The 95,033-nt window shown below is 70.0% G+C and carries 70 protein-coding genes; 44 read left to right on the forward strand and 26 right to left on the reverse strand.

The window, feature by feature from the left end; all coding sequences use genetic code 11:
• The first annotated feature begins 61 nt into the window (after nt 1–61).
• Both ABS52_02570 and ABS52_02575 read left to right on the forward strand, forming a co-directional pair.
• Nucleotides 62–658 carry a hypothetical protein gene (locus ABS52_02570; protein ID ODT05050.1) on the forward strand — a complete coding sequence of 199 codons (597 nt, stop codon included), beginning with the start codon at nt 62–64 and terminating at the stop codon, nt 656–658.
• 32 nt (nt 659–690) lie between these two features.
• A complete protein-coding gene (locus ABS52_02575; protein ODT05051.1) occupies nt 691–1,863 on the forward strand; it encodes a hypothetical protein in 1,173 nt (390 codons plus the stop codon).
• 65 nt (nt 1,864–1,928) lie between these two features.
• Here ABS52_02575 and ABS52_02580 read toward each other — a convergent pair whose 3' ends face one another.
• The 4 genes from ABS52_02580 to ABS52_02595 all read right to left on the reverse strand — a co-directional run bounded on the left by ABS52_02580 (nt 1,929) and on the right by ABS52_02595 (nt 7,322).
• Nucleotides 1,929–3,416, reverse strand: a complete 1,488-nt coding sequence (locus ABS52_02580) for a twin-arginine translocation pathway signal protein (GenBank protein ODT05124.1) — start codon at nt 3,414–3,416, stop codon at nt 1,929–1,931.
• Nucleotides 3,417–3,533: 117 nt separating this feature from the next.
• On the reverse strand, nt 3,534–5,132 hold the full coding sequence (locus tag ABS52_02585) for a hypothetical protein (protein ODT05052.1): 1,599 nt from the start codon (nt 5,130–5,132) through the stop codon (nt 3,534–3,536).
• Nucleotides 5,129–5,800 (reverse strand): hypothetical protein, encoded by a 672-nt coding sequence (locus tag ABS52_02590; GenBank protein ODT05053.1) that lies wholly within the window; start codon nt 5,798–5,800, stop codon nt 5,129–5,131. Before ABS52_02590 ends, ABS52_02585 begins: the two co-directional genes overlap by 4 nt.
• A 106-nt stretch (nt 5,801–5,906) precedes the next feature.
• A complete protein-coding gene (locus ABS52_02595; GenBank protein ID ODT05054.1) occupies nt 5,907–7,322 on the reverse strand; it encodes a hypothetical protein in 1,416 nt (471 codons plus the stop codon).
• A 181-nt stretch (nt 7,323–7,503) separates the two neighbouring features.
• Here ABS52_02595 and ABS52_02600 point away from each other — a divergent pair, with 181 nt between their 5' ends.
• From ABS52_02600 to ABS52_02650, 11 genes are all read left to right on the forward strand, one after another.
• A complete protein-coding gene (locus ABS52_02600) occupies nt 7,504–9,285 on the forward strand; it encodes a glutamate synthase (GenBank protein ID ODT05055.1) in 1,782 nt (593 codons plus the stop codon).
• Complete coding sequence (locus tag ABS52_02605) at nt 9,282–11,081, forward strand: ferredoxin oxidoreductase (protein ODT05056.1); 1,800 nt, start codon at nt 9,282–9,284, stop codon at nt 11,079–11,081. The genes ABS52_02600 and ABS52_02605 overlap by 4 nt, the downstream gene beginning before the upstream one ends.
• Nucleotides 11,078–12,133: a 2-oxoglutarate ferredoxin oxidoreductase subunit beta gene (locus tag ABS52_02610; protein ODT05057.1), complete on the forward strand. Its 1,056-nt coding sequence runs from the start codon at nt 11,078–11,080 to the stop codon at nt 12,131–12,133. Before ABS52_02605 ends, ABS52_02610 begins: the two co-directional genes overlap by 4 nt.
• Nucleotides 12,134–12,241: 108 nt before the next feature.
• Nucleotides 12,242–14,851, forward strand: coding sequence for a hypothetical protein (locus tag ABS52_02615; protein ID ODT05058.1), 2,610 nt, complete (start codon nt 12,242–12,244; stop codon nt 14,849–14,851).
• 80 nt (nt 14,852–14,931) lie between these two features.
• A complete protein-coding gene (locus tag ABS52_02620) occupies nt 14,932–15,825 on the forward strand; it encodes an ATPase (GenBank protein ID ODT05059.1) in 894 nt (297 codons plus the stop codon).
• 8 nt (nt 15,826–15,833) lie between these two features.
• Nucleotides 15,834–17,039 carry a hypothetical protein gene (locus ABS52_02625; GenBank protein ODT05125.1) on the forward strand — a complete coding sequence of 402 codons (1,206 nt, stop codon included), beginning with the start codon at nt 15,834–15,836 and terminating at the stop codon, nt 17,037–17,039.
• Nucleotides 17,040–17,144: 105 nt separating this feature from the next.
• Nucleotides 17,145–17,816, forward strand: coding sequence for a hypothetical protein (locus ABS52_02630; GenBank protein ID ODT05060.1), 672 nt, complete (start codon nt 17,145–17,147; stop codon nt 17,814–17,816).
• Between the two features lie 38 nt (nt 17,817–17,854).
• The gene (locus ABS52_02635; GenBank protein ID ODT05061.1) at nt 17,855–18,727 is read left to right on the forward strand and encodes a carbon monoxide dehydrogenase; all 873 of its coding nucleotides are present in this window, start codon (nt 17,855–17,857) and stop codon (nt 18,725–18,727) included.
• A gap of 2 nt (nt 18,728–18,729) precedes the next feature.
• The gene (locus tag ABS52_02640) at nt 18,730–19,221 is read left to right on the forward strand and encodes a carbon monoxide dehydrogenase (protein ODT05062.1); all 492 of its coding nucleotides are present in this window, start codon (nt 18,730–18,732) and stop codon (nt 19,219–19,221) included.
• A gap of 113 nt (nt 19,222–19,334) precedes the next feature.
• Nucleotides 19,335–21,656 (forward strand): carbon-monoxide dehydrogenase large subunit, encoded by a 2,322-nt coding sequence (locus ABS52_02645; GenBank protein ID ODT05126.1) that lies wholly within the window; start codon nt 19,335–19,337, stop codon nt 21,654–21,656.
• A 94-nt stretch (nt 21,657–21,750) separates the two neighbouring features.
• The gene (locus ABS52_02650) at nt 21,751–22,797 is read left to right on the forward strand and encodes a hypothetical protein (GenBank protein ODT05063.1); all 1,047 of its coding nucleotides are present in this window, start codon (nt 21,751–21,753) and stop codon (nt 22,795–22,797) included.
• A 9-nt stretch (nt 22,798–22,806) separates the two neighbouring features.
• Here ABS52_02650 and ABS52_02655 read toward each other — a convergent pair whose 3' ends face one another.
• Nucleotides 22,807–24,435 carry a peptidase M28 gene (locus ABS52_02655; GenBank protein ODT05127.1) on the reverse strand — a complete coding sequence of 543 codons (1,629 nt, stop codon included), beginning with the start codon at nt 24,433–24,435 and terminating at the stop codon, nt 22,807–22,809.
• A 342-nt stretch (nt 24,436–24,777) separates the two neighbouring features.
• On the opposite strand from ABS52_02655, the gene ABS52_02660 reads away from it, so the two are divergent.
• The 5 genes from ABS52_02660 (at nt 24,778) to ABS52_02680 (ending at nt 34,131) form a co-directional block, all read left to right on the forward strand.
• Entirely contained in the window at nt 24,778–25,956 is a 1,179-nt protein-coding gene (locus ABS52_02660) for a hypothetical protein (GenBank protein ID ODT05064.1), read from the forward strand.
• 30 nt (nt 25,957–25,986) lie between these two features.
• Nucleotides 25,987–27,246, forward strand: a complete 1,260-nt coding sequence (locus tag ABS52_02665; GenBank protein ODT05065.1) for a hypothetical protein — start codon at nt 25,987–25,989, stop codon at nt 27,244–27,246.
• Between the two features lie 154 nt (nt 27,247–27,400).
• Nucleotides 27,401–30,505, forward strand: coding sequence for a hypothetical protein (locus ABS52_02670; protein ID ODT05066.1), 3,105 nt, complete (start codon nt 27,401–27,403; stop codon nt 30,503–30,505).
• A gap of 1 nt (nt 30,506) precedes the next feature.
• A complete protein-coding gene (locus tag ABS52_02675) occupies nt 30,507–31,916 on the forward strand; it encodes a hypothetical protein (protein ID ODT05067.1) in 1,410 nt (469 codons plus the stop codon).
• A 79-nt stretch (nt 31,917–31,995) separates the two neighbouring features.
• Nucleotides 31,996–34,131, forward strand: coding sequence for a hypothetical protein (locus ABS52_02680; protein ODT05068.1), 2,136 nt, complete (start codon nt 31,996–31,998; stop codon nt 34,129–34,131).
• A 75-nt stretch (nt 34,132–34,206) separates the two neighbouring features.
• On the opposite strand, the gene ABS52_02685 is transcribed toward ABS52_02680, so the two are convergent.
• Together ABS52_02685 and ABS52_02690 are read right to left on the reverse strand one after the other, a co-directional pair.
• Nucleotides 34,207–35,259 (reverse strand): hypothetical protein, encoded by a 1,053-nt coding sequence (locus ABS52_02685; GenBank protein ODT05069.1) that lies wholly within the window; start codon nt 35,257–35,259, stop codon nt 34,207–34,209.
• Nucleotides 35,260–35,394: 135 nt separating this feature from the next.
• Nucleotides 35,395–35,790 (reverse strand): hypothetical protein, encoded by a 396-nt coding sequence (locus ABS52_02690; protein ID ODT05128.1) that lies wholly within the window; start codon nt 35,788–35,790, stop codon nt 35,395–35,397.
• 221 nt (nt 35,791–36,011) lie between these two features.
• On the opposite strand from ABS52_02690, the gene ABS52_02695 reads away from it, so the two are divergent.
• Nucleotides 36,012–36,689 (forward strand): hypothetical protein, encoded by a 678-nt coding sequence (locus tag ABS52_02695; GenBank protein ODT05070.1) that lies wholly within the window; start codon nt 36,012–36,014, stop codon nt 36,687–36,689.
• Here the strand turns inward: ABS52_02695 and ABS52_02700 are convergent.
• The 4 genes from ABS52_02700 to ABS52_02715 form a co-directional block, all read right to left on the reverse strand.
• Nucleotides 36,649–37,236, reverse strand: coding sequence for a hypothetical protein (locus ABS52_02700; GenBank protein ID ODT05071.1), 588 nt, complete (start codon nt 37,234–37,236; stop codon nt 36,649–36,651). The two genes, ABS52_02695 and ABS52_02700, sit on opposite strands and share 41 nt — an antisense overlap.
• A gap of 27 nt (nt 37,237–37,263) precedes the next feature.
• Nucleotides 37,264–39,447 carry a penicillin amidase gene (locus tag ABS52_02705; GenBank protein ID ODT05072.1) on the reverse strand — a complete coding sequence of 728 codons (2,184 nt, stop codon included), beginning with the start codon at nt 39,445–39,447 and terminating at the stop codon, nt 37,264–37,266.
• The gene (locus ABS52_02710; GenBank protein ODT05073.1) at nt 39,447–40,472 is read right to left on the reverse strand and encodes a hypothetical protein; all 1,026 of its coding nucleotides are present in this window, start codon (nt 40,470–40,472) and stop codon (nt 39,447–39,449) included. The genes ABS52_02705 and ABS52_02710 overlap by 1 nt, the downstream gene beginning before the upstream one ends.
• A gap of 78 nt (nt 40,473–40,550) precedes the next feature.
• Nucleotides 40,551–40,733, reverse strand: coding sequence for a hypothetical protein (locus tag ABS52_02715; GenBank protein ID ODT05074.1), 183 nt, complete (start codon nt 40,731–40,733; stop codon nt 40,551–40,553).
• Nucleotides 40,734–41,001: 268 nt separating this feature from the next.
• Between ABS52_02715 and ABS52_02720 the strand changes: the two genes are divergently transcribed.
• The 8 genes from ABS52_02720 to ABS52_02755 all read left to right on the forward strand — a co-directional run bounded on the left by ABS52_02720 (nt 41,002) and on the right by ABS52_02755 (nt 50,118).
• Complete coding sequence (locus tag ABS52_02720; GenBank protein ODT05075.1) at nt 41,002–42,096, forward strand: hypothetical protein; 1,095 nt, start codon at nt 41,002–41,004, stop codon at nt 42,094–42,096.
• Nucleotides 42,057–42,320 (forward strand): hypothetical protein, encoded by a 264-nt coding sequence (locus ABS52_02725; protein ID ODT05076.1) that lies wholly within the window; start codon nt 42,057–42,059, stop codon nt 42,318–42,320. Before ABS52_02720 ends, ABS52_02725 begins: the two co-directional genes overlap by 40 nt.
• A gap of 118 nt (nt 42,321–42,438) precedes the next feature.
• Nucleotides 42,439–42,822 (forward strand): hypothetical protein, encoded by a 384-nt coding sequence (locus tag ABS52_02730; protein ODT05077.1) that lies wholly within the window; start codon nt 42,439–42,441, stop codon nt 42,820–42,822.
• A 28-nt stretch (nt 42,823–42,850) separates the two neighbouring features.
• On the forward strand, nt 42,851–44,272 hold the full coding sequence (locus ABS52_02735) for a hypothetical protein (GenBank protein ODT05078.1): 1,422 nt from the start codon (nt 42,851–42,853) through the stop codon (nt 44,270–44,272).
• Between the two features lie 30 nt (nt 44,273–44,302).
• The gene (locus ABS52_02740) at nt 44,303–45,538 is read left to right on the forward strand and encodes a hypothetical protein (GenBank protein ID ODT05079.1); all 1,236 of its coding nucleotides are present in this window, start codon (nt 44,303–44,305) and stop codon (nt 45,536–45,538) included.
• A 30-nt stretch (nt 45,539–45,568) separates the two neighbouring features.
• The gene (locus ABS52_02745) at nt 45,569–47,827 is read left to right on the forward strand and encodes a hypothetical protein (GenBank protein ODT05080.1); all 2,259 of its coding nucleotides are present in this window, start codon (nt 45,569–45,571) and stop codon (nt 47,825–47,827) included.
• A gap of 147 nt (nt 47,828–47,974) precedes the next feature.
• Nucleotides 47,975–48,859 carry a hypothetical protein gene (locus ABS52_02750; protein ODT05081.1) on the forward strand — a complete coding sequence of 295 codons (885 nt, stop codon included), beginning with the start codon at nt 47,975–47,977 and terminating at the stop codon, nt 48,857–48,859.
• 86 nt (nt 48,860–48,945) lie between these two features.
• The gene (locus ABS52_02755) at nt 48,946–50,118 is read left to right on the forward strand and encodes a hypothetical protein (protein ID ODT05082.1); all 1,173 of its coding nucleotides are present in this window, start codon (nt 48,946–48,948) and stop codon (nt 50,116–50,118) included.
• Here the strand turns inward: ABS52_02755 and ABS52_02760 are convergent.
• The gene (locus tag ABS52_02760) at nt 50,115–50,837 is read right to left on the reverse strand and encodes a hypothetical protein (protein ODT05083.1); all 723 of its coding nucleotides are present in this window, start codon (nt 50,835–50,837) and stop codon (nt 50,115–50,117) included. The genes ABS52_02755 and ABS52_02760 overlap by 4 nt on opposite strands.
• Nucleotides 50,838–51,079: 242 nt before the next feature.
• Here ABS52_02760 and ABS52_02765 point away from each other — a divergent pair, with 242 nt between their 5' ends.
• Nucleotides 51,080–51,952 (forward strand): acyl-CoA thioesterase II, encoded by an 873-nt coding sequence (locus ABS52_02765; GenBank protein ODT05084.1) that lies wholly within the window; start codon nt 51,080–51,082, stop codon nt 51,950–51,952.
• Between the two features lie 209 nt (nt 51,953–52,161).
• Nucleotides 52,162–53,067, forward strand: coding sequence for a hypothetical protein (locus ABS52_02770; GenBank protein ID ODT05085.1), 906 nt, complete (start codon nt 52,162–52,164; stop codon nt 53,065–53,067).
• 48 nt (nt 53,068–53,115) lie between these two features.
• Here the strand turns inward: ABS52_02770 and ABS52_02775 are convergent, their stop codons facing one another.
• A complete protein-coding gene (locus ABS52_02775; GenBank protein ID ODT05086.1) occupies nt 53,116–54,453 on the reverse strand; it encodes a hypothetical protein in 1,338 nt (445 codons plus the stop codon).
• Nucleotides 54,454–54,628: 175 nt separating this feature from the next.
• Here ABS52_02775 and ABS52_02780 point away from each other — a divergent pair, with 175 nt between their 5' ends.
• The 4 genes from ABS52_02780 (at nt 54,629) to ABS52_02795 (ending at nt 59,019) form a co-directional block, all read left to right on the forward strand.
• Entirely contained in the window at nt 54,629–55,861 is a 1,233-nt protein-coding gene (locus ABS52_02780) for a dehydrogenase (GenBank protein ID ODT05087.1), read from the forward strand.
• Nucleotides 55,862–55,921: 60 nt separating this feature from the next.
• Nucleotides 55,922–57,364 (forward strand): hypothetical protein, encoded by a 1,443-nt coding sequence (locus tag ABS52_02785; protein ID ODT05129.1) that lies wholly within the window; start codon nt 55,922–55,924, stop codon nt 57,362–57,364.
• Nucleotides 57,365–57,513: 149 nt separating this feature from the next.
• Nucleotides 57,514–58,506 carry a hypothetical protein gene (locus ABS52_02790; GenBank protein ID ODT05088.1) on the forward strand — a complete coding sequence of 331 codons (993 nt, stop codon included), beginning with the start codon at nt 57,514–57,516 and terminating at the stop codon, nt 58,504–58,506.
• A gap of 60 nt (nt 58,507–58,566) precedes the next feature.
• Nucleotides 58,567–59,019 carry a hypothetical protein gene (locus ABS52_02795; GenBank protein ID ODT05089.1) on the forward strand — a complete coding sequence of 151 codons (453 nt, stop codon included), beginning with the start codon at nt 58,567–58,569 and terminating at the stop codon, nt 59,017–59,019.
• 123 nt (nt 59,020–59,142) lie between these two features.
• On the opposite strand, the gene ABS52_02800 is transcribed toward ABS52_02795, so the two are convergent.
• The 3 genes from ABS52_02800 to ABS52_02810 all read right to left on the reverse strand — a co-directional run bounded on the left by ABS52_02800 (nt 59,143) and on the right by ABS52_02810 (nt 62,489).
• Entirely contained in the window at nt 59,143–60,480 is a 1,338-nt protein-coding gene (locus ABS52_02800; protein ID ODT05090.1) for an oxidoreductase, read from the reverse strand.
• Nucleotides 60,481–60,558: 78 nt separating this feature from the next.
• Nucleotides 60,559–61,788 (reverse strand): MFS transporter, encoded by a 1,230-nt coding sequence (locus ABS52_02805; protein ID ODT05130.1) that lies wholly within the window; start codon nt 61,786–61,788, stop codon nt 60,559–60,561.
• Between the two features lie 26 nt (nt 61,789–61,814).
• Nucleotides 61,815–62,489, reverse strand: a complete 675-nt coding sequence (locus ABS52_02810) for a hypothetical protein (GenBank protein ID ODT05091.1) — start codon at nt 62,487–62,489, stop codon at nt 61,815–61,817.
• Nucleotides 62,490–62,702: 213 nt separating this feature from the next.
• Here ABS52_02810 and ABS52_02815 point away from each other — a divergent pair, with 213 nt between their 5' ends.
• Nucleotides 62,703–64,151, forward strand: coding sequence for a hypothetical protein (locus tag ABS52_02815; protein ID ODT05092.1), 1,449 nt, complete (start codon nt 62,703–62,705; stop codon nt 64,149–64,151).
• Nucleotides 64,152–64,166: 15 nt separating this feature from the next.
• Here the strand turns inward: ABS52_02815 and ABS52_02820 are convergent, their stop codons facing one another.
• Both ABS52_02820 and ABS52_02825 read right to left on the reverse strand, forming a co-directional pair.
• Nucleotides 64,167–64,724, reverse strand: a complete 558-nt coding sequence (locus ABS52_02820; protein ID ODT05093.1) for a hypothetical protein — start codon at nt 64,722–64,724, stop codon at nt 64,167–64,169.
• 123 nt (nt 64,725–64,847) lie between these two features.
• Nucleotides 64,848–65,297: a hypothetical protein gene (locus ABS52_02825; GenBank protein ID ODT05131.1), complete on the reverse strand. Its 450-nt coding sequence runs from the start codon at nt 65,295–65,297 to the stop codon at nt 64,848–64,850.
• Between the two features lie 408 nt (nt 65,298–65,705).
• On the opposite strand from ABS52_02825, the gene ABS52_02830 reads away from it, so the two are divergent.
• From ABS52_02830 to ABS52_02845, 4 genes are all read left to right on the forward strand, one after another.
• A complete protein-coding gene (locus ABS52_02830) occupies nt 65,706–66,239 on the forward strand; it encodes a hypothetical protein (protein ID ODT05132.1) in 534 nt (177 codons plus the stop codon).
• Between the two features lie 41 nt (nt 66,240–66,280).
• Nucleotides 66,281–68,854: a hypothetical protein gene (locus ABS52_02835; GenBank protein ID ODT05094.1), complete on the forward strand. Its 2,574-nt coding sequence runs from the start codon at nt 66,281–66,283 to the stop codon at nt 68,852–68,854.
• 34 nt (nt 68,855–68,888) lie between these two features.
• On the forward strand, nt 68,889–69,878 hold the full coding sequence (locus ABS52_02840) for a hypothetical protein (protein ODT05095.1): 990 nt from the start codon (nt 68,889–68,891) through the stop codon (nt 69,876–69,878).
• Between the two features lie 85 nt (nt 69,879–69,963).
• Entirely contained in the window at nt 69,964–70,866 is a 903-nt protein-coding gene (locus ABS52_02845) for a cobalt-zinc-cadmium resistance protein (GenBank protein ID ODT05096.1), read from the forward strand.
• A gap of 78 nt (nt 70,867–70,944) precedes the next feature.
• Here ABS52_02845 and ABS52_02850 read toward each other — a convergent pair whose 3' ends face one another.
• The 4 genes from ABS52_02850 to ABS52_02865 form a co-directional block, all read right to left on the reverse strand.
• Nucleotides 70,945–72,522: a hypothetical protein gene (locus ABS52_02850; protein ODT05097.1), complete on the reverse strand. Its 1,578-nt coding sequence runs from the start codon at nt 72,520–72,522 to the stop codon at nt 70,945–70,947.
• A gap of 167 nt (nt 72,523–72,689) precedes the next feature.
• Complete coding sequence (locus ABS52_02855; GenBank protein ODT05098.1) at nt 72,690–75,902, reverse strand: hypothetical protein; 3,213 nt, start codon at nt 75,900–75,902, stop codon at nt 72,690–72,692.
• A 146-nt stretch (nt 75,903–76,048) separates the two neighbouring features.
• The gene (locus ABS52_02860; GenBank protein ID ODT05099.1) at nt 76,049–76,939 is read right to left on the reverse strand and encodes a hypothetical protein; all 891 of its coding nucleotides are present in this window, start codon (nt 76,937–76,939) and stop codon (nt 76,049–76,051) included.
• Nucleotides 76,940–77,058: 119 nt separating this feature from the next.
• Entirely contained in the window at nt 77,059–81,756 is a 4,698-nt protein-coding gene (locus ABS52_02865) for a hypothetical protein (GenBank protein ID ODT05100.1), read from the reverse strand.
• Nucleotides 81,757–82,151: 395 nt separating this feature from the next.
• Here ABS52_02865 and ABS52_02870 point away from each other — a divergent pair, with 395 nt between their 5' ends.
• From ABS52_02870 to ABS52_02880, 3 genes are all read left to right on the forward strand, one after another.
• Complete coding sequence (locus ABS52_02870; GenBank protein ID ODT05101.1) at nt 82,152–84,968, forward strand: hypothetical protein; 2,817 nt, start codon at nt 82,152–82,154, stop codon at nt 84,966–84,968.
• 11 nt (nt 84,969–84,979) lie between these two features.
• On the forward strand, nt 84,980–86,242 hold the full coding sequence (locus ABS52_02875) for a hypothetical protein (protein ODT05102.1): 1,263 nt from the start codon (nt 84,980–84,982) through the stop codon (nt 86,240–86,242).
• A 114-nt stretch (nt 86,243–86,356) separates the two neighbouring features.
• Nucleotides 86,357–87,130 carry a hypothetical protein gene (locus tag ABS52_02880; protein ID ODT05103.1) on the forward strand — a complete coding sequence of 258 codons (774 nt, stop codon included), beginning with the start codon at nt 86,357–86,359 and terminating at the stop codon, nt 87,128–87,130.
• A 27-nt stretch (nt 87,131–87,157) separates the two neighbouring features.
• Here ABS52_02880 and ABS52_02885 read toward each other — a convergent pair whose 3' ends face one another.
• Both ABS52_02885 and ABS52_02890 read right to left on the reverse strand, forming a co-directional pair.
• Nucleotides 87,158–87,943 (reverse strand): hypothetical protein, encoded by a 786-nt coding sequence (locus tag ABS52_02885; protein ODT05104.1) that lies wholly within the window; start codon nt 87,941–87,943, stop codon nt 87,158–87,160.
• 6 nt (nt 87,944–87,949) lie between these two features.
• Complete coding sequence (locus tag ABS52_02890; protein ID ODT05105.1) at nt 87,950–89,074, reverse strand: hypothetical protein; 1,125 nt, start codon at nt 89,072–89,074, stop codon at nt 87,950–87,952.
• Between the two features lie 298 nt (nt 89,075–89,372).
• Between ABS52_02890 and ABS52_02895 the strand changes: the two genes are divergently transcribed.
• Nucleotides 89,373–89,828 (forward strand): SET domain-containing protein-lysine N-methyltransferase, encoded by a 456-nt coding sequence (locus ABS52_02895; protein ODT05106.1) that lies wholly within the window; start codon nt 89,373–89,375, stop codon nt 89,826–89,828.
• Between the two features lie 45 nt (nt 89,829–89,873).
• Here ABS52_02895 and ABS52_02900 read toward each other — a convergent pair whose 3' ends face one another.
• Both ABS52_02900 and prpE read right to left on the reverse strand, forming a co-directional pair.
• The gene (locus ABS52_02900; GenBank protein ID ODT05107.1) at nt 89,874–90,530 is read right to left on the reverse strand and encodes a hypothetical protein; all 657 of its coding nucleotides are present in this window, start codon (nt 90,528–90,530) and stop codon (nt 89,874–89,876) included.
• 6 nt (nt 90,531–90,536) lie between these two features.
• On the reverse strand, nt 90,537–92,480 hold the full coding sequence (gene prpE, locus ABS52_02905) for a propionyl-CoA synthetase (GenBank protein ID ODT05108.1): 1,944 nt from the start codon (nt 92,478–92,480) through the stop codon (nt 90,537–90,539).
• Nucleotides 92,481–94,504: 2,024 nt separating this feature from the next.
• On the opposite strand from prpE, the gene ABS52_02910 reads away from it, so the two are divergent.
• Nucleotides 94,505–94,711: a hypothetical protein gene (locus ABS52_02910; GenBank protein ID ODT05109.1), complete on the forward strand. Its 207-nt coding sequence runs from the start codon at nt 94,505–94,507 to the stop codon at nt 94,709–94,711.
• Nucleotides 94,708–94,989 carry a hypothetical protein gene (locus ABS52_02915; protein ID ODT05110.1) on the forward strand — a complete coding sequence of 94 codons (282 nt, stop codon included), beginning with the start codon at nt 94,708–94,710 and terminating at the stop codon, nt 94,987–94,989. The genes ABS52_02910 and ABS52_02915 overlap by 4 nt, the downstream gene beginning before the upstream one ends.
• Nucleotides 94,990–95,033 lie beyond the last annotated feature (44 nt).

A 95,033-nucleotide genomic window follows, 5' to 3' on the forward strand; every position in this document is an offset into this window, starting at 1 on the left:
TGTTGGCAGCCAGCCGGGGGACGGCCCCGGGGGCTCATGCCAACCGACAAGGAGGAACTCCATGCGTACGACCACTTACTTCATCGCCGCCCTGGTGGTAGGCCCCGCGCTCGGCTTCGCCGCATCCACCGTCGTCGCCCAGCGCCAGACCGTCTCTTCGGCCGTGGAAGGGCAGGCGGCAACCGCGACGAAGCGCGCCCTCGACGATCCCACCATCGTCGCCATCTTCGACGCCGCCAATACGGCGGACATCGAGACCGGGAAGCTCGCCGCCGAGCGAGGAAATTCGGCCGAGGTCAAGGCGTTCGGTGCGATGCTCGTCCATGACCATGAGCAGGTGCGCCAGATGGGGCGGGACCTGGCGGCAAAGCTGCACGTGACCCCGACCCCGCCGGCCGACGATGCCGGTGCTCGTGCGCACGCGCTGGCGATGAAGCAGCTCAAGGCCTTGTCGGGTGCCGATTTCGACCGTGCGTTCCTCAAGCATGAGGTCGCGTTTCACGCCAGTGTCATCGATGCCGTGAAGACGACGCTCCTTCCGGCCATCCAGAATGCCGAGCTCAAGGCCCTCGTGGTGAAGGTTGCCCCGGCATTCGAGGGACACCGGGCCGCGGCGGCGCAGATGGCGGAGAAGCTCGCGACGAAGGGTGGGCGATGAGGCGGCTCAGACGGTCAGCCCTTCTATGGACGATGGTCGCAGTCGGGTCCACTGCGACTCTCGTCTCGTGCGGCGACGATGGGACGACGGGTCCCACGGTCCAGCCGCCAGATCCCACCCAGGTCGCGGAGGGGCGCGACATCTTCCGGCACGACACCTTCGGGGATGAGAAGTACTGGACCGACACCCTGCGCATGCACGAGGTGATCCAGAAGGCGGTGACGCCTCGCGCCGCGCTCGGAGTCGGGCTGCAGGTCGACGTGGATGCATTGCCGCAGGGGGTGCGCGACGCGCTGGCAGTCGGGCAGGTCAACCTCGACGACCCTGCGATCACCGTGGCGCTGCTCAAGCTCAACGCCGTGCTCGGACTCAAGGGGACGGTGCAGGAGGTGGCGGGGCGTGACTCGCTGGTTCGTGTCGGGATCACCTGCGCGCTGTGTCACTCCAAGGTCGATGATTCGTTCGCCCCGGGCATCGGCAAGCGGATGGATGGGTGGGCCAACACGAAGCTGAATCCGGGTGCGATCGTCGCGCTCTCGCCCGCTGTGCCGGCGGCCACCAAGGCAGTGCTGAACAGTTGGGGGGCGGGGCGTTACGACCCGCGCATCAACTTCGACGGGCTCAGCACGCCGATCGTCCTCCCTCCCATCTACGGCTTACTGGGCGTGGACAAGGAGACGTACACCGCTGAGGGACCGGTGTCCTACTGGAACGCCTACGTGGCGGTGACGCAGATGCACGGGCAGGGGAATTTCGAGGATTCGCGTCTGGGGGTCAGGGTCGTGCAGTCGCCCGACCTGGTGACGCCGAAACTGGCCGCGCTTCGTGCGTATCAGTTGAGCCTCCAGGTACCGGCCGCGCCGGCTGGCAGCTTCGACGTGGCGGCGGCGGCGCGTGGGCGGGGCGTATTCGCAGGGGCGGGGAAGTGCGCCGTCTGCCACTCGGGGGCCAGGCTGACCGACATCAACTCGGGGAAGCTGCACGCGGCGAGCGAGACGGGGATGAGCGACGCCTACGCCGCTCGCACGACGCAGAAGCGGTACCGCACGACGCCGCTTCGCGGGCTGTGGCAGCATGCGCCGTACTTCCACGACGGAAGCGCTCCGACGCTGGCGGCGGTGGTCGAGCACTACAACCGCGTGCGGTCGTTGAACCTGAGCGAGCAACAGAAGCGCGATCTCGTGGAGTACCTGAAGACGCTGTAGGCGCGTTGCGCTGCGCGGGAGGGCCGGCGAGGATCCCGGCCGTCCCGCGCCATGCGGCGCCCGCCTCAGGCCGAGGCCAGCGCGTACAACAGGTCCACGTACGACCGCGTCGCACCGTCGATGCCCGACACCTTGGGATTCGCCGACTCGATGACGAAGTACTCGTCAGGCGCGTGCGCCCCTCCGCCGTGCCCGAGGCCGAAGATCCCGGCCGGGAGGTTGAGCGGCGCGCTGGTGAAGGTCGATCCCGGCCACGATCCGGCCAGTCGTGGCCAGAGGATCGGGTCGATTCCCGCCTTGCGGTAGGCGGCGAGCATCCCCTTCACCAGACGCGAGTCGGCGGGGGTCTCGGTGGGGTCGTATCCCCCGGTCATGTTCACCTCGATGTCGCCGAAGCCGCGCTGCTGCAGGTGCCGCTCGAGCAGCGCGAGGGTTCCCTTGGCGGTCATGTCGGGGACCAGCCGCATGTCGATCTTGGCCACGGCGCGGTGGGGGAGGATCGTCTTCCCGCCAGGACCGGTGTAGCCCCCCACCAGTCCCTCGATGTTGATGGTGGGCTGCGAGACGAGGCGCTCCAGCGACCTGGCCCACGGCTCGTCCGCGATCCAGCGTTGCACACCCAACGCCTTCTTCGTCGCCTCCTCGTTCTTGCGCGGGATGGCTGCCTCGAGGATGCGGCGCTGCTCGGCGCTGAGCGGGCGGACCTTGTCGAAGAAGCCCTCGACCGCCGGGGTATGGCCGTCGGGCTCGATGAGGGTGTTGAGCGCCTGCACGAGGTGCCAGGCCGGGCTGTCGATGTGGGCGGCCAGCGACGAGTGGACATCCAGCCTGGGGCCGCGTCCCCACTTCTCCCCGGTGGCGACCAGCTCGAGCTCGCAGATCCCCTTGGCGCCGAGGTTCACCTCCACCGTCCCGTCGAGTCCCTGGCTGCCTAACGGGATGATGATGCCGACGCTGCGGCGCAACGCGGCCTCGACCTCCGGCTTGAAGACGACCTGCGAGAAGTTGGGCGAGCCGATCTCCTCCTCGCCCTCGCAGACGAGGACGATGTTGACCGGCGGCTTGCGTCCGGCGGCCCGGAAGGCGCGGAGCGCGGCGAGGAAGGCGACCTGTGGTCCCTTGGTGTTCGTCGCCCCGCGCCCGATCATCACCTTGCCCACGCCGGGCCGGTCGACGATGCGTCCCTCGAGCGGGGGCGAACTCCACTCCCTGGGATCGAACTGCTTCACGTCGTACATGAAATACACGGCGAGCGTCGTGGGCGCCCCGGCGTCGAGGGTGGCGAAGACGCCGGCCTTGCCCGTGGTGGGGACGAGCTGGACGTGCTCGAAGCCGGCGTCGCGCGCCAGCCTGGCCATGTACTCCGGTCCCTGGGGGTAATTCAGGTTCTCGGCGGCGATGGACGGGAGCGCGATCCACTCGCGCAGCATCCTGACCGTCGCGTCGTGCTGCGCGGCGATCTGCGCAACGACGATGTCCTGCTCGATCGCCCGCGAGAATGGAATGAGCGGGATGCCGTCCTTGCCCATCGCGAGGACCGCCGCCCCCGTCATGGCGCCGTGCAGGAACTCCCGTCGGTTGACCCCTGCCGGGGATGGCGTCCCGCTCTCGAACTTCGAATCCACGTCTTCCTCCGTCGATGGGTGTCGCGGGGTGATGGCGGCGTCGTCTTACGCTTCCCTGGCAATGGCCGCCGAGGTCCTCAGGCCGACCGCCACGAAGGTGAGCGTCCCGTTGCAGCACGAGGCGCTCGGTTGGGCCGGGGCGCCTGCCACCCACAGGTTCTCGTGGTCGTGGGCGCGTCCCCAGCCGTCCACCACGCTGGTGGCGGGGTCGTGGCCCATGCGGCAGCCGCCGGTGGGGTGTTCCTGCCCGAGGTCACCGGGGTTGTTGCGCATCGCGAGGATGTCGCCGCCGCCGGCCCGGGCCATGCGGCGGAAGAGTTCACGGATCTGTTCTTCCTGCCAGTCGCGGAGCGCGGCGCTCTCGGGGGCATCGCGGAAGGTCACGTTAGGCATCGGGTCGCCGAAGCGGTTCCGGTGCGCGTCGTCGAGGACGAGCTTGCTCTCGCGATCGGGGAGGACGTCGTAGTAGGCGCGCACGCGGGCCGTCGCCCCCTTCGCCCGCTGGCGCCAATCGGCGAGCATGGCATCGCCAAGGAGCGGCGCCCCGCGGTCGTCGCGCAGGCGCGGCTCGCGCCCGACGCTCGACTCCCAGATGCGCAGGTCATGGCGGAGGTAGCGCCCGCGGTAGCTCGCGCGCATGAATTGCCTGGAGACGAGCGAGTGTTGCACGTTGACGCCGGGGTAGAGTTCCATGGGGAGCGTGAGCTGTGCCCCGATGTTGCGGTGCCCCGCCAGGTATTTCCCGACCAGGCCGCTGCGATTGGCGAGCCCGTTGGGGTAGGTGCCATCGCGCGAGAGGAGTAGGAGGTGCGGTGACCAGACGAAGCCAGCCGCCAGGACGAAGGTCTTCGCCTCGATCGACACCTCCTCGCCGGGGGCGTCGGTGCGATTTCCCGTGGCCCGGACGATGCGTCCGGTGGCGGGATCGGCGACCAGGCGCCTGACGAGTGTTTCCGTGACGAGGGTGACCTTCTTGGCGGCCACGAGGGTGTCCCAGGTGAAGTCGGGGGAGTACTTGGCGCCGCTGGGACAGATGGGGTAGCAGGTGTCGCAGCGCTGGCACTGCGCGCGCCCGTCGAAGGGGATCGAGTTCTTGGCCGACGGCGTGCTCCAGGTCGCGACGCCGGCCCGGGTCGCCCAGCCTTGCAGCTGGGCGAGGTTGTAGTTGATGGGGAGGGGTGGAAGCGGATACGGCTTGCCGCGCGGGTCGAGCGCCGGGGGGCCCTGCTCGCCGGCGACCCCCATTCGCTCCTCGGCTTCCTGGTAGAAGGGGTCGAGGTCGTCGTAGGTGAAGGGCCAGTCGTCGCCGACGCCGTACAGCGAGCGGGTAGTGAAGTCCTCGGGAGCGTAGCGTGGGGTCACGGCGCCCCAGTGCATCGCCAGGCCGCCGACGTGCATGCTGGGGGAGAAGCCCCACGTGGTGCCGTAGGCGTTCTGGTCGTCGAGGTGGTCGTCCTTCCACGGCCCCTCGCCGTAGGCCATGTAGCGTTCGCGGGCTCGGACGCGCTCGTCGCGCGGTGTCGTCGCGCGCCCGGCCTCGACCACGGTGATGGTCCGCTTCGTGGTCTCGGCCAGGCGGGCCGCCATCAGGGCGGCGGTGATCCCGCTACCGACGATGAGGATGTCGGTCTCGATGCGCCTCATGCGGTGACTCCCGCGATCGGGAGCGGCTTGGCGCCGACGCCGTCGAGCGTGCGGCAGGTCCCGGTGCCGACTTGCGCCCCCAGGGCGAGGTCCCATGCGGCGGGCGAGGCGGCCCAGTGCGCCATCAGGGCGACGGCGACGTGCGAGGCGCCTAACGGGTCCGGGAGGCGTTCGCCGGGGACCGCGTCCAGCGCGGCGGTGACCAGCTCGCGGCGTGCCGCGAGGTCGAGTTGCGCGAACGGCTTCCGCCGCTTCTTCTGGGCGAGGAGGTCGAGCCCCTCCAGCTGCGCCTGCCATGCCGGTGCCGGGTCTGGGGGGAGGTAGCGGATGTCGGAGTAGCCGTAGCCGTGCATCTCTTCGGCGACCGGATCGTAACCATTCACCCAGGCGACGAAGGCCGTGACGGCGGCGGCGCGCCCGGCGGCCCCCAACGATTCCGGGAGGACCGCCTCGCCGAGGGCGGCGAGCGTCTCGCGATCGAAGCCGGCGTTGCGTGACGGGCGCCGCTCCCCGGCCTCACCGCGTCCTCCCGCGGAGGATGGGTTGCAGCCGACGGTGGTGGCGGCGGCGCCGGCGGCGATGGCGCCCGCGACCTTGAGGAAGCCGCGGCGTGACGGCGAGGGACCCGGGAGGTGCGTGGGGTCGGGCGGGGCGGGTTGGTCGGGCACGGCGGGGGCACGAAGGGGTGGAGGTGGAGCGCCGGGTTCGTGTGCAGGCCCAACATTGCGCCGTGGAGCGCCGCCGTCGAGTGGCGGTCGCCGCTCCCGCTGGCCATCACCCGCCGTCGAGGATGGCGGCTGCTTCGGTGGCGATGTCGTCGACGCAGGCGCGCATGCGGTCCTCGTGCGTGCGGAACGAGAGGACGCAGACGCGCGCGAGGTGCCGCTCGCCGATCGTGCAGCCGGTGAGCATCACGCGTCCGCGGGCCGTCACCCGTTCCATGAGCCGGCGGGTGGCCTCGTTACGGGCCGCCTGGTTCGTTAGGCGCGGTCCCTCGAGGTGGAAGGCGAACAGGGAGAGCTGGGGCCACGCATCCATCACGATGCCGGGGATGCGCGCGACCTGCTCCGCCCCCCACACGGCCAGCGCGCGCTTCTCGGCGATGGCGGCGCGGTAGCGCGCGGCGCCGAGCATCTTGACCGCCATCCAGACGCGCAGGCCGGGGAAGCCGCGCGACAGCTCGGGGCCGTACTGGGCGGGGTCGTAGAACTCGCCCTGATTCTCCGGGAGGTAGCCGGCGGTCGCGGAGTGGACCTCGCGAAGGGCGTTGCCGTCCCGCACGAGGAGGGCCCCGGTGCCGTAGGGGAGGAACATCCCCTTGTGGGGGTCGAGCGTGAGCGAATCGCCGCGCGGAAGCCCTTCCAGCAGCGGGCGCAGTTCGGGGCAGGCATGGAAGAAGGCGCCGTAGGCGCCATCTATATGATGCCAGAGCCCCTCGCGCTGGCAGAGGTCGGCGATGTCGTGCAGGGGGTCGACGGCGCCCGTGTTGGTGGTCCCGGCGGACGAGGCGACCATGAACGGTCGCATCCCTCGCGCCCGGTCCTCGGCGATGGCGTCGGCGAGGGCGTCGACTCGCATCCGGAAGTCGTGGTCGGTGGGGATGAGTCGGACGCGATCGTGGAAGATGCCGGCGAGTTTGGCGGCCTTGACGATGCTGTGGTGCGCTTGATCCGACGTGTACAGGGTGCCTGCGCGGATATTGGCGCCCAGGTGGCGCTCTCGTGCGCAGAGGATGGCGTTGAAAGTCGCCATCGATCCGCCTGCCGTGAAGAGCCCGGCCGTCCCAAGCGGGAACTGCATCCACTCCCGGAGCCAGTCCAGGGCGTTGGCTTCCAGCTGAACGAGCGCGGGGGCGGCGGCCCAGACGCCCGTGTAGCGATTGGTGGCGTCGGCGATGAAGTCGGCGAGGGCGGCGGGGTACACGCCCCCGCCGGGGATGTAGGCCAGGTACCCGGGTCCCGGGGTCGTGAACGATCGCGGGATCAGCTCCTCGAACAGGAGGTCGAGGAGTGGTGGGAGGGGAGACGGCTCGTCGGGGGCGGGCTCGCGAAGCGAGCGACACAGCTCGGCGGCGTCGGTGTCTCCGCAGCTCGGGGCGTGGGCGATCGCGGCGAGGTGCGTCACGCTGCGATCCACCACCGCGCGCCCCATCTCGCGCATCGCTTCGGGGGAGAACTCGAGGTCGGCCATGGGGAGCGCCGAGGGGAGGGGGGCGATGGATGGGGGGGGAGTTCGGCTCATGCCGCAAACTACACACGGTACCGAGTCCCCCGCGCCGCGCCGCCCTTACCCCGTGTCCTCCCAATCCCTCCTTGCCGCCCCTCGCGCCTTGCGTCACACTTGCGCGAACCACACCAATGGTCATCCCGTCATGGGTCCTACCGACGTTTCGAATCCCCGCTACTACCATAAAGTCGTGGACTGCCAGTGGGCCTGTCCGGCTCACACGAATGTCCCCGGTTACCTGCGCCTCATCGCGCAGGGGCGCTACGACGACTCGTACCTCGTCAACCGCCAATCGAACGTCTTCCCGGGCATCCTGGGCCGGACGTGCGACCGCCCGTGCGAGCCGGCGTGCCGTCGTGGGCGGGTGGAGGAGAAGCCGGTCGCGATCTGCCGCTTGAAGCGGGTGGCGGCCGACAACCGCGGCGACATTCGCGACCGCCTTCCCAAGGCGCCGGAGCGGAAGAACGGCAAGCGTGTCGCGCTGGTGGGGGCGGGGCCGGCGTCGCTGACCGTGGCCAACGATCTCCTGCCGCTCGGCTATGACGTCACCATCTACGAGAAGAATGCGCAGCCCGGCGGCTTGATGCGGGTGAACATCCCCGCCTTCCGCCTTCCGGCGAGCGTCCTCGACGAGGAGTGCGGCTACATCATCGACATGGGGGCGAACATGCGGTACGGCACCCCGGTCGAGAGCATGCAGTCGCTCCTGGCCGAGGGGTATGACGCGATCTTCGTCGGGAGCGGGGCGCCCAAGGGGAAGGAGCTCGACGTCCCCGGGCGTTGGGATGCCCCGAGCCAGGTGCACATCGGGATCGAGTGGCTCGCGAACGTGCACTTCGGGCACATCGACCGGATCGGCGAGCGGGTGCTGATCATCGGTGTGGGGAACACGGCGATGGACTGCTGCCGCACGGCCAAGCGCGTCGGGGCCACGGACGTGAAGGTCATCGCGCGCCGCGGCCGCAAGTACTTCAAGGCGTCGCCGTGGGAGCTGGAGGACGCCGAGGAGGAGCACGTCCAGATCGTCGAGAACCATGCGCCGAAGCGCTTCGTGGTCGAGAACGGCACGCTGGTCGGGCTGGAATTCGAGCAGCTGCAATGGACCGAGGACGCGGCGGGGAGGCAGGTGAGCACGGTGATCGGCACGGTGGTGATGCCGTGCGACGCGGTCATCCTGGCCATCGGGCAGGACAACGCCTTCCCCTGGATCGAGCGTGACATCGGGATCGAGTTCGATGCCAAGGGGATGCCGGTGGTGGACCGGACGACGCACGCGAGCACGAAGCCGGGGGTCTTCTTCGGCGGGGATGCGGCCTGGGGGCCGGAGAACATCATCTGGGCCGTGGCGCACGGGCATGCGGCGGCGATCTCGATGGACCTGCACTGCCAGGGGATGCCGGTCGGCGAGCGTCCGGCCGAGGGGATGACGCTGGTGAGCGCCAAGATGGGGATGCACAGCTGGGCCTACGAGAACGACTATGACCCGGCCCGGCGGGCCAAGATGCAGCACGAGGCGTTGGAGAAGCGCTTCGCCGACATCGGGGTGGAGGTGGAGCTGGGCTACACGCCCGAGCAGGCGGCCCGCGAGGTGCAGCGCTGCCTCAATTGCGACATCCAGACGCACTTCACGGCGCCGCTCTGCATCGAGTGCGATGCGTGCGTCGACATCTGTCCCACGAACTGCCTGACGATCACGACGAACAGCAGCCCGGTCGACGAGCTGCGCGCGCGCCTCTCGGCGCCGGCGCTCAACCTGGCCCAGGAGCTCCTCGTCTCGCCCGCGCTGCCGCAGACGAAGCGCGTGATGGTGAAGGACGAGGACGTCTGCCTGCACTGCGGTCTCTGCGCGGAGCGGTGCCCGACGGCGGCGTGGGACATGCGCATCTTCGACCTCCAACTTCCGTATGCCGGTCAGGTGGCCCGATGAGCGGGATCAACGACTTTGCGTTCAAGATAGGGACGGTCAACGGCACGGGGTCGGCGAGTGCCAACAGCCTCCTCATGCAGGCCATCTTCCGCATGGGCATCCCCGTCACGGGGAAGAACATCTTTCCGTCGAACATCCAGGGGTTGCCCACCTGGTACGAGATCCGGGTGAGCAAGGACGGCTACACCGCGCGTCCCTCGGAGGTGGACCTCGTGGTGGCCCTGAATCCGGCGACCCATGCGCGCGACGTGGCGTCCGTGCGTCCGGGGGGCTACCTGCTGTACGACTCGTCGTGGCCGATGGAGCCCGACCTGGTGCGCGAGGGGATCACCGTCCTCGGGGTGCCGTTCGGGAAGATGTGCGTGGAGGCCTTCGAGCGGGACCGCGACCGGACGCTGCTGCGCAACATCGCGTATGCGGGCGCGCTGGCCGCCCTCCTCGACATCGACATGGGCGTCGTGGGGCAGATGCTCACCGAGAAGTTCGCGAAGAAGCCGCGCCTGCTCGATGCGAACCACACGGCGATCCACCTCGGCTACGACTACGCCAAGGCCAACTTCGAATGCCCGCTGCCGTTCCACCTCCAGAAAATGGATGCGACCGGTGACGCGATCCTGATCGACGGGAACACGGCGTGCGCACTGGGCGCGGTGTATGCCGGGGCGACGGTCGGGGCGTGGTACCCGATCACCCCGGCCACCGCGCTGATGGAGGCGTTCAAGGGCTTCTGCGAGAAGTTCCGCGTGGACAAGGAGACGGGGCTCCACACCTACGCCATCCTGCAGGCCGAGGACGAGCTGGCGGCCGCGGGGATCGTGATCGGGGCGGGGTGGGCCGGCGCGCGCGCCTTCACGAACACGTCGGGGCCGGGGATCTCGCTGATGCAGGAGTTCATCGGGCTGGCGTACTACACGGACATTCCCGCCGTCTTCTTCGACGTGCAGCGGTGTGGCCCGGCGACGGGGATGCCGACGCGGACGCAGCAGGCGGACCTGATCTCGCTGGCCTATGCCTCGCACGGCGACACGAAGCACCTGGTCCTCTTCCCGGCCAACCCGCGCGAGTGCTTCGAGATGGCGGTGGAGTCGTTCGACCTGGCCGAGCGGTTCCAGACGCCGGTGTTCGTGGCGTCGGACCTCGACATCGGGATGAACGACTGGATGGTGAAGCGGCTGGACTGGGATGATTCGTATCGTCCCGACCGCGGGAAGGTGCTGGACGCGGAGGCCTTGGCGAAGGTGCAGAAGTTCTCGCGGTACCTCGACGTGGATGGCGACGGCATCGCGGCGCGCACGCTCCCCGGCGTGGGAGGGAAGGGGGCGTACTTCGTGCGCGGCTCCGGGCACGACAAGCATGCGGCGTACACCGAGGATTCGGATGCGTACCAGGAAGTGGTCGACCGCCTCAAGCGCAAGTTCGCGCATGCGGCGACGGTGATGCCGGGGCCGGCGCTTCACCGTCGGCCGGGGGCCGAGGTGGGGCTGGTGACCATCGGCGGGTGCGACGCCGCCGTGCGCGAGGCGGGAGACATCCTGGCGGCGCAGGGGATTGCCGCCGACGTGATGCGCATCAAGGCCTTCCCGTTCGGCGAGGAGGTTCGCCAGTTCCTTGGCACGCACGAGCACACCTTCGTGATCGAGCAGAACCGGGACGCGCAGCTGCGGTCGCTGCTGGCGATCGAGCTCGGCATCCCGCGCGACGACATGGTTCCGATCCTCGACTACGGCGGCATGCCGCTCACCGCGAAGGTCGTGGTGGACGCCGTCGCCGCCCATCTTGCCGGAGTACCCGCATGACCTCGATCGCGAAGCCTCCCGTCAGGCACCCCAGCTCGCGCACCAACGGGCTTGGCCTCACCCTGCGCGATTACGAGGGGGCGATGTCGACGCTGTGCGCCGGGTGCGGGCACGACTCGGTCACGGCGGCGCTCGTGCAGGCGGCGTGGGAACTCGAGCTGGCGCCGCATCGCGCGGCGAAGATGAGCGGGATCGGGTGTTCGTCGAAGACGACCGCCTACTTCATGCGCCAGTCGCACGGCTTCAATGCCGTGCACGGGCGCATGCCGTCGGTGACGAGCGGGGCGGCGGCCGCCAACCGCGACCTGACGTACATCGGCATCTCGGGCGATGGCGACTCGCTGTCGATCGGGCTCGGGCAGCTGTCGCACGCGATCCGCCGCAACGTGAACATGCTGTACGTGCTCGAGAACAACGGCGTCTATGGGCTCACGAAGGGGCAGTTCTCGGCCTCCGCGGACATCGGCTCGACGTCGAAGAAGGGCGAGGCCAACGAGCAGGCGCCCATCGACCCGGTGCTGCTGGCGCTCACGTTAGGCGCCACCTTCGTGGCGCGCTCGTTCTCGGGCGACAAGAAGCAGCTGGTGCCGATCCTCAAGGCGGGGATCGCCCACAAGGGGTTCGCCCTCGTCGACGTGATCTCGCCGTGCGTCTCGTTCAACGACCACGAGGGGTCGACCAAGAGCTACGCCTACACGCGCGAGCACGAGGTGGAGGTGGTGCACGCCGATTTCGTCCCCCTGCGGCGCGAGATCACGCTGCCCGACACCAGCGAGGAGGTGGCGGTGGTGCAGCTGCACGACGGGGGGAGCGTGCGGCTGCGGGCGACGGCGCCGGACCACGACCCGACCGACCGCGACTCGGCCTACGCGCACGTCCGCGCCTGCCAGGCGCGGAACGAGATCGCCACCGGGCTCCTGTTCGTCGATGAATCGGGGCGTGACATGCACGACATGTTGCGCACGGTACCGACCCCCCTGATCGACGTCCCGTTCGAGCGCCTGTGTCCCGGCAAGGCGGCGCTCGACGCGCTGATGGAGCGGTATCGGTAGGCGCGCGGTGGGGGTCGCGCCCGGCGGGTGCGGCGCCCGCCCCCACGTCGGGCGGGTCCGGGGGCGGATCGCTGGCGCCTGGGGGTGACCGGAGGTAATCTCGGTACCGTGTCCGCCCCCCCGCCCGGCGCGCGGCCGCCCCTGCGCCGCGCCCGCTCGATCCGCATCCATCTCGCGCTCCTTGCCGTCGTCTCGGCCGTGCCGCTGGCGGTGCTGGCCGTGCGCGCCGGGCTCGAGGCGTACCGGCTCGAGCAGCGGCAAGGCGAGCTTGCGGCGTTGCGCCTGGCGGAAGTCACCTCGGCGGCATCGGTGCAGCTCCTGACCAGCACGCGCCACGTGCTGGAGGGAATCGCGCGGCAGGACACCGCGCTGCTGTTCGACCCCGCGCGCTGCGCGGCCTTGCTGCGCTCGGCGCAGGCGCTCGCCCCGCAGATCGCCAACCTGGTCAACGTCGACACGACGGGGCGCCTCCGCTGCTCGGCGCGGCCCTACCAGGACAGCGCGTTCCTGGACCTGTCCAAGCGACACTGGTTCCGCGAGGTGCAGGCGCGACGCACCTTCGTGGTCGGCGCCCCCCAGATCGGGCTCATCACCGCCGGCTGGGTCATCGCGATGGCCGCCCCCGTCATCGGGGAGGACGGCCACTTCGTCGGTGCGATCGGCGCCAGCATTCCCGCGGTGCAGTTCCAGGAACTCCTGGCGGGGGCCCCGGCGGCGCCCGACGAGCTCATCACGATCGATGACGGCAACGGGATCGTGCTCGCGCGCTCGGCCGAGCCGGGCGTGTGGGTGGGGAAGCGGCTCCCGCCCGCGACGCGTCCCGGAATCCCGATCGGCCCGGGTCGTCAGTTGATCCGCGGGAACGACGCCGACGGCACGCAGCGCCTCTTTGCGAGCGTTCGCGTGCCAAGCGTGGGCTGGACGGTGTATGCCGGCGTGCCGATCGAGCGGGTGGTCGGGCCGGCGCGGGCCAAGCTGGCGAGCGGGATCGCGATCGGCGGCATCGTCCTCCTGCTGGTGGGGACGCTGGCGCGCGGGATCGAACGCCAGATCTCGGGATCGCTGCGACGCCTGGTCGAGACGGCGCGCGAGGCGAGCGAAGGGGCGGCACGTTGGCCCCCGCTGCAAGGGCCGGCGGAGGTGCAGGCGCTCGGACGCCAGTTGCGGGAGAGCTTCGAGTCGCGTGACGCCGCACAGGCGGCGGAGCGCCAGACGCGCGAACGCTACCAGGCGATCGTGGAGCAGTCGGTGTTCGGGATCGCCGAGATCGACGGCGAGGGGCGCTTCTGGAGCGCGAACCCGGCGCTGGCGGCGATGCTGGGGCATGACACGGCCGACCGGCTGGTTGGGACGAGCGTGCGCGAGGTGTTCACCGTCGGCGAGCGGTTCGACGAGCTGCAGGCGCGCCTGCGGCACGAGTCGCTCGTTCGCGACGTCGAGGCGGAGTGGCGCAGGCGGAACGGGGCGCCGATCACCGTGCGCCTGAACGGACGGATCGCGACCGAGGAGGGGGGCGGGACGGTGACGAAGCTGTTCGTCGAGGACATCACCACCCAGCGAGCGCTCGAAGCGGCGTTGCACCAGAGCCAGAAGATGGAGGCGGTGGGACGCCTGGCCGGCGGGGTGGCGCACGACTTCAACAACCTGCTCACCGTCATCGGGGGAAACGCGGCGCTGCTGATGCACGACTATCCGCCGGCGCGCGAGCGTGTCGAGATCCGCGAGATCGCCGATGCGGCCAAGCGCGCCCGGGTGCTGACGAAGCAGCTGCTCGACTTCAGCCGGCGCATGCCGCCGGAGCCGCAACTCGTGGACCTGAACGCGCTGCTGGCGGAGATCGAGCAGCTGTTGCTGCGGTTGCTGGGGGAGCACATCGAGGTGCGCGTCACGCTGGCGCCGGACCTGCCGCGCGTGCGCGCGGACCGGGGGCAGCTGGAGCAGGTGGTGGTGAACCTCGTCGTGAACGCACGCGACGCGATGCCGAGCGGCGGGGTATTGCACCTGACGACGTCCTGGACGCGGGAGGCGCCGGCCGAGCTGGCGCGGCGGCGCCACGTGGAGGGATGGGTCCGCCTGTCGGTCTCCGACACGGGGCACGGGATCGCCCCGGCGGTGAAGGCCAAGATGTTCGAGCCGTTCTTCACCACGAAGCCGCGCGGCGAGGGGACGGGGTTGGGGCTGGCGACGTCGTACGCGAACGTGGTGGCGGCGGGAGGGGTCATCACCGTGACGTCGCGCCCCGGTGAGGGGGCGCAGTTCGACATCTGGCTCCCCGCGCTGCCGGCCGCGACGACGGCGACCCCCGTCGCGCCCGAGCGCGAGGAGGTGGCGGCCGGCGGGACCGAGACCGTCCTGGTCGTGGAAGACGAAGCCTCGGTGCGCCGCCTGGCCCAGCGCGTGCTGGAGACGGCGGGCTATACCGTCTTGCTGGCGAACGACGGCGAGGAGGCGATCACGCGTCTCGGCGATCGGTCGTTGGCGATCGACCTCATCCTGACCGACGTCGTGATGCCACGCCGCGGCGGCACCGACGTGGCGATGGCCGCGCGCGAGCGCGACCCGCAGCTGCCGGTGCTGTTCATGTCGGGCTATCCGGCCGACTTCCCGCTGCAGGAGGCGCTTGCCGGCGACCGCGAGCGGCTGCTCCAGAAGCCGTTCACGCCGACGCAATTGCTGGCCCGAGTCCGCACCGTGCTGGACCGGGGGCGCCGCTCGTAGCCCCGGCCATTGCCCATCCCGTGCGGCCTGCGCATGATGACGAGGCCGCCGCAGCGCACGCTCCATCCCGCGCCCCCCTCATGTTCGACACCATCGAGCAGACCCTCGTGGCCCTTGCCGCCGAGGACTACATCGCGGACGCAGGGCTCGCGACGAGTCTCTTCCTGTCGATCCGCATGGGGAAGGCGCTCTTCCTCGAGGGAGAGCCGGGCGTGGGGAAGACCGAGGTCGCGAAAGTCACCGCCCGCATCCTTGCCGCTCCCCTGATCCGGCTGCAGTGCTACGAGGGGCTGGACGTGAACCACGCCCTCTACGAGTGGAACTACGCGAAGCAGCTGCTCGAGATCCAGGGGAAGCGTGGTGATGCGGGGAGCGGGCACGCGTCGGCGGGGGTCTTCACCGAGGAGTTCCTGATCCGCCGACCGCTGCTGCAGGCGATCGACGCAAGCCACGCGCGCTCGCCGGTCCTGCTGATCGATGAGCTCGACCGTGCCGACGAGGAGTTCGAGTCGTTCCTGCTCGAGCTGCTGTCCGACTTCCAGGTGACCATCCCCGAGATCGGGACGCTCACGGCCGAGCACCGCCCGATCGTCTTCATCACGTCCAACCGGACGCGCGAGGTGCACGACGCGCTGAAGCGGCGTTGCGTCTACCACTGGATCGAGTATCCCTCGCGGGAGGTGGAGCTCGAGATCGTGCGGCGCAAGGTTGGGCGGGCATCGGCGCAGCTTGCGCGCCAGGTGGTGCTCTTCGTGCAATCGCTGCGGGAGGAGGAGCTGTTCAAGCGCCCCGGGGTGGCGGAGACGCTGGATTGGGCGGAGGCGCTGACGCACCTGGGGGCCCGGGTGCTCGACGAGGCCACCGTCAGCGCATCGTTGGGGCTCCTGCTCAAGTACCAGGACGACGTGGAGACGGTGCGCGGCCCGGTGCTGCGCCGCCTCATCGAGCACGCGGCGAGCGCCGCCGACGGGTGAACGAGACGATGGATGTCGCCTCGTTGACGCCGAACATCGTCCTGTTCGGGCGGCTGCTGCGCGAGGCGGGACTCCCGGTGTCGACCGGGCAGGTGCTCGCGCTCCTGGATGCGCTCGGGCTGGTGGATGTCGGAGCGCGCGAACAGGTGTATCACGCGGCGCGGTCGCTCCTCGTGACGCGTCGCGACGACCTCGCGGTGTTCGACCTGGTCTTCCACCGCTTCTGGCGCGCGGGGATCGGGACCACGCTGGTGCCGGCACGACGCGCGCGCGGGGTGAGCGAGGCGGAGCGGGCGGTACAGGGGAGCTTCACGATCGCGACCTACGATGCGTTCCGCGCGCGCGAGCTCGAGCGTGAGGTGGACATCGAGGATCGCAGCGGGGCGTGGAGTGCGACCGAGCTCCTGCGCCAGCGGCGCTTCGCCGAGATGTCGCCGGGTGAGCTGAAGGCCCTTCGCCGGCTGATGCGGAGCATGAGCTGGTCGGCGGCGCTGCGCCGGACGCGCCGGCTGCAGCGTTCCCCGAGCGGGGGCGTGCCCGACATGCGGGCGGCCCTGCGGGGTGCGCTGCGCACGGGGGGAATGGTCATGGCGCTTCCCAGGCGCGAGCGACGCCTGGCGGAGCGGCCGGTGGTGTTCCTCGCCGATATCTCGGGGTCGATGGAGCGATACGCGCGCATCTTCCTGCAGTTCCTGCATGCGGCGGTGCGACAGCGTCGGCAGGTGGAGGTCTTCGTGTTCGGGACGCGGCTGACGCGGCTCACGCAGCCGCTGCGGTTGCGAAACGTGGACCGGGCGATCGCGTCGGCGGCGGCGGATGTCGTGGACTGGGCCGGCGGGACGCGCATCGGCGCGTCGTTGCACGAGTTCAACCACCGGTGGGGGCGGCGAGTGCTGCGGCGGGGAGCGGTGACGGTGATCCTGAGTGACGGGCTCGACCGGGGGGAGCCATCGCTCCTGCGTCGCGAGATGCGCTTCCTGCGCGACCGATCGCATCGGGTGATCTGGTTGAACCCGCTAGCCGGGAGCGCCGACTACGCGCCGGTGGCGAGCGGCATGGCGGCGGCCCGGGAGTTCGTCGACGACCTGCTGGCGGCGCACACGCTGGATGCCCTGGAGTCGTTCGTGCAGCTCCTGCAGCGGGTCCCGTCGCGGCGTGCGCCACGGCGGCCGGATCCCGCACGCGGGCGGGGCGCGGGAACGCGCGCACATTAGCGCACGTTCACCTGTCGCGTGCTTGCTGCGGGCAGGGCCGACGGCCAGAATAGGGACCCGCCCGTCGTTGGCGCCCACTCGTCCCCAGAGCCCGGGTGACCCTACATGAAGATTGCCGGCGAATACTCGTTCGCGGCGCCCCGTGCGGTCGTGTGGGAGGCCTTGCAGGATCCCAAGGTGCTGGCAGCGGTGCTCCCCGGGGCGGAGCGGCTCGACCTGGTGGCGCCTGACGAGTACGAGGGAAAGCTCAAGATCAAGGTGGGGCCGGTGCAGGGCGACTTCACCGGGAAGGTGAAGCTGCAGGACCTGCAGCCTCCCGCCAGCTACAATATGACGATCGACGGGCAGGGGGCGCAGGGTTTCGTGAAGGCGACGGCGTCGATCGCGCTCGCCGAGGACGGCCCGTCGGCGACGCGCATGCGCTACGACAGCGAGGCCCAGGTGGGGGGGCGCATCGCCAGCGTGGGCCAACGCCTGGTGGAGAGCTCGGCGCGCGCCATCGTGAAGCAGAGCCTGGAGGGACTCGACGCGGCGATACGCGCGCGGGCGGCGGCGGCGCAGACGGTGGCCGCGGCGGGTGGAAGTGTGGCCGAGGCGTCGGCCGCGGCCGAGGCGGCGCTGGCGCCCATCGAGGCGGCCAAGCCGTCCCAGGCGGCGTTCGCCGCCGGCGTCGCCAGGGAAGTGGCGAAGGAAGTGATACCGCCCGGAGTGCGACGCGTGATCATCGCGGTCGTCGCGATCGTGGTGATCCTGTGGATCCTTCGGCAGGTGCTGTAGGGCAGTCGTCCAATCACCCGCAACCCCCGAGAGCCAACGTGATACCCGCCGCCTTCGACTACCATGCGCCGTCGACGCTGGATGAAGCGCTCCAGTTGCTGGCGCGACACGGCGATGCCGCCAAGCTCCTGGCCGGGGGGCATTCCCTCATCCCGGCGATGCGCTTCCGTCTGGCGCAACCCGAGGTGCTCATCGACCTCAACAAGCTCGACACCCTGCGCTACGTCCGCGAGGAGGGTGGGGCGCTCGTGATCGGGGCGATGACCCCGGAGGCGTGGCTCGAGGAGTCGGCCGTGGTGCAGCAGCGCTTTCCCCTGCTGGCCGATGCCGTCGCGGTGATCGCCGACCCGCTGGTGCGCAATCGCGGAACCGTCGGCGGGAACCTCGCGCACGCGGACCCGGCCAACGACCAGCCGGCGGTGATGCTGGCTCATGGCGCGACGATCGTGGCCCACGGTGCGCACGGACGCCGCACCATCGCGATCGACGACTTCTTCGTGAGCCTGTTCGAGAGCGCGCTCCAGCCGGGGGAGATCATGGTCGAGATCCGCGTCCCCGCGCCGGCCCCGTCGTCCGGGGGCGCGTACGTGAAGATGGAGCGCAAGGTGGGGGACTACGCCACCTCGGCGGTGGCGGTACAGCTGACGATGAGCGGCCAGACGATCGCCAGCGCGCGCGTGGCGCTCACGAACGTGAACCCGGTCCCGATGCGATCGGCGGGGGCGGAGGCGGCGCTCGTCGGGAAGGCGGCCACCGAGGAGGTGTTCGAGGCGGCGGGGAAGGCCGCCGCGGCCGAGTGCGACCCCTCGAGCGACCTGCGCGGCACGGCGGAGTTCAAGCGCGACATCACGCGCGTACTGGCCAAGCGCGCGATCCGGCGTGCGGTGGCGCGCGCCCAGGGGAGGAGCTGAGCATGAGCACGCACAAGGTCACGGTGGACGTGAACGGGACGTCGCACGCCGGGGAGGTGGATGCGCGCATGCTCCTGGTCCACTTCCTTCGCGAGGAATTGCGCCTGACGGGGACGCACATCGGCTGCGACACGACCAGTTGCGGCGCCTGCACCGTCATCCTCAACGGACGCGCGGTGAAGAGCTGCACCGTGTTCGCCGTGCAGGCCGACGGCGGCGCCGTGGAAACGGTGGAGGGGCTGGAGCAGGGCGGCACGCTCCATCCGCTCCAGGAAGGCTTCTGGGAGAAGCACGGGCTGCAGTGCGGCTACTGCACCCCGGGGATGCTGATGTGTGCGAAGTACCTGCTGTCGAAGAATCCCGATCCCAGCGAGGCGGAGATCCGCGCCGGCATCTCGGGCAACCTGTGCCGCTGCACCGGCTACAACAACATCGTCGAGGCGATTCGCTACGCGGCCGAGAAGATGGCTGCGACGCAGGAGGTGGCACGATGACGACCCACGTCGCTGATCGCTTCGAGAAGCACTCGCCCAAGCCCGAGGGGTCGTCGGCCCACGTGGCGACGACCGACGAGCTGCGCATCACCACGCCGCCGAAGATCTGCGGCATGGGGCATCGCATGAAGCGGAAGGAGGATCCACGCTTCATCCGCGGCAAGGGCAACTACGTCGACGACGTGAAGCTTCCCGGCATGCTGCACATGGACATCGTGCGCTCGCCGTATGCGCACGCGAAGATCCTGAAGATCGACGCCAGCGAGGCGCTCAAGATCCCCGGTGTGCTGGCGGTGATTACCGGCGAGGACCTCAAGAAGGCGGGGAACCTGCACTGGATGCCGACGCTGATGTCGGACACGCAGATGGTGCTTCCCATCGACAAGGTGGTGTACCAGGCGCAGGAGGTGTGCGCGATCATCGCCACCGACCGCTACATCGCCGCCGATGCGATCGAGAAGGTCGTGGTGGACTACGAGCCGCTCCCGGTGGTGGTCGATCCCTTCGAGGCGTTGAAGGACAACGTCATCGTCCGCGACGACAAGGAGCTCAAGACGAACCACATCTGGCACTGGGAGGCCGGGAACCGGGAGGCCACCGACCAGGTGTTCAAGGAGGCGGCGACGGTGGTCGAGGAGAAGATGCACATCCCGCGCATCCATGTGTCCTCGATCGAGACGTGCGGCATGGTGGCGAACTACAACACCGCCACGCAGCACATGCAGATCTACATGACGTCGCAGGCGCCGCACGCGCACCGCACGGTCTTCGCGCTGGTGAGCGGGCTGCCGGAACACAAGATCCAGATCATCTCGCCGGACATCGGCGGCGGATTCGGCGGCAAGGTGCCCGTGTACCCGGGGTACGTCGTCTGCGCGGTGGCATCGCTGGTGACGGGGAAGCCGGTGAAGTGGGTCGAGGACCGGAGCGAGAACCTCCAGGCCGACTCGTTCGCCCGCGACTACCACATTTCGTGCCGGCTGGCCGCCGACAAGGATGGCAGGATCACCGGGATGCAGGTGAAGACGCTTGCCGACCACGGTGCCGCGGACGCCGCGGCGAACCCGTCGAAGTTCCCGGCCGGGCTCTTCTCGATCGCCACGGGGTCGTACGACATGAAGGCGGCGCACATCGAGGTCGACGCCGCCTATACCAACAAGCCTCCTGGCGGGGTGGCATACCGCTGCTCGTTCCGCGTCACGGAGGCGGTGCACATGATCGAGCGGATGACCGATGTCCTCGCGCACCAGCTGGGCGAGGACCCGGCCGACTTCCGCATGAAGAACTTCATCAAGCCGGAGCAGTTCCCCTACAAGTCGCCGACCGGCTGGGACTACGACAGCGGGAACTACCACGCCGCGCTGCAAAAGGCGATGGACGTGATCGGCTATCGCGAGCTGCGCAAGGAGCAGGCGGAGAAGCGCGCGCGCGGCGAGCTGATGGGGATCGGCATCTCGTCGTTCACGGAGGTGGTGGGCGCGGGTCCCTCGCGCGACTACGACATCCTGGGCATCAAGATGTTCGACTCGGCGGAGATCCGGATCCACCCGACGGGGAAGGCGATTGCCCGCTTCGGGACCAAGTCACAGGGGCAAGGGCACGAGACAACCTACGCGCAGATCCTCGCCGAGGAGCTCGGGTTGCCGGCGGAGGACATCCAGGTGGAGGAGGGGGATACCGACACGGCTCCCTACGGGCTGGGGACCTACGCCTCCCGCTCCACGCCGACGGCGGGTGCGGCAGGGGCCATGGCGGCGCGCAAGATCCGCGCGAAGGCGAAGAAGATCGCGGCGTACCTGCTCGAGGTGAACGAGGAGGACCTCGAGTGGAACGTGGACCGCTTCCAGGTGAAGGGGGCGCCCGGCCAGGCCAAGACGATCCAGGACATCGCGTTTGCGGCGTACACCAACCATCCGCCCGGCATGGAGGCGGGGCTCGAGGCCACGGACTACTACGATCCGCCGAACCTCACCTTCCCGTTCGGGTCGTACATCTGCGTGGTCGACATCGACAAGGGGACCGGTGAGGTGAAGGTGCGCCGCTTCGTCGCCGTGGACGACTGCGGCAACATCATCAATCCGATGGTGGTGGAAGGGCAGATCCACGGCGGGCTCACGATGGGGCTGGCGCCGGCGCTGTACGAGGAGATCGTGTACGACGAGAACGGACAGAACCTGTCCGGAACGTTCTCGGACTACCTCCTCCCCACGGCGATGGAGACGCCGAGGTGGGAGACGGACCGGACCATCACCCCGTCGCCGCACCACCCCATCGGGGCGAAGGGGGTAGGCGAGTCTCCCACGGTCGGTGCGCCGCCGGCGATCGCGAACGCGGTGGTCGACGCGCTCTGGCACCTGGGGGTCAGGCACATCGACATCCCGATCACGCCGCAGAAGGTGTGGCGGGTGCTGCGCGAGAAGGGGATCAACGACTAGGGCGGAATGCGGAGCGGGCTCCTGTCATGGCTCCTGTCACGGCGGATGCCGTGGCGGGAGCCCGGCGTCGTCTCTCCCACGGTGGTGACGTGCGATGTACGACGAGTACTTTCACAAGGCAGCCGAGCTGGCCGAGCGCGGACTCCCGTTCGCGACGGCGACGGTGGTGCGTGCCCAGGCCCCAACATCGGGAAAGCCGGGCGATCGTGCCATCGTCACGCTGGATGGCGTGATGTACGGATGGATCGGGGGGAGCTGCGCGCAGCCGACGGTGGTCCGCGAGGCGCGACGTGCGATCGTCGAGGACCGCAGCATGCTGATCCGGCTGTCGCCCACCCCGGGCCTCGAGCCCGTCCCCCCGGGGATGGTGGAGGTGCCGATGACCTGCTTCAGCGGAGGGACGATCGAGGTGTACATCGAGCCGCAACAGCCGCGCCCGCGCCTGGTCGTGGTGGGGCACCTTCCCGTGGCCCAGTCCCTCATCCACCTGGGCAAGGCGCTGAACTACCGGGTGATCGCGGTGGCACCGAGCGAGGAGCAGGCGGCGGTGCAGGGTGCCGACGAGGTGCACGCGTCGAGTGCCGAGATCGCGGGGTGGATCACGCCGCTCACCTTCGTGGTGGTGGCGACGCATGGCTACGGCGACGAGGAGGCGCTGGCCGATGCCCTGCGGAGCGATGCCCCTTACGTGGGACTCATCGCCAGCCGCAAGCGTGCCGAATCGGTGCGCGACGCGCTGCGCCCCATGGGAATCGCCGAGGAGCGCCTGGCCCGGCTGCGCGCGCCGGCGGGACTCGACATTCACGCCCGCCGGGGCGACGAGATCGCCCTGTCGATCATGGCGGAGATCGTGCAGGTGCGTCGCGGGCTGGAGCAGATCGCGTGGGCGCAGCGCGTCGATGACGCCGCGGGCGCGCCGGGGCAGGCCCCCGTGACGGCGATCGACCCGGTGTGCGGCATGACGGTCGAGGTCGCGACGGCGCGGGCCACGCACGAGCACGCGGGCGTGACCTACTACTTCTGCTGCCCAGGGTGCCGGGGGCGGTTCGCGCGCACCCCCGAGCGGTTCCTGCACCCCGAAGCGGAAGCGGCGGAAGGCATCGCGCCCTCCGCCGCATCGCGGGCACTCCCGACGCCCTGACCGGCGGTACTACGGGCGAGCGAGCATGCGGTCGCGCGTCGCCTTGAACTCGTTCCCCGCGCGCCACTGGGGATAGTGATCGGCCTGGGCCACGCGATAGCCAACCGTCAGGAGCAACTGCAGGTCCTCCACGCCGCCGCTCATGTCCCACCCCGCCTTGATCTCGTCCTGCGGCGCGTGATAGTCGTGGTTGGTGTACTCGTCGCGCTTGCGCTTGCCGAAGTCCGCTGGCTGCCCGAGGTAGTCGGTTCCAGCCTCCGCATAGAAGGCGGGAACGCCCTGCTTGGCGAAGTTGAAGTGGTCGGAGCGGTAGTAGAACCCCTTCTCCGGCTCGGCATCGGGCTTGAGGACACGTTGCTGCCCGGCGGCGGCCGCCGCGGCGTAATCGTCGAGCTCGGAGGCGCCGAGGCCGATGACCACCAGGTCCCTGGTGCGCCCCCAGGTGTTGAGCCCATCCATGTTGATGTTGGCCAGGGTCTTCGCCAGGGGGTAGAGCGGAGCGACCGAATAGTACTGCGCGCCGAGCAGCCCCTGCTCCTCGGCGGTGACGGCAAGGAAGAGAATGGAGCGCTTCGGCGGGGCGGGCATCGCCTTGAACGCCTTCGCCATGGCAAGGAGCCCCGCCGTGCCCGTCGCGTTGTCGAGGGCGCCGTTGTAGATCGAGTCGCCGTCGACCGTGTCGCCGATGCCGAAGTGGTCCCAGTGCGCCGTGTAGACGATGTACTCGTCCTTGAGCGCGGGGTCGCTTCCCTCGAGCTTCGCGATCACGTTGCGCGAGTCGATGGTGCGCAGCGAGTTGCGGAGCGAGACGCTGGCACTCACACCTAACGGGACCGGGGCGAAGTCGCGGGTGGCGGCCCGCGCCTTGAGCGAGTCGAAATCCTGCCCCGCCATGGCGAACAGCGCCTTGGCCTGCGGGAGCGCGATCCACCCTTCCACATCGCTGCGCGACATGTTCTTGTCGGGCGTGACGAGGTCGAACCGCTCGGCGGCATTCCCCTGCACCACGGTGAACGGATACCCGGCCGCTTCGGTCTCGTGCACGAGGAGGACCCCCGCAGCCTTGTGCCGCATGCCCTGCTCGAACTTGTAGGTCCAGCGGCCGTAGTAGGTCATGCGGGGGCCGCCGAACTGGGACGTGTCGGGGAGCGGCGGATCGTTCACCAGCATGACGAGGGTCTTGCCGGCCACGTCCATCCCCTTGTAGTCGTCCCAGTTGAACTCCGGCGCCTCGGTACCGTAGCCGACGAAGACGAGCTCCGAGTTGCGCAGGGCGGCGGTTTCGGCGACGTGCTTGGTCCAGGCGACGTAGTCGTCGCGCCACTTCAGCGTGGTGCGCGACGTCCCCTTCGAGAAGGTGAGGGTGGGAGTCCCTTGCACCGTGATCCCGACGAGGGGGACCTTCTGGATGTACGTGCCATCCGGGTTGCCCGGTGCGAGACCGATCGCCCTGAACTGCGACTCGAGGTACGCGACGGTCTTGTCCTCGCCGGCGGAGCCGGGGAGGCGCCCGAGGAGCGAGTCATCGGCCAGGACGCGGATGTGCTGCATGAGCGTCGCGGTGTCGATGGCGGCGAGTGCCTCGGGTGGAACGGGCAAGGCGGCGGTGCGTTCACCGCCCGACCTGCCGCAGGTGATGGCGACCAGGGCGAGCGACGCGGAGGCGAACGCGGCAAGGAACCGCGACCGGAGAGGGCGATGGGACATGGAGTCTCTCGTCGGGTGAAGGGGCGCGGGAAGGGCCGCGACTGTGCGGGCGTCGGCCGAGTGACGGCGATGGTGCCCGACGGCGGCGCCGCTGCACGGGCGGCCGGTCGCGGCTGCGGCGGAAACGGCGAAGCGGATCGGCAATCTACAGGTGGTATCGGTCCGCGGTCACCCGGTCGACGTCGGGATCGGCGTGCCCTGTCGATCGCCGGGTACGGTGCGCATGTTGGGGCGGTCAGTCGTCGTGTCCGCCCTCCTCCCCGTGCGTTTCACATGAGCAGCCGTCGCAGCTTCCTCAAGACATCAGCCGCGGCTGGCAGCGCGCTGGCCCTGCGTCCCCTTGGCACGCCGCTGCATGCGGCCGACGAGCCCAGTGTGCCGCTGCCACGCGATGCGGGGCGTGCGCCAGAGTCGCTCAGCATCCTCATCCTCGGGGGGACGGGGTTCACCGGTCCGGAGCAGGTCGAGTACGCGATTGCCCGTGGGCATCGGGTGACGTTGTTCAATCGCAACAAGACGCGTCCGGGGATGTTCAAGGGGCGCGTGGCCGAAGAACTGATCGGTGACCTGAACGGCGACACCAGCGCGCTGGCCGGCAAGTCGTTCGACGTCGTGATCGACAATCCGACGACTCTTCCGGCGTGGGTGCGCAACGTGGCGAGGCACCTCGAGGGGAAGACGAAGCAGTACATCTTCATCTCGACCACCTCGGTGTACCGCGACCAGAGCCAGATCGGGATCGACGAGAGCTCGCCGACGACGCCGATGCCGGCGGAAGTGGATCCGTACACGCTCGAAGCGGCGCATGCGTCGCGGTACTACGGGGCGCTCAAGACCCGCGCCGAGGAGGAAGTGGAGCGGCACTATCCCGGGATGAGCACGATCATCCGTCCGTGCCTGATCGTCGGGCCACTGGATCGCACGGACCGCTTCACCTACTGGCCGGCGCGCATCGACCAGGGGGGTGACGTGCTGGCTCCCGACACGCCGGACGATCCGTGCCAGTTCATCGATTCGCGTGACCTGGCCGAGTGGACGATCCGGATGGCGGAGCTGCGGGCCTTCGGCGTCTACAACGCCGTCGGTCCGGAGAAGCCGTTGACCATCGCCGAGATGCTGTACGGGGTGAAGGCGGTGACCACGGCCGGGGCGCAGTTCACGTGGGTGCCGTGGGAGTTCCTGGAGGAGCAGGGGGTGCGGCCGTGGCGGCACATGACGGTATGGCAACCGCCGTACGGTCGCACGGCGGGCTACCAGCGCCGCAAGGCGGAGAAGGCGATCGCCAAGGGGCTGACGTTCCGTCCGTTGGCGGTGACGGCCAGGGATACGCTGGACTGGCACAAGACGCGTCCGCCCGAGCAGCAGGCCGCCACCCTGCGCGGGGAGATCAACGGCCTGTCGATGGCGCGCGAGGCCGAGGTTCTGGCGGCCTGGCGGGCGCGTGGTCGTTAGGCTCCTCCTTCCCCTTCCCCATTCGCTCCGATGACCGCTGAAGTCGCGACCCGCCGCGAGTTCCTGGCCACGGTCGGTGCGCTGACCGCCACTTCGATCGCCGCGCCGCGCCTCGTGCACGGCACCGATGTGTCCGAACCCGGGCTGGCGCGGGAGACGACCACACGGGGCCTCGCTCCGTCACCCGACGATTTTCTCCTGGCGCCGGGGCTGACGTACCTGCAGACGGGTTCACTTGGCCCCACGCCTCGCCCGGTGATGGAGGCGTCGATCGCTGCGTGGCGCTTGCTCGAGTCGGACCCGGCGGGGCAAGGGTACGGACCGATGGAGCGCGCCATGGAGGAGGTGCGGTCGAAGGCGGCGGCATTCATCGGCTGCAAGACCGAGGAGCTCGTCCTGACCAACTGCACGACCGAGGGGATGAACTGGGTGGCGCAGGGGCTGGGACTGGTTGCCGGCGATCGCATCCTGACGACCGACCAGGAGCATCCGGGGGGGCGAGTGTGCTGGGACTACGCGGTCCGTCGATTCGGCGCGGGTCTCGACGTGGTGGAGATCCCGCCGGGGGAGGGTGACGCGCAGGCGATCATCGATCGGTTCGCACGGGCCATCACGCCGAAGACGAGGGTCCTGTCGTTCTCGCACGTGCTGAGCTCGACGGGGCTGCGGATGCCGGTCGCGGCGCTCTCGGCGCTGGCGCGCTCCCGCGGCTGCCTCTCCGTGGTCGACGGTGCACAGGCGGCCGGAGGGATCGCAGTGGACGTGAAGGGGTTGGGGTGTGACGCGTACGCGACGTCGGGGCACAAGTGGATGCTGGCGCCCAAGGGGACGGGATTGCTGTACCTGAGCGAGGCGATGGGGACGGCGATCGACCCGATCGCGCTGCAGAGCGGGCGGGCGGCGTACTCGGCGTCGTCGGGGGTGAGCAGCCTGCCGAGCGTGCTGGGGCTTGGCGCGGCGATCGACTACCTCTCGACGATCGGTATCGATCGGATCGAGGCGCATAACCTCGGACTGCGCCAGCAGCTGTTGGAGGGACTGGCCGCCATCCCGAAGCTGCGCGTGGTGAGCGCTGGCGCCGGGGCCCTGGCCTCGCCACTGCTGAGCTACGCGCTTCCGCCCGGTTTAACTAGCGCGGCCTTGCGCCAGCGACTGCGGGAGCGGCACGCCATGGAGGTGAAGGTCGTCCCCGGAAACTGGTTCAACGGGCACCGCATTTCGACGCATTTGTTCAATACGCGCGAGGAGGTCGAGGCGTTGATCGGGGCGTTGCGCGCCGAGCTGGTATGACGGGTCGGGGGTCTCGCGCACACGCGCGCTCCGATCCGCGGCTTGCCATTGCCTGTTTTCGCACTACGTTGGCCGCAATGGTTCCCAGCCGCGGCGGTGCATGTACGAGGTGCCTCGCGGCACTGTTTTCACGGCAGGCGCCGCCGAGGTGCACATGCAATCACGATTCGTTAGGCTCGCGCTCACGCTCGCGGCGTTCTTCGGAACGCTCGCGCCACGCGATGGGCTCGCCCAGGGACAGCAGGGGAGCGTCACGGGTCGCGTGACCGACGCGGCCTCGGGGGCGCCGATCGGCGCTGCGCAGGTGGCCATCGTCGGCACCACGCTCGGGACGCAGACGAACACGGAGGGGCAGTACACGATTCGCGGCGTCGCGCCGGGACGTGTCGAGGTGCGGGTGCTGCGCCTCGGGTTTGGCGAGCAGCGCCAGGCCGTGACCGTCGTCGCCGGCCAGGCTGCGACGCTCAATTTCCAGATGGCCGCAGTGGCGATGACGCTCAACCCGGTCGTCACCACCGCGACGGGGCAGCAGCGCCGCGTGGAAGTGGGGAACGCCATCGCCCAGGTCGACGCCGCGCAGCTCGTCGAGACGCGTCCCGTGTCGGGGATGGCTGACCTCCTGACGTCGCGCGCGGCGGGGGTTCTCGTGACGCCCGGCACGCAGACCGGCGCCGGGACACGCATCCGCATCCGCGGCACCAGCTCGCTGTCGCTCACCAACAACCCGATTGTCGTGATCGACGGGATTCGCGTCGAGTCGGCCACCGGCTCGTCGTCGGTGAGCGTGGGCGGGACGACACCGTCGCGCTTGAACGACCTCAACCCCGAGGAGTTCGAGTCGATCGAGGTGGTACGCGGACCGTCGGCGGCAACGCTCTACGGGACGGACGCCGCCAACGGCGTCATCGTGATCACCACCAAGAAGGGGACGGCGGGGCGGCCGCAGTGGTCCTTCTATACGGAGCAGACGGGGATCACCGACCGGAACGACTATCCCACCGCCTGGCACGGCTGGCGCACGGGCACCACCTCGGGGACGACGTCGTCGCCGTCGAACACGGTGCAGTGCTTCCTGTCGCAGGTGGTGGCCCGCACCTGCGTGCAGGACAGCGTGACCAGCTACAACCTGCATAACGACAAGGACGCCACGCCGTATGGCGTGGGCTACCGGTCCCAGTACGGCGCGCAGCTCCGCGGCGGATCGGACGTGGCGCGCTACTTCCTGCACGGCGAGTGGGAGCGCGAAGACGGCGTGACGAAGGTTCCCGAGTTCGAGAAGCGCTGGCTCGCCCGTAACAACCGCTCGCTCAGCGAACGGCAGCAGAATCCCGGGCTCATGGGGCGCATCACGGGGCGTAGCAACGTGAACATCTCGCTGCCGCGCAACGCCGAGATGCAGGTGAGCGCCGGCTACACGTCGCAGGACATCTACCTGCCCCGCAGCGACGACTCGGGCACCCCGGGGATCGCGGCCAACACCTTCGGCGGCCCGGGCTTCCGCTACAACCTCAACCCGCAGGGCGATACGCTCTTCGGGTGGCGTCAGTTCACTCCGCGCGACATCTACCAGACTGAGACGTCGCAAGGCGTGGAGCGCTTCATCGGATCGGTGAACGCCAACTGGCGCGCCTCCGACTGGCTCTCGGCGCGCGGCAACTTCGGGCTCGACTACACCAACCGGCTCGACTCGCAGCTCTGCCGGTTCGACAACTGCACCAACACCGGGCAGGACCGGCTGGGCTTCAAGGTCGACAACCGGACCAACTTCTTCGTCTACACCGTCGATGCTGGCGCCACGGCCACCCGCCGGTTGAGCGAGACGCTCGAGTCCAAGACGACCGCCGGCTTCCAGTTCTACCGCAACGTCTTTAACCGCAACGGCGCGCGCGGCAGCCAGCTACCGCCGGGGGCCGTCACGGTGACGTCGGGGTCGGTCGCTTCGGCAGACGAGACGACCTCCGAGAGTCGCACGCTGGGCGCCTTCGTCGAGCAGGCGGTCTCGTATCGCGACAAGCTGTTCCTTACCGGCGCGGTGCGCTCGGATCGGAACAGCGCGTTCGGGGCCGACTTCAAGACGGTCTTCTACCCCAAGCTTTCGGCCTCGTGGATCGTCTCCGAAGAAGGGTTCTTCCCCAAGACCGAGTGGATCGACCAGCTGCGGGTGCGCTCGGCGTATGGTGCCTCCGGCGTGCAGCCCGGGACGATTGACGCCGTGCAGTTCTTCTCCTCGTCGGTGTTCCGTGGCGAGAGCGGCGACCAGCCGACGCTCGTCTACTCATCGCTGGGCAACCGGCAGCTCAAGCCGGAGCGCTCCACGGAAGTGGAAGTCGGCCTGGACGGGACGTTCTTCAATTCGCGCCTGACGACGGAGCTGACCTACTACCGCAAGTCGTCGAAGGACGCGCTCATCTCGCGCATCCTCCCGCCGTCCATCGGGACCGGTTCCACCGCGCGCCTGGAGAACCTGGGCGAGGTACGGAACTCCGGCTTCGAAGCGCTCATCAACGCCCAGCTTGTGCGCCGCGACCGGTTCGGCTGGGACGTGTCGCTCAACGCATCGACCAACGACAACGAGTTGGTCAGCCTGGGTGGCGTACCCCCAATCATCGGCACGACGCAACGCCAGATCGAAGGGTATCCGCTGTACGGCTGGTGGTCGCGTCGCCTGCTGGGGTATGCCGACAAGGATGGCGACGGCATCATCCGTTACAGCGCCGATCCCAACCTGAGCGAGATCACCGTCTCGGACGCGCCCGAGTTCCACGGCTATCCGCTGCCGCGCTACGAGCTCGCCCTCACCAACAGCTTCGAGCTCTTCAAGCGCGCACTGCGCCTGTCCGCGATGGTCGACTACAAGGGCGGTCACCTCGTCTACAACAACTCCGAGCGCATTCGCTGTGCGTCGCGCTTCAACTGCGAAGGGCTCATCAACCCGAAGGCGCCACTGTTCGAGCAGGCGCGCACGGTGATGGTGCGCGAGCATCCGAGCCGGTCGGTGGCCGGATTCTTCGAGGAGGGCGACTTCATCCGCCTCCGCGAGCTGTCGGCGAACTGGAACATTCCGCGTGACTGGACGGCGCGACTGCTGCGTGGCCGTTCGGCCTCGGTGACGGCGTCGGCGCGAAACGTCGGGATGCTCTGGACCAATTACCTCGGCGTGGATCCGGAGGCCTTCGGCACCACCGGCGACGCCCCGTCGTCGTTCCAGGCGTTCGGCCCACCGACGTACTTCGCCTTCCGTTTCAACCTTGCCTACTAGGGTGATCGCCATCATGCGAGCATATATGAACTTTGTTCCCGCGCATGCGCCGCTCCGTGCCGTGGTGCGGCGCGCAGCGGGCGCCGTCGGCGTTTCCGTCCTGGCGCTCACGTCTGCGTGCTCGACGGCGACCGAGATCCTCGAGGTGCAGGATCCGGACATCGTGAACCCGAGCGACGTGGCATCCGTTGCCGGCGCCAACGCCGTGCGCCTCGGCGCCCTCGGGCGCCTCAATTCGGCGACGAGCGGCGAAGAATCGCTGTTCCTTCTCGGCGGACTGTTCACCGACGAGTGGATCAACGGCGACTCGTTCATCGCGAGGCAGGAGATCGACCAGCGCACCATCACGCGGGAGAACACGTTCCTCACCGCGGCCAATCGCGCGCTGCACCGCGCGCGACTCTCGGCGGAACAGGCGGTGGAGCTCCTCGAGCAGCACAATCCCTCCGCCCCCGGGTGGCAGGTCGCCGAGATGTACTTCGTGCAGGGTTACGCCATCAACCTCATGGCCGAGCACTACTGCAGCGGCATCATCTTCAGTTCCGTAGTGAACGGCGTGGAGCAATATGGCTCGCCGATCACCAGCGCGGCGGCGTTCGACAAGGCGTTGACGCTGGTGGATCAGGGGATCACGCTCGTCACGGGGAATACCGCCGACGATACGCGGGTGCGCAATGCGCTGCGTGTTCTCAAGGGACGCATCCTCGTGAACCTCAATCGTCACGCCGAGGCGGCGACGGCGGTGGCGGGCGTGCCGAACACGTTCGCGTACACCATGCTTCATGCGGCCACGGCCACGAGCAACCAGATCTGGGCCTTCAACAGCCTGTCGCGCCGCTACAGCATGAGCGTGGCCGAGGGCATCAACGGGATGAACTTCGGGTCGGCGAACGACCCGCGCGTCCCGGCCTGCCAGGGGGGCGATGCGACGTGCCGCGCTCTCGGCGTGACGCTGGCGACGCGCGACGACCTGCTGCGCCCGATCATCATCGCGACGAACTGGTCGGCGCGTGAAAGCCCGGTGGCGATCACCAACGGGATCGAGGCGCGCATGATCGAGGCCGAGGCGCAGCTCAAGGCCGGGAATGCAGCGGCCGCGCTGGCCACGCTCAACGCGGCGCGCGCCACGGTCACGGGGCTCGCTCCGCTCACCGACGCTGGAACCCCCGCGGCCCGGCTGGACCAGCTGTTCCGCGAGCGCGCGTTCTGGTTCTTCGGGCGCGGGTATCGCACGGGCGACATGCGCCGCCTGATCCGGCAGTACGGGCGGGCGGCCAACACCGTCTTCCCCACCGGGGCCTGGCACAAGGGCGGCAACTACGGGACCGACGTGAACTTCCCGGTTCCGCAGGCCGAGGACAACAACCCGAACGTTCCCGCGGGCGGGGCGTGCATCGACCGAAACGCCTGATCGCTCAGCAGTGGCACGACTGAATCACGCGGCGCCTGCCAGCCCTGACGCTGGCAGGCGCCTTCCTCCATCCATTCCCATGCGTCGCTTGTCACTGTTCACGGCCGTACTTGTCCTGGCGCCGGCCGTCGCCCTGGCGCAATCCCCGCGGCCATATGCGGACCGCGTGGAGATTCGCCGTACCACGCACGGTATCCCGCACATCCTGGCCGAGGACCTGGGCGCCTTCGGCTACGCGATGGCGTGGGTGCAACTCGAGGACTACGGCGCGCGCGTGGCGCACGGTCTGGTGCGCGCGCGCGGGCACCTGGGGCGCTACTTCGGGCGCGACTCGCTCGAGCGGGACTTCGGCGCGCGGTTGGCGCACACGCGGGCCGCCGAGACGTGGCTTCAGCTGCAACGAGAGACGCGCCAGGTGTACGAGGGTTTCGCGCAGGGAGTGAATGACTACGTCCGGCGGAACCCGACCGACATCCCGGCATGGATGCCGAGCGACTTCACCGGCGTCGACGTCGCGGCGCTGTGGATGGAGCCGGCGGTGCCTCCGTCCGGACGCGCCTTCACCGACCGCGCCCAGCGCCGGCGTGAGAGGGCGCGCGCGGACTCGCTGGCGCGCGAGGGCGACGGCTCCAACGCGTGGGCCTTCGCCCCGTCGCGCACGCGATCGGGACGCGCGATCCTGCTGCGCAACCCGCACCTGGACTGGAGCGCCGGCTACTACGAGGCGCACGTCACGGTGCCGGGCGTGATGGACTTCTACGGTGACTTCCGGATCGGGAACCCCGCCCAGCTGATCGGGGGGTTCAACGGCCACTTGGGGTGGGCCACGACGAACAACAACACCGACCTCGAGGCGATCTACGCGCTCGACGTCGACAGCGCGCGCATCGACCGCTACCTGCTGGACGGGACGAGTCACCCGCTGCAACGCATCGACGTGGTCGCCGAGTACCGCAACGGTCCCGGGCTCTCGTCGGAGGTGCGCACCATGTGGCGCACGCACGTAGGGCCGGTCATCGAGCGCGCCGACGGCAAGGTGTATGTCGTGCGCTGGCCGGCTGAGGGAGAGTTTCGCAAGGTCGAGCAGTTCCTGCGCATGATGCGCGCGCGCTCCCTCGAGGAGTGGAAGGATGCGATGCGCCTGCGCGCCCACACCACGTCGAACCTCACGTACGCCGACTCGAAGGGAAACATCTTTTATGTGTGGAACGCCACCGTGCCGCAGTTGCCGCATCCCTCGGGGGGCGACTCGGTGGCGATCCCGGCGCGCACGAGCGCCGACATGTGGCGCGACATGGTCCCGTTCGACTCGCTCCCGCAGTTGCTCAACCCGCCGGGGGGATACATCCAGCAGTCGAACGACCCGTTCCACTATACGAACCTCAACGCGATCATGGACTCGACGCGCTTCCCGTCGAACTTCTCGCGCCCGGCGTTGGGTTTCCGCTCGCAGCTCGGCATCCGCTTGGCCACCCAGATGCGCAAGATGACGCTGGAGGATGTGGTGCGTCTGAAGCACTCCAACCGGATGCTCGCCGGCGAGCGACTGGCCGACGACCTGCTGGCCGCCGTGCGCGCGAGCTCGCCCACGCCCGAAGTAGCGGCCGCAGCAGAGATCATCGCGAAATGGGACCGGACCACGAACCCCGAGTCGCGTGGCGGCGTGCTGTTCGAAGCGTGGTACACCCGCCACTTGCAGGGAGGCGACGGCATGCGCGGACTCCCGATGGCCGAGCGCATGCGTCGCACCTTCGCGCGACCATGGACGTCGGCGGCGCCGAACGACACTCCCGACGGGCTCGCCGACCCGGCGCGAGCGGCCGCCGATTTCGCCTGGGCCGTGAGCGAGGTGACGCGCCGGCATGGCAGCGCCGACGTGGCGTGGGGTGCCGTGCACCGGGTGCGGCGCGGCGATGTGGACGTTCCCGTCGGCGGATGCACCGGGGCGTTGGGGTGCTTCCGGGTGATCCAGTACTCCGATGCACCTGACGGCAAGCGTGTGGCTCGCGGCGGTGACGGGTGGGTCCTCGCGGTCGAGTTCACCCCGGTGCCGCGCGCCTACTCGGTGCTGGCCTACGGGCAGAGCGCTCGCCCGGAGTCGCCCTACTTCGCCGACCAGGCGGCGATGTTCGCGCGCGGCGAGATGAAGCGCGTCGCGTTCACGCCGCAGGACGTGGAAAAGGCGACGATCCGGAGATATCGCCCCGGGACGTGAGGCGACCAACACGAGTGCGCCCCGGCGACGCGGATGCGTGGCCGGGGCGCCTTCGTTCATACGCGCCGTGTCACCTTACGGTTCGGTTGCCGGCGCCGCCGCGGGGAACGCGCGCGGGAGCTGCGGATAGGGGACGCTCGGGAACTCCCCGGTGAGCGAGTTCAGGAAGGCGACGAGCTGCCGCACTTCGTCGGGGGTGAGCTTCCGCTTGAGCTGCGAGTCGCCCATGATGGCCACCGCATCCTCCAGCGTCCGGGCCGAGCCGTCGTGGAAGTACGGGTGGGTCACCGCGATGTTGCGCAGCGGGGCGACGCGGAAGACCCACTTGTCGGCGGCGTTCCCGGTGACGGAGGCACGTCCCACGTCCTTCGAACCCTGCACGTGCGAGAAGTTGGCGTAGCCGTTGCCCCCGAGGAGGGGACCATTGTGGCAGCCCAGGCACCCAGCCTGCTGGAAGAGCGCGAGTCCGGCTCGCGCGTCGGGGCCGAGTGCCGCGGTGTCGCCAGCGAGGTAATGGTCGAACGGCGCCCCCGGGGTCAGGAGGGTGCGCTCGAAGGCCGCGATCGCCCTGGCCAGATTGTCGAAGGTGAGTGCCGTCGTGTCGCTGTCGAACGCTTGGGCGAAGAGCGGGGCATACCCAGTCTCGCGGAGGCGCTGGACCGCTTCATCCGGTGTGAGATCCATCTCGACGTGCGCCTGAATGGGCCCCTTGGCTTGCTCTTCGAGTGTAGGGGCACGCCCGTCCCAGAATTGTGCCTTCAGGAATGCCGCATTGAATACGGTAGGGCTGTTGCGAGGTCCGGTGCGTGCCCCCTCGCCCATGGCGACCGAGCGATTGTCGACGCCGGCGGCACCGACCACGTGGCACGTGTTGCAGGAGATCGTCGCCGAGCGGGAGAGCTTGGGTTCGAAGAAGAGCTTGTGGCCCAACGCGACTCGCTCGGCCGTCGTCGGGTTGTCGATCGGCGCGGGGGCCTGGGCCGGGAGCGCCTCGAAGAGTGGGGAGAGGCCGGGGGGGCGCTGCGTCGCGGCGCCTTCGTTACCGGCCGGTGCGGGTTCCTTTCCCTGCTGGCCGCACGCCGCGAGTGCGGCGGCGATCGCGAGCATGGAGATACTGATGCGCGACATGAGATGGATCCTCCCGATGCATGGGGCACGGACCCTGAGGCCGTCCGTCACCCCACGTTTAGGCTAGCAGCAGGCGCCGTCGCGCTCCAGCGCGGAAATGCCGCGATCTCGGTCGGCGCTTGCCGGACAGCCGTCTCACCGGTGGTGGCGCTGCACCAGGTCCCATCGATTGCCGTACAGGTCCTCGAAGACGACCACGCGACCGTAATCCTCGTCGCGGGGCCGCTCGATGAAGTTCACGCCCCGTTCACGCATGCGGGCGTAGTCCTGTTCGAAGGCGTCGGTGTGGAGGAAGAGAAAGACGCGTCCGCCGCCCTGCCGTCCGACGACCGACAGCTGCTCGGCGTTCGCCGCCCGGGCGAGGAGGATCGACACGGCACCGTCGCCGGGCGGAGCCACGACGACCCACCGCTTTTCCGGCGTCATGGGGGTGTCCTCGAGGAGGCGGAAGCCGAGGACGTTCGTGAACCAGGCGATGGCTTCGTCGTAGTCGCGAACGAGAAGGGCCAGGCGGGCGATGTACTGGGACACCGGAACGGGGGTGGAAATGTCGAGGAAGCGAGCGAGCGGGGGCGCCAGGGGGGTCGCCGCGCGAGCTGCGACGAAGCATGGTCCCACGTGGTCGCGATCGGCAACCGCGGGAGCGGACACTTGGGGCGTGGCGTCGACCTCATGCTTGGCAGGGGGGTGCGTCACACTCGCCAAGTGACGCGGGGGGGCGCGGGTTGCGGTGATGGGGATGCATCGTGTCTGTGTATCGGGCCGAGCGCGACTCGCGCGTTCCCCACCCTCAACTGCACTCATACATCATGCGAAAACTGCTGATCCTGGCCGCTGCCACCACTGCCCTGGCCTGCGGCGATTCGACCTCGAGCGTTCGCGGCAACGGACTCGTTCGCGTCCAGCTGACCGACGCCCCGTTCCCGTACGATTCGGTGCAGAGCGTGGACATCTTCGTGGTTCGCGTCGACGCCCGGCTGGCCGAGCCGGACTCGGCCCAGGCATCTACCGCGCTCTCGGAGGACAGCGCGAGCTCGGCGGGGTGGACGACGATCGCCCGTCCGAACCGGTCCTACGACCTGCTGACGCTGCGAAACGGGACGGTGGCCGACATCGGCCAGGATTCGGTCCCGCAGGGGAATTACCGCGGCTTCCGCCTGGTCATCGATCCGTCGCAGTCGGGGATCACGCTCAAGAGCGGGATGATCCTGACGGGAGCGAGCTCGCCGTCGGTCACCTTCCCGAGTGCTGCCCGTACCGGGATCAAGATCGTCCTGACCAAGCCGATCCCCGTTGGCGACGACAGCACGTCGACGGTGCTGATCGACTTCGACCTGGACAACTCCTTCGTGATGCGCGGCAACTCGATCACGAAGAACGGGCTCCTCTTCAAGCCCGTCGTGAAGGCTTCGGCGAAGGTGTCGTCGTAGCCGGCGGCTCGGCGGTCGTCACCGGGCCCACGGGGTGGCGATAGATCGTCGCTCGCGTGGTCCCGAAGTCGAGTGTGGCGGTGCCGGGGGGAAGGGGGTGGGTGCTGGCGTGTTCCACCGCCAGCACCCGCGAGAAGGCCAGGTCGTGCCACAGGCGAATGACCCAGTCGAGCTGGCGCGACTCGTACGGCGGGTCGGCGAAGGCGACGTCGTATCGATCGGCCGTGAGCGCCTCGGCGAAGCGGATCGCGTCCTTCCTGAAGATGCGGGTACGATCGCGCAGCTTGAGGGAAGTGATGTTGGACTTGAGCGCGTGGAGTGAGGTCGGGCGCCACTCCACGAAGTCTGCCGTGGCCGCACCGCGCGAGATCGCCTCGAGGCCGAGTGCCCCGGTTCCCGCGAACAGGTCGAGGACTCGTGCGCCAGTGATCTCGCCGGCGAGATGGTCGAGCAGCGCGCCGCGCACGGGTTCGGCCGTGGGGCGAACCCGCGGGTCCCTGGGGCCGTAGAGGTCGCGCCCCGCGAGCCTTCCGCCGACGATGCGCATGACCGGGGCGCGGAGCGAGCCGGGGCGCTACTGCCCCGGCTTGTACTCGCGCTCGATGTGCCCTTGCAGCTGCGAGCGGTGGAAGTACACCTCACGCAGGTTGCCGCTGGCGTATCGCTCGGCCTGGTCGTTGAAGTGCTTGTTCTTCGGGTCGCCGTTGACGCCGCCGGCGGTGACGGCCCTGGCGCGTACGCTGTCGCCGAACTCCACCACTGCGACGAAGCTGTTGCCGCTGGTCCCGTACCACTTGTGCGTCCCCTTGTAGGCGCGCGCGCCGAACGAGGCGAGCGATCCCCAACGGGCCGAGGTGAAGGGGACGGGGATGCTCGGCCCCGCGTCATCGAACGGCTGGACGATGTCGCCCGTGAGGCGCTGGAAGCGGTTGATCTCGCCCCACGGCGTCTTCCACGTGCCGAATCCCGAGGCGATCGAGTCCGACGCCCTTGCCAGCGCCTGCAGCTTCTGCGTGCCCGTCGTCCGCTTCGCCATGTAGTCGTAGACCGGCATGTCCTCGCTGTCGGCATCGGCGCTCGACTCACGCCACATGACTTCGCCCCAGAAGACGGCGAGCGAGGTGGGGACCGAGGTCGCCGACCATCGGTAGTCCCACCGGCGCAGCGAGTCGACCTGCTCCGCGACCCTGGCCTTGAGCGGGTCGCCGGCCGGGGCCTGGTCGTACGCCTTGACGAGCGGGGGAATGAGGTCGGCGAAGGCGGGGAGGTAGCTGTCGAACGCCGCCGCGATGAGCGACTCGATCGTGAAGTCCTTCTTGTTCTCGAGGACGCGGATGGCGTGCACGCCACGCGGGTTCTCGAGGTACTCGTCCATGTACGCCGGATAGTCCGACTTCTTCGGGCTGTTGGGGCCCGACACGGTGTACGGCCAGTTGTTGGTGTTCTGGATCCACCCCACCGGCGGGTTCTTCACGTGCGGGCTCTCGTCGATGGAGTGCACGCCGTGCCATTCCGTCATCGTGTCATTGCCGGCGACCGGCTTGCTCCAGTCGAAGCGCGTGCTGCGCCGGGGGACATGGTTGGCGTGGAAGTAGGCGATGTTCCCCTCGGCGTCGGCGAAGATCGTGTTGTTGGACGAGTTGGTGTACAGCTCCATCGACTTGCGGAACTCGTCGTAGTTCTTCGCCTTGGTGCGCGTGTACGACTGCGTGAGCGCCTTCACGGGCTCGTTCATCAGGTTCACGGCGATCCACTTCCCGCCATCCTCGCGAACGATGGGGCCGTGGTGCGAGCGGTAGACCGTGAACTCCCGGGTGGCCAGCCCCGTGCCGGACTTGTAGGCGATCGAGAGGGTCTCGGTGCGCAGGGGGCGCTGCTCGCTCCCGTACTCGTAGTAGACCGAATCGCCCTTCTTGACGATCGACTCCGCCCATTCGTCGACCACGTCGGCGCCGCTGGAGGTGTGCATCCATCCTGCGGTGTTGTTGAACCCCTGGTAGATGAAGAACTGCCCCCAGGTGATGGCGCCGTAGGCGTTCAACCCCTCGTCGCTGGATGCGTGCGCCTCCTCGCGAAAGAAGAACGACGTATGCGGGTTGATGAGGAGGAGGGCGTGCTTGTTGGCGGTGTTCGACGGGGCAATGGCGAAGCCATTGGAGCCCGACGGTTCACGCGGGGTGCGGTCACCGACCGCCGAGACCTGCCTGGCGACGCTGTCGCCGCCGTAGAAGGCCTTGAGGTCACGGAGCGAGATGTCCTCGATGTCGCCGCCAATGCTCCCCTCGCTGAACGAGAGGGCCATCCACGGCTCGAAGCGCGTGATGACGCGCGGCTTCACCTCGGGGTGCCTGGCGAGGTAGAAGTTGAGGCCATCGGCCCAGGCGTTCATCAGCGACTTGAGCCACGGCTCGCTCCCGTCGTACAGCACCTTGAGCGTGTCGGGATTGATGAAGAGGCGCTGGCGCAGGTCGCGGTATATCTGCGACTCTCCCTCCGCCTCGGCCAGGCGGCCGAGGCTGTAGAGGTAGTTCGTCTCCACGCGATTGAAGTCGTCCTCGGCCTGCGCGTAGATGAGGCCGAAGACGGCGTCGGCGTCGGTCTTTCCGTGCACGTGGGGAATTCCCCAGTCGTCACGGGTGATCGTGACGTTCTGGGCCTGCTGTTCCCAGCGGGCGAGGTCGGCCTTGGACGCACCGGTGGCGCCTGGGCGAGGGGAGCACGCCGCAGCCAGCGCGGCGAGGAGCAGGATGCGCTTCATCACTTTACCCCGAGGTTCTGCTTCAGGAACGCGATCGTCCGCGGCCAGGCGTCCTTCGTGGCCGCGAAGTTCGCCGCTTCTTCGGCTTCATCACGCTGGGCCTTTGGGTCGTCCTGCGCGCGCAGGAAGCCGTGCACCGCCCCTTCGTAGTTGATGCCCGTGTAGCGCTTGCCCAGCGCCTTCATGATCGAGTCGAGCTGCGGCATCGCGGCGGCAATGCGCGCGTCCTTCGATCCGTTGAGGAGCAACATGGGGACGCGAATCTTCTTCAGCGAGTCGGCATCGATGGACGCCGCGACCGCCGGGGCGTTCGCGGTAGCGGGGGAGCCGCCGCGCATGTAGGGGAGGCCGTAGAACGCCACGCCTCCCGCGAAGCCGGCAACGCCGCCGTGCACCGCGTGCATGAAAGTCGTCGAACCGCCCCAGCAGTAGCCGATCACGGCGTACTTCTGGGTGGCGGCGGGCTGCATCATCGCGAAGTTGGCCGCGGCCACGATGGCCCGGTTGCGCTCGGCGGCATCGACACCGCCGATGAGCCGGCGCGCCGAGTCGGCTGGGAGTTCCACCGAGCTGGGGCCGCCGCGCACGCGCGACAGGAAGTCGGGGGCAATGGCGATGAAGCCGTCGGCAGCCGCCTGGTCGGCCACGGCGCGCACCCACGACGAGAGCCCGAAGATCTCGTGCACCACCACGACGACCGGCGCCTTCTGTGCCGACTTCGGGTAGACGATCCACGCCATCAGCGAATCGCCAGCGCCGGCCCCCCACGGGATCTTGACCCATTCACCGTGCCGGGGGGTGGCCGCGAGGCGGGCGGCGGCGCCGCGCGCGCTGGGCGGAAGCCCGGGGCGGTCCTGTTGCGCCGCGTCGGCCGTTCCGAAGACCGTGCGAGGCGCCGCCAGGTCGGCGGCACTCATGTGCATTGCGTGGTCATCGGCCGCCACGAAGGATTTCGAGGGGACGACCCGCTGGACGGTGCAGGCCGGAAGCAGAAGGGCGGCGACGATGGCGGTGCGACGCATCATGGGGACATCCTCGTCAGGTGGGACTGCACGCTGGTGACCGAAGCGTTAACGTGGTGCACCGATGGGTAGTGCCGCCAGCTACTTCTCGGTCGAGCCTGCCATGCCGTCGTCCGACGAAACGGCGTCGCCCGTTCCCTGCTCGGCCAGTCGCTGCGCGTCCTGCTTGCGCTGCAGCTTCTCCTCGCGCTTCTGGTCCTTCTTGCGTTGGCGATCGAGCTCCTTCTTGCGACGCTCGAAGTCGTAGTTGACGCGCTTCTTCATCCAATACCTGCCGGGTAGGGGGAGTAGGGCTTCATGAAAGCTACTCCGACGCCCCTCCCCCGTGCGACGAATTGGCGCCACTTTCGCGGTTCCCCGACCGTCCCCGGAGCCTGAGCATGTCGCGCGACGTGCCATCCTGGGCGGGGGCTTCTCGGGCCCAACCCGGGGCTCGCGCATCGGTGGGTGATCTTCCTGGTCGAGCTGCACTGTGAGGACGACGTGACGCCCCCTCCGAAGCCGCATCCGGTGACGAACGGCGAGGCGCCGCATGCCTGACGCGAAGGCGACGAGCGTGCATCCCTCGCTCGTCGAGGCGCTGCAGGGGGCGGGGGCGCGGCTGCTGTCGCACGTGCCGGGAGCGGCCGTCCTGCGCCTCCTGGGAGAGCGACCGCACGTGGTGGATGGAATGACGCTCGACCCGCACGTGCAGCTGGTGCGCATGGTGCGCCTGCGCCGGCGCATCCCGCCGCTCTCCGCGGCGCACGTCGATGCGCGGCGCGCGACGTACCGACGCGAGACGGCGTCGGTGACCGGCACCCCGACGCCGGTGGCGAGCGTGCGCGACGTTGCGATCGAGGGGGGAGACGGCACGCTCCGGGCGCGGCTCTACGCCGCACCGGGGGGGGCCGGCGAACGTCCACCGCTCCTGGTCTACCTGCACGGAGGGGGCTTCGCCCTCGGCGACCTGGAGACGCACGACGAACCGTGCCGGCTGCTGGCGCGCCACGCGGGGATGCACGTGCTGAGCGTGGCGTATCGCCTGGCGCCCGAGCACCCCTTTCCCGCACCGGTGGACGATGCCTGCGCCGCCCTCCGCTGGGCCCTTCGGCATGCGTCGTCGCTGGGCGCGGACCCGCGACTGGTGGGGGTGGGGGGCGACAGTGCGGGGGCGAACCTGGCGACCGTGGCGGCGCAGGTGCTCGCGGGCGAGGGGAGATCGCCGGCGGGGCAGCTGCTCGTCTATCCAACCACCGATGCGGAGGCGGCAACGCCGTCGCGCGCTACGTTCGGGGCCGGATACTTTCTGGATACGGCCGACATCGACGCATTCCGCGACATGTACCTGGGGAGCGACGTCGCGGTGCGCCGCGACCCACGCGTGAGCCCGGTTCGATGCCCGGATTTGCAGCTGGCGCCTCCCGCGCTCGTGGTCACCGCCGGCTTCGACGCGTTGCGCGACGAGGGCGACGAGTACGCCGGTGCCTTGCGACGAGCGGGGGTGAGGGTGGGGCAGCTGCGGAACGAATCGCTGGTGCACGGCTTCCTGCACATGACGAGCGTGTCTCCGGGCGCGCGCAACGCCGCCATCGCCATCGCGTCCGCGTGGCGCGCACTCCTCGCCGGGGCGCCGTCGGCCGCGTGACCCCCATGCCGGGAGCCGCCACGGCGACCGCCCTCCACGGCATGGTCCTCCTCATCGTCGTCGGCACGGCCCGGGGCGCCGGTGCCGCGCCGGCGCGCCTGGTCGTGACGCACGGGGCCAGGGTCGCGCCGGCGGGACGGAGCGATCGGAAGGACGGCGCCGTGCCGCCGGGCGACACCGCGGGAGGGAACGCCGCGGGTTCGGGGGAGAGCAACCTCGGGTAGCGGCCGGTGTAGTGCGCGTGCGGTTTGCCGGGTTAGGATTCAGGAGCCGTGGATCTGACCACGCCGCCAGGGCCCCACGCCTCATCACGCCTCACCACGCCTCTCCACGAGTCATCTCATGTCCCGCATGCGATTCATCATGACGCTCCTCGCCACCCTCGTCCTCGGCGCAACCGCTGCGCAGGCGCAGCAGAAGGGCGTGGATGTCACCGGCAGGTGGGCCTTTGCCGTCGTGACCGAGAACGGGACCGGGTATCCTGCGGTCGTCCTCAAGCAGGACGGGGAGAAGGTGACCGGGACCTACGATTCGCCCCGCATGGGGACACGTCCGCTCGAGGGGACGATCAAGGGCGACACGATTCGCCTGGAGATGAAGGGGGGGACGGAGGGGATGCCCCCCTTCCTGTTCGTCGGCGTACTGGTGGACAAGGACAACATGAAGGGAACGCTCGAGATGGCCGGCATGGGGAGTGCGCCGTTCACCGGCAAGCGGGAACCGTAGTCCACTCCTATCCCCCGCATCGCCACGCGTGAGCGACACCCCCGCGCGCAGGTCGGCCGCGTCGTACGACACGACGATCACCGACGGCCCACTTCTCCCGGCCATCTGGCGCATCGCGTGGCCCACGATGCTGCAGAACGTCATTGGGGGACTGCAGGGCGTGATCGACCATGCCATGGTCGGGCACTACGTCGGCTATACCGGCAACGCCGCCATTGGCGTATCGCTGCAGATCTACCTGGTCGTCATCGCCTTCATCTCGTCGCTCTTCATCGGGATGAGCGTCCTGGTGGCGCGCTTCGTCGGGGCGCGCGACACCGAGCGCGTGAACCGCACCGTGGAGCAGGCGTTCCTCGTGTCGGTGGTGCTCTCGTTCGGCGTCCTCGCCCCCGTGGGCTATTTCGCGGCGCCCCACCTGCTGTCGCTGGTGAACGCGGCCCCCGGCGTGCGGGCGCAGGCTCTCCCGTACCTGCGCATCATGTTCGTCTTCGGCGTCGGGATGCTCCAGTTCTACATGGTGGGCGGAGCGCTGCGGTCGGCGGGCGATGCGCGGACGCCGCTGCGTCTGGGGGTGGCGGTGACGCTCCTCAACATCGTGCTGAACGTGATCCTCATCCGCGGGCTCGGTCCCATTCCCGCACTCGGCACCGCGGGCGCGGCGATGGGGACGGCGATCGCGACGGGGGGCGTCGGTGCGTACTCGTTCTACAAGCTGTGGAACGGGACGTGGGTGGTGCGCTTCCCGCGCACCGGCGCGCTGCGTCCGGACTGGGAGATCATCCGGGCGCTCTTCCGCTTTGGCCTCCCGAGCGGGGTACAGGGGGTAGCCATGAATGTCGGCGGGGTCATGCTCCTCGGCTTCGTCGGCTCGCTGGCGCTGAGCGGTCAGGCGCAAGCGGCCTATGCGGTCGGGTACACGGAGCTCTTTTCCTTCATCACGTGGACGTCGACGGGGCTCACCGGCGCGGTGGCGACCGTGGCGGGCCAAAGCCTCGGTTCGGGACAGCCGGAGCGCGCCGCGCGCTCGGCGTTCGAGGCGGCGCGGATCGCCGCCATCGGCGCGGCCAGCATCGGCATCCTGTTCCTCACCATTCCGCGCACGCTCCTGGGGCTGTTCGGGATGAGCGACCCCGTGGTGCTCGATCTCGGGGCGGAGTTGCTGCGCTACCTGAGCGTTTCCGGCATCTTCATTGCCGTTGCCCTCACGTACACCGGAGGGTTGCAGGGGACGGGGGACACGCGGAGCCCGCTGTACATCTCGCTCGTCTCCCAGGTGGTCATCCCACTGGGCATCTGCTGGCTGGTGCGGCGGTATTCGACGCTCGATCCATGGGACATCTGGCGCGCCATCCTTGCCGGGCACGTCACGCGATGCCTGCTGTCCGTCTGGCGCTTCCGCCAAGGGAGGTGGCGCGACATCGCACTCGGGGTCGGCGCGAGTCCCGCCTGAACCCACCCCAGACACCGATCACGAATCCTCATGTTCCGATCATCCGTTCTCGTCGCGTGCGCCCTCTACATCACGAGTGCTGGTGTGGTCGGCGCGCAGTCGCCCGTCCGCGCCTTCACCGGCGCCCGGCTCATCGACGGCACCAGCCGGGAGCCCATTGCCAATGCGACGCTCGTCGTGCGTGACGGTCGCGTCGTCGCGGCGGGCCCGGCCTCGGAGGTTCCGATTCCCGCCGGCGCCGAGCGGATCGCGCTGGAAGGGAAGACCGTGATGCCGGGATTGATCAACGCGCATGGGCACGTGAACGGCGTGCGCGACCTTGCGACCTACGCGGCCTATGGTGTCACCACCGTGTACTCGCTGGGGGGGGAGCCGCAGGAAGTGTTCGCCGCGCGCCGGACACAGGATGCGCCGACGCAGTCACGTGCCCGCGTCTTCGTGGCGGGGCCGGTGCTCGATCCGACCACGGCGGAGGGGGCCCGCACGCAGGTGGGGGCGGCGGTGGCGCAGGGGGTGGACATGGTGAAGATCCGGGTCGACGACAACCTGGGGACAACGCCGAAGATGCCTGCCGAGGCGTATCGCGAGGTGATCGCGGAGTCGCACCGCCGGGGGAAGCGCGTGGCGGTGCACCTGTTCTACCTCGCCGATGCCGAGTCGCTCCTCGCGGCCGGGGCCGACCTGGTGGCGCATAGCGTGCGCGACGCCGAGGTGGATGCGGGGCTCATCGGCGCGCTCACGTCGCGCGGGGTCTGCGTGAGCCCGACGCTGATGCGCGAGGTGTCGACCTTCGTGTACGAGTCGACGCCGACCTGGTTCGATGATCCGCTCTTCCTGGCGCATGCCAACCGCGAGTGGATGGCGTCGGCCATGGACCCGGCGCGCCAGGCGGCGGTGCGCGCCAGCGCGAGCGCCCAGCGCTACAAGGCCGCGCTCGATGTCGCCAGCCGCAATCTCAAGCGCCTGTCGGACGCCGGCGTGACGATCGCGATGGGGACCGACACCGGTCCGGTGGGGCGCTTCCAGGGGTATTTCGAGCTGATGGAGCTCGAGCTGATGGTGAAGGCTGGCCTCACCCCCCGCCAGGCGATCGCCGCCGCCACCCGGGACGCCGCGCGCTGCATGAAGCTCGATGGCGACCTCGGCACGCTGGAGCCCGGGAAGTGGGGCGACTTCGTGGTGCTGGACGCCGACCCGTTGGTCGACATCGCGAACGTGCGCCGCATCGACTCGGTGTGGATTGCCGGGAACCGCGTGGCGCGCTGAGCGAATGGGCCGGCGTCACCGAGGGACGTCATGAACCCGGCGGTCTCTCCCGGCATCGTCGTCTCGATCTTCGCGGTGGCGACCTTCCTGAATGCCGCGCTCCTGTTCGTGGTGGAGCCGATGTTCACGAAGATGGTCCTGCCGCTGCTGGGTGGCGCGCCGGCCGTGTGGAACACGTGCCTCCTGTTCTACCAGGGGGCGTTGATGGCGGGGTACCTGTACGCCCACCTCACCTCGCGCTGGCTCGCGCCTGCGCGCCAGGTAGTCGTCCATCTCGTCCTCCTCACGGCGTCGGTCGCCCTCCTCCCGATCGCCGTGTCGGCGTCGCCGCTGCCTCCGACGGGAGGGACGGGGCAGGCGGTCACCTGGCTGCTGGCGCGCCTGGCCACCGTGCTGGGCATCCCCTTCGTGCTGCTGGCGGCGGGGGCGCCGATGCTCCAGCGATGGTTTGCATCCACGCGCCATCCGCTGGCGGCGAACCCGTACTTCCTGTACGTGGCCAGCAATGCCGGGAGCTTCGTCGCCCTGCTGGCGTATCCCACGCTCATCGAGCCGACGCTGCCGCTGGGCGCGCAGAGCGCGCAGTGGACGCGTGGGTACGGCATCCTGATCGCCCTCGTGCTGGCGGCGGGGAGCGCGACGTGGGTGTGGCGAAGGATGGACGCCGCCGCCCCGTCTGCTGCCCAGCGAACGGGCGAGGGAGAGGATGGGGGGGGGACCCGAGACGACGCGGTGGTACTCCCCAGCATCGTCCCCACGCCTGCCTGGCGCCTGCGTTGGGTCCTCCTGTCGTTCGCCCCGTCATCGCTCCTCCTGGGCGTGACGACGTTCCTGAGCACCGACATCGCCTCGGTCCCCTTCCTGTGGGTCGGGCCGCTGGCGCTGTACCTGCTCACCTTCATCCTGGTCTTCGCCCGCCGTCCGCCGCTCAACAGGCGGATGATCCTCCTGCTGCAGGCGGCCCTCGGGCTCACGATCGTCATCGTGATCGGGGCGAACCCGGCGCGCCATCTCGCGGCAGCGGCGGCGTTCCATCTCGTCACCTTCTTCGTGATGGCGATGGCGTGCCACCGCGAGCTCGCCGACTCGCGTCCACGCGCCGAGCACCTGACGGAGTTCTACCTGTGGATGTCGCTCGGTGGGGTGCTGGGCGGCGCCTACAACGTCCTCCTGGCGCCCGTGCTGTACGACCGGGTGCTGGAGTATCCCCTGGCCATCATCGTCGCACTCGCGTTGCGCCCGATGTGGCGCACGCGGGGCCATGCGCGACGTGCGCTGGCGCTCGACTTCGCGCTCCCGCTGCTCCTCTTCGGCTTCGTGACGCTGGGCTACCGGTTGCCGTCGCTTCCGGGGAAGTGGGCGACGTACGGGCTGTACGGCTACCTCGGTGTGGCGGCATTCATGGCCGCGTCGTTCTACCAGCGCCCGCTGCGGCTGGCGCTGGGGGCGGCGGCGATCTTCTTCGCGACCGACCTGGGGTTGCGCGCCACGAATGACGACCTGTACCGGGGGCGCTCGTTCTTCGGCGTGTATCGCGTGCGCCGGTGGGAGGACTATCACCTGCTGCAGCACGGGACCACCACGCACGGTGGGCAGAGCGTGATTGCCAGCCGCCGGACCGAGCCGCTCACGTACTACCATCGCGAGGGGCCGCTGGGCGACCTCTTTCGTTACGCGACGGATCCTGTCGCGGCGCGGGCGGTGGCGCTGGTCGGGTTGGGCGCGGGGACGACCGCCTGCTACTCGCGCCCCGGCGAGCGGTGGACCTACTACGAGATCGACCCGCTGGTGGTGGCCATTGCCCGCACGCCGCAGCTGTTCAGCTACCTGCGGGATTGCCAGCCCGATGTGAAGATCGTGATCGGCGATGCGCGGCTGTCGCTGGCGGAGGCCCCCGACTCGTCGTTCGACCTCATCATGCTCGACGCCTTCAGTTCCGACGCGATCCCGGTGCACCTGATGACGCGCGAGGCGTTGCAGCTGTATGCCAGGAAGCTCCGCGCCGGGGGAATCATTGCCTTCCACATCAGCAATCGGTACCTCGACCTTGGGCCCGTCCTCGTGGAGCTGGCGCGCGACGCACGGCTGGCGGGGGCGACGGTCAACCGCGACGTCGACGACGCCCAGAAGGCGAAGCTGTACTACGGGTCGCGGTGGATCGCGCTGGCGGCGCACGCTCACACCCTGGCACCGCTCGTCCGCCAGGCCGGGTGGGAGGTGTTGCCCCCCTCGGCGCCGGTGCGCGTCTGGACCGACGACTTCTCGGACGTGCTCGGCGCCCTCAAGTAGGCGTCCTGGAGCGCTGCCCCCCGCCGGGCCACTGGGGCGCGTCTCATTAACGCGCCGTGTAGGGAGCCGGCGCCAAACTGTGGGGGGTCGACCGTACGGGCGGCCCGACCGCTCCCCCTCGCGCCGGGCCGGGTTCGGCGGCACGTTATGCGCCGGTCCGAAGGTGCGATCCCACGCCCGCTCCCTGGAGGATTCGTGCGCCGAACGCTGCTCGCCGTGATAGCTGGAGGAATCGCCATCTGTGCGCCGTGCACCGGCGCGCAGGAGAGCTCGTCAGCTGCAATCCACGCCGATGCCTTCCCGTCCGACACCCTCCGTCACTCGTACGACCCCCGGCTGCCGCTCGTGATGGCGCAGCCGGCGGGGGTGGTGCCGGGGATGCCGGCAGCGCACGTGGAGGCGGTGGCGCGCACGGCGCCGGCGTTCGTCCGCATGTCGGTCGCGGCGGTGGGGGTGTCGGCGCTGGTCTCGCTCGCCGACGCCCCGGTGATGCGCGGAATCGCCCGGCTGCGAACCCCGGGTGGCACCGCGCAGCGGGCGTCGGTGGTCGCCGCGTCGCTCGGGGGCACCGTCCCGCTGTCGTTAGGTGCGGCGCTCTGGGCCGGCGGGGCGATGTCCGGCAATGACTTCGTGGAGCATCTCGGCGTGGAGTCGACGCAGGCGGTCCTCCTGAGCGGTGCGCTGACGGTCGGAATCAAGGGACTCGTCGGACGGTCACGCCCCAACGCCAGCCCTGACGACCCGGACGAATACCATCTCGGCGGCGGCTTCTTCAACGCCCGCCTGGCCTCCTTCCCATCGGGGCACACGAGCGCGGCGTTCGCCGTCGCGACCGTGCTCTCCAGGGAGCTCTCGGCGCGGTATCCGTCGCAGCGCTGGCTCATCCGGTCGGTGCTGTACGGCGCGGCCGGTTCCGTCGGCATCGCCCGCATGTACCAGAACGCCCACTGGCCGAGCGACGTGGTCACCGGCGCGGCGCTAGGGACGCTGAGCGGGATGCAATCGCTGGCATGGCATCGGGGGAGCCGGTAGAGGGTCGGGGGGGACACCGCCGGACGATGTTCCCCCCACACGCAGCGCGTGCAGACGCATGTCGGGCGGCAGGCTAGGTTGATGTCATGCTCGGGGTGATGCGACGGCGGCAGGTCCTGGGATGGCTGGCCCCCTTCCTGTGGGGCGCCGCGGGAGCGCGCGCGGAGGGGCAGCTCCCTCCGGTGGTCGATTCGCTGGAGCGTGCCGAGCGTGCCGAGCGATTCGCGGGGCCGAGCGGTGGCGAGCGGGGCATGGGGAGCGGGGGGGCGGGCGGTGCGGCCGGGGCCCGGGTCGTCGCCACCCGGATGCGTGGCCCGGCCCAGCGTTTCGACCTCGGGGGGCATGGGACGTTCGAGTACCGGCGCCCTGTCCGCCTTCGCGCGCTGCGCGAGATCCCGGCCACCGTCGGCGGGGCGTTCGCGCTCGGTGTGGAGCCGAGCACGCTCCCGGAGTGGGGGGTGGCGGCCGTGAGCACGCTCGCCTTGTACGCAGCCGACGAGTACGTGCTCGACAAGACGCGCATGCTGGCGCGGCAGGTCGGCCTCCCGCCGAACCACCCGTCCATCAACCTGCGCTTCGCCGGGATGAAGCTCCCGGTTCCGACGACGCTGGGGTCGGCGCTGTACTTCCTGGGTGACGGGACGACCGACCTGCTGGTGGCCGGCGGGTTCCTGGTGCACGGCCTCCGCAAGGACGACAACCGGGCCCGCACGACGGCGAGCGAGATCACCTCCGGGCTCCTCTCGCTCGGCGTGTACACGCAGCTGCTCAAGCGCTCGTTCGGCCGGCAGACGCCTAACGAATCCACGCAGCCGCGCGGCCGGTGGCGCCCGTTCCCGGCCCCGGGGGACTACAACGACAACGTCCCGGCCTACGACGCCATGCCGTCCGGGCACATGGCGGCGGCGATGTCGACGGTGGAGATCGTCGCGCTCAACTATCCCGAGAAGCGCTTCATCCGTCCGTTGGGCTACTCCCTGATGGCGGTACTGGGGTTCACGATGGTCAACAACGGCGTGCACTGGGCGAGCGACTATCCGCTGGCGCTGATGATCGGCGGGGGGGTGGCGCATGTGACGGTGGCGCGGGGGCGCGCGGCGCTGCCGTCACCACGGGAGCCGCAAGGGGAGTCGTCGCCCGGCGCCGGCGCCGGGCGTAGCGGGCGTAGCGGGATTACCGGGCGTACCGGACGCGGCTACTCGTGGTCGCCGATCGTCACCCCGCGCGCCGTCGGGGTGCGCGTGGGGCTTCCGTACTAGCGGATCCGGCTCCCCGCCGAGAACTCCTTCAGCTGCAACGAGATCGTGCCGAAGATGACGTGCGTTTCCATGCGCACCATCAGGCGGCGATCGTCGTCGGTGAACCAGAGCTCGGCGCGCCCGTTCTTGGAGAAGACCCCCTTCGACTTGATGATCGGCTTGACGACGATCGTCTGGAAGGTGCCCGCCGGGACGGTCAGCTCCTCGCGGCGGTGGGCGATGACCGTGACCGGGTTGCGGTCGGGGATGAAGTAGCGGTTGAAGTCGTAGGTGCGCCCGATCTCGAGCGGCTGGTTGCGCACGAAGTAGATGAACGCCCCCTCGTCGAGCGGGTGCTCCACCGTGGGGCGCTCCGGCTTCCCGTTCTCGCGATAGACCCCGCGCTCCGGGTAGATCTCGTACGTCTTGATCCGCTCCCGCTTCCCCTCGACCGTCTCCTGCCGGTGGCGGAGCGAGTTGAAGGTCTCGACGTCGATCCAACTCTCGAGGACGTCGTGGACGCGATAGCCGGGAATCCCGCCCTTGATCTCGAGCTTGGTGTGCCAGACCCGGCGCCCCCGCAGCGTATCGAGCCCGACGATCTCCATGCGGGCGGTTCCGACGTTGAACATCCCGTACTTCACGTCGTAGATCATCGACTCCCCCATGCCGAAGACGGGGGGGCGGGCGTCGCCGTTCCACTGAGCGCCGACCATGCCCTCCGGGACGAGCGGGGCCACCGCTAGCCCCGAGAGGGCGAGGGCTCCCGCCGCGACGAGGGGACGAAGGCGAGAGGCGGTGGGAGCTCGGGGTGCGCGGTGGATGGGCGACATGCGGTCCGGGGGGCGTCGGTAAGGCAACCTAGAGGCTTACTCCCCTCTCCCGGCTGGGGTTCCCCAAGGGCAGAATTCGCCGAAGACGTGTGCCGCAGCGGTTAGCACGCATGCCAATCCAGACCACCCAACACGATCCTCACTCCCAGATGTCCGGTCCGATCGACGCCCTGCTCACCCTGCTCGACCTCGAGCCGCTGGAGGTCAACATCTATCGTGGCCGGAATCGCGACGTGGGGACGGGACGCGTCTTCGGTGGCCAGGTGTTCGCCCAAGCCCTGGTGGCGGCGCGGCGCACCGTCGAGGGAGCGCGCGAGGCGCACTCCGTGCATGGCTACTTCATCCTCCCCGGTGACCTGGCGGCCCCCATCGTCTACTTCGTCGACCGGCTGCGCGACGGGAATTCCTTCACCACCCGGCGGGTGACGGCGATCCAGCATGGGCAGGCGATCTTCAATCTTTCGGCGTCGTTCCACGTGTCCGAGCCGGGGCTCGAGCACCAGGACGAGATGCCGAAGGGGGTGACGCCCCCGGAGGAGCTTGCTCCCGAGCTGCAGCTGATCCGGGAAATGGCCGATCGCATTCCCGAGTCGCTGCGCCCCGTCCTCACGCAGGATCGCCCGCTCGACTTCCGCCCGGTGGCGCCAAGCGACCCGTTCCACCCCGACGTCCGCGCACCGGAACGATTCGTCTGGTTCCGGGCCGTCGCTCCGCTTCCCGACGATCCGATCATCCACCAAGCGGTGCTGGCCTACGCATCGGACCATGGATTGCTGCCGACGGCGCTGGGGCCGCATGGCCTGTCCTTCCGCTCCACGGGGCTGCAGATGGCGTCGCTGGACCACTCGGTCTGGATGCACCGTCCCTTCCGTGCGGACGACTGGCTGCTGTATGCCATGGACAGCCCGGCGGCGGCGGGGGCGCGCGGATTCGTGCGGGGAGCCGTTTATCGGCGCAACGGCGAACTGGTCGCATCGGTCGCCCAGGAAGGGCTGACGCGGATGCGCACTCCCAAGGCCTGACCCCGACCCCGGCTCATGACGCGGGGCACGGGTCCACTCATCGTGTGGATCCCGGGGCGCGGCTGGTGATCGAGTTCATGATCCGCGAGATTCCCAATCGCACGGACCGCCCGGCGAAGCACCCGACTCTCGTGCACCGGGCGCTGACGGGAACGACGCCCTGGTAGCGCCGGGCGCCGCCCTGCGGCGGAACCAAGCGGAGGAGAGCGATGGCCAGACGCGACGTGCAGGGCGGGCTCCCGGCGGTGCGCAAGCCCACGGACGAGGAGATCGACGTCTTCGGCCTGACGCATCCCGGCAAGGTGCGGCCGGAGAACCAGGATCACTTCATGGTGGCGTCGCTGCACCGCCAGATGCGGGTGCACCTGACGAGCCTCCCCGCGCTGGCCGGGGCGACGCGGGACACCAACCGGCTCGCCTTCCTGGCGATGGTCGCCGACGGGGTGGGGGGAGGGGACGCGGGCGAGGAGGCCTCGCGTTTCGCCCTCGAGGCGATCACGGGGTTCGTGAGCAACAGCGCGCACTGCTTCTACACCGCCGACGCGAGCAACGACGACGAGTTCCGGGCGACGCTCGAATCGGCGGCGCTGCGCGTGCACGAGGAGCTGAACCGGCGCAGCGCCCAGCTCCCGGGGCGGCGCGGCATGGCCACCACGCTCACCCTCTTCCTTGGTGTGTGGCCGCGCATCTACCTCCTGCAGGTGGGCGATTCGCGGTACTACTTCCTGCGCGACGGCCAGCTGACGCAGGTCTCGCGCGACCAGACGATGGCGCAGGAGCTGATCGACATGGGCGTCCTGACGCGCGGCGACACGAAGGCGAGCCGGCTGTCGAACATCCTCTCCAGCGCCATTGGCGGGACGCAGAGCGCCCCGGTCGTGACCGGGGTGGAGAACGACTGGGACACGACCCACCTGTTGTGCAGCGACGGGCTGACGAAGCACGTGAGCGACGAGCGCATCCGCGAGCGCCTGCTGGCCATGACCTCGGCGCGCGAGGTGTGCGAGCAGCTGGTGCAGGATGCGCTCGACGGCGGGGGACGGGACAACATCACCGTCGTGGTCATGCGGGCCGTGCGCCGCGACGGGGGTGGCGGCGGCGATGAGGGTCGTTAGGCGGCGGACGGGAGCGAGGGTGCCGCGGCCGGGGCGACGCGCACGACGCTACAAGGCCATGGCCGCCAGCGTGCCGATGATGCCCACGGCGAGGAGGGCGACGAACCCGCGCGCCGCGAAGGCGAGCCACCGGGTGTAGGGGACCCCCGCCGCCAGCAGGATGGCCATCAGCGCCCCGTTGGTCGGGGTCAGGAGCTCGGTGAGCCCGGCGCCCGTCTCGTACGCCATGACGGTGGCCTGGCGCGAGAGGGCGAGGAGGTCGGAGAGCGGGACCATGACCGGCAACGTGAGCGCGGCCTGGCCACTGACGCTGGGGACGGCCACGTGGATGAGGGCGTGAATCGGGATCATGAGGAGGGCGGCGATGGCGGGAGGGTGCCCGGCCAGCGGTGATGCGAGCCCGTGGACGATGGTGTCGATCACGCGTCCGTCGGTGAGGACGACGGAGATGCCGCGCGCGACGCCGATCAGGACGGCGGCACCGACCATCGTCTCCATCCCCTTGAGGTAGGCGGCGATCCCCTGGCTGACCCCGAGCCCCGACACCACGCCGATCACGACGGCGGCGAGGAAGAAGAGGGCCGAGAGCTCGTTGAAGCCGAAGTCGAAGCGGAGGACCCCGACGACGTAGGTGACGAGCGCGACGAGCGTCAGGGTGACGGCGAGGGCATCCCGCCGGGTGAACGGGTCGGGCAATGCCTCGTCGTGCCCGGCGCCGGGCGCCGAGCGGTGTCGGAGGGCGTGGCGCATCGTCCAGGCGATCCACGCGGCCAGCCCCACGGCGAGCATCGCCAGGCGCAATCCGGCGCCCGAGAGGAGGGGGAGCTGGGCGAGCTTGAGGGCGATCCCGGCCTGGAACGGGTTGGTGGGGCCGTACGCGGATCCGACCGCCGCCGCCCCGGCGCTGGCGGCCACCATCGTGAGCGCATCGACGCCGAGTCCGCGCCCCAGGACGAGGAGGACCGGGACGAGGGCGATGATCTCCTCCTGCATGTTCTCCATGGCCCCGAACGTCGCGAAGATGACCGCGACCACGGGGATGGCCCAGATTCCGCGTCCCCGGAAGCGCCGGACGATGGCCTGGGCGCCGCGCGCGAGCGCCCCCAACTGCTCCACCAGGGCGAAGGCGCCGCCGACGAAGAGGATCGAGACGATGACCTCCGCTCCCTCGACCAGGCCCCGCGGAACGGCGACCAGGGCGCCTAACGGGCCGACCGGCGTCGGCTGCACGCGCTGGTAGGTCCCGGCGACCACCAGGCGGCGCCCGGTGGCGGGGTCGTCGCGCCGCTCGTACTCGCCGGCGGGGAGGACCCACGTGAGCACGGCGGCGATGACGATCCCCAGCAGGAGGAGCACCACCGGGTGCGGAAGGCGAAGGCGCGACATGAGGGGTGTGGTGAGGCGGGAAGGGTGACGCGTCGGCCCGCACGATCCGATGCGGGGGGAAATGTGGCACCGGATGCGCCAGCCCTCCACACCCGCTCGTCCTCTTCCGGCTCACCGGCACCGCCCGCACATTCCGCCGGTCACCGCCCCTCGACACCTCACCCCCTGCTCCGCCATGCCCCTCGGGATCGGTTTCATCGGCTCGGGCTTCAACACGCGCTTCCACATCCAGGGGTGGCGCGGCGTGCGTGATGCCGACGTCCGTGGGGTCTGGAGCCCCAACGCGCGCAATGCCGCCAGCGCCGCCCGCCTCGCGCAGGAATGCGACGTCGGCGCCGCCAAGCCCTACAAGAGTATTGCCGCCATGGTCGCCGACCCGGCAATCGATGCCATCTGGCTGTGCGGTCCCAACCATGCGCGCATCGAGAACGTCGAGGAGATCGTCGACACCATCAAGCGCGGCAAGGGGACGCTCAAGGGCATCGCGTGCGAGAAGCCGCTGGCCCGCAACGTCGCCGAGGCGAAGGCGGTGCAGAAGATGGTGGCGTCGGTGGGGCTGGCGACCGGCTATCTCGAGAACCAGCTCTTCGCGCCCCACGTGGAGGCGGGGCGCGCGCTGCTGTGGGCGCGCGGTGCCGCAACCACCGGGCGCCCGTACCTGGCGCGGGCGGCCGAGGAGCACAGCGGGCCGCACGCCCCCTGGTTCTGGCGCGGGAGCCTGCAAGGGGGCGGGGTGCTCAACGACATGATGTGCCACTCGGCGCTCGTCGTGCGGCACCTGCTCACCCGCCCGGGCGACGCGCTCGACTCGGTGAAGCCGGTCCGGGTGACGGGGCACATCGCCTCGCTCAAGTGGACGCGCCCCAGGTACGCCAGGCAGTTGAAGGCCACGATGGGGAAGGCGGTGGACTATGCCCGCGCGCCATCGGAGGACTTCGCCTCGGTGACGATCGAGTTCGAGACCGCGGACGGGCATCGGGTGATCGGCGAGGCGAGCACGTCGTGGTCGTTCGTGGGCGCAGGATTGCGGCTGTCGGCGGAGCTGCTGGGGCCGGAGTACTCGATGCGGTGGAACTCGCTGGACAGCGGCCTGCAGCTGTTCTTCTCGCGCGCGGTGACGGGGCGTGCCGGCGAGGACCTGGTCGAGAAGCAGAACGCCGAGCAGGGGGTGATGCCGGTGGTCCCCCAGGAGTACCTCGCCTACGGCTACACCGACGAGGACCGGCACTTCGTGCGGGTCTTCCAGGGGAAGGAGGCGCCCCGCCTCACCTTCGCCGACGGGGTGGAGGTGGTGAGGCTCCTGATGACGGCGTATGCGAGCGCGGAGCAGGGGAAGACGCTCGCCTTCCCCGCGCGCGGCGTCGACACGTTCATCCCGGCGGTCGCGCGCGGGACGTGGAAGCCGTAGGCGGTGCTGCGCCCGTTGCCCATCACGCGACTCACCGTGGACTGCCCCACGATTCCGCCCATCCGGCGCTCCATCGCGCGCCGGCACGCCGCCCTTCACCTGGCCGTCGTCGCCGCGCTCGCCCTCCCCTCGAGCATGGGGGCCCAGCGCCCCACGCTCTCCCCGCCGGCGCGCCAGTACGTCAGCGTCGACACGGCGATCCTCGCCCTCACCAACGCGCGGGTGATCGACGGAACGGGGGCGCCGGCGCGCGAGGGACAGACCCTCCTGGTGCGCAACGGCCGCATCGAGGCGGTGGGGCCGGCGCGGGCGGTCGCCATCCCGGCAGGGGCACAGGTCATGGACCTCGCCGGCAAGAGCGTGATCCCCGGCCTGGTGATGGTCCACGAGCACCTGTTCTATCCGGTGGGCCCCGGCGTGTACGGCAACCTTTCGGAGTCGTTCGTGCGATTGTACCTGGCGGGAGGGGTCACCTCCATGCGCACGGGCGGCAACATGAACGGATACGGCGAGCTCAACATCGCCAAGGCGATCGCCCGCGGCGACAAGGCGGGACCGTGGATCGACGCCACGGCGCCATACGTGAACGGTCCCAACCCGTTCGGGCAGATGCAGGCGCTCACCACCGCGGCCGAGGCGCGGCGCTTCGTGGACTTCTGGGCCGACCAGGGGGCGACGTCGTTCAAGGCGTACATGCAGGTGTCGCGGGAGGTCCTGGGGGCGGCCATCGCGCGGGCGCACGACCGCGGCCTCAAGGTGACCGGACACCTCTGCTCGGTGACCTATCGCGAGGCGGCTGCGTTAGGCATCGACGACCTCGAGCACGGCTTCCTGGCCGCCTCCGACTTCGTGGCCGACAAGGAGCCGGATCGCTGTCCCGGACAGGGACGGGGACAGCAGTCGGTGAACGCGACCGATACGTCGTCCGCCGAGTTCACGTCCCTCGTCGCGGAGCTGGTCCGGCGCAAGGTTGCCATCACCTCGACCCTCACTGTCTTCGAGACGTTCACCCCCGGGCGTCCCCTCCCTCCGGGGGTGGACGTCCTCCTCCCCGAGTTGCGCGAGGCGTACCTCCAGCAGCACGCCCGCGTCGCGCGCCTGCCGCAGTCGATCTACGCCACGCTCTTCCCCAAGGCGATGGCAATGGAGCTCGCCTTCGTGCGCGCCGGCGGGCTGCTGGTGGCGGGCACCGATCCCACGGGCGGCGGCGGCGTCATCGCGGGCTACTCCAACCAGCGCGCGCTCGAGCTCCTGGTCGAGGCGGGGCTGTCGCCCGTGGAAGCGATCAAGGTCGGGACGCTGAACGGCGCCACCTACCTGGGGCGCGACGCGCTGGTCGGGTCGATCGCCCCTGGGAAGCAGGCCGATCTCGTGATCGTGAACGGCGACCCGTCGGCACGCATCGCCGACGTGCGGAACGTGGAGCTGGTGTTCAAGCAGGGGGTCGGCTACGACCCGCACAAGCTGATCGACTCGGTGAAGGGGAAGGTCGGATTGTACTGACGCCGAGCGCGCTGGTGAGCCGGAACCTCGGCGGCATCGGCGACACGACGACGCTCCCCCTCGCTATCGTTCACGGTAGGCGCGCCGCGCGCCATCCCGATCGTCTCTCAGCCTTCCACGTGCCAAGCCTTCGACGCATTCGCCAGTTCGTGGCCGGGTCGCTCTCGACCGCGCTCCCGGTCACGCTTCCGGTCGCGCTCCTCACCGGTTGCCTCATGGGCCCCTCCAGCGCGCTGAGCGGCGGGCCGATCGGGCGCGCCCCCGACTTGCGCGAGGCGGCGCTCCTCCCGGAGCCCGATTCGACGCGCGGCACCGGCTTCACCATCATCGCCAACCGGCGCGACATCCTCGAGGAGTCTCGGGTCGAGCTCAACGCCGCCGCGCGCGCGTATGAACGCCTCTTGGGCGCTCGCCCGGCGGACGGGGCCATCCGGCTGACGAGCGATGACCGTCAGGTACATGTCGTCATCCGCGGTGCTCGTCCGCAGCCCACCGCCTTCGTCGCGTCGCTCGGCCGCGAGGCGCGCGGGCGCCCTCTCCTGCCGGAGGCGATGCGGATCGCCAACGATGTGGTGCTGGCCATGTCGCACGAGTGGCTGTCGAGCGCGGTGCACGACCTCGTCCCGGGCGACACGTCGAGTGCGGGATGGATGGCGCGCGCGAGCGTCCCGGCGTGGCTGCGTGCCGGCCTGCTGCTCGGCGTCGCCGAGAACGCGACGCGCGAACGCTGGCTGGTACAGCTGGCGCGACAGCGCGATTCGCTCCCGTCGGTCGCCGAGATGCTGCGCTCCGAGGGGTGCGATGCTTGCCTGGCGTCCTTCGCGCGACTCGCGAGGCAAGGTGGCGCAGTGGATAATGCGGCCGATCCCCTCACCGAGGACGTGTTTCCGGCGGCGCGGCGCGGGCGCGCGGAGGCGATGGACGCGCGCGAGCGCCTCCTGGCCTCGACCTACTCGCTCGTGCTCTTCATGTCTCGCCGCGAGGGGCCGGAGTTCATGCGGGCCCTGGTCGCCGCCGCAGTCGCCGGGGGCGACGTGAGTGCCGCGTTAGGCACGGCGCGTTCCTTCACCGCCGACCCGGGCGACATCGACCGGCAATGGCGGGTGTGGCTGGCCTCGTTCGCCAATTCCGGCCGACAGTAGCCGCTCCGGCGCTGCGTCGCCGACGGCTCGCTGCGCCATTCACCCCTTCCCGCCCCGGCCATGCCCTCCGTCTTCACTCCCGATCGCGAAGCCGAGTTGCGCACGCGCGTCGCGCGCCTGTCGCCCGATGCGCCCGCGCAGTTCGGGACGCTGAACGCCCCGCGGATGATCTGTCACCTCATCGACGCCTATCGAAACGCGCTCGGTGAGAATCCGACCCGGTGGAAGAAGGGGGTGCTGAGCACTCCGGTCATGCGGTGGCTCATTCTCTACGTCATCCCGTTTCCCAAGGGGAAGGCGCAGACGGCGCGAAGCTTCCTCGCGACGCAGCCCGCCGACTGGGCGGCCGACGTGGCACGCTGGAACGAGCTCCTCACGCGCATCGTGGCGATGGGCAAGGATCCCTCGCCGCGCTGGGACCTGCATCCGCTCTTTGGCCCCCTCTCCACCAGGGACTGGGGGACGCTGATCTACAAGCACACCGACCATCACCTGCGGCAGTTCGGGGTGTAGGGCGGCGCAGCACCGGGCGACACGCGACGAAGGGGTGGCCGTGCACCACGCGCACGACCACCCCTTTCGCGCCTTCGCCGGCTGCACGCTGGCGACGCGCGCGCCCGAGGGGGTTCCGTCAGGCTATAGCGCCCACCCGCTGCGGTATGCCGGGAGGATCCACTCCTGCGGGATCCCCGTCGTCGTGAGCCTGCCGGTGGCGGGGTCGAGCTCGATCACCCGCCCCGAGCGGACCGCGAGGTTTCCGAGCACGATCATCTCGGTGAGCGGGCCGGCGTACCCTGCGAAGTTCGACCCCGGCTGCGTCCCGGCGCGGATGGCCGACGTCCACTCCTTGTAGACGCCCTCGGTGCGCGGGTACTTGACCGGCGGCATCGCCTTGGCGAGGGCCGCCTGCTTCACCGGATCGCACAGTTGCGGCTCCTGCCCGTAGGTGCCGGCGATGAGGGTCCCGCGGTCGCCGATCCACAGCTGCCCGCCATCGGCATCGGGGACCCAGGGGCGGTCCATGCCGTATTCCGCGGGGCGGGGCGGGTACAAGCTGCCGTCGCGCCAGGTGAGGGTGACCGCGGGGCGGCCATTGGCGGCCGGGAACTCGTAGGTGATGCGCGACATCTTCGGCGCCGTCTCGGCGAAGAGCTGCGTCGACTCGGGGATGACGCGAGCGGGATACTGGAGTCCCAACACCCAGAAGGCGGCATCCATGATGTGACACGCCATGTCGCCCATCGCCCCCGTCCCGAAGTCCCACCATCCGCGCCAGTTGAAGTGCGCATAGCCCGGGTGGAAGGGGCGCTCTGCGGCGGGGCCGAGCCAGAGGTTCCAGTCCAGGTTGGGGGGGACGTAGTGCATGTCGGTGGGGCGATTGATGGCCTGGGGCCAGATGGGGCGGTTGGTCCAGAACTCGACGCGCTGGACCGTCCCGATGTGCCCGGCCTCGACGATCTCGCGCAGCTGGCGCGTCCCCTCGCCGGCGTGCCCCTGGTTCCCCATCTGCGTGACCTGCCGTGGTCGCCGGGCCGCCTCGTCCTTGAGGGCGCGCACCTCGCCCACCGTGCGGGCCAGCGGCTTCTGGCAGTAGACGTGCTTGCCCGCCTTGAGCGCCAGCATCGCCGCGGGGGCGTGCGAGTGGTCGGGGGTGGAGATCGTGACGGCGTCGACGTTGGCTCCCTCCCTGGCGAGCAGCTCGCGGTAGTCGCTGTAGCGCCGGGCTTGCGGGAAGGCCAGCGCGGCCTTTTCCAGGTTGCGGCTGTCGACGTCGCAGAGGGCGTAGATGTTCTCGTGGGCCATCCCCTTCACGTCGTTGAACCCCATCCCGCCCACGCCGATGCACGCGACGTTGAGCGTGTCCGACGGCGGGCGGTGGCCGCGCCCGAGGACGTGGCGCGGAACGATGGTGAAGGCGGCGAGGCCGGTGGCGAGCTGGCGGACCGATTCGCGGCGGTCGATGGGGGTGGACATGGGGGGCGGCGAGACGGGAGACGGGAGACGGGAGGTGGGAGACGGGGGGGGCGGGTGCGTCGTGATGCGCTCGCGGTGTCAGGTCGCGGCGGTGGCGTTCGTGGCGGTGGCCTTCGTGTCCGGGCGGAAGCTCACCAGGAACAGCACCAGCACCACGGCGGCCATGATCGCGGGGACGGTCCAGATGCCGGGCCAGTCGTGGAGCTGCTTGAGGCACTCGCCGGCGGCGGCCTGGGCGTCGGTGCAGTCGGCGTTAGGCGTGGTGTAGCGGTCCACGACGCGGCCCGAGACGAAGGCGCCGATGAAGTAGCCCACGCCGTTGGTGACGAAGTTGATGAACCCCTGGGCGGCGGCGCGGATCTTCGCGCCGGCCTTCTCGTCGGTGTAGATCTGCCCGGCCACGAAGAAGAAGTCGTAGCAGATGCCGTGGAGGAGGATGCCGGCGTAGAGGAGCCACATCCCGCTCCCGGCGTTCCCCGCGCCGAAGGCGAGGTAGCGCAGCGACCAGGCGGCCATCCCCAGCACCATGATGAACTTGATCCCGAACCGCCTGAGGACGAGCGGGAGGAGGAGCATGAAGCCGATCTCCGACACCTGGCCGAACGTCATGATGAAGGCCGGCTCCGGCGCCTTGATCTCGTTGAGGAAGGGGTTGGCGAAGGCGTAGTAGAACTGGAGGGGGATGCAGAGGAGGAACGAGCCGAGCGTGAAGACGAGGAAGTCGCGTCCCTTCAGCAGCTGCAAGGCGTCGAGGCCCAGGGCGTCGCGCACCGAGAAGGGGGCGCCCGCGGCCCTGGGCGGGGTGTGCGGGAGGAAGAACGCGTAGAGCCCCATCACCACCGACCCCAGCGCCGCCACCCGCATCGGGAGGGCGAGGGCGTCGGCCTGGAGGACCTTCCCGATCAATGTCCCGGCCACGATCCACCCGATGGTCCCGAGGACCCGGATCAGGGGAAACTCCCGCGCGGGGTCCTTCACGTGGTGGAAGGAGATGGAGTTGGTCAGGCTCAGGGTGGGCATGTAGCACAGCGCGTACACGATCAGGAGCGGGTAGAACGTGCCGAACGTGGTCTGCGTCGAGACGACCCACATGAGCGCCCCGCCCACCAGGTGCAACACGCCGAGGATCCGCTCGCTGGCGAAGAAGCGGTCGGCCACCATTCCCACGAAGAACGGGGAGACGAGGGCGGCGATCGCGGTGGCGCCGTACGCCAGCCCGACCTGGCCACCGGTGAAGCCGAGCGTCTGTCCCAGGTACGTCCCCATCGTGACGAACCAGCTCCCCCAGATGAAGTACTGGAGGAACATCATGACCGAGAGCGACGCGCGCGCGTTCACGGGAGCACCCGGATGCGGACGTTGCGGAGGGCGAGTGCGCCGTCATGGTCGCCCTGGATGGCGATGTGCCCCGTCTTTTGCCGTCCGTATCCCCCGGCCGTGGCGAACTTGCTGGCCTTGACGCGCGCTTCCCAGTCGGGCGACCAGAGCTCGTACTCCAGGAGCTTCGTCCCGTTGAGCCAGTGCTCCACGTGCGCGCCATTGACGACGATGCGCGTGCGGTTCCACTCGCCGGCCGGCTTCACGACCCCCGCGGGCGAGGGGTAGATCGCGTAGGCGGCCCCCGCCGACGTCAGGCGGTTCCTGGAGTCTGGGGCCTTGGCGTCGTCCAGGAGCTGGTACTCCGGGGCGGTGAGCCAGATGTACTTCTCCGTTTCGGCCCCGCGATACAGGATCCCCGAGTTTCCCCCCTCGGCGATCTTCCATTCGAGCTCGAGCTCGAAGTTGGCAAACTGCTCCTTGGTGACGATGTCGCCCGTGGCCCCCATCTTGGCCATCGTGCCGTCCATCACGTGCCACCCGGCCGGGAGCGCGGCTCCCTTGTAACCGCGCCACGCATCCATCGACTTGCCGTCGAAGAGCGACTTCCATCCGTCCGGTTGTGCGCCCTGGGCGTCGGCGCGTGTGGCAAGGGTCACGGTGGCGGCGCCAAGCAGCACGCTGCCGGCCACAGCCGCAATGGAAGTGAGGTGCATGCGGGGTACGGTGCGCGAGAGGAAGTGATGTACGGCGAGCCAACGTAGGACGGCCCGGACAGAAGCGGAAGGGTCGTGTCCGGCAGGAGCATGGGGCCAAAGCATGGGGCCAAACGGCTCGACGCGGGAGGGTGAATCGGTTTGCTTTCATGGCATCCTTGTCTCCGCGCCAGATTCCCGAGGCTGACGATGACCGTCCAACTCCGCGCCGTCGCGCGTTCCACCGCCGTCGCCGCCCTGGCCGCAGTGGCGGCCACCTGCGCCACCAACCCGGCCACGGGCAAGCGCGAGCTTTCGCTCGTGAGCGAGTCGCAGGAGATCCAGATGGGACTCGACGGCGCGAAGGCAGCGGCGGCGCAGATGGGGGTGTACCCCGACAGCGCCGTGCAGCGCTACGTCTCCTCGTTAGGAAAGCAGGTGGCTGCGGTCGGCGAGCGCCCGGGGCTCCCCTGGTCGTTCACCGTGGTCGACGATCCCATCGTCAACGCGTTCGCACTCCCCGGCGGCCCCATCTTCGTCTCGCGCGGGATCCTGACGTACATGACCTCCGAGGCCGAGCTGGTCTCGGTGCTCGGGCACGAGGTGGGGCACGTCACCGCCAGGCATTCGGTGAGCCAGATCTCGAAGCAGCAGCTCCTCGGCGGGCTGTTCACCGTCGGGATGATCGTGCACCCGGCGCTCCAGCAGTACAGCGGCGTGGCGTCGCAGGGGCTCGGCCTCCTGTTCCTGAAGTACGGTCGCGACGACGAGACCCAGGCCGACGAGCTGGGCTTCCGCTACATGACGCGCGTCGGCTACAACCCCGCCGAGATGGCGGCGATGTTCCGGACGCTCGAGCGCGCGAGCGGGGGGAGCTCGCGCTCCACGCCGGAGTGGCTCTCGACGCACCCCGACCCGGGGAATCGGGTCGAGCGGACCAACGAGCGGATCGCCGCCGCCGGGGCGTCGATCGCGAGTGCGACCAAGGTCGAGCGCGCGGCCTTCCTGCGCCACATCGACGGCATGGTCTTCGGTGACGACCCGCGGCAGGGGTACTTCGAGCAGCAGCAGTTCCTGCACCCCACGCTCAAGTTCCGCTTCTCCTTCCCGTCGGGATGGAAGATGCAGAACACGGCGTCGGCGGTGATCGGCGCCAGCGCCCAGGGCGATGCCCAGATCACCCTGGAGCATGCCGGGAACGCGGCGCCGTCCGCGGCGCTGTCGCAGTTCCTGGGGCAGCAGGGAGTTGCGGCTGGCGGAACGAGCACGGCGCCCGTCAACGGACTCCCCGCCGCCGTCGGCCAGTTCGCGGCCACCCTGTCGGACGGGACGCGGCTCGCGGGCTACGTGGCCTTCATCCAGCTGGATGGAACGACCTATCGCCTGCTGGCCATCACCCCGCAGCAGCTGGTCACGTCGTACGACGCGTCCTTCCGCACGACGATCAACTCCTTCGCGCGGCTCACCGACCCCAAGGCGCTCGCCGTGAAGCCGATGCGCGTGCGCCTGGTGACGACGCCGCGCGCCATGACGCTGGCCGAGTTCAACTCGCATTATCCCTCGGCCGTCCCGCTGGCGACCATCGCGGTCATCAACGGCATGGAGAGCGCGGCAACGATCCCGGCCGGGACGCTGGTCAAGCGGGTCGTGGTCGAGTGACCCGCGTCCCGGCCGTTAGCCGGGATCGGCGACCAGCGCCCTGAGCTTCTCCATCGTGGCGAGGTTGCGCGCCGTCCCCGTCGCGCCAAGGATGCGCCCCGCGGCCGACAGCACCTCGCTCTTCGAGATGCCGTTGACGCACCAGAAGTAGGCGACGCGGCCGGCGAGCGCGATGCGCTCCGGCTCCCAACGCTGTGCCAGCAACGGTTTCAGCGGAGCGGTGGCCACGGCGTCTCCCAGGACCCAGAGCAGGAGCCGGGCGGGATCGGCGGCGAACTCCTGGAGCGGATTGGCGTCGAGCACGGCCGCGACCTCCGTGCCCGCGAGGATCGTGACCTGCGTCGAGACGCGCAGCTCTTCCTCGATGGCGCGCTCGAGGCGTCGCGCCTCGGCGGCGGCGGCTGTCGGCCTTCCGGAGTACACCACGTTTCCGCTGTTCAGGAGCGTGCGCACGTCGTGGTAGCCCAGCTCGCCGAAGAGCCGGCGCAGGTCGGCCATCGCGATCCGCTTGGCGGTGCCGACATTGATGCCGCGCAGCAGTGCGACGCGTCGTTCGAGCGGCCTGGTCACCATGCCACCCAAGGTAACAGGCACGCGACGTGGCGCGACGCCGTTGGCGCCGCGCCCGGTCGTCCACCGCTCGGCGTCGCGTGGACGCCGAGCGCCCGATGCGTCAGGCAGGGCGGGGGCGTGTCGCTACTTCGCGTACGCGCAGCTCACCTTGGGGTTCCACGCGGCGAACATCCCGCTGGGATTCGGCCGCCACGCCCAGATGTGCAGCGCCCAGACCCCCAGCGGTTCGTTGCGCATGAACGGGACGCCAAGGAGCGTCGGCGGCTCCGCGGAGGCGGCCAGCGGGACCACGTAGTCCACGCCGACCAGCTGCAAGGAGCCGTTGGGCTGCGGCTCGTACATCAGGAGCTCCGGGTGCAACAGCTCGACCTTGTCGTTGACCAGGCTGTCGTTGAGGTAGTGGTACGCTTGCGCCCCGGCGGCGGACTGGGAGCAGCCGGCCGGGTACTGCGTCGTGTAACCCGCGGCCTTGGCGACGGCGATGTCGTGGAATCGCGCCGTGGCATTCCGGACCTGGGCCACGGCTTGCAGCTGCTGGGGGGTCAGCTCGCCGTTGTCCATGCGCGCGTGCATGGTGTGCGAATCGGGCTCGGTGACCGACTTCGCGACGGCATTCGGCGCCTTGGCGCCGCCGGAACAGGCGGCCATCACGGCCAGCAGGGGGACGACGAGCGGCCGGAGGAGTGCGGCGGCGCCGGCGCGCGCGTGGGGCGTGGGCGCCGGGGCGGGTGCAGGGCGAACAGAGGGGACACAGGGGACAGAGGGGACTGCGCGGCGCTGCAACTGGCTGATGTGCATGGAAGTCTCCAGACGGTGGTGTGCCGAGCGGACCACTGAGGCGGGTCGCCCTTCACCCTGAAAAGCCGAATTCGCCGCGAATCCGGCTCATCGTCCGACTTGCCATCCCCGGAAGGCACGCGATAGTATCGCATGCCTTCCCCCTCCGATCCCCGCGTCATCTCGCCGAGCCAGGAGACACCGCTGTCGATCACATCCGAGCAGTCGGGACGCGACGGACTGCACGATGTCTTCCCGTCGGTCTACCAGGAGTTGCGGCGAGTGGCACACCGTCACCTGCGGGGGGAACAGTCCGGTCATACCCTCGGCACCACCGGGCTGGTGCATGAAGCGTATCTGGAGTTGGCCAAGCTCGACCACGTGCGCTGGCACGGAAGGGGCTACGTCCTCGCCGCGGCGTCGCGGGCGATGCGCCGCATCCTCGTCGACTATGCCGTGGCACGGCGTGCCCAGAAGCGCGGCGGCGGCGTCGTCGTCGAGTCGCTCGACGATGCCCTGGCGATGGCGGTCGCTCGCGGCGACGAGCTCGTCGCCCTGGACGAGGCGCTCGAGCGCCTCGCGGCAGTCAACGAACGCTGCGCGCGGGTCGTCGAGTGCCGCTTCTTCGGCGGCATGAGCGTGGAGGAGACGGCGGAAGCGCTGGAAACCTCGCCAGCCACGGTGAAGCGCGATTGGACGGTGGCCCGCGCGTGGCTCAACCGGGAGCTGGGCGCGTGACGCCGACACCAGCGCCGGAACGGTGGCGTCGCATCGAGGACGTGCTCGCCCAAGCGCTGCAGCGCTCACCCGACACGCGGGATGCCTTCCTGAATGCGGAGTGCGCGTCCGACACCGAGCTCCGGCGCGAAGTCGACTCGCTCCTGGCGGCGCACGAACGCCAGGGGGCGGTCGATCGCCTCGCCGCCGACATCGAGCCGCTGGCGGCACAGTTGCGCCCGTCGGACGACACGTTGTCGGGACGCACGATCGGTCACTACGTCCTCGGCGAGCGGGTCGGCGGCGGCGGCATGGGCGTCGTGTACAAGGCCCACGATACGCGCCTTGGACGCATCGTCGCGCTCAAGTTCCTCCAGGCGCACTTCGCCAGCGAAGACAAGGCGGCCGAGCGCTTCCGCCTGGAGGCACGGGCCATCGCCGCGCTCGAGCACCCCAACATCTGCACGGTCCACGAGATCGGCGAGACGGACGACGGCCGGCTCTATCTCACGATGCCGTTGTACGAGGGTGAGACGCTGCAGCAGCGCATCGCGCGCGGTCCACTCCCCATCGGCGAGGCGGTGTCGATCGCGGTGCAGGTGGCGCGCGGGCTGGCCAAGGCGCACGCCCGCGGCATCGTGCACCGCGACGTGAAGCCGTCCAACGTCTTCATCACGAGCGACGGCGTGGCCAAGCTCCTCGACTTCGGGATCGCCAAGCTGGTCGACGTGACCCTCACGGGAACCGCGGTCGGTCCGCTGGGGACGGTGGCCTACATGAGTCCTGAGCAGGCGATGGGAGTCGGAGTAGACCATCGGACCGATCTCTGGGCGCTCGGCGTGGTGCTGTACGAGATGCTCACCGGCGAGCGCCCGCCGTCGGGGATGGCGATCGCGATGCGCGATCCGGGGCAGCGAACGGCGACACCACGCCCCTCGGCACAGCGCCCCGAAGTCTCCGCTGCCCTCGACCGCATCGTGCAGCGCTCGCTCGCCTGGTCGGCCGACGAGCGGTATCAGGGGGCGCAGGAGCTCGAACGGGAGCTGTTGGCACTGGGCTACTCCACCGACGTGCCTGGAGGGGGGGCGCCGGTCGCGTCGGGAAGCACACGTCCTGCTGCGGGGCGGGTCCCCGCCTGGAGGAGTCGCCGCGCGGCGATTGCCGGCGTGGCGACGGGCGTCCTCGCGCTGGCGGGATGGTTCGGCACCGCGCGCCTGCGCGACGAGGGGCGAGGGGCCGCAGCTGGCGTCGCCCCGGCGGCGACGACGATCGCCGTCCTCCCCTTCGCGGATCGCAGCCCGTCGGGCGACCAGGAGTACTTCAGCGACGGCATCACCGACGAGCTGATCGCGACGCTCGCGCGGGTGGACGGATTGCGGGTCGCCTCGCGTACGTCGGCATTCGCCTACAAGGGGCGCAACGCCGACATCCGGACCGTGGGTGCACAGCTCGGCGTCGACAAGGTGCTGGAGGGGAGCGTGCGCCGCGCGGGCAACAGGCTTCGCATCACGGCGCAACTGGTGAACGTGGCGGACGGCTACCAGCTCTGGAACGAGAGCTACGATCGTGAAGCGGGAGAAGGGTTCGCCATCCAGGAGGAGATCGCCCGCGCGATTGCGCAGACGCTGCAGGTGCGCCTCATTGGCGCGGTCGCGCGAGGGGGCGAGGGAAGTGCGCCCGACGCCGAGGCGTATGACCTGTACCTCAAGGGGCGCCATGAGTGGTATCGCCGCACCGAGGATGGGCTGCGGAACGCGGTGAAGTACTTCGAGCAGGCCGTGGCCAGGGCGCCGGGGTACGCGCGTGCGCACACGGGGCTCGCGGATGCGTACGCCGTGCTCGGGTTCTACGACTACCTCCCTCCCGCCGAGGCCTTCCCGAAGGCCGAGGAGGCCGCGAATCGCGCGGTGGCGCTCGACCCGACGCTCGCGGCGCCGCACGCCACGCTCGGCTACGTGGCGCTGTATCACCACTGGGATTTCGTGCGTGGCGAGGAATCGTTCCGGCGTGCCATCGCCCTCGACCCGAACTACTCGACGGCGCACCAATGGTACGCCAACCTTCTCACCGCGGCCGGGCGCTTTTCCGAGGCCGAGGGCGAGATGCGGCGAGCGCAGCAGGATGACCCGCTCTCGCTGATCGCGACCGTCGCGCTGGGGTGGGTGCAGTACCACGCGGGGAGCAACACGGCGGCGCTCGACCAGCTTCGCAGGGCGATGGAGCAGGACCCGAACTACCCGCTCACGCACCTGTGGGAGTCGATGACGCTCGAGGCGATGGACTCGCTGGGTGCGGCGGTGGAGGCGAGCCGGCGCGCGGTCGCGACGTCGGACAGCGGGGCGATCCACGTGGCGCAGCTGGCGCGCGTCCTGGCCCTGTCCGCATCGCGGGGCGAGGCGGAGCGACTCCTCCAGCGCCTGCTCGTGCGTGGATCGGGAGGCGGTTACGTCCCGTCGTACGAGGTTGCCAAGATCTACGAGGCGCTCGGCCAGCCGGAACAGGCGTTCGCCTGGCTGGAGCGTGCGCGCGCGCAGCGATCGCACTCGCTCGTCTTCCTGCGGGTGGATCCGCAGCTGTCGCGGCTTCGCAAGGATGAACGGTTCGAACGCCTGGCTGCACGCGTGTTCGGGGGGTAGGAGGAGACGGTGGGAACCGGCGACTGGGGGGGAGATGGCCGATAGCGAGTTGCGGGAAGAGCTCCAGGAGGCGCTGGGGGCGGACTACGCCATCGAGCGGGAGTTGCCGCGCGGGGGGATGTCACGCGTCTTCGTGGCCACGGAGCGCGCGCTCCAGCGCCACGTCGTGATCAAGGTGCTGTCTCCCGAGCTGGCGCGCTCGCTCTCCGCCGAGCGGTTCAAGCGCGAGATCGCGTGGGCGGCGCGACTGCAGCACCCGCTCATCGTGCCGTTGCTCTCGGCGGGGGTGGCCGGGACGCACTTGTACTACACCATGCCGATGGTGGATGGCGAGTCGCTCCGCGAGCGCATGAACCGCGAGCGCCCCATGCCCATCGTCGACGCCTGCCGCATCCTCGAGGACGTGGCGAGCGCGCTGGCCTACGCGCACGAGGAGGGGGTGGTGCACCGCGACATCAAGCCCGAGAACATCATGTTCTTCCATGGGCGGGCGGTGGTGCTCGACTTCGGTATCGGCAAGGCGCTGATCGACGCGGCAACGGGCGAGACCGAGGCGCTGCGCATCACGGCGGCCGGGATGAGCCTCGGGACGCCGATGTACGTCGCCCCGGAGCAGGCGCGCGCCGATCCGGCGCTGGATCATCGCGCCGACCTGTACGCGTTAGGCGTGGTGGCGTACGAGATGCTCACGGGGCACCCCCCATTCACCGGGAAGTCCGCTGTGGCGGTGCTGGATGCGCACGCCCACCGCGCGCCCGGGCCGATCGAGGCGCGCCGCCCAGACGTCCCCCGCCGTTTGTCGGCCCTCGTGATGAAGTGCCTGGCCAAGGACCCGTCGCAACGGCCGCACGGGGGGGACGAGATCGTGCGGGCGCTGTCGCCGACGACCTCTCCCGCGGGACGCCAGGCGAGCGGTGTCGGTGCCCTCGCGGCAAACCTTCCGGCCTGGCTCCCCTGGGCGCTCGCCGGGGTGTCGACGCTGGTGGCCATCGCCCTGGCGATCCTGTACGCGAGGGCGCGTTGAGCACATGAGGCGTAGCCGGACTCCCACGCGCCAGCGCTAGATTGGCGTCAGCATCGTCGCACGCCCCCAGAATCGCCCAGCCTCCGTGCCCGAGCACCCGCACAAGGGGATCCAGTCCGCCCAACTCGGCCTCCTGGTCAATACGCTCCTGGCCGGGGTGAAATTCGTTGCCGGGATCCTGGGGAATTCGTACGCCCTGGTGGCCGACGCGGTGGAGTCCACCTCGGACATCCTGTCGTCGGCGATCGTGTGGGGCGGGCTGCGGATCGCGGCGCGCGAGGCCGACAGCGAGTTCCCCTTCGGTTACGGGAAGGCGGAGTCGCTGGCCGGGGCGGTGGTGGCGCTCATGCTCCTCGGCGCCTCGTTCGGGATCTCCGTGGAGGCGATCCGCGAGATCCGCACCCCGCATCACGCGCCAGCGCCGTTCACGCTGGTGGTGCTGGTGGTGGTCGTCCTGGTGAAGGAGACGTTGTTCCGGCGCGTCTTTCGTGTGGCGGACGAGGTGGGAAGTTCGGCGGTACGCGCCGACGCATGGCACCATCGTAGCGACGCCATCACGTCAGTAGCGGCATTCATCGGCATCAGCGTGGCGCTGTGGAAGGGAGAGGGGTGGGAGTCGGCCGACGATTGGGCCGCACTCGTCGCCGCGCTCGTCATCGCCATCAACGCCGTCATCCTGCTCCGTCCCGTGGTCTACGACCTCATGGATCGCGCCCCCGCTCCCGACATCATCGACCACGTCCGCCTGGCTGCACTCGGCATCCCCGACGTCCTGGCGATCGAGAAGCTCAAGGTCCGTCGCGCGGGTACCGGGCTCTATGTCGACCTGCACGTCCAGTCGGACCCCGAGCTCTCGCTCCACGACGCCCATATCGTGAGCGGGAAGGTGAAGAGCGCCATCCTTGGCGCCGTCCCCCGCGTGAGCGGGGTCCTCATCCACATGGAGCCGTTCGAGGGGAAGAGCCGCCCCCGGACGCGCAGGGTGTGACGCTGCGCGGGGGGAAGGCGACAGGGGGGCGATCCCGTCGTGGAACCGCCCCCCTGTGGCCTTCGGCGTTGCGCTGACCTATTGACGCCCCGCCGGGCGATCGACGCGCTGCTTGCTCCAGAGCACGATCGCCGCGCACGAGCTGTTCCCCGCCTGCTGGAACTGCGCCGGGACCGAGATCCCGTTGTAGACCTCGATGGCGGCGATCTCTCCCGGCGGGAGGAGGCGATCGACGTCGCCCGGAAAGACGGCCTCGAACGGTGCCCCGTCCACGAAGTAGCGCACGCAGCTCCCCACCACCGCGCGGGCGCTCTCGACCTGGTAGTCGATCCCGTTCCCCGACGGGACGACGCGCAGCCCGGGGATGGTGCGGAAGAGGTCGGTGAGCATGTTGGGGGCGCGCTTCACGATGTCGTCGCCGTCCAGGTAATAGCCGCCCCCCGACTTCTTGCGCTGACTGAAGCCGACCCGTTCGAGCCCGACATCGCGATCGGCGCGCACGACGACCGTGTTCAGGACCGTCGCCGGGCGTGACATGGCGATCTCGATGCGTGCCGGGGCGCGCGTCGAGAGCTCGACGGGGCGCTCCTCGGGGGCGAAGCCGATCTGGCGCACCACCACCGATTGCGTCCCCGAAGGGAGGCCGCTGATCGAGAACTCCCCGTTCTCCCTGGTGAGCGTCGCTCCCGGGGTGCCGATGACGTCCACCCGGGCGCCGACGACGGGCTGTCCCGCCGCGTTGACCACGCGCCCATTGAGCACGGCATTGCCGGTCTGGAGGCGCGCTGCCGAGAAGGTGGGGCCGGTGGCCGCCTCCTTCTGGCGGCGCTGCGCGGCCGAATCGGTGGCGGCAGCGACGACGGTGTTGGGGTTCCCGATCTTGAGCCCCTGCACCACCAGGGGGAATCCTTCTGCCTTGACGCGCACCTCCGACGTCGTGATCCCCTTGAGTTGCGCCTGGAGCGTTCCCTCGAAGTTGGCCGGGAGGCCGCAGATGCGGAACATCCCGTCGGCGGTGCTCAGCGCCTCACGGACGCGGGGGATCTTCCGGAGCCCCGCGTTGAGCGACATCTCGAGCCACGCCACCGAGACTCGCGCCCCGGCCACGGGTTGGTCGGTGTCGGCGTCGAGGAGGCGACCGATGACCGCTCCCGGGCCGAGGTTCCGCCGCGCGGCCGGACACGACACTTCCACCAGCGTCTCAGCCGAGGGGATCGCCAGCTGCATCGTGCTCTCGTCGCCGTCCTTCAGGTCGAACGGCGCGGTGACCATGACGATGCCCAGTGAATCGAGGACCGGGTGGTCGACGCGCATCCGGTGGGTCCCGGGGGGGATGCTGTCGAGCAGGAAGAGCCCGAGCCGGTTGGTGGACGTCATGCGCGTCGTCCCCTCGATGCTCACGAGCGCTTCGCCCAGGGGGGCGCGGTGCAGCGAGTCGTACACCGTCCCGGTGAGCGTTGCGATGGGGAGGGGTGGTGCCGTATCCGGCTTGGGAGCGGGGGCGACGCTGGCGCTATCCGCCTTCTTCGGCGCGGGGGCCTTGGCCGGGACGCGCTTGGGGGGCGTGCGCTGCTGAGCCGGGAGCGCGGTGCCGACCAGCGCCAGCGCGGCGACGACCCCGAGACGGGGGGCGAGATGGCGAAAGTGGAAGAGCACGGTCCTGATGCGTGGGGATGTGAAGCGGGCCAACAGGTAATGTCTATTCCCGGGGGACGCGGCTGACAACCTTCTCCCTAACCGCCCCAGCGCCCGGGGTTCCACGAAAAAGTCGACGCCCCCGCCCCCTGATCGGGGCGAGGGCGTCGGATGAGGGCCATGCGAAGCTAGTGCCGGTCGTCTTCCTCGAAGAACGAGGAGACGACCCCGCTCCCGCTGGCGCGCTCGACGCGGAGCGTCTGCTTGAGCGTCTTCCCGTTCAGGGTGACGGAGACCAGGTAGTCGCCCGGCTGGACGATGGGGGCCTGACCGCGAGCGGCGCCGGGGAGCTGGAAGCCGCCGCCACCGAAGCCGCCGCCGCGCGGCATGATGAGCTGGACGATCTGGAAGGCGAGGGTGGGATCGGTGATCCCGGCCGCCGCCGCGGCACCGGCCGCACCGCGCCCGCCGCCGCCACCACCGCGCTGTCCGCCGGCCTGTTCACCCGGCCGCGGGTTCCAGACGGTGGACTGCCCCATCCCGCCCCCCATGAACATCTGGGCCATCTGCTGCATGTCGCCGCCCATCAGCATGCGGCGGAAGCGCCCGAGCGCGGCGGTGTCGAGTCCGGCCTTCCCGAGCGAGTCGAAGACGAAGTCGGCGCGCCGGACGGCGAGGATCGAGTCGCGCTTCCCCGCTGGGGAGAGCGGCGGCTGGGGCGCGGCCTTGCCGCGGAAGTCCCAGACCACCTTGTGGACGCCCGCGCCCGAGGGGCCGTTGAGCGTGCGGATGGTGTCGCCGCTGACGTCCTGGATCACGACGCGCACCGGGCCGTTGCCGCGCGTCGTCAGGCGGTACGAGATCTCGGCGCCGTACTGAGGGCTCGGCGTCTGGAACCACTGGTGTCCCACCGATTGTCCCTCGAACGCCATGTCGCCGAACTGGAAGGCGGTCTTCGGCTTGAAGAGGTACGACTCGGCGGCCGCCACCTGCGGCGTCATCTGCTGGAGCGCGGCGATGTCCACCACCCAGATCGCGCGCCCGTGCGTGGCGGCGATCAGCTCCTTGTCGCGGGGGTGGATCTTGAGGTCGTTGACCGGGACCGTCGGGAGCCCCGACATGAAGCGCTGCCAGCTCTGCCCGCGGTTGAGCGACACGTACGCGCCGACGTCGGTTCCCACGAAGAGGAGGTCCGGGTTGACCGGGTCCTGCCTGATGACGTGGACGAAGTCGGGGCCGCCGCTGGGGAGGGTGCCGGCAATGGACCGGAACGACTTCCCGAAGTCGGCCGACTGGTAGACGTAGGGCGCGTAGTCGCCGACGCGATGGTTGTCGAAGGTGACGAAGACCGTCATCGAGTCGTGCGGCGACGGTTCGATCTCGCTCACGTACGCGTTAGGCGGGAGCCCGGGGAAGTGCTTCGACAGCTCTTCCCACGTCCCGCCGTCGTTCTTCGTGACCCAGACGCGCCCGTCGTCGGTTCCGGCAAAGAGGATTCCCGGGCGGATCGGCGACTCGGCCAGCGACACGATGGTCCCGTACGTCTCGGCGCCGGTGGCGTCGACCGTGATGCCGCCGGTGGTGCGCGTCGAGATCCGGATCTTCTCGGGGTCGGCGTAGGTGAGGTCGGCCGAGATGGGGTACATCTCCTCGCCGCGCCTGGTGCTCTTGAGCACGCGGTTGGCGCCGAAGTACAGCACCTGCGGGTTGTGGGCGGAGATGATGTACGGGGTGTTCCAGTTCCAGCGCAGGTCGAAGGCGACCGAGTCGGTCTTCTGCTGCGCGCGGAAGGCGTCGATGCGCTTCTTCTGGTCCCTCGAGATCGGCGCCGTGGTGTCGGGGCGCTCGGTGAGGATGGAGTCTTCCCACTGCTGGTACCGGGGGCGCCAGTTGGGCTTCACCAGCGAGGTGCGCTCGCTGGTGGCGAAGTCGAAGCGCGAGATGTTCCCGCCCTGCGACTCGGCGTAGACGGTGTTGGGGTCGGTGGGGTCCTGCTGCGTGACGAAGCCGTCGCCCCCGGCCACCGTGGCCCACATCGCGTTGGTGATCGCCCCCTGGCGGCGGCGCGACGGCCCGCACCACGAACCGTTGTCCTGGAGGCCGGTGCAGACGCGGTAGGGGACCGACATGTCGAAGGAGACGTTGTACGCCTGCGAGACCGGGAGCGTCATCGGCACGTCGTAGCTCCCGCCCTGGTCGTACGAGATCGCGATCCCGCCGTCGTTGCCGACGATCATGCGCTCTGGATCGTTGGGGTCGATCCACATGGCGTGGTGATCCACGTGGATGCCGACGGTGGCGTTCTTCGCGGTCTTGCCGCCGTCATCCGAGACCTTGACCGGGGTGGACGACCAGTAGACGCGGTCGGGGTTCTTCGGGTGGACGCGCACCTGCGAGTAGTAGAAGGGGCGCACGTTCTCGCTGCTGGTGCGCACCCAGGTCACGCCGCCGTCGTCGGAGCGATAGAGCCCGCTCGGCTTCTCCTGCGGCTTGGCCCCCTTGGCCGGCTTCGGGTTGGGGGCCGTGTCCGCCTCGACCATGGTGTACATCACCCTGGGGTTCGAGGGCGCGATGGCGATCGAGATGCGGCCCTTCGTCGTCCCGGGGAAGCCGCCCCCCTTCACCTCGGTCCAGCTCTTCCCGGCGTCGGTCGACTTCCAGAGCGCCGAGCCCGGGCCGCCGGACTGGAGGAAGTACGGGCCGCGCACGCGCTCGTAGCTCGCCGCCCATACGATGTCGGGGTTCGACGGATCGAGCTGCACGTCGACGAAGCCGGCCTTGTCGGAGATGAACTTGACCAGCTCCCAGGTGGTGCCGCCGTCGATGGTCTTGTAGAGCCCGCGCTCCTTGTTGGCGTTCCACGGCGCACCTAACGCGGCGACGTAGACGATGTTGGGGTTGGTGGGGTGCACCTGGATGCGCCCGATGGCCTGGGTCTTCTCCAGCCCCATGAGCTTCCAGGTGATCCCGCCGTCGGTGGACTTGTAGACGCCGCCCCCCGGGGAGATCGAGTTGCGCGAGTTGGGCTCGCCGCTCCCGGCCCACACCTGCATGGTGTCGCTGGGGGCAATGGCGAGCATCCCCATGGAGATGACGCGCTCGTGGTCGAAGACGGGGCGCCAGGTGGTCCCGTTGTTGGTCGACTTCCAGATCCCGCCCGCCGCCGCGGCGACGAAGAGCGTCTTGGAGGGGGAGGGGATGCCGGCGACGTCGGAGATGCGCCCCATCGTGTTGGCGGGGCCGATCAGCCGCCAGCGGAAGGCGGAGAGGGTGGCCGAGTCGACCTCGAAGGGGGCGCCTTGCGCGGGGAGCACGGCGGGGGGGCCGGCCACGGCCAGCCATCCGGCCGCGAGGCCGATGGCCCTGCCGAGAGTCGCGCGGCGAAGCGGGGATCGAAGCATGGATCGTCCGGGATTGCAGTGGAGTGCACGGGCACCGCTCCAGGGGCGGCGCGCGGGGAACATGTCCGCAGAGCGGGGCGAACGGAATGCGCCCTGCGCCGATTTAACGGCGCAGGGCGTCGGAAGCGTTGAAGGGGCGCCGCCGCTCACGGGACCACGCGCACCAGCCTGACCATGCCGTGCTGCGAGTGCAGCTGCCTGGAGAGCGGGTTGTACGTGGTGCACAGGAGGGCGTAGTCGCCCGGCATCAGGTCGACGGTGACGTTCACGGCGCGTCCGCGCTCCAGGTTGGTCGTCCCGCCCACGGCTTCGTAGGGCGACGCCCCCACCGGCTGCTCGGCGAACCGGACGGCCTGCTCGAGCGTGCGCCCCGGGAGGAGCCTAACGATGGAGACGTGGTGCTCGAACTGTCCCTTGTTCTCCACGCGGATGGTGCGGCGCCCCGCATGGAGCGGCCCCTCGAGCGTGAATCCCCACTCGTTCATGAGGAGCGCCACCTCGGTGACCGGGAGCATCTTCGGCGCGCCGCCATCGGCAGGCCGGATCACCGACAGCTCCTGGACTTCCGTGAGGACGAGCGGTCCCCCGCGCGTGGGCGGCACCGGGAGTTGCGCCATGACGTACCGCCCCGGCTCGAGGACCATCGACACCGACGACACGCCGCCAGGGACGCTCGATTCGGGTCCGCCCATGCGGTTGATCCACGGGACGTTCCAGTCGCCCGAGCGCAGGTAGTCGGCGATGGCCGCCACGCGGTCGAGGCGGCCGACCCTGAGGATGGCGATGTGCTGCGTGGTGCCCGAGCGGTTGAAGAGACGGATGTTCACCAACCCGGCCTCCACCTGCGACGGTGCGTCGAACCCCTTGTCGCGCGCCACGATGACGAGCTCGGCGCCCGGGATCCCGCCGATGCGTTGGGCGGCGGGGCGAGGCTGCTGGCCCTGCGCGCCCTTGCCTGTGGCCTGGGCGCCGAGCGGGGCGACCAGTGCGGGGGTGAGGGCGAAGGTGAGGAGTGCGGCGGCGAAGCGGATGCGCATGCGGTCCCTCCGGCACGAAGTGGGGTGACCCCAAGCTCGGCCTTATCGGGACGAGGCGCCAGCAGCGGATCCCGGACGCTGAGGGAGCTGGCGCCCGCGACGCACCGCCAGGTGCCGGATCAGGTGGAGGCGGGCTCCTCGAGACGCTCGGCCAGGGGGACGAACGCGAGGGTACGGGCGCGCTCGGCGGCGAAGCGCCGCGTGGCGTCGATGGCGGGGAGGCCGGCGCGCTCGAGCACGCCGGCGCACTCGGCGACCAGCCACGCCCCGGCGTACGGATCGACGGCGTCGAGGCGGTGCCGGGCGCGGGAGAAGAGGTCGAACGCGGCCCCGGTATGGCCGGAGGCCAGCGCCATCTGCAGCGCCAGCGCGTCGACCATCTCGCGCCCGGGGAACCACCACTCCGGCACAGCGCTGGTCATGAGCTCGGTGGCGCGCTCCCAGCGCTTCCAGGTGGAGGGGGATTCGGGGCCACCGTTGGTGAGGGCAGCGCCGGCCAGCGAGGCCAGCTCCAACCACGCCACCTCCAGCGTTCGCGCCCTGGATGTTGCAGCGTTGTAGAGCGCATGGGCGCGCGAACGCTCGCCCATGTCACGCGCGACGTTGGCGGCGACGAAGGTCGTGCGCAGCGACTCGGGGACGTCGCCGATGGCGGTGAAGATGCGCTCGGCGTCGCCCAGCCACTGTGCCGCCTCGCCGAAGGTGCCCTGGCGCGAGCGCAGCTCGCCCAGCGCCCGCGAGACGCCGGCGGCCAGCGGGGCGGCGTGAGCGCTGCGGGCCGCCTCGAGCGCATCGCCCAGCGCCTCCTCGGCTTCTCCCACGCGCCCCCTTCGCAGCTGCAATTCGCCGAGCGCCAGCCGGGCGCGGGCCATGGCAAGGCGGTCTCCCGAGGCCGTGGCGTGGGCCACCGCGTCGTGGGCCAGCGAGATCGCCTCGTCGGGGGCCGCGCCGTCACGGGCGAGCGCCAGGAGCCGGCCTGCCGCACCCCGGTGGGCGAGGGTGGCCCGGTCGCCGAGCGTCTCCAGCGCCTTGCGGGCGAGCGTCGCCGCCAGCGGCCAGTCGGCGACCGCCGTGGCCACCGCCGACGCCGTCAGCTGCACGTCGGCCCGGAGGGCGACGTCGCCTTCCGGGGCGGCCGCGAGGATGGCGCGCAGCTCCTCGAGGGTGCGAAGCGGCGGCTTGCCGCTGTGCATCCGGACGCACTCGCGCAGGCGTCGCACCTCGAGCGCCGCGTGCGCGTCGCCGCTCCCCTCGATCCACTCCAGCGCCAGGTCGCACCAGGCTTCCGCCGGGGCGTACCGCCCCGCGCCGACGGCCACTGTCGCCAGGCGCACCCTGAGCGTCGCCAGGTCGCGCGCCGAGGGGGCGTACCGCTGCGCCACCTGCAACGCCTCGAGCGCGAGGTCGTGCGCGAAGGCAGCGCCCATGCGGTCGGCGGCCGCAACGGCGTACCGATAGGCCTCGGCGTCCAGCCCGGCGGCGTGATAGTGGCCGGCGATCTCGTCCACCGACGATGGCGTGCGCAGCTCGAGAAGGCGCGCCGCCACCTCGTGCATGCGCTGGCGCCGCCGCTCGGGGACCTCGCGCGTGATGGCCTCGCCGAGGAGGGCGTGGGTGAAGGTGAAGGCGCCGTCGCGCCCCGCCACCGGCGTGACGATCCCCGCCGCCACTCCCTCGTCCAGGGCGGCGGTGACCTGTGCCTCGGGGGCGTTGGCCGTGGCCACCAGCAGCTCCACGGCAAACGGGGCCCCGAGGACCGCGGCCGTGGCGAGAATCCCCCGGGCGGGGGGCGACAGGCGTTGCAGCCGGCGCTCGAGGATGAAGGCGACGCCCGGGGGGAGCGCCTCGAGCGAGGTGGGGCGCCACTCCCAACGCGTCCCGCCGTACCAGATCCCCCCCGATTCGGCGAGGGCGCGCAGGACGTGCACGACGTGCAGCGGGATCCCCTCGGTGTAGGCGTGCAGCACGCGCGGGAATTCGTCGCCCGGGTCGGCATCGTGAAAGACGACCTGGACCCATCGGCGCAGCTCGTCGAGGGTGAAACGCTGCAGCGCGAGCTGCTCGGCGCGCGGATGCTGCATGAGGCGCCGGCGCCAGTCGGCGGCGGCGCGTGCCTCGTCGGGGCGAAGGGTCAGGACGACGAAGAGCTGCTCGCCATCCAGCGCGCCGAGCAGGGCGTCGAGCACCGTCCAGGTGGCGGTGTCGGCCCACTGCACGTCCTCGAAGACGAGGACGAGGAGGCGCTCGCGCGCGGCCCGACGCACGGCGCGCACGATCTCCTCGTGCAGGAGCGAGGGGGTAAGGGCCCACTCGTCGCCGTCGCCCGACGGCGGAATTCCCGGGACGAGTTGCGGAAGGGCGCGCCACTGGTTCTGGGCCAGGAGGCCAGTCGCGTGGAGGCGCGCGAGGACGTCGGCCCAAGGCGCGTACGCCGAGGCCTGGTCGCCCTCCAGGCATTGCGCCGTCACGAGGGTTCCGGCGCGCAGCCGGATCTCGGGTTCCAGGCGCCTGACGAGTGCGGACTTCCCGATCCCTTCCTCGCCGGAGATCGACACGAGGCGCGCGTCGCCGCGGCTGGCCAGGTCGAGCAACCCGACCATGGTGCGCAGCTCTTCTTCGCGTCCCACGAAGGTGTCGAACGCCAGGCGGGCGCGCGCCGCGCCGGCGTCTCCGTGCTCCGCCACGACCACGCGATCGCGCCCGTCGCGCTTGGCGCGGTGGAGCGCGCGGTCGGCCGCCGCCAGGAGCGCCTCGACGGAGTCGCCGTCCTGCGGCGCGCCGACGACCGCGATCGAGACGGAGATGGCGATCTGCTGGTCTGGTGCGTCGCGACGCGCGCAGCGCAGCTGGGCGCACGCCTCGCGCAGGCGGTGGGCCACCTCGAGCGCGACGTCGGGGGGGGTGGCGGGGAGGAGGACGAGGAATTCGTCGCTCCCGCGTCGTCCCACGAGGTCGCCGGTCCGGAGGCCGCGCTGCAGCACCTTGGCGACGGCCCAGAGGAGGTCGTCGCCCTGGAGCCGCCCGTAGGCGGCGTTCACGCGCTCGAAGTGGTCGATGTCGAGGAGGAGGACGGCGACCGACTGGTCGGCGCCGCGGCGCCTGGCCAGGGCGTGGGCGGCGCGCTGCATCCACGACGAGCGGTCGGCGACCGAGGTGAGCTCGTCGTCGACGATGGCCGGCTCGCGCGACTCGGCGCGGACGGGGAGTGCCGCCGCCGAAGTGACGCCGGGGATGGCGACCCCCTCGCGGACCACCTCCTCGAAGACGCGGAAGACCGCCGGATCGAACTGTCGCCCGACGTCGCGGCGCATGACGTCGATGGCCTCGTCGTGGCCGAGCGCCGACTTGAAGGCGCGGCGCGAGACGAGGGCGTCGTAGACGTCGGCGACGGTGAAGATGCGGGCGGCGAGGGGGATCTCCTCGCCCGCGAGCCCGTGCGGGTATCCCGAGCCGTCCCAGCATTCGTGGTGCGACTCGACGATGGGGCGCACCTCCCACGGGAAGTCGACGTCGCGGAGCATTTCCGCCCCGGCCACCGGGTGGCGCTTGACGATGGTCCACTCCTCCGGCGTGAGGCGTCCCGCCTTGTTGAGGATGGCGGCCGGGATGCCCAGCTTCCCGATGTCGTGCAGGAAGGCGCCGACCCGGTACCAAACGAGCGATTGCCGGTCGGCTCCCATGCGCCGTGCGATCTCGCAGGTGAGGTCGGCGACCCTATCGAGGTGGCCGGCGGTGGCGTGGTCCTTTCCCTCGATGCGTTGCGCCCAGCGCCGGATGACGTTCAGGAAGCCGTCGTCGAAGCGGCGCAGCCGCCGGGTCGTCTCGCCGTCCACGTCGCGGGCGCGCAGCTGGGTGGCGGCGCGGTACGCGCGGTTGAGCGCCTGCAGCGCCTCGGCGTGCCGGTCGTCGCGGGCGAGGAGGTCGGCGTGCTCGCGGGCGGCCTCGGCGACGAGGAGGAGGTCGCCGGCGTCCTCGGCGAGGCGCTCCCCCTGCTCCAGGAGACGCGCCGCGCGATCGCGGTCGCCGAGCTCCCGGGCCACGGCGCCGTTCAGCACGAGGGCGCGGGCCACCAGCGACGCGTCGTCGAGCTTGCGCGCCAGGTCGATGGCGCGATCGGCGCTGGCGTGGGCGCGCTCGACGTTCTCGCGATCCAGCGCCATCCCGGCGCGGGCCAGCTCGATCGTGGCCAGCAGGCGCTCGTCATGTAGCTGCGTGGCGGCCGTGGCCGCCTCGGCGAATGCCTGCTCGGCCGCATTCCACCGCTTGAGCTCCGCGTAGAGCGTGGCGAGGCGGGCCAGGGCGGCCGCCTCACCCCGGCTGTCACCGGCGGCATGGAGGTCGGCGCGCGCCTCCTCGTGCAGGGCAATGGCCTGCGCCGTCGCTCCCTCGAGGAGGGCGAGGTCGGCGAGCCAGGTGGCGCCTAACGCGGACCGGGCCGCGTCGCCCAGCTGTCGCGCGCGGGCCCGCAACTCGGCGAAGTCGGCGGCGGCGGCGGCGAGGTCGCCCTCGTGCCAGTGGATGCGCCCGCGGAGCTCGACGGCGTCGGCCGCGATGGCGGCCATCTCGGGCTCGCCGGGGAGCGCGAGGATCGCCGCGACTCGCGCGAGGGCCGCCTCGGCGTCGCGCGAGGCCAGGTGCGTCCGTCCCAACCCCAGCAGGAGCCGGCCGACCCCCCAGGCCGGGGCATCGCTCGCCATCGAGTCCAGTGCCCGCTCGTACAGGTCGCGCGCCACTTGCACCTGGCCGCGCGCCTCGGCCAGGCGCCCCTGTTCAAGGAGCGCCTCGAGGGCGGGAGGTAGGGGAGTGGGTGCGACCATCGAGATGGGGGCGTTCGGCGGGATTGGCCCTCGAATTGGCCAACTATAAGAAAGACGACCCAGATGGAGGGGCGTTGCAGCGGGACGTGGATGATTTCCAATGATCGGCGCGGGGGGCGCGGGTGGAATCCGCGTGTTGACAGCGTCCCATTTCGCCCCGATGCTATGCGCGCGTTTCGCTCGCCCTCGCGCGGCACCCACCCCCAGCCGCGCTCCCCCCCTCGTCGCAGTGCTCTCCCCCCGTGATTCCGCAGTCGGAGCCTCGCCGAAGCGCGCGTACGCATACTAACCCCCCCTCTCCATCGGAGGCCGTGATGCACAGAAGTCGTCGAACGTCGGGTCGATGGCCCATCGGGCTCGGGAGCGCACTGGCAGTGCTGTGCGCCCTCGCGCCCATGGCCATCGGCGCCCAGCAGACGCAAGGAACGATTCGCGGAAAGGTCACCAACGCCGGCACCGGGGCTCCCCTCGGGAATGCCCAGGTCTTCGTGGCCGGGACCACGCTCGGCGCGCTGACCGGTGCCGACGGCGCCTACTCGATCGCGGCGGTCTCGGCCGGCCCGCGAGTCGTGCGCGTGCGCCTCATCGGCTACCAGCCCACCGAGCGCACCGTGACCGTCACCGCCGGCCAGTCGGTCACCGCCGACTTCGGACTGTCGCAGAGCGCCATCTCGCTGGATGAAGTCGTGGTGACAGGAACCGGGGGCTCGGCGCGCAAGCGCGAGGTCGGCAACTCGATCGGGCAGGTCAAGCTCTCCGATACCCCCGAGGTGCCGACCAACCTGTCGAACATGCTGTCGGGGCGCCTGACGGGGGTCACGGTGGGCGGCGGGACGGGGAATTCCGGCGGCGGGGCGGCCATCCGCCTGCGCGGGACGACGAGCGTCGCCCTCACCAACCAGCCGCTGATCTTCATCGACGGGGTGCGCACGCGCAGCGACGAGTATCCGCGCAACGGGGTCTTCACCGGCACCACGCAGCGTGGGGCGAACGTGAATGCGAGCCCGCTCAACGACATCAACCCCGATGACATCGAGCGCATCGAGATCGTGAAGGGGGCGGCGGCGGCAACGCTGTACGGCACCGACGCGGCGGCCGGGGTGATCCAGATCTTCACCAAGCGCGGCGCCGCCGGCGCCGCCAAGTGGAACGTCCAGCTCAACTCGGGGATCAGCTCCCTGCAGAAGTTCGGGACCGATTCCGTCCCGCTCCTCTTCATGGACCCGTTCCTGCGCAACAGCGACCCGGGACGCTTCGGTCCGGACAACTACGCGCTGCGCTACGGGACGTCGCTGCAGGTGTCGGGCGGCCAGGGCGACAACCTGAAGTACCTGGTCTCGGGCGGAGCCGACAACACCGACGGCGTCCTCCCCAGGGACAAGGACCGCAAGTACCAGATCCGCGCCAACCTCGACTTCACGCCGATGAAGAACGTCGTGATGAACTGGAGCAGCGCGTACACCAACAACCTCATCAACCAGACGCCGGCCGGGAACAACGCCCAGGGGATCACGCTCAACGCCTTCCGTCGTGACCGCAACTACTACGCGACGACGAACGTGGATTCGCTGAGCAAGGTCTTCATGCAGCAGCTCGACAGCTACATCGACCGCATGATCATGGGGAGCACGACGACGTGGACCCCATTTGCCCGCTTCTCGAGCCGCTTCACCGTGGGCTACGACCGGGCGGCGGTGGAGAACCGGAACGTCCGCCCCTTCGGCTTCCCCGGGGCCAACCTGGGGGTGATCCAGAACCAGCGGTGGCAGAACACCACCCTGAGCCTGGACTGGGTGAACAACTACGAGTTCCAGTTCGGCCAGGACCTGCGCATCACCGCCTCGGGCGGGACGCAGTACGTCAACTCCAACGTCGGCGACGTCATCGCCTACTCCGAGAACTTCGCCACGCCGTCACCGCCCACCGTGGCGTCGGGCGGCGTGAAGCTCGCGGACGAGAATCGCCAGCGCGTCATCACCGGCGGCGCCTTCACCCAGGCGCTGGTGGGCTACAAGGATCGCTACTTCGTGACGCTGGGCGGACGCCTGGACGGCAACAGCGCCTTCGGCTCGGACTTCGGCTTCCAGTTCTATCCCAAGGTGTCGGGATCGTGGGTCATCTCGGAGGAGGGCTTCTGGAAGCCGTCGCTCGGGACGCTCAAGCTGCGCGCGGCCTACGGCGCCGCCGGTCGCGCCCCCGGCGCCTTCGCCGCGGTGCGCACCTACAGCCAGGTGGGCTGGGGGACGGCGACCGCCGTGCGCCCGGACAATCTCGGCAATCCCACGTTAGGGCCCGAGCGGACCACCGAGCTCGAGCTCGGCTTCGACCACAGCATCCTCGACGGGCGCCTCGGGATCGACTTCACGTACTTCAAGGCCACCACCACCGACGCGCTCTTCAGCGTGCGCTCGGTCCCGTCCAACGGCTTCCTCAACAACACGCTGCAGAACGTGGGCGAGATGGAGAAGTCGGGGATCGAGGCCGCCATCACCGGCACCCTCGTCGACAAGCCGCGCTTCGGGCTCACGGCGGGGCTCAACATCACCACCAACGACTCCAAGGTCATCAGCCTGGGCGGCGCCCCGTCCTTCAGCGTGGGCAACTACGGCTGGGTCGTGGAAGGGCAGCCGGCCCCCGTCCTCCGCGGGCGCAAGATCCGGAACGCGGATGCGCGCGGGGTGGCGCCGGACACGGTGAGCAATGCGTTCTTCGGCCCCAGCCAGCCGACGCACATCATCGGCGGGAGCCTCAACCTTCGCACCTGGCGCAACATCGCCCTCTCGGTGCGCGGCGAGTACCAGGGGGGCGCCTACATCGACGAGGATGCCTCGTACCAGGCGCTGTCGCGCTCGGTGCTGTGGCCCACCTGCTTCGATGCCTACCAGAACATCGCGGCACAGAAGCCGATCACGGTCCGCGAGACGCTGACCTGCATCCCGCGGAACGTGCGCCCGGACATGTTCATCTTCCCGGCCGACTTCTTCAAGATCCGCGACATCACGCTCACGATCCCGCTGGGGAAGGCGATCCCGCGCACGGCCAGCAGCTCGCTGGTCTTCTCGGCGCAGAACATCTTCCGCCATAACTACGGGATGCCGCTGTTCGACCCCGAGATGTCGGGGAACGACGGGTTCAACGCCACGGTGCGCTACATCTCGGAGCACATCCCGGCACCGGCGGTGTTCCTGACCTCCCTCCGTCTCTCGTTCTGAGGAACCCGCCAATGACCATGACGATTTCCTCGACGATGCGCCGCGCCTCGCGCGTGACGCTCACCATCACGGCCCTCGCCGCCATGGGGGGGTGCACCCTCGACGCCACCAACCCCGGCCCCATCCAGGCCGCGTCGCTCGACAACGCCGGGGCGCTGGGTGCGCTCATCAGCGGCTCGGGGCGCGACCTGGCCGAGGCCCTCAACTGGACCTCCTACACCGGCGCAGCGGTCACGCGCGAGCTGCACCCCGCCGGCTCCACCGACTCGTTCGGCATCTCCGTGCGCGCGCAGGCCGGAGTCTTGGCCGAAGACGAGGTCAACACCTGGTGGAACTACGCCCAGCGCGCCCGCTGGACGTCCGAAGACGCCGTCGCGCGCGCCAAGACGGTCCTGGGCGCCAACGCATCCAAGAGCGCGCAGCTGGCGCAGGCGCTCGTTTGGGCCGGCTACGCCAACCGTCACCTCGGCGAGAACTTCTGCGAAGGGGTCATCAACGGCGGGGCGAAGGGGCCGCACACGGTCTACTTCGAGCGCGCCGAGGCGAACTTCACCGAGGCCATGACCGTGGCGCAGGCGGCGGGGAACACCACGCTCGCCATGGCGGCCCAGGCGGGGCGTGCGTCGGTGCGGCTGCTCCGCAACAACCCGGCCGGCGCCGTCGCCGACGCCGCGGCGGTGCCGAACACGTTCGCGTACCGCATGCCGTACTACGGGACCGAACTGGACCAGTACAACCGCATCTACTGGGCGGGCGCCAACCAGCCGTATCGCGCGCACACGGTCTGGAACACGGTGTACGACTCCATCCGCAAGACCACGCGCGACCCGCGCATCCCGTTCGACAGCAGCCTAACGGTCCTCACCGGCGACGCCGCGGTCGGCAGCCTCGGGCGCGTGCGCTGGTACTTCCAGACCAAGTACAACGACCGCACCTCTCCCATCAACCTCTCCACCGGGTGGGAGATGCGCCTCATCGAGGCCGAGGCCAAGCTGATTGCCGGCGACTGGCAGGGGGCGATGACGATCATCAACGCGCGTCGCACCAACCTGAGCCTCCCGCTGTATACGGTCGGTAACTCGACCGATGCGTGGGCGGTGCTCAAGCGCGAGCGTGGCATCGAGCTCTGGCTCGAGTCGCGGCGGCTGGGCGACCTGCGCCGCTGGGAGGCGCTCAGTCGTCCCGGGGCGCTCCACCCGCTGGAGATCCTCCCCAACCGCGACCTCTGCTTCAACACCCCGCGCTCGGAGAAGGAGACCAACCCGAACTACTGATCCCACGACCCTTCACGTGACAGGCGCGGCGTCCACCAGGCGGTGGGCGCCGCGCTTCGCTCGGGCACGGGCGGTCCCCTCCCTCGATGGGGGCCCCGCACGCTACACTGCGGCATGCGCCTCGTCTCGCTCTGCCCCTCGCTCACCGAGCTCCTGCACGACCTGGGCGCCGCCGATGAAGTGGTGGGGCGCACGAAGTTCTGCATCCACCCCGCCCCGTGGGTCGACGGGATCGAGAAGGTCGGCGGGACCAAGAACCCGAAGATCGCGCGCATCGTCGCCCTCGCTCCCGACCTCGTCTTCATGAACGAGGAGGAGAACCGCGCCGAGGACGCAGAGTCGCTGCGCGCGGCCGGCATCGCGGTGCACAGCTCCATGCCGCGCACGGCCGCCGAGACCGCGGCGATGGTCCGCTCGATCGCCGGTGCCATCGGGCGGGGCGAGGCGGGGGAGCGCATCGCGGGCGAGATCGAGCGGCGCGCGGCGCGCGTGCAAGAGGCGGCCGCGGCGTTGCCGCCGGTCTCGTACGCCTACCTCATCTGGCGCGAGCCGTGGATGACGGTGAGCGACGACACCTTCGTGAGCGCGCTGCTCGCCCTGGCCGGCGGGCGCAACGTCTTCGGCGCGTCGGCCGGCCGCTACCCGGTCGTCACCCCCGCCCAGCTGCGGGAGGGCGCGCCCGACGTGGTGCTCCTCTCCAGCGAGCCCTTCCCGTTCACGGCGCGCCACGCCGACGAGCTGGTGCAGCTGACGGGGATGGCGGCGGAGCGCTTCGTCCTGGCCGACGGCGAGCTGCTGTCGTGGCACGGCTCGCGCACGCCGGCGGGGATCGATTACGCCGAGTCGCTGCTGCAGCGTGCGCGCGGGCCGTCGGCCGGCGCGCGTTGAGTCACGGCGCCGGCGCGACGCCGGCCGTCATTCCTCGGTCCTGGACCAGCGGAAGAAGATGACCGAGAGCCCGACGAAGGCGACGAGCGCCCCGCCGATGCTCATCAGCGCGCCGGCGGCCTGGTGGTCGTCCTTGGACGAGATTCCCGGAATGGGCGGGGCGAGCTCGTAGAAGGCGTACATCGGCGAGTCGCTGTACGCCAGGAAGCCGGCCAGCCCGAACATCACCGGCGAGAACATCAGCCCCCCAACGAGATACAGCATGCGCATGGGCGGGGGGAAGCGGCGCGGCGCCGGGTGCACCATCACGATGGGCCACCAGAACAGGAGCCCGGTCGCCAGCCAGGTCAGGTCGATCACCATCGACCCGAACTCCGACGGCATCAGCGTGTCGGCGACGAACGGGAGGTGGGTGACGAGGACGGCGACGTTGAAGATGGCGACGGCGAAGATCGGGGACGTGATGCGCCGCACCAGCGGGTGCGCGCCCACCATGGCCTGCGCCTCGAGCGAGACGCCGCGCAACAGGAGCGGGGGCGCCACCAGCCCGATCAGCAGGAACTGGAGCATGTGGACGCTGGTGAGGTAGCCGCCTAACGCGCCGATCGGCCAGTCGAGCGCCGCCCAGAGCGCCAGCACCCCCACCGGGAAGAGCGGGTGCATCGGCGGAACGGCGGTCCCGGCGCGGCGCGCGGCCGCGCGGTTCCACGCCACCACCCCCGCCACCAGGACCACCATGAAGACCCAGACGCCGACGATGGCCTGCCACTCCCAGGTCCACGCCGTCGGCTTGGCCGAGCACCAGAATTGCATGGCGCCCTACTGCCCGAGCGAGGTGGCGGCGGCGGCCAGCATCCGCTCCACTTCGGCGTAGCTCACCACGTTGGCGGCGAGCACGATGTCGCCGGCCTGCCTGAAGTGGAGCCGCACGGTGATGGTCTCGCCCACCTCAGGACGCTTGGCGAAGCCCATCAGCATCACGTGACGCCCGCCAGGGGCAAGCTGCAGCGTCTCGCCGGGGCGAAGGACGATCTCCTTGACCGGCATCATGTGCCCCATGCGCTGTTGGTCGCCGGGCATCGTCTCGTGCAGCTCCGCGGTCTGCACCGCCTCGCTCGAGACGGAGACCAGCGTGTCCTCCACCGAGCCGTTGCGCAGCACCACGTACATCGCCCCCTCGCTGGTGGAGGGGGGCTGCGGGATGAGCGCCGCGGCCACGCGAATCGGGACGCTCGGCACGTTGCTCTCGTCGCCGAGCGGCTTGAGGTCGACCGCCCCGGAGCCCGAGGGATTCACCCCCGTCGGGAGCTCGCCGCGTGCCAGGCGGGGGAGATCCTGCATCCAGTCTTCCTGCCGGATCCCGAAGGGGTACTCGAGGCGCGCCTTCCCGTCGATGCCGAAGGCCAGGACCTGCGCGGCGTGTCCCACCAGGTATCCCGCGGCATCGGACGACGCGGTGTCCTTCTGGATGGGGGGGAGGCGCAGGGTGTAGAGGATCCGGTTCACTTCCTCTTCCGTCCCCCGCAACCCGATGAAGCTCGGGTCGAAGGTCCCCAGCCATTCCTTGAGGCGCGCGGGGGTGTCGCGCGCCGGGTCGGTCGTCACGAAGACGAAGCGGATGGCGTCGCGGGCCTCGAAGGGGAGCTTCTTGAGCACCGCCGCCACGTTGGCCACGTGCAGCGGGCAGATGTCGGGGCAGTGCGTGTAGCCGAAGAAGAGGAGGGTGACCTTTCCGGCTGTCGCTTCACGGAAGTTGAACGGCGCCCCGTTGAAGTCGGTGAGGGTGAAGTCGGGCTTCTCGCGCGGCGGGTCGCTCAGGACCCCGCGAAAGCCGCTGGTCACGGCGAATGCCTCACCCTTGTCGGCACCGCGGCCACCGCACGCGGCAAGAGCCAGCATGCCGCCCACGAGGAGCGGCGCGAAATATCGGAGATGGCGGGACATGAGCGGCGCTAGAACTCGCGCTTCTTCATCTCCTTGAAAATCCGCTGTGCGTCGGCATCGTCGCGCTCGGGACTACGGGTGGCCTCGAGCGTGGGGTCAGAGAAGGTCCGCGGCTTGCCGGTCGCCTTGGCGGCCTTGAGGGCGTTCTTGCGCACCAGCGCCTGCAACTGCTTGTCGTTCATCCCCGGCTCCTGTGGTGTGGTGGGGAATCGGCGCATCCGTCCACTGCGGATGTCCCCTTAATCGTAAGCCCGTGCCTCCCCCCTGCGGGAGCGGGGGCTCCCCTATCTTCCCCCGCATGGCGCTCCCCGACCTCCCCTTCGAGATCCGCTCCTCCCCCATCCAGGGGATGGGGGCGTTCGCCACCCGGGCCATCCCCGCCGGCGTGCGGTTGATCGAGTACGCCGGCCAGCGCCTGACCCCCGCCGAGGCCGAGGCGCGCTATCCCGACGTGGCGGGGGAGCGGCACCACACCTTCCTGTTCGCCATCGACGACGACGTGGTGATCGACGCCGCGGTCGAGGGCAACGAGGCGCGCTTCATCAATCATTCGTGCGATCCCAACTGCGACGCCATCGTGGAGGAGGGGCGCATCTGGATCGAGACCATCCGCGACGTCGCCCCCGGGGAGGAGCTGGCGTACGACTACGCGTACATCCTGGAGGAGCGGCACACGCCGGCGGCCAAGCGGCGCTTTCCGTGTCACTGCGGCGCCGCGACGTGCCGCGGGACGATCCTCGGGAAGAAGCGGTAGCGGACGCCGGCGCGGCGTCGCCCGGGCGGCGCCGGTGGCGCGCCCCTAGCCCAGCAGGACGTGAAAGTCGCCCGTGGCCGCGCCGGCGCGTCCGACGTGGACCTCGCTCAGGTCGCGCACCACGCGGGTGGCGGCGGTGAGGTGGCCGGCGTCGTAGGTGGTGGAGAGCCCCACCACCTGGGCCCCCGCGGCCAGCCCCGCCTGGATGCCCGGCGGCGTGTCCTCGAAGACGATGCAGTCGGTGGGGGCCAGGCGCAGCCCGCGGGCGCCCGCCAGGTAGCCGTCGGGGAAGGGCTTGCCGCGGTCGATGCGTTCGCTGGCGATGAGGACGCGGGGAATCGGGAGCCCTGCCGCCTCGAGGCGGGCGCGGGCGAGGGCGTCGCCGCACGACGTCACCACCGCCCAGGCCACACCCGGGAGGTGGGTCAGGATCGCGACAGCCCCCGGCATGGCGACGACGCCGTCCAGGTCGTCGCGTTCCGCTTCGTCCAGCCACTGCACCTCGGCGGCGATGTCGAGGTGGGGGGCGATGTCGCGCAGGGTGTCGCTGGTGCGGCGCCCGTGGGCGACGGCGATGATGGGGTCGGGGTCCATGGCGTGCCGCGCGGCCCACCGCCGCCAGGTGCGGTCGACCACCGCGTGCGAGTTCACCAGCACGCCGTCCATGTCGAACAGGAAGCCGCGGCACTTGAGGAAGGACATGTCGATTCAGTCGCCGATGGAGGTCGCGGGGAGGTAGGCGTAACCTAACGACCGAAGCGCCGCCGTGGCTTCGTCGAGGGCGGCCGGGTCGTCGATGGTGGGAGGAATCGTGAAGGGCTCGCCGTTGGCGATGCTGCGCATCGTGGCGCGCAGGAGCTTGCCCGAGCGCGTCTTGGGGAGGCGGCTCACGACCGCCACCTTGCGGAAGTTGGCCACCGGACCCACCGCCAGGCGCACCGCCTGCACCAGTTCGTCGCGGATGGCGGCGTGGTCGCGCGTGACGCCGGCCTTGAGGACCACCAGCCCCACCGGGAGCTGCGTCTTGAGCGGGTCCTTCACGCCGAACACCGCGCACTCGGCCACGTCTGGGTGGGCGGCCAGGACCTGTTCCATGCTCCCCGTGGAGAGGTTGTGGCCGGCGACGATGATCACGTCGTCGATGCGACCCATGACGAAGAGGTAGCCGTCCTCGTCCAGGTAGCCGCCGTCGCCGGTGACGTAGCGACCCGGGAAGCGCTCGAGGTACGTCTGCACGAAGCGCTCGTCGTCCTTCCAGAGCGTGGTGAGCGTCCCCGGCGGGAGGGGGAGGCGCAGGGTGACGATCCCTTCCTTTTCCGGCGGGAGGATGTTCCCCTCGTCGTCCAGGATCTCCACCGTGTAGCCGGGGACGGGGCGCGAGGGCGACCCCGGCTTGACGGGGAGCTGCTCGATTCCCAAACAATTGGCAGCGACCGGCCACCCTGTTTCCGTCTGCCACCAGTGGTCCACCACCGGGCGCTGGACCAGCTGGCGGGTCCAGTGGTAGGTGTCGGGGTCGAGGCGTTCTCCCGCCAGGAACACCGCGCGGAGCGACGAGGTGTCGTAGCGCGCGAAGTGCTCGCCGTGGGGGTCTTCCTTCTTGATGGCGCGCATGGCGGTGGGCGCCGTGAAGAGGGTGCGGACCTGGTACTCCTGCACCACCCGCCAGAACTCGCCAGCGTCGGGCGTCCCCACCGGCTTGCCCTCGTGGATGACCGTCGTGCACCCCAGCAGGAGCGGGGCGTAGACGATGTAGGAGTGGCCCACCACCCAGCCCACGTCGCTCGCCGTCCAGAAGACCTCGCCCGGGTTCATGTCGTAGACGTGCTGCATGGACCAGAGGAGGGCCACCGCGTGCCCACCGTTGTCGCGGACGACGCCCTTGGGGCGTCCGGTGGTTCCGGAGGTGTAGAGGATGTAGAGCGGGTCGGTGGCGGCGACCGGGACGCTCGGTGCCGGCTGGGCCGCGGCCATCAGCGTGTCCCAGTCGTGGTCGCGCCCGGGCACGAGGTGGCAGGGGCGTTGCGGGCGTTGGAGGCAGATGACGTGCCGCGGCTTGTGCGCGGAGCGCTCGATGGCCGTGTCGAGGAGCGCCTTGTAGTCCACGACGCGCGCCACCTCGACGCCGCACGATGCCGAGACGATCACCTTTGGCTCGGCGTCCTCGATGCGGACCGCGAGCTCGTGCGAGGCGAAGCCGCCGAAGACCACCGAGTGGATGGCGCCGATGCGGGCGCAGGCCAGCATGGCGATGGCCGCCTCGGGGGTCATCGGCATGTAGATGACGACGCGGTCGCCCTTGTGGACGTCGAGCGCGGTGAGGGCGCCGGCGACGCGCGCGACCGCGCCTTGCAGCTCGCGGTAGGTGAGGGTGCGCTTCGTGGCCGTGACCGGCGAATCGTAGATGATGGCCGGTTGGTCGGCGCGTCCGTTCTCGACGTGGCGGTCGACGGCGTTGTAGCAGGTGTTGAGGACGCCCCCGGCAAACCAGCGGTAGAGGGGGGCGCGGGAGCGGTCGAGGATGACGTGCGGGGTCACGTCCCAGTGCAGTGCGCGGGCGGCGTGGGCCCAGAACCACTCCGGGTCGCGCGACGCGTCGTCGTAGGTGCGGGCGTAGGCGTCCGTGGTGTGGGTGTGGGGGAAGTCGCGCATGGCGGGCGAGGGCCGGGGTGTCGGACCACGATGCCGCCGGGCCCGGCGGTGCGCCAGCGGGGAAATGCCTGATGGGGTGCCCAACCGAGCGCTGACCACCGCAGGCGAATGCGACCGCTACACACGAGACCATGGCATGGCCTCGACGTACCGACCCTCATGCGTAAGATTGATGGCACCTGCCGCGGTAGCCAGAAGGGCCCGCACCTGGATCGCGTTCGCTCGCGCGCGATCTGCGCTGTGTTCGCGCCCTTACGCGCTTGCTGCACGCTGAGAATTGCGGTGTCGAGGGAGGGTCCCGCGCGACTCCTGGTGGGGTGCGGAAGGGGGAGAGGCATGAGGATGCAGATTGAGGAGGCAAGTGGACTCGCGCCTGCGCGCGATCACTTCGGGCAAGGCCCGCGCATGATGCAGTCACTGCAGGTCCATGGCATGCCGACGGACGTCCCACGGTCGGACCCGCATCGTCGACGCCGCACGCGTCTTACCACCTTCGGTCCGCCACTTCGTCGCGCTGCGTTGGACGCCGAGCACCGGCCTGTCAGTCCTCGATATCCGTCGCTGCCGGAAGCAGTGTTCACCAGCGTGACGATTGGCACAAGTGGACGAGCCCGCTCGATGCAGCGTTGCGCGCTGCTTGGTGCGGTGCGACCGCTTCGCGCAGGGCAGCTCGCGAACTGGTTCGGTGTCTCAGAGCGTACCTGTAACCGGCGCCTCGATGAAGGTGGGCTCGGTTCTCTGCGGGACGTAATCCGCTACAGCCGCGCAGTTCGAGCCGTCTGCACGCTCGTGGCCCGGAAGAGCTCACTGGCGCAGGTCGCCACTGGACGACGCCACGAGCCAGGCGGCGCACTCGTTGAGCTAGCTCCGCGTACGCATCCAGGTGCTGTCAGATTGCGTTAGGGTTACCAGCGCAGCGCGTGCTCGACTGATCTCGCACGGTCGGATCTCCGACGGTGCGTGACTTCCGGTAGCGACTGACGCCGCTCATAGGGGCCGGGACGCTGATCAGCGGAGGCTACATATGACAAGAGGATGTGCATTGGTTCTGACGATCCTTGCGCCGCTGCTCGCCGGTGCGTGCGACCGGCGCGACGGACCACTGCCGACGGCTGACACCTCGTCCCTGCTTCGCGCAGCGCTGACTCCAGAGGCAGCGGCACGACTACATCCGCGCGATGTGTTTCCCAATTCGGTCGCGAGCGGTCAGGGGGTCATCTCACCCGATACCGCGAGAGCGCTCGCGGTTGGCTATCTGAGGCTGTTCGGTGCGCAGACCATGGAGCGCACCAGGGCTATCCTGGGACGGGACATCGATTTCGTGACGCTTGCCGCCGAGGAACGAGTACTACTTTCCGAGACGCCATACGCTCCACTTCCCGCAGATGTGAGTCCGGCTCTCCGAAATGCAGCAGGCGCGAGCTACTTGGTGCGGTTGCGCGACAAGTATGGACAGGTGGCTGTTGTCAGCGTGTCCGTGCACGCGTCGGCCATTCGCGCCGATAGCAGTGGCATTTCCTCGAAGGAAAGCGAGCGCGGTAGCGAGTTCCGCAGCTGGATTGTGCCGCGGGGCGGAGTTGCCGAGCCAGCGCTTAGTGCCGAAGCGGCGGTCGTGCTGGCCTATGCAGCCTTCGGGGTGCGCATTGCCCATGCCCCACGCTTCATTCGCAAGGGGATCGAGTTCGTTCCTCAGCTTGGCAATTGGCGAGTGCAATTCGCGGAGCCTGTGCAAGTTCGACGATCCGGGACATCGACGGCGGAGCGCACGGATGTGGTGTACATCACGCCCCAAGGCGAATTTGCCGCGCCGACTCTCTCCGAGAGCACAGGCACTACGAAGACAGCACGGTTGCAGAGCGAGATCTACGGCATAGTACTCCAGCCACGACAAGACATCGCGAAGGACCTCGACATTGTTGTGCCCCTCCCGTCTCGTCACCGGAATGCGAGGTAGCAATCACGCTGGAGCTGACCCGCTTTGATGGACACCTCAACAAGCCCCATCTTCGGAGCGGAGGTGTTTCATGGCCAAGGCACCACGAATCCGACGGACGTTCGACGCCCAGTTCAAGCTCGAAGCGGTCCGTCGTCGAGAGGAGCAACGCGCGCGTGGGGTGACCCTCGCGCAGGTGGGGCGCGAGCTGTGCGTGCGCCCCGACGTCCTCCGCGTCTGGGCGAAAGAGGCGACGGCGCGCGCGGGCGCGCCGCCCAGCGCGAGGACTACCCCGTGACGCTGATGTGCGCCGCGCTCGACGTGTCGACGAGCGGCTTCTACGCCGCGCAAACGCGGCCGCCGAGCGCGCGGGCGACGACCGATGCCGGCCTGTTGGTGCAGGTGCGCGCCGCGCACCTGAAGAGCCACCGGCGCCACGGCGCGCCGCGCGTCTGCCGCGCCCTGCGGGCGCAGGGCGTGCGGGTGGCGACGAAACGGGTCGCCCGGCTGATGCGCGCCGATGTACAGGATCACCCATTCTTACGCACTAGCGATCACCCAGATCTACGCACCTGACCTCGCCCGGTGCGGCGCGTGACCGCACCCTTCGCGCACCCTCG

It is taken from the genome of Gemmatimonadetes bacterium SCN 70-22 (assembly GCA_001724275.1).
Classification (GTDB): domain Bacteria; phylum Gemmatimonadota; class Gemmatimonadetes; order Gemmatimonadales; family Gemmatimonadaceae; genus SCN-70-22.

Excerpts from the sequence above, each read along its gene's own strand:
- ABS52_02570 (ODT05050.1), top strand. The coding sequence starts at position 62 with ATGCGTACGACCACTTACTTCATCGCCGCCCTGGTGGTAGGCCCCGCG.
- ABS52_02575 (ODT05051.1), top strand. The coding sequence starts at position 691 with ATGGTCGCAGTCGGGTCCACTGCGACTCTCGTCTCGTGCGGCGACGAT.
- ABS52_02580 (ODT05124.1), bottom strand. The coding sequence starts at position 3,416 with ATGACGGGGGCGGCGGTCCTCGCGATGGGCAAGGACGGCATCCCGCTC.
- ABS52_02585 (ODT05052.1), bottom strand. The coding sequence starts at position 5,132 with ATGAGGCGCATCGAGACCGACATCCTCATCGTCGGTAGCGGGATCACC.
- ABS52_02595 (ODT05054.1), bottom strand. The coding sequence starts at position 7,322 with ATGGCCGACCTCGAGTTCTCCCCCGAAGCGATGCGCGAGATGGGGCGC.
- ABS52_02600 (ODT05055.1), top strand. The coding sequence starts at position 7,504 with ATGGGTCCTACCGACGTTTCGAATCCCCGCTACTACCATAAAGTCGTG.
- ABS52_02605 (ODT05056.1), top strand. The coding sequence starts at position 9,282 with ATGAGCGGGATCAACGACTTTGCGTTCAAGATAGGGACGGTCAACGGC.
- ABS52_02610 (ODT05057.1), top strand. The coding sequence starts at position 11,078 with ATGACCTCGATCGCGAAGCCTCCCGTCAGGCACCCCAGCTCGCGCACC.
- ABS52_02620 (ODT05059.1), top strand. The coding sequence starts at position 14,932 with ATGTTCGACACCATCGAGCAGACCCTCGTGGCCCTTGCCGCCGAGGAC.
- ABS52_02625 (ODT05125.1), top strand. The coding sequence starts at position 15,834 with ATGGATGTCGCCTCGTTGACGCCGAACATCGTCCTGTTCGGGCGGCTG.
- ABS52_02630 (ODT05060.1), top strand. The coding sequence starts at position 17,145 with ATGAAGATTGCCGGCGAATACTCGTTCGCGGCGCCCCGTGCGGTCGTG.
- ABS52_02640 (ODT05062.1), top strand. The coding sequence starts at position 18,730 with ATGAGCACGCACAAGGTCACGGTGGACGTGAACGGGACGTCGCACGCC.
- ABS52_02645 (ODT05126.1), top strand. The coding sequence starts at position 19,335 with ATGGGGCATCGCATGAAGCGGAAGGAGGATCCACGCTTCATCCGCGGC.
- ABS52_02650 (ODT05063.1), top strand. The coding sequence starts at position 21,751 with ATGTACGACGAGTACTTTCACAAGGCAGCCGAGCTGGCCGAGCGCGGA.
- ABS52_02660 (ODT05064.1), top strand. The coding sequence starts at position 24,778 with ATGAGCAGCCGTCGCAGCTTCCTCAAGACATCAGCCGCGGCTGGCAGC.
- ABS52_02665 (ODT05065.1), top strand. The coding sequence starts at position 25,987 with ATGACCGCTGAAGTCGCGACCCGCCGCGAGTTCCTGGCCACGGTCGGT.
- ABS52_02670 (ODT05066.1), top strand. The coding sequence starts at position 27,401 with ATGCAATCACGATTCGTTAGGCTCGCGCTCACGCTCGCGGCGTTCTTC.
- ABS52_02680 (ODT05068.1), top strand. The coding sequence starts at position 31,996 with ATGCGTCGCTTGTCACTGTTCACGGCCGTACTTGTCCTGGCGCCGGCC.
- ABS52_02685 (ODT05069.1), bottom strand. The coding sequence starts at position 35,259 with ATGTCGCGCATCAGTATCTCCATGCTCGCGATCGCCGCCGCACTCGCG.
- ABS52_02700 (ODT05071.1), bottom strand. The coding sequence starts at position 37,236 with ATGCGCATCGTCGGCGGAAGGCTCGCGGGGCGCGACCTCTACGGCCCC.
- ABS52_02705 (ODT05072.1), bottom strand. The coding sequence starts at position 39,447 with ATGAAGCGCATCCTGCTCCTCGCCGCGCTGGCTGCGGCGTGCTCCCCT.
- ABS52_02710 (ODT05073.1), bottom strand. The coding sequence starts at position 40,472 with ATGATGCGTCGCACCGCCATCGTCGCCGCCCTTCTGCTTCCGGCCTGC.
- ABS52_02715 (ODT05074.1), bottom strand. The coding sequence starts at position 40,733 with ATGAAGAAGCGCGTCAACTACGACTTCGAGCGTCGCAAGAAGGAGCTC.
- ABS52_02720 (ODT05075.1), top strand. The coding sequence starts at position 41,002 with ATGCCTGACGCGAAGGCGACGAGCGTGCATCCCTCGCTCGTCGAGGCG.
- ABS52_02730 (ODT05077.1), top strand. The coding sequence starts at position 42,439 with ATGTCCCGCATGCGATTCATCATGACGCTCCTCGCCACCCTCGTCCTC.
- ABS52_02740 (ODT05079.1), top strand. The coding sequence starts at position 44,303 with ATGTTCCGATCATCCGTTCTCGTCGCGTGCGCCCTCTACATCACGAGT.
- ABS52_02745 (ODT05080.1), top strand. The coding sequence starts at position 45,569 with ATGAACCCGGCGGTCTCTCCCGGCATCGTCGTCTCGATCTTCGCGGTG.
- ABS52_02750 (ODT05081.1), top strand. The coding sequence starts at position 47,975 with ATGCGCCGGTCCGAAGGTGCGATCCCACGCCCGCTCCCTGGAGGATTC.
- ABS52_02755 (ODT05082.1), top strand. The coding sequence starts at position 48,946 with ATGCTCGGGGTGATGCGACGGCGGCAGGTCCTGGGATGGCTGGCCCCC.
- ABS52_02765 (ODT05084.1), top strand. The coding sequence starts at position 51,080 with ATGTCCGGTCCGATCGACGCCCTGCTCACCCTGCTCGACCTCGAGCCG.
- ABS52_02770 (ODT05085.1), top strand. The coding sequence starts at position 52,162 with ATGGCCAGACGCGACGTGCAGGGCGGGCTCCCGGCGGTGCGCAAGCCC.
- ABS52_02775 (ODT05086.1), bottom strand. The coding sequence starts at position 54,453 with ATGTCGCGCCTTCGCCTTCCGCACCCGGTGGTGCTCCTCCTGCTGGGG.
- ABS52_02780 (ODT05087.1), top strand. The coding sequence starts at position 54,629 with ATGCCCCTCGGGATCGGTTTCATCGGCTCGGGCTTCAACACGCGCTTC.
- ABS52_02795 (ODT05089.1), top strand. The coding sequence starts at position 58,567 with ATGCCCTCCGTCTTCACTCCCGATCGCGAAGCCGAGTTGCGCACGCGC.
- ABS52_02800 (ODT05090.1), bottom strand. The coding sequence starts at position 60,480 with ATGTCCACCCCCATCGACCGCCGCGAATCGGTCCGCCAGCTCGCCACC.
- ABS52_02805 (ODT05130.1), bottom strand. The coding sequence starts at position 61,788 with ATGTTCCTCCAGTACTTCATCTGGGGGAGCTGGTTCGTCACGATGGGG.
- ABS52_02815 (ODT05092.1), top strand. The coding sequence starts at position 62,703 with ATGACCGTCCAACTCCGCGCCGTCGCGCGTTCCACCGCCGTCGCCGCC.
- ABS52_02820 (ODT05093.1), bottom strand. The coding sequence starts at position 64,724 with ATGGTGACCAGGCCGCTCGAACGACGCGTCGCACTGCTGCGCGGCATC.
- ABS52_02825 (ODT05131.1), bottom strand. The coding sequence starts at position 65,297 with ATGCACGCGCGCATGGACAACGGCGAGCTGACCCCCCAGCAGCTGCAA.
- ABS52_02840 (ODT05095.1), top strand. The coding sequence starts at position 68,889 with ATGGCCGATAGCGAGTTGCGGGAAGAGCTCCAGGAGGCGCTGGGGGCG.
- ABS52_02855 (ODT05098.1), bottom strand. The coding sequence starts at position 75,902 with ATGCTTCGATCCCCGCTTCGCCGCGCGACTCTCGGCAGGGCCATCGGC.
- ABS52_02860 (ODT05099.1), bottom strand. The coding sequence starts at position 76,939 with ATGCGCATCCGCTTCGCCGCCGCACTCCTCACCTTCGCCCTCACCCCC.
- ABS52_02865 (ODT05100.1), bottom strand. The coding sequence starts at position 81,756 with ATGGTCGCACCCACTCCCCTACCTCCCGCCCTCGAGGCGCTCCTTGAA.
- ABS52_02870 (ODT05101.1), top strand. The coding sequence starts at position 82,152 with ATGGCCATCGGCGCCCAGCAGACGCAAGGAACGATTCGCGGAAAGGTC.
- ABS52_02875 (ODT05102.1), top strand. The coding sequence starts at position 84,980 with ATGACCATGACGATTTCCTCGACGATGCGCCGCGCCTCGCGCGTGACG.
- ABS52_02880 (ODT05103.1), top strand. The coding sequence starts at position 86,357 with ATGCGCCTCGTCTCGCTCTGCCCCTCGCTCACCGAGCTCCTGCACGAC.
- ABS52_02885 (ODT05104.1), bottom strand. The coding sequence starts at position 87,943 with ATGCAATTCTGGTGCTCGGCCAAGCCGACGGCGTGGACCTGGGAGTGG.
- ABS52_02890 (ODT05105.1), bottom strand. The coding sequence starts at position 89,074 with ATGTCCCGCCATCTCCGATATTTCGCGCCGCTCCTCGTGGGCGGCATG.
- ABS52_02895 (ODT05106.1), top strand. The coding sequence starts at position 89,373 with ATGGCGCTCCCCGACCTCCCCTTCGAGATCCGCTCCTCCCCCATCCAG.
- ABS52_02900 (ODT05107.1), bottom strand. The coding sequence starts at position 90,530 with ATGTCCTTCCTCAAGTGCCGCGGCTTCCTGTTCGACATGGACGGCGTG.
- prpE (ODT05108.1), bottom strand. The coding sequence starts at position 92,480 with ATGCGCGACTTCCCCCACACCCACACCACGGACGCCTACGCCCGCACC.
- ABS52_02910 (ODT05109.1), top strand. The coding sequence starts at position 94,505 with ATGGCCAAGGCACCACGAATCCGACGGACGTTCGACGCCCAGTTCAAG.